This is a genomic window from Gordonia sp. IITR100 (genome assembly GCF_002009645.1).
Classification (GTDB): domain Bacteria; phylum Actinomycetota; class Actinomycetes; order Mycobacteriales; family Mycobacteriaceae; genus Gordonia; species Gordonia hongkongensis.
Genome location: NZ_MVKV01000006.1, coordinates 57672 through 173014, shown reverse-complemented (window position 1 = coordinate 173014; position 115343 = coordinate 57672). Strand labels below are relative to the sequence as shown.

The 115343-nt window shown below is 69.1% G+C and carries 99 protein-coding genes, 3 pseudogenes and 2 riboswitches (2 of these 104 cut by a window edge); of the genes and pseudogenes, 32 read left to right on the top strand and 70 right to left on the bottom strand.

Going from position 1 to position 115343, the window contains the following annotated elements; translation table 11 throughout:
* The 7 genes and pseudogenes from B1818_RS11775 to B1818_RS11745 all read right to left on the bottom strand — a co-directional run.
* Positions 1–801, bottom strand: partial view of an MlaD family protein gene (locus B1818_RS11775; protein WP_078112850.1) — the 5' portion only. 348 nt of this gene lie to the left of the window's left edge; 801 of the gene's 1149 nt are visible here — the first part of the coding sequence; the start codon lies at positions 799–801; its stop codon lies beyond the left edge, outside the window.
* Between the two features lie 11 nt (positions 802–812).
* A complete protein-coding gene (locus B1818_RS11770; protein ID WP_078112849.1) occupies positions 813–1913 on the bottom strand; it encodes an MCE family protein in 1101 nt (366 codons plus the stop codon).
* A gap of 41 nt (positions 1914–1954) precedes the next feature.
* The gene (locus B1818_RS11765; protein WP_078112880.1) at positions 1955–2944 is read right to left on the bottom strand and encodes an MCE family protein; all 990 of its coding nucleotides are present in this window, start codon (positions 2942–2944) and stop codon (positions 1955–1957) included.
* A pseudogene (locus tag B1818_RS11760) lies at positions 2941–3974 on the bottom strand (MCE family protein). Before B1818_RS11760 ends, B1818_RS11765 begins: the two are co-directional and overlap by 4 nt.
* Positions 3971–5050 (bottom strand): annotated as a pseudogene (locus B1818_RS11755) (MCE family protein); the annotation flags it as partial. The pseudogenes B1818_RS11760 and B1818_RS11755, both read right to left, overlap by 4 nt.
* A pseudogene (locus tag B1818_RS11750) lies at positions 5044–5529 on the bottom strand (MlaE family ABC transporter permease); the annotation flags it as partial. The pseudogenes B1818_RS11755 and B1818_RS11750, both read right to left, overlap by 7 nt.
* A 1-nt stretch (position 5530) precedes the next feature.
* Positions 5531–6265 carry an ABC transporter permease gene (locus B1818_RS11745; protein ID WP_254859653.1) on the bottom strand — a complete coding sequence of 245 codons (735 nt, stop codon included), beginning with the start codon at positions 6263–6265 and terminating at the stop codon, positions 5531–5533.
* A gap of 437 nt (positions 6266–6702) precedes the next feature.
* Here B1818_RS11745 and treZ point away from each other — a divergent pair, with 437 nt between their 5' ends.
* Complete coding sequence (treZ, locus tag B1818_RS11740) at positions 6703–8493, top strand: malto-oligosyltrehalose trehalohydrolase (protein WP_078112847.1); 1791 nt, start codon at positions 6703–6705, stop codon at positions 8491–8493.
* Positions 8494–8542: 49 nt separating this feature from the next.
* On the opposite strand, the gene B1818_RS11735 is transcribed toward treZ, so the two are convergent.
* Together B1818_RS11735 and ilvA are read right to left on the bottom strand one after the other, a co-directional pair.
* Positions 8543–8869, bottom strand: coding sequence for a hypothetical protein (locus tag B1818_RS11735; protein WP_065629118.1), 327 nt, complete (start codon positions 8867–8869; stop codon positions 8543–8545).
* Positions 8870–9016: 147 nt separating this feature from the next.
* Positions 9017–10393 (bottom strand): threonine ammonia-lyase IlvA, encoded by a 1377-nt coding sequence (gene ilvA, locus B1818_RS11730; RefSeq protein ID WP_078112879.1) that lies wholly within the window; start codon positions 10391–10393, stop codon positions 9017–9019.
* A gap of 233 nt (positions 10394–10626) precedes the next feature.
* On the opposite strand from ilvA, the gene B1818_RS11725 reads away from it, so the two are divergent.
* Positions 10627–11613, top strand: a complete 987-nt coding sequence (locus B1818_RS11725) for an SMP-30/gluconolactonase/LRE family protein (protein WP_078112846.1) — start codon at positions 10627–10629, stop codon at positions 11611–11613.
* Here the strand turns inward: B1818_RS11725 and B1818_RS11720 are convergent.
* From B1818_RS11720 to lspA, 6 genes are all read right to left on the bottom strand, one after another.
* Positions 11556–11825 (bottom strand): hypothetical protein, encoded by a 270-nt coding sequence (locus B1818_RS11720; protein WP_055476140.1) that lies wholly within the window; start codon positions 11823–11825, stop codon positions 11556–11558. The genes B1818_RS11725 and B1818_RS11720 overlap by 58 nt on opposite strands.
* A gap of 141 nt (positions 11826–11966) precedes the next feature.
* Positions 11967–15509 carry a DNA polymerase III subunit alpha gene (gene dnaE, locus B1818_RS11715; RefSeq protein ID WP_058251733.1) on the bottom strand — a complete coding sequence of 1181 codons (3543 nt, stop codon included), beginning with the start codon at positions 15507–15509 and terminating at the stop codon, positions 11967–11969.
* 218 nt (positions 15510–15727) lie between these two features.
* Positions 15728–16609 (bottom strand): hypothetical protein, encoded by an 882-nt coding sequence (locus B1818_RS24675; RefSeq protein WP_265966498.1) that lies wholly within the window; start codon positions 16607–16609, stop codon positions 15728–15730.
* The gene (locus B1818_RS24430) at positions 16561–17289 is read right to left on the bottom strand and encodes a serine/threonine-protein kinase (protein ID WP_254859650.1); all 729 of its coding nucleotides are present in this window, start codon (positions 17287–17289) and stop codon (positions 16561–16563) included. The genes B1818_RS24675 and B1818_RS24430 overlap by 49 nt, the downstream gene beginning before the upstream one ends.
* Positions 17290–17387: 98 nt before the next feature.
* Positions 17388–18314, bottom strand: a complete 927-nt coding sequence (locus tag B1818_RS11705; protein WP_078112878.1) for an RluA family pseudouridine synthase — start codon at positions 18312–18314, stop codon at positions 17388–17390.
* Positions 18307–18960, bottom strand: a complete 654-nt coding sequence (gene lspA / locus B1818_RS11700; RefSeq protein ID WP_249356492.1) for a signal peptidase II — start codon at positions 18958–18960, stop codon at positions 18307–18309. Before lspA ends, B1818_RS11705 begins: the two co-directional genes overlap by 8 nt.
* Before the next feature lie 40 nt (positions 18961–19000).
* On the opposite strand from lspA, the gene B1818_RS11695 reads away from it, so the two are divergent.
* Entirely contained in the window at positions 19001–19948 is a 948-nt protein-coding gene (locus B1818_RS11695) for a hypothetical protein (RefSeq protein WP_078112843.1), read from the top strand.
* Between the two features lie 71 nt (positions 19949–20019).
* Here the strand turns inward: B1818_RS11695 and B1818_RS11690 are convergent, their stop codons facing one another.
* A complete protein-coding gene (locus B1818_RS11690; RefSeq protein ID WP_171011519.1) occupies positions 20020–20496 on the bottom strand; it encodes a hypothetical protein in 477 nt (158 codons plus the stop codon).
* Positions 20497–20834: 338 nt separating this feature from the next.
* Here B1818_RS11690 and B1818_RS11685 point away from each other — a divergent pair, with 338 nt between their 5' ends.
* Positions 20835–21860, top strand: coding sequence for an asparaginase (locus B1818_RS11685; RefSeq protein WP_078112840.1), 1026 nt, complete (start codon positions 20835–20837; stop codon positions 21858–21860).
* Between the two features lie 60 nt (positions 21861–21920).
* Here the strand turns inward: B1818_RS11685 and B1818_RS11680 are convergent, their stop codons facing one another.
* Together B1818_RS11680 and B1818_RS11675 are read right to left on the bottom strand one after the other, a co-directional pair.
* The gene (locus tag B1818_RS11680; protein ID WP_265966486.1) at positions 21921–23447 is read right to left on the bottom strand and encodes a DNA polymerase IV; all 1527 of its coding nucleotides are present in this window, start codon (positions 23445–23447) and stop codon (positions 21921–21923) included.
* A 10-nt stretch (positions 23448–23457) separates the two neighbouring features.
* Positions 23458–23913 (bottom strand): nitroreductase family deazaflavin-dependent oxidoreductase, encoded by a 456-nt coding sequence (locus B1818_RS11675; protein WP_078112838.1) that lies wholly within the window; start codon positions 23911–23913, stop codon positions 23458–23460.
* A gap of 114 nt (positions 23914–24027) precedes the next feature.
* Here B1818_RS11675 and B1818_RS11670 point away from each other — a divergent pair, with 114 nt between their 5' ends.
* Positions 24028–24720: a TetR/AcrR family transcriptional regulator gene (locus tag B1818_RS11670; RefSeq protein WP_078112836.1), complete on the top strand. Its 693-nt coding sequence runs from the start codon at positions 24028–24030 to the stop codon at positions 24718–24720.
* 67 nt (positions 24721–24787) lie between these two features.
* Here the strand turns inward: B1818_RS11670 and B1818_RS11665 are convergent, their stop codons facing one another.
* From B1818_RS11665 to B1818_RS11555, 23 genes are all read right to left on the bottom strand, one after another.
* Positions 24788–25705, bottom strand: coding sequence for an RNA polymerase subunit sigma-24 (locus B1818_RS11665; RefSeq protein ID WP_078112835.1), 918 nt, complete (start codon positions 25703–25705; stop codon positions 24788–24790).
* Between the two features lie 235 nt (positions 25706–25940).
* Positions 25941–29153: an isoleucine--tRNA ligase gene (gene ileS / locus B1818_RS11660; RefSeq protein WP_078112834.1), complete on the bottom strand. Its 3213-nt coding sequence runs from the start codon at positions 29151–29153 to the stop codon at positions 25941–25943.
* A 332-nt stretch (positions 29154–29485) separates the two neighbouring features.
* On the bottom strand, positions 29486–30361 hold the full coding sequence (locus B1818_RS11655; protein WP_068970574.1) for a hypothetical protein: 876 nt from the start codon (positions 30359–30361) through the stop codon (positions 29486–29488).
* Between the two features lie 33 nt (positions 30362–30394).
* On the bottom strand, positions 30395–31210 hold the full coding sequence (locus tag B1818_RS11650) for a DivIVA domain-containing protein (RefSeq protein ID WP_058251721.1): 816 nt from the start codon (positions 31208–31210) through the stop codon (positions 30395–30397).
* Positions 31211–31739: 529 nt separating this feature from the next.
* Complete coding sequence (locus tag B1818_RS11645) at positions 31740–32081, bottom strand: YggT family protein (protein WP_068970573.1); 342 nt, start codon at positions 32079–32081, stop codon at positions 31740–31742.
* A 56-nt stretch (positions 32082–32137) separates the two neighbouring features.
* Entirely contained in the window at positions 32138–32854 is a 717-nt protein-coding gene (locus tag B1818_RS11640; protein ID WP_068970572.1) for a cell division protein SepF, read from the bottom strand.
* A 113-nt stretch (positions 32855–32967) separates the two neighbouring features.
* The gene (locus B1818_RS11635) at positions 32968–33720 is read right to left on the bottom strand and encodes a YggS family pyridoxal phosphate-dependent enzyme (protein ID WP_078112832.1); all 753 of its coding nucleotides are present in this window, start codon (positions 33718–33720) and stop codon (positions 32968–32970) included.
* A 24-nt stretch (positions 33721–33744) separates the two neighbouring features.
* Entirely contained in the window at positions 33745–34503 is a 759-nt protein-coding gene (gene pgeF, locus B1818_RS11630; RefSeq protein ID WP_058251717.1) for a peptidoglycan editing factor PgeF, read from the bottom strand.
* A gap of 8 nt (positions 34504–34511) precedes the next feature.
* Entirely contained in the window at positions 34512–35678 is a 1167-nt protein-coding gene (gene ftsZ / locus B1818_RS11625; RefSeq protein ID WP_058251716.1) for a cell division protein FtsZ, read from the bottom strand.
* A 326-nt stretch (positions 35679–36004) separates the two neighbouring features.
* On the bottom strand, positions 36005–36706 hold the full coding sequence (locus tag B1818_RS11620; protein ID WP_065632300.1) for a cell division protein FtsQ/DivIB: 702 nt from the start codon (positions 36704–36706) through the stop codon (positions 36005–36007).
* Complete coding sequence (murC, locus tag B1818_RS11615) at positions 36703–38274, bottom strand: UDP-N-acetylmuramate--L-alanine ligase (RefSeq protein ID WP_217700284.1); 1572 nt, start codon at positions 38272–38274, stop codon at positions 36703–36705. The genes B1818_RS11620 and murC overlap by 4 nt, the downstream gene beginning before the upstream one ends.
* Before the next feature lie 79 nt (positions 38275–38353).
* Positions 38354–39484, bottom strand: a complete 1131-nt coding sequence (gene murG, locus B1818_RS11610; RefSeq protein WP_078112876.1) for an undecaprenyldiphospho-muramoylpentapeptide beta-N-acetylglucosaminyltransferase — start codon at positions 39482–39484, stop codon at positions 38354–38356.
* A gap of 162 nt (positions 39485–39646) precedes the next feature.
* On the bottom strand, positions 39647–41608 hold the full coding sequence (gene ftsW, locus B1818_RS11605) for a putative lipid II flippase FtsW (protein WP_139363016.1): 1962 nt from the start codon (positions 41606–41608) through the stop codon (positions 39647–39649).
* A 5-nt stretch (positions 41609–41613) separates the two neighbouring features.
* A complete protein-coding gene (murD, locus tag B1818_RS11600) occupies positions 41614–43197 on the bottom strand; it encodes a UDP-N-acetylmuramoyl-L-alanine--D-glutamate ligase (RefSeq protein WP_078112830.1) in 1584 nt (527 codons plus the stop codon).
* A complete protein-coding gene (gene mraY, locus B1818_RS11595) occupies positions 43190–44287 on the bottom strand; it encodes a phospho-N-acetylmuramoyl-pentapeptide-transferase (RefSeq protein ID WP_058251712.1) in 1098 nt (365 codons plus the stop codon). Before mraY ends, murD begins: the two co-directional genes overlap by 8 nt.
* Positions 44288–44408: 121 nt before the next feature.
* On the bottom strand, positions 44409–44894 hold the full coding sequence (locus B1818_RS11590; RefSeq protein WP_058251711.1) for a hypothetical protein: 486 nt from the start codon (positions 44892–44894) through the stop codon (positions 44409–44411).
* A complete protein-coding gene (locus tag B1818_RS11585) occupies positions 44891–46537 on the bottom strand; it encodes a UDP-N-acetylmuramoyl-L-alanyl-D-glutamate--2,6-diaminopimelate ligase (RefSeq protein WP_078112829.1) in 1647 nt (548 codons plus the stop codon). Before B1818_RS11585 ends, B1818_RS11590 begins: the two co-directional genes overlap by 4 nt.
* A gap of 276 nt (positions 46538–46813) precedes the next feature.
* Complete coding sequence (locus B1818_RS11580) at positions 46814–48739, bottom strand: penicillin-binding protein 2 (RefSeq protein ID WP_078112828.1); 1926 nt, start codon at positions 48737–48739, stop codon at positions 46814–46816.
* Positions 48740–48848: 109 nt separating this feature from the next.
* Positions 48849–49730 (bottom strand): hypothetical protein, encoded by an 882-nt coding sequence (locus B1818_RS11575; protein ID WP_078112826.1) that lies wholly within the window; start codon positions 49728–49730, stop codon positions 48849–48851.
* A 2-nt stretch (positions 49731–49732) separates the two neighbouring features.
* Positions 49733–50719, bottom strand: a complete 987-nt coding sequence (gene rsmH / locus B1818_RS11570) for a 16S rRNA (cytosine(1402)-N(4))-methyltransferase RsmH (RefSeq protein ID WP_078112825.1) — start codon at positions 50717–50719, stop codon at positions 49733–49735.
* A gap of 274 nt (positions 50720–50993) precedes the next feature.
* Positions 50994–51434 carry a division/cell wall cluster transcriptional repressor MraZ gene (gene mraZ, locus B1818_RS11565; protein WP_058251706.1) on the bottom strand — a complete coding sequence of 147 codons (441 nt, stop codon included), beginning with the start codon at positions 51432–51434 and terminating at the stop codon, positions 50994–50996.
* Positions 51435–51973: 539 nt separating this feature from the next.
* Entirely contained in the window at positions 51974–52375 is a 402-nt protein-coding gene (locus B1818_RS11560) for a DUF3040 domain-containing protein (RefSeq protein WP_058251705.1), read from the bottom strand.
* Between the two features lie 166 nt (positions 52376–52541).
* Positions 52542–53015: an SAV_6107 family HEPN domain-containing protein gene (locus B1818_RS11555; RefSeq protein WP_058251704.1), complete on the bottom strand. Its 474-nt coding sequence runs from the start codon at positions 53013–53015 to the stop codon at positions 52542–52544.
* A 365-nt stretch (positions 53016–53380) separates the two neighbouring features.
* Here B1818_RS11555 and B1818_RS11550 point away from each other — a divergent pair, with 365 nt between their 5' ends.
* The 3 genes from B1818_RS11550 to B1818_RS11540 all read left to right on the top strand — a co-directional run bounded on the left by B1818_RS11550 (position 53381) and on the right by B1818_RS11540 (position 56708).
* Positions 53381–54055 (top strand): N-acetyltransferase, encoded by a 675-nt coding sequence (locus B1818_RS11550; protein ID WP_078112824.1) that lies wholly within the window; start codon positions 53381–53383, stop codon positions 54053–54055.
* 2 nt (positions 54056–54057) lie between these two features.
* Positions 54058–55677 carry an NAD(P)/FAD-dependent oxidoreductase gene (locus tag B1818_RS11545; protein WP_078112823.1) on the top strand — a complete coding sequence of 540 codons (1620 nt, stop codon included), beginning with the start codon at positions 54058–54060 and terminating at the stop codon, positions 55675–55677.
* Between the two features lie 65 nt (positions 55678–55742).
* Complete coding sequence (locus B1818_RS11540) at positions 55743–56708, top strand: DUF3153 domain-containing protein (protein WP_078112821.1); 966 nt, start codon at positions 55743–55745, stop codon at positions 56706–56708.
* A gap of 51 nt (positions 56709–56759) precedes the next feature.
* Here B1818_RS11540 and B1818_RS11535 read toward each other — a convergent pair whose 3' ends face one another.
* Complete coding sequence (locus B1818_RS11535) at positions 56760–57737, bottom strand: methylenetetrahydrofolate reductase (RefSeq protein WP_058251700.1); 978 nt, start codon at positions 57735–57737, stop codon at positions 56760–56762.
* Positions 57738–57748: 11 nt separating this feature from the next.
* Between B1818_RS11535 and B1818_RS11530 the strand changes: the two genes are divergently transcribed.
* The gene (locus B1818_RS11530) at positions 57749–58966 is read left to right on the top strand and encodes a polyprenyl synthetase family protein (protein ID WP_078112819.1); all 1218 of its coding nucleotides are present in this window, start codon (positions 57749–57751) and stop codon (positions 58964–58966) included.
* Between the two features lie 8 nt (positions 58967–58974).
* Positions 58975–60606, top strand: coding sequence for an alpha-(1->6)-mannopyranosyltransferase A (locus B1818_RS11525; protein WP_242697087.1), 1632 nt, complete (start codon positions 58975–58977; stop codon positions 60604–60606).
* Here B1818_RS11525 and B1818_RS11520 read toward each other — a convergent pair.
* On the bottom strand, positions 60575–60940 hold the full coding sequence (locus tag B1818_RS11520; protein WP_058251861.1) for an Rv2175c family DNA-binding protein: 366 nt from the start codon (positions 60938–60940) through the stop codon (positions 60575–60577). The genes B1818_RS11525 and B1818_RS11520 overlap by 32 nt on opposite strands.
* A gap of 152 nt (positions 60941–61092) precedes the next feature.
* Here B1818_RS11520 and B1818_RS11515 point away from each other — a divergent pair, with 152 nt between their 5' ends.
* Complete coding sequence (locus tag B1818_RS11515) at positions 61093–62289, top strand: protein kinase (RefSeq protein WP_078112816.1); 1197 nt, start codon at positions 61093–61095, stop codon at positions 62287–62289.
* Positions 62290–62301: 12 nt separating this feature from the next.
* Here B1818_RS11515 and B1818_RS11510 read toward each other — a convergent pair whose 3' ends face one another.
* A complete protein-coding gene (locus B1818_RS11510; RefSeq protein WP_068970557.1) occupies positions 62302–63693 on the bottom strand; it encodes a class II 3-deoxy-7-phosphoheptulonate synthase in 1392 nt (463 codons plus the stop codon).
* A gap of 43 nt (positions 63694–63736) precedes the next feature.
* Positions 63737–64219 (bottom strand): polyadenylate-specific 3'-exoribonuclease AS, encoded by a 483-nt coding sequence (locus B1818_RS11505; protein WP_058251695.1) that lies wholly within the window; start codon positions 64217–64219, stop codon positions 63737–63739.
* A gap of 103 nt (positions 64220–64322) precedes the next feature.
* On the opposite strand from B1818_RS11505, the gene B1818_RS11500 reads away from it, so the two are divergent.
* Positions 64323–65894: a mannosyltransferase gene (locus B1818_RS11500; RefSeq protein ID WP_078112814.1), complete on the top strand. Its 1572-nt coding sequence runs from the start codon at positions 64323–64325 to the stop codon at positions 65892–65894.
* A 289-nt stretch (positions 65895–66183) separates the two neighbouring features.
* Here B1818_RS11500 and B1818_RS11495 read toward each other — a convergent pair whose 3' ends face one another.
* The 6 genes from B1818_RS11495 to B1818_RS11470 all read right to left on the bottom strand — a co-directional run bounded on the left by B1818_RS11495 (position 66184) and on the right by B1818_RS11470 (position 70880).
* A complete protein-coding gene (locus tag B1818_RS11495) occupies positions 66184–66894 on the bottom strand; it encodes a 1-acyl-sn-glycerol-3-phosphate acyltransferase (protein ID WP_058253139.1) in 711 nt (236 codons plus the stop codon).
* Positions 66895–67048: 154 nt separating this feature from the next.
* Complete coding sequence (locus B1818_RS11490) at positions 67049–68056, bottom strand: ROK family protein (RefSeq protein ID WP_058253064.1); 1008 nt, start codon at positions 68054–68056, stop codon at positions 67049–67051.
* Positions 68056–68562 carry a hypothetical protein gene (locus B1818_RS11485; RefSeq protein ID WP_058253065.1) on the bottom strand — a complete coding sequence of 169 codons (507 nt, stop codon included), beginning with the start codon at positions 68560–68562 and terminating at the stop codon, positions 68056–68058. Before B1818_RS11485 ends, B1818_RS11490 begins: the two co-directional genes overlap by 1 nt.
* A gap of 199 nt (positions 68563–68761) precedes the next feature.
* The gene (locus B1818_RS11480) at positions 68762–69991 is read right to left on the bottom strand and encodes an ArsA-related P-loop ATPase (protein WP_078112874.1); all 1230 of its coding nucleotides are present in this window, start codon (positions 69989–69991) and stop codon (positions 68762–68764) included.
* A 20-nt stretch (positions 69992–70011) separates the two neighbouring features.
* Positions 70012–70449 carry an SRPBCC family protein gene (locus B1818_RS11475; RefSeq protein WP_058253066.1) on the bottom strand — a complete coding sequence of 146 codons (438 nt, stop codon included), beginning with the start codon at positions 70447–70449 and terminating at the stop codon, positions 70012–70014.
* Positions 70449–70880 carry a hypothetical protein gene (locus B1818_RS11470; RefSeq protein ID WP_058253067.1) on the bottom strand — a complete coding sequence of 144 codons (432 nt, stop codon included), beginning with the start codon at positions 70878–70880 and terminating at the stop codon, positions 70449–70451. The genes B1818_RS11475 and B1818_RS11470 overlap by 1 nt, the downstream gene beginning before the upstream one ends.
* A gap of 108 nt (positions 70881–70988) precedes the next feature.
* Here B1818_RS11470 and B1818_RS11465 point away from each other — a divergent pair, with 108 nt between their 5' ends.
* The gene (locus B1818_RS11465) at positions 70989–72797 is read left to right on the top strand and encodes a long-chain fatty acid--CoA ligase (RefSeq protein ID WP_078112813.1); all 1809 of its coding nucleotides are present in this window, start codon (positions 70989–70991) and stop codon (positions 72795–72797) included.
* 25 nt (positions 72798–72822) lie between these two features.
* Here the strand turns inward: B1818_RS11465 and B1818_RS11460 are convergent, their stop codons facing one another.
* From B1818_RS11460 to B1818_RS11440, 5 genes are all read right to left on the bottom strand, one after another.
* Entirely contained in the window at positions 72823–73947 is a 1125-nt protein-coding gene (locus tag B1818_RS11460; protein WP_078112812.1) for a glycosyltransferase family 4 protein, read from the bottom strand.
* Complete coding sequence (locus tag B1818_RS11455) at positions 73947–75344, bottom strand: hypothetical protein (RefSeq protein ID WP_078112811.1); 1398 nt, start codon at positions 75342–75344, stop codon at positions 73947–73949. Before B1818_RS11455 ends, B1818_RS11460 begins: the two co-directional genes overlap by 1 nt.
* Positions 75345–75352: 8 nt before the next feature.
* Complete coding sequence (locus tag B1818_RS11450; protein ID WP_068972099.1) at positions 75353–76390, bottom strand: NlpC/P60 family protein; 1038 nt, start codon at positions 76388–76390, stop codon at positions 75353–75355.
* Positions 76391–76620: 230 nt separating this feature from the next.
* Positions 76621–77307, bottom strand: a complete 687-nt coding sequence (locus B1818_RS11445; RefSeq protein WP_078112810.1) for a C40 family peptidase — start codon at positions 77305–77307, stop codon at positions 76621–76623.
* 16 nt (positions 77308–77323) lie between these two features.
* Positions 77324–77556: riboswitch (cyclic di-AMP (ydaO/yuaA leader) on the bottom strand.
* Positions 77557–77663: 107 nt separating this feature from the next.
* Positions 77664–77894 carry a hypothetical protein gene (locus tag B1818_RS11440; protein WP_254859646.1) on the bottom strand — a complete coding sequence of 77 codons (231 nt, stop codon included), beginning with the start codon at positions 77892–77894 and terminating at the stop codon, positions 77664–77666.
* A 278-nt stretch (positions 77895–78172) separates the two neighbouring features.
* Here B1818_RS11440 and B1818_RS11435 point away from each other — a divergent pair, with 278 nt between their 5' ends.
* Both B1818_RS11435 and B1818_RS11430 read left to right on the top strand, forming a co-directional pair.
* Positions 78173–79972, top strand: a complete 1800-nt coding sequence (locus B1818_RS11435) for a DEDD exonuclease domain-containing protein (protein WP_176455917.1) — start codon at positions 78173–78175, stop codon at positions 79970–79972.
* 26 nt (positions 79973–79998) lie between these two features.
* Positions 79999–80277 carry an Lrp/AsnC family transcriptional regulator gene (locus tag B1818_RS11430; RefSeq protein WP_058253073.1) on the top strand — a complete coding sequence of 93 codons (279 nt, stop codon included), beginning with the start codon at positions 79999–80001 and terminating at the stop codon, positions 80275–80277.
* Between the two features lie 46 nt (positions 80278–80323).
* Here B1818_RS11430 and trpD read toward each other — a convergent pair whose 3' ends face one another.
* Positions 80324–81394 (bottom strand): anthranilate phosphoribosyltransferase, encoded by a 1071-nt coding sequence (gene trpD, locus B1818_RS11425; protein ID WP_078112807.1) that lies wholly within the window; start codon positions 81392–81394, stop codon positions 80324–80326.
* 21 nt (positions 81395–81415) lie between these two features.
* Positions 81416–81901: a hypothetical protein gene (locus B1818_RS11420; protein WP_078112873.1), complete on the bottom strand. Its 486-nt coding sequence runs from the start codon at positions 81899–81901 to the stop codon at positions 81416–81418.
* Between the two features lie 153 nt (positions 81902–82054).
* On the opposite strand from B1818_RS11420, the gene B1818_RS11415 reads away from it, so the two are divergent.
* The 5 genes from B1818_RS11415 to B1818_RS11395 all read left to right on the top strand — a co-directional run bounded on the left by B1818_RS11415 (position 82055) and on the right by B1818_RS11395 (position 88068).
* Positions 82055–82666 (top strand): heme-copper oxidase subunit III, encoded by a 612-nt coding sequence (locus B1818_RS11415; protein WP_065630046.1) that lies wholly within the window; start codon positions 82055–82057, stop codon positions 82664–82666.
* A 74-nt stretch (positions 82667–82740) separates the two neighbouring features.
* Positions 82741–83637 carry a c-type cytochrome gene (locus B1818_RS11410; protein WP_058253076.1) on the top strand — a complete coding sequence of 299 codons (897 nt, stop codon included), beginning with the start codon at positions 82741–82743 and terminating at the stop codon, positions 83635–83637.
* Positions 83634–84791 (top strand): ubiquinol-cytochrome c reductase iron-sulfur subunit, encoded by a 1158-nt coding sequence (locus B1818_RS11405; RefSeq protein WP_078112806.1) that lies wholly within the window; start codon positions 83634–83636, stop codon positions 84789–84791. Before B1818_RS11410 ends, B1818_RS11405 begins: the two co-directional genes overlap by 4 nt.
* On the top strand, positions 84788–86410 hold the full coding sequence (locus tag B1818_RS11400) for a cytochrome bc complex cytochrome b subunit (RefSeq protein WP_058253078.1): 1623 nt from the start codon (positions 84788–84790) through the stop codon (positions 86408–86410). Before B1818_RS11405 ends, B1818_RS11400 begins: the two co-directional genes overlap by 4 nt.
* Positions 86411–86619: 209 nt before the next feature.
* Positions 86620–88068: a bifunctional phosphatase PAP2/diacylglycerol kinase family protein gene (locus tag B1818_RS11395; protein ID WP_078112805.1), complete on the top strand. Its 1449-nt coding sequence runs from the start codon at positions 86620–86622 to the stop codon at positions 88066–88068.
* Between the two features lie 114 nt (positions 88069–88182).
* Here the strand turns inward: B1818_RS11395 and B1818_RS11390 are convergent, their stop codons facing one another.
* Both B1818_RS11390 and B1818_RS11385 read right to left on the bottom strand, forming a co-directional pair.
* A complete protein-coding gene (locus B1818_RS11390) occupies positions 88183–88599 on the bottom strand; it encodes a cytochrome c oxidase subunit 4 (RefSeq protein ID WP_058253080.1) in 417 nt (138 codons plus the stop codon).
* Between the two features lie 2 nt (positions 88600–88601).
* Entirely contained in the window at positions 88602–89699 is a 1098-nt protein-coding gene (locus B1818_RS11385) for a cytochrome c oxidase subunit II (RefSeq protein ID WP_078112804.1), read from the bottom strand.
* Positions 89700–90102: 403 nt separating this feature from the next.
* On the opposite strand from B1818_RS11385, the gene asnB reads away from it, so the two are divergent.
* Positions 90103–92028, top strand: coding sequence for an asparagine synthase (glutamine-hydrolyzing) (asnB, locus tag B1818_RS11380; protein ID WP_078112802.1), 1926 nt, complete (start codon positions 90103–90105; stop codon positions 92026–92028).
* Positions 92029–92083: 55 nt separating this feature from the next.
* Here the strand turns inward: asnB and B1818_RS11375 are convergent, their stop codons facing one another.
* The 4 genes from B1818_RS11375 to B1818_RS11360 form a co-directional block, all read right to left on the bottom strand.
* Positions 92084–92398: a multidrug efflux SMR transporter gene (locus B1818_RS11375; RefSeq protein WP_068972093.1), complete on the bottom strand. Its 315-nt coding sequence runs from the start codon at positions 92396–92398 to the stop codon at positions 92084–92086.
* A 9-nt stretch (positions 92399–92407) separates the two neighbouring features.
* A riboswitch (guanidine-III (ykkC-III) riboswitch) is annotated at positions 92408–92474 on the bottom strand.
* Between the two features lie 65 nt (positions 92475–92539).
* Positions 92540–93517, bottom strand: coding sequence for a carbohydrate kinase family protein (locus B1818_RS11370; protein WP_217700283.1), 978 nt, complete (start codon positions 93515–93517; stop codon positions 92540–92542).
* Between the two features lie 176 nt (positions 93518–93693).
* On the bottom strand, positions 93694–94053 hold the full coding sequence (locus tag B1818_RS11365; RefSeq protein WP_058253100.1) for an iron-sulfur cluster assembly accessory protein: 360 nt from the start codon (positions 94051–94053) through the stop codon (positions 93694–93696).
* A 216-nt stretch (positions 94054–94269) separates the two neighbouring features.
* The gene (locus B1818_RS11360; RefSeq protein WP_078112871.1) at positions 94270–95352 is read right to left on the bottom strand and encodes a glycerate kinase; all 1083 of its coding nucleotides are present in this window, start codon (positions 95350–95352) and stop codon (positions 94270–94272) included.
* 225 nt (positions 95353–95577) lie between these two features.
* Here B1818_RS11360 and B1818_RS11355 point away from each other — a divergent pair, with 225 nt between their 5' ends.
* Genes B1818_RS11355 through B1818_RS11345 form a run of 3 tightly spaced genes read left to right on the top strand, consistent with a single transcriptional unit; the run spans position 95578 to position 98948 of the window.
* Positions 95578–96267, top strand: a complete 690-nt coding sequence (locus tag B1818_RS11355) for a DUF3043 domain-containing protein (RefSeq protein WP_078112801.1) — start codon at positions 95578–95580, stop codon at positions 96265–96267.
* A gap of 3 nt (positions 96268–96270) precedes the next feature.
* On the top strand, positions 96271–98133 hold the full coding sequence (cobT, locus tag B1818_RS11350; RefSeq protein WP_078112800.1) for a nicotinate-nucleotide--dimethylbenzimidazole phosphoribosyltransferase: 1863 nt from the start codon (positions 96271–96273) through the stop codon (positions 98131–98133).
* A 17-nt stretch (positions 98134–98150) separates the two neighbouring features.
* On the top strand, positions 98151–98948 hold the full coding sequence (locus tag B1818_RS11345) for an adenosylcobinamide-GDP ribazoletransferase (protein ID WP_078112799.1): 798 nt from the start codon (positions 98151–98153) through the stop codon (positions 98946–98948).
* 16 nt (positions 98949–98964) lie between these two features.
* On the opposite strand, the gene B1818_RS11340 is transcribed toward B1818_RS11345, so the two are convergent.
* Both B1818_RS11340 and gcvT read right to left on the bottom strand, forming a co-directional pair.
* Entirely contained in the window at positions 98965–100071 is a 1107-nt protein-coding gene (locus tag B1818_RS11340) for a branched-chain amino acid aminotransferase (protein WP_058253105.1), read from the bottom strand.
* Positions 100072–100161: 90 nt separating this feature from the next.
* The gene (gene gcvT, locus B1818_RS11335; RefSeq protein ID WP_078112870.1) at positions 100162–101271 is read right to left on the bottom strand and encodes a glycine cleavage system aminomethyltransferase GcvT; all 1110 of its coding nucleotides are present in this window, start codon (positions 101269–101271) and stop codon (positions 100162–100164) included.
* Positions 101272–101380: 109 nt separating this feature from the next.
* On the opposite strand from gcvT, the gene B1818_RS11330 reads away from it, so the two are divergent.
* From B1818_RS11330 to B1818_RS11305, 6 genes are all read left to right on the top strand, one after another.
* Positions 101381–102928, top strand: a complete 1548-nt coding sequence (locus B1818_RS11330) for a leucyl aminopeptidase (RefSeq protein ID WP_078112798.1) — start codon at positions 101381–101383, stop codon at positions 102926–102928.
* Positions 102929–103170: 242 nt separating this feature from the next.
* Positions 103171–104985, top strand: coding sequence for a 2-oxoglutarate dehydrogenase, E2 component, dihydrolipoamide succinyltransferase (sucB, locus tag B1818_RS11325; protein WP_078112797.1), 1815 nt, complete (start codon positions 103171–103173; stop codon positions 104983–104985).
* Between the two features lie 37 nt (positions 104986–105022).
* Positions 105023–105922, top strand: coding sequence for a TIGR01777 family oxidoreductase (locus B1818_RS11320; protein WP_078112796.1), 900 nt, complete (start codon positions 105023–105025; stop codon positions 105920–105922).
* Positions 105915–106634, top strand: a complete 720-nt coding sequence (gene lipB / locus B1818_RS11315; protein WP_078112795.1) for a lipoyl(octanoyl) transferase LipB — start codon at positions 105915–105917, stop codon at positions 106632–106634. The genes B1818_RS11320 and lipB overlap by 8 nt, the downstream gene beginning before the upstream one ends.
* Positions 106631–107719, top strand: coding sequence for a lipoyl synthase (gene lipA / locus B1818_RS11310; RefSeq protein ID WP_068971687.1), 1089 nt, complete (start codon positions 106631–106633; stop codon positions 107717–107719). Before lipB ends, lipA begins: the two co-directional genes overlap by 4 nt.
* Positions 107720–107795: 76 nt before the next feature.
* The gene (locus B1818_RS11305; RefSeq protein WP_058253111.1) at positions 107796–108536 is read left to right on the top strand and encodes a DUF4191 domain-containing protein; all 741 of its coding nucleotides are present in this window, start codon (positions 107796–107798) and stop codon (positions 108534–108536) included.
* A 19-nt stretch (positions 108537–108555) separates the two neighbouring features.
* Here the strand turns inward: B1818_RS11305 and B1818_RS11300 are convergent, their stop codons facing one another.
* The 3 genes from B1818_RS11300 to B1818_RS11290 all read right to left on the bottom strand — a co-directional run bounded on the left by B1818_RS11300 (position 108556) and on the right by B1818_RS11290 (position 112100).
* Entirely contained in the window at positions 108556–110028 is a 1473-nt protein-coding gene (locus B1818_RS11300) for a PQQ-binding-like beta-propeller repeat protein (RefSeq protein WP_078112794.1), read from the bottom strand.
* 35 nt (positions 110029–110063) lie between these two features.
* Positions 110064–111503, bottom strand: coding sequence for a hypothetical protein (locus tag B1818_RS11295; RefSeq protein ID WP_078112793.1), 1440 nt, complete (start codon positions 111501–111503; stop codon positions 110064–110066).
* A gap of 90 nt (positions 111504–111593) precedes the next feature.
* On the bottom strand, positions 111594–112100 hold the full coding sequence (locus B1818_RS11290) for an RDD family protein (protein ID WP_078112792.1): 507 nt from the start codon (positions 112098–112100) through the stop codon (positions 111594–111596).
* 322 nt (positions 112101–112422) lie between these two features.
* Between B1818_RS11290 and glnA the strand changes: the two genes are divergently transcribed.
* Together glnA and B1818_RS11280 are read left to right on the top strand one after the other, a co-directional pair.
* Complete coding sequence (gene glnA, locus B1818_RS11285; RefSeq protein ID WP_010841141.1) at positions 112423–113856, top strand: type I glutamate--ammonia ligase; 1434 nt, start codon at positions 112423–112425, stop codon at positions 113854–113856.
* Between the two features lie 141 nt (positions 113857–113997).
* Entirely contained in the window at positions 113998–114252 is a 255-nt protein-coding gene (locus tag B1818_RS11280; RefSeq protein WP_068971686.1) for a hypothetical protein, read from the top strand.
* 36 nt (positions 114253–114288) lie between these two features.
* On the opposite strand, the gene B1818_RS11275 is transcribed toward B1818_RS11280, so the two are convergent.
* On the bottom strand, positions 114289–115343 hold the 3' portion of the coding sequence (locus B1818_RS11275; RefSeq protein WP_058253114.1) for an alcohol dehydrogenase catalytic domain-containing protein. It continues 4 nt past the right edge of the window; 1055 of the gene's 1059 nt are visible here — the last part of the coding sequence; the start codon falls outside the window, past its right edge; it ends in the stop codon at positions 114289–114291.

The window sequence follows — 115343 nt, the reverse complement described above, 5'->3', positions numbered from 1 at the left end:
GGTCTTGTCCAGGGTGGTCAGGATCGTGGCGATCTGCCCGTTCAGCGACTCGAGCGCCGGACCCAGTTTGTTGATCGACGCCATGATCTGCGCACGCCCGTCGGCGAGCTGACCGCTGAGCACCCGCGTGGCGGCCAGCGACCGATCGACCGCCGCCGAACTCTCGTTCAGCTTCCGGATGCCGGTGGTCAGGCCCCGGATCGCGCCGTTGAGATCCGACGGGTTCGTCGCGACCGCGCTGCTCAGCTCGGTGAGGATGATCGTCAACGAGTTCAGCGAACCGCTGTCCACGACTCCGCTCATGCTGATCAGCAGATCCTCGACCGTCGCCGCGGCCGACGTCGGACCGGTGAGCGTGTCCCCGTCCACCATCAGACCGTCGCGCGCCTCGATCGGCGGCAGCAGGGCGACGAAGACGTCGCCCAGCGGTGTGGCCTGGCGGAGTTCGGCGCCGGTCCCGACCGGGAGCTTGGTCTTCTTGCTGACCTGCATGGTCACCACGGCGGTGTAGTCCTTGGCGACGAGGTCGGTGACCTGCCCGACATCGGTTCCGTTCAGCTTCACCTTCGCCTGCGCCGGCAGGTTGAGCGCGTTGGCGAAGTTCGCGGTGATCGTGATCGAGTCACCGATGCCGCCCGGTGCGGGCAGCGGGATCTGCTCCACCGTGAGACTCGGGAGGAGTCCGCAACCGGTGAGCCCCATGAGCGCCGCGAGCAGCACCGCCATGACCCCGCCTCGGCGGACCCGGCCGTGGGATCGCGCCGGGCGCCCGGGACCGTCCGAACGGTTCAGCGAATCCATTGTCGCCGTTCTCATTTCGTCAGCTCCAGCATCGCCGAGTAGATACCGAGGTCGGGACCGAAGTCCTTGAGCTTGCCCGTTCGGCAACCGTCCTTCTGCAGGTTGATCGCCTCACAGAACTCGGCGAGGAGTTCGTTGTCGAGGAGCGTCTTGTCGAGCAGCACCTGCGCGCGCCACGCGCCCTGTTCGGCCGAGATCGAGTTGCTCAGGTTCTGGAAGAGCAGCGGGCCGACGTCGATCGTCTCGACGACCTGCCGCGAGTAGTCGCCGAGGTTGGCGGTCAGTGCGGCCAACCGGTCGAACGACACCGACATGGTGTTGGTGTTGTTCTGCAGGAACACGGTGGTGTTCTGCAGCGTCTGATTCAGGTTGGCCAGGGTGGCGAGCAGACCGGGTGCCTGATCGCCCAGCAGCTGCGAGACCTGGTTGACCGACTCGGAGAACGCCGTCATCTTCGGATAGTTCTGCACGAGGGTGGTGGTCAGGCCCTCGATGGTCTCGAGGATGTCGACGAGGGCATCGCTGTTGCCCGCCACCACATCCGACGCCCCTCCGAGTTCGTCGAGCGCCGCCCGGATCTCCTCGCCGTTGCCGGTGGCGATGCCGGAGGTGATGTCGATCATCTCCGCGAGCGGGCCGGGTCCTTCTCCCTCACCCTTGAGGGCCACCACCAGACCGTCGATGGCGTCGAACAGTTCGCCGACCGACACCGGGGCCTTCGTCTCCTTCAGGACCGACCCGTCCTCGAGCTTCGGTCCGCCGTCGTAGGCGGGTGACAGCTCGACGTGGCGGGTGGTGACGATCGAGGTGTTGACGATCGCCGCCGTGGCGTCGGCCGGGACGGGGACGTCGCTGTCGATCGTCATGGTCACCTTGACGCGCTCGCCCTGCGGTTCCACCGCGGTGACCTGACCGACCGGCATGCCGAGGACGGCTACGTCGTTGCTCACGTAGAGCCCGGCGACGTTGTCGAAGTAGGCAGTCACCTCGATGGCCTGGCCGACCGCCGCCTTCCAGCTACCCGGGATCATCGAACAGCCGGAGAGACCGAGGATGCCGAGCAGCGCGACCCCGACCAGCAGGATCGGGCGGCGGAGTCCGTGGGCGTGCATCGTCGTACCTGCCGTCGTGTCCGGGCTCATCGTTTCCGGGCTCAGCATCCGTCCACCACCCGGGCCAGGCACAGCCAGTTGTCGGGGAAGATGCCCCACGGCAGATAGCCGTTCGCGTAGGGCCCGTCGCCGATGACGTTGTTGGTCAGGCGCGCGGTGACCGGGAGGATCTCCAGCAACTTGCGGAGGTTGTTGCGGTTCTTCTCCAGGCCCTGGGTGATCGTGTTCAGGTTCGCCATGATGGGCGCGAACTGGTTGGCGTTCTCACCGGCCACCGCGGTCGCCTGCTCGGTGAGTTCGGCGATGCCGTCGAGCATCCGGGTGACCAGCTCTTCACGCGCGACGATCTTCTGGGTCAGGTCGCGTCCCTGACCCACGATCACGGCGAGCTGGGCCTGATTGTCGTTGACGATGTTGGTGATCGTCTTGGTGTCGGCGATCAATTGGTTGATCTGGTCCTTGCGATTGGTGATGACCTTCGACATCTGGGTGAGCGCCTCGAAGGTCGGCTCGGTGATCGCCGGTACGCCGGCGAGCTGCCGGTTGAGGGTGCGGATGCTCTCGGAGAGCGTCCGGTCGTCGATCCCGGTCAGGATCGGCGCGCCCGCCTCGATGGTGCGCTGGAGATCGTAGGGCACGGCGGTCTTCGCGATGTGACCGTCGGGTGCATCCTCCGACGAATCCCCCAGCGACACATCGATGTAGCGCTGACCCAGCAGCGTCGACATCTTGATCTCGGCAGAACCGTTGGACGTCACCCGGACGTCGCTGTCGACCTTCATGGTGATGGCCACGTGCTGTCCGGCGAGTTCGGTGTCGGTGACCTCACCGACGTCGATACCGGCGACGCGGACCTTGTCCCCCGGCCGGATACCGCCGGCCTGGGCGAAGTCGCCGGTGAGGGTCTTCTTGCCCAGATGCGCGGTCGCGAGAGCGGTCACGCCGAGCAACAGGGCGACGATGACCACGGCGCCGATCACGCCGAACCACACGCGCCGGTTGTCACGGAAACTCCTGCGGAACCAGCTCATCGGCACACCACCGAGTGATTCGTGCCGCCGATCTTGTTGAAGATCCCGGGCGGTAGCAGGACGTCGCCGATCGCGACGTCGAGATCACATGCATAGATGTTCAAGTAAGCGCCCTCACCGAGCACGAGCGGGAAATGACCGAGGAAGATCGGCGCGTCGACCGCCATCCGATCGAGTTTGGAGCCATTGCTGATCAGCGTGTTGGTCGCGATCCGGCCGTCCGTGGCGGCGTCGGCCAGACTCTACCGGCTCTCACTCAGCACGTCGGCGAATCCGCTTGCGGTGCGCCCGATGTCGGTCACCGCACTACCGAACGCCGCCGAGTTCGAGTTGAGGTTGGCGATCAGCGCCGACATCGATTCGATGACGGTGCCCAGCTGGCCGCCCTGGCGCGACAGGTCGCGCATGACCGCGCTCAGGTTGTTGATGATCGCGCCGAGCACGACGTCCCGGTTGCCGTGTCCTCCGCGAGGCGGCCGACTTCGGCGACCGTATAGCTCAAGGACACCGAGTTGCCCTGGAACGCCTGGATCAGGCCCTCGGACAGGGCGTTGACCTGTTCCGGGGCGAGAGTCTCGAAGACCGGCTGGAACCCGGCGAGCAACGTGGTGACGTCGAAGGAGTCCTCGGAGGGCAGCTCGAGCGTCGACCCCGGGTCGAGGGGCCGGCTCTCCCGGTCCGGGACCAGCGTCAGGTTCAGATATCGCTGCCCGATGAGGTTCTGGTAGCGGATCGCCCCCCGCGTGTTGGTGTAGACCTGCTGGTTGTCCTGCACCTCGAACGTGACCCGGGCGCGGCCGTCGGCCAATTCGATCTGGTCCACACGACCGACGCGGACACCGGCCATCCGGACGTCGTCGCCCGCGGCGAGACCCGACGCGTCACCGAAGTAGGTGGTGTAGCTGTTCGTCGTCCCCGGCACCGAGCGCTCCAGCGTCGAGAAGATCACGTAGGTGACCAGCAACGCGGCGATCCCGAAGATGGTGAAACCGATCAGCGGTTTGCGGATCGACCCCGAAGCCGCGTTCATCGTCCTCCTCCTTGACCTTCGCCGCCCCGGCCCGCCTCGGCGGCGTTGCGCACGTCGAGCGTCTGGACCAGCGGTCCCAGCATGATCGTGTCCGCTGCCGACGGGGTACGGCGCAGGACGGTGCCGAGCGTCTTGTTGTCGGCATCGGTGGTGACGTTGCCGACCGGCTTGTTACGGCGCATCCCGTCGGAGGGATAGATCGCCAGCGGACCCGACATCGTCGGTCCCGTGCCCGTGCCGGGACCCACGCAGCCCGGGCCGCGCAGGGTGCCGTAGGGGCCGCCGTCGTACACCGGGCAGTTCTGCCGGGTGTAGCGCTGGAAGGCGCCGAAGCTGACGCCGATGTTGAGCTGCACGTGGCCATTGGTGCCGGTGAACACCGTCAGCACCCGGGCGGCCAGGTTGTTCAGTGCGATCACGCCCTGCGGCAGCGAGTTCGGCTCGAGGACGAGCGCACCCAGCATCCGGTTCAGATCGGTCACCAGACGCTGACCGCTGTCGCCGTTGCGCGCGAACAGCAACTGGGTCTGATCGAGCAGGCCCTCGCTCGCTGTGAGCACCGCGGTCAGGTCACGCTGCTTCTCCGCGATGGTGATCGCCGGGATCACGCTTCGGCCCAGGGTGTCCAGCAGTTGCGGCGTCGATTGCGAGAGGCCGGTGAGCGCGGCGTCGAAGTTGTCGAAACCCGGGGGCGCGCCCGGCGGGAACTGGGCGTTGATCGAGTCGATGTAGTTCCGCAGCACGGGTACGAACGACCCGAACACCGAGCCGCCGCCCTTGAGCGCGTCGGCGATGACGCCGAGCACCTGCGCCAGTTCCTCCGGCGGCACCGCGTCGAGGATCTGCTTCAGCTCGTTCTGGGCGTCCTGCAGCTTGATCGTCTCGAGCGAGTCGTCGGCCGGGATCACGTCGCCGGCGGACAGCCGGTCGTCACCCACCTCGGCGGGCGGCACCAGCTCGACGGAGTTGACGCCGAACAGGTTCGACGGAACCGTACGCGCGGTCACCGAGGCGGGAATGCCATCGGCCTGCGCCGGTTCGATGTCGATGGCGACGTTCTTGATCAACCTGGCAGCGGCCGGATCGCGATCGCCTCGAGGGCGTCGATCTCCTCGGCGATGCGCATCGAGCCCAACTGTGCGGTGAACCGGCACCCCGACTGCGCGGTGAACGCGGTCGCGGCGAGCAGCGGTGCGATCTCGCGGGTCGTCGCGAAGGCGGACAGCCCGCCGGTCACCGGGGACATGCCGAGCAGGTTGAGGGCGGTGTAGCCCTCGATTCCCACGGTCGCGCCGCCCATGATGCCGAGGATCACCATGACGCCCACGGTGCCGCCACCGACGACGATGGCGCCGTTGCCCCAGGCCACGTCGGCGAGGAGGCGCCACACCTCTTTGCTGTAGTGACGGAACGCCAGCGGCACCGCGGCGATCGAGCGGACCAGGAAGGTGATCAGATGGCCCATCGCGGCGAGCGCATCGCGCGGACCGCGATACACCGCCTTGGCGGCCTCGAGCGGCCGCAGGGCCGGAGGTACATACCGTGACGCGGTCATCTCACACCACCCTCGACGGGAACAGGATCGCGAACAGCTGCGTGAGGATCACGTTCACCGTGAACAACAGCAGGACCGAGTTGACGACTGCGGCGTTCACCGAGTTGGCCACACCTGCGGGCCCGCCCTTCGTCGAGAGGCCGCGATCGCAGGCGACGATGGCCACGATCGCGCCGAATATGACGGCTTTGGCCAACGCGAACATGAGGTCGGCGGTGGTGGCGAAGGACGCGAAGGTGCCGGTGTAGCTACCCGGCGTGCCGCCCTGGAAGTAGACGTTGAAGACGTAGCCGGTGATGAACCCGACGAAGCAGACGAACCCGCAGAGCAAGAAGCTGACGACCATCGTCGCGAGCAGTCGCGGTGAGATCAGGCGCTCGATGGGGTTGACGCCCATGACGCGCATCGCGTCGATCTCGTCGCGGATGGTGCGGGATCCGAGGTCTGCGGCGATCGCCGAGCCGACGGCGCCCGCGAGGAGCAGCGACGTCACCAGCGGTGCACCCTGCCGGATCACACCGAGACCCGTTGCCGCGCCGGAGAACGACGTTGCGCCGACCTGACCGGCGATGTTGGACACCTGGATCGACACGATGACGCCGATCGGGATGGCGACCAGGAGGGTCGGGAAGACCGAGGTGCTAGCCATGAAGGCGCACTGACGGATGAACTCCCCGAACGGGAACCGTCGCTTGAAGAGATCGACGAAGAGGGTCCGGAACACCTCGACGAACATGCCGAGCTGGCGACCGAAAGTGTCGAACGAGGCGACGACATGGCCGTCCACCCACGACCGCACCGCCCCCCGGCCTCTTGCGACCCACCTCCTCGTCGTCCGAGGTGACTGCGTTAGTGCTCAATCCCTGCCCTTGCGTCTCGGCTTACCCGTTCACCGGCCGTCAGGTCGCGATGGCGCGTGTCGACGTCGACGCGCGTTCTCGTTCCCGCAGACCCGCTTCGCGTGCCCCCCGTGGGCATGAGCGCCGCGGGTAACATACCCCATTCCCCTCGTCCGAATGTGTCCGGCCTCACACTAGCGCCCGACTGCACCTGTCCGAGGTCCGACATACCTTGCATGATGTGACGAATCCCCCGACCGCTGCCGCTGTTGCCCAGAGCACAATAACTTGGTCGGACGACCAGCGGGAACAAAACCTACCACTTCGTTCCAATGTGGAGCCCTTCCGATCACCGCGATCACTGGGCGAAGTCCGGGTCTGGGCACCGAACGCGCAGGTCGTCGAGCTGGTGATCGGGTCGTCCGCGCAGGACCCGGCCGCGGACCGGATCGCCATGACGGCAGCCGCGGGCGGGTGGTGGCACGTGGACACCGCACCGGGAACCGAACCCGTCGGGGAACTGCGCTACGGATTCTCGATCGACGGCGGACCGGTGCGTCCTGATCCGCGGGCCGTGCGCCTGCCGGACGGGGTGCACGAACTGTCGGCGTTGTTCACCGTCGACGACGCCGGCTGGACCGACGCCGACTGGACCGGTCGCGACATCCGGGGAGCGGTGGTCTATGAGCTCCACCTCGGCACCTTCACCCCCGAGGGCACGCTCGACTCCGCCATCGGCCGGCTCGACCATCTCGTCGACCTGGGGGTCGACTTCGTCGAGCTGATGCCGGTCAACGCGTTCAACGGGGTTCACAACTGGGGCTACGACGGCGTCGGCTGGTACGCGGTGCAGGAGACCTACGGCGGACCGGCGGCGCTGGCCCGGTTCGTCGACGCCTGTCACGCCCGGGGACTCGGTGTCGTCCTCGACGTCGTCTACAACCATCTCGGTCCGTCCGGCAACTACCTACCCGACTTCGGGCCCTACCTCTCCGAGGGCGTCACATCCTGGGGATCGTCGGTCAACCTGTCCGATCCGGACTCCGACGAGGTCCGTGCGTTCATCGCCGGTACGGCCCTGCGGTGGTTCACCGAGTTCCACGTCGACGCCCTGCGCCTCGACGCGGTGCACGCGCTGGCCGATCACCGCGCCGTGCACATCCTGGAAGAACTCGCCGCCGCCACCGACGATCTCGCCGTCGAACTCGGACGGCCGCTGTCATTGATCGCCGAGAGCGACCTCAACGATCCCCGCATGATCTCCCCGCGCAGCGTCAGCGGACTCGGACTCGCCGCGCAGTGGGACGACGACATCCACCACGCGATCCACACGCTGGTGTCGGGCGAACGGCAGGGCTACTACCGCGACTTCGGAAGCTACGGCTGCCTGCAGAAGGTTCTCACCGGCGGGTTCTTCCACGACGGCACCTATTCGTCGTTCCGCAAACGCCGTCACGGACGACCTATCCCGACCGACCGGCTGCCCGCGTCGGCCCTCCTCGCCTACACCTGCAACCACGATCAGATCGGCAATCGGGCGATCGGCGACCGCCCGAGCGCCTACCTCGACGGCGGGCAGCTGGCAATCAAGGCGGCGCTGGTCCTGCTGTCCCCGTTCACCCCGATGCTGTTCATGGGTGAGGAGTGGGCGGCCGCGACACCGTTCCAGTTCTTCACCTCCCACCCGGAGCCCGAACTGGGCCGAGCCACCGCGGAGGGGCGCAAATCGGAATTCGCCGAGCACGGCTGGGACAGCGACGACGTGCCCGATCCGCAGGACCCGGCGACGTTCGAGCGGTCGAAGCTGGACTGGACCGAACTCGACGATCCCGCGCACGCGCGCGTGCTCGAGTTCTACCGAGCCCTCATCGCCTTGCGGAAAGCCGAAGCCGCACTGTCCGATCCGGCCTTCTCGTCGGTGTCCGTCGACTTCGACGAGGCGGCCGGATGGTTCGCGATGCATCGCGGTGACTGGTCCGTGGTGTGCGTGCCCGGGGACGAACCGGCCACCGTGCCCCTCGTACTCGACGTCGAGATGGCTTGGGAGCCGGCCCGTTCCGACGGCGCCGGATTCACCTCGCCGGGCCACAACGTGGTCATCGGCCGCCGCGGCAACGTCTCCTAGCCCGAAGCCGCGTGTACCGCGGCTTCGGGCCATGGATCGGGGGGTGGGGTCAGACGGCGTCGCCGCCGTCGATGCTGCCGAAGTCGCCGACCTCGACGTTGCCCTCGTCGTCGACGGCGGTGTCGAAGGTGCCGTCGCCGTCGGTGTCGGCGACGGCGATGTCGGTGTAGCCGTCGGCGTCGGTGTCGGCTTCGATGATGTCGATCTCGCCGTCGGCATTCGTGTCGTAGGCGATGGAGTCGGCCTGGCCGTCGCCGTCGGTGTCGAGGATGGCGTCGGTGGTGCCGTCACCGTCGACATCGGTGAGTGCGGCGTCGACGGCTCCGTCGCCATCGGTGTCGATCAGAACGGCGTCGGCGGGGATCTCGGTGCTCATGGGGTTGTCCTTCCAAGTGACGAGGCGCTGTGGTGGTGCACTGCCTCTGGGCGGTTCATGTACTTGGAGGCGGCACCGGATGCGAATGTTCCCGTGGTCTGGTGAGTCATCCGAATGGTCGACGCCGGAGTTTCGCGGCCCCGATTCTCAGGTCAGGTAGGCGTACGCCGGACTACCCGGCTCGAGCCGCTCACAGTGCAGCCGGGAATGGGCCATCCGGTCCATCAGGTCGCCGAGCCCGTCGCGGTGTCCCAGCTCGACGCCGACGAGGGCGGCGCCGGTCTCCCGATTGTTGCGTTTCACGTACTCGAACAGCGTGATGTCGTCGTCGGGTCCGAGAACCTCGTCGAGGAAACGCCGCAGCGCACCCGGCTCCTGTGGGAAGTCGACCAGGAAGTAGTGCTTGAGTCCCCGGTGCACCAGCGAGCGCTCGATGATCTCGCCGTACCGGGACACGTCGTTGTTGCCGCCGGAGACCAGGCACACCACGGTGGAGTCCGCGGGCAGCTGCAGTTTGTCGAGGATCGCGACGGCGAGCGCCCCCGCGGGTTCGGCGATGATGCCCTCGTTCTGGTAGAGCCCGAGCATCGCGGAGCAGATGGCGCCTTCATCGACGTGGGTGATGTGCGCGGTTCCCGGCACGGGGGCGTGGCGTTCGTCGGGTACCACGCGTGCGGAGGGGGCGTCGGTGATGCTCGCCAGCACCGGGTGATCGGTCACGGTCGCGCCCATCTCCGACAGCACCCGGTGCCCGATGGTCCCGATGCGCTTCACCGCTGCCCCGTCGACGAACGGGTCGATCTCGGCGAGGGTCACCGGTCCCCCGTTGACGAGGGCGGCGCTCAGCGACACCGCGCCGGTCGGTTCGACACCGACGATCGTGACGTCCTCGGACAGGCCGCGAAAATAGGTGGCCATCCCGGCCAGGCATCCCCCGCCGCCGACCGGTGCGACCACGACGTCGGGAACACGACCGAGCTGTTCGACGATCTCGTGCGCGATGGTCCCCTGACCGGCCGCGGTCCGCGGGTCGTCGAATGCGTGAATCCACGCGGACCCGGTACGCATCACGTCGTCCTGAGCAGCGGCCGCGGCGGCGTCGTAGGTGTCGCCGACGGCCCTGAGATCGACGAAGTCACCACCGTGCCAACGGATTCGATCTCGTTTCTGCTTGGGCGTGGTGGTCGGGACATAGATGCGTCCGGGCACCTGCATGCTCCGGCATGCGAACGCGACCCCCTGGGCGTGATTGCCGGCGCTGGCCGCGACGACGCCACGCGACAGCTCCTCGGCGGACAGCTGCGCCATCACGTTGTAGGCACCGCGCAGTTTGTAGGAACGGACGGCCTGGAGGTCCTCGCGCTTGAGGAAGATCTCGGCCCCGGTGTCGGCGGACAGCCGCGGGCAGATCTCGAGCGGGGTACGCGCCACCGCGTCGGCGATACGGATCGATGCGGCTTCGATCGCGTCTACCGACAACGCCTGTTGATGGACCGGGACGTGGTGCGTACTCACGACAGCCATGTTCTCACTGTCTGCCGGTGATCCGATGTCGCGGGTTCCGACGCCCGTCCGCGACCGCGTCGTGGGTCGTGGCATGGCGGCGCCGGACGAATCAGCGTCGCGGCACATTCGCGCACCCGATGGCGTAACACTGGACGGGTGCGTTTGACAGCGGGCCGGACGGGAATCTTCCCGACGACCGTCTCGCCCAGCCATCGCCGACGGCGACCAGCCTCACCGACCAGGGAGCAGCCATGACAACTCGTCGAACCTTCCCACCCCGCACGCGACGCCTGTCGCGACTGGCCGCGCTCGGCGCGGCCGCCTCCCTGGCGGTCGGGCTCGCAGCCGCCGTCGACCCCGCCCCGGCCTCGGCCGCCCCCGTGTGTGCGGGTGCCGGACAGCCGGCGCGACTCGTCGGGTCGGTGCCCGGCGCGGCGCTCGAGGGCCTGACCGTCGACGCCGCCGGACGCCTCTACACCACCGACCTGATCACCGGTCGCGTGTATCGCCTGGCCGGACCGGGCGCACCTGCGGTTCCGATCGCACGCGTGCCGGGCGGGAGCGGAGCGGGCGCGCTGGCGTGGACCCCCGGCGGCACCCTGCTGGTCGGATACGGCGCCGACCCGCGTGTCTTCGTGGGCGACGCGCTGCGACACGCATCCATCGCCCGGCTCGACATCAACACCCGCGCACTGCGGCCCTGGGTGACGGGACTCTCGGCGGCCAACGGGATGGACGTGTCGGCGCGCGGAAATGTGTACGCCACCAACGACTTCGGCAATCTCATCGGTCGGGTGAGCCCCACCGGCGCCGTGCAGGCTGCCTGGGGAGCGCTGCCGAGCGCGAACGGAGCAGTTCTCGGACGCGGCGACGGGTGGCTGTACGTGTCGAGGACCTTCGTGAACCCGGGCGTCAGCCGGATCTCCACCGCGAATCCGCGCGTCGTGCAGAACCTGCTCAACGTCGGTGCGCCGTCGACGCCGGACGGACTGACCCTCGATTCACGCGACCGACCGGTGGTGCCGTTCAACGCGACGGGTGAGATCGTGCGCGTGACGGCGCCCGGAAGCTACTGCGTGCTCGCGACGGGCCTACCGACCTCGAGCATCGTGTCCTACGGGCGAGGCGACCGCGGGTTCTCGGCCGGACGTCTCTTCCGCGCCGGATTCGACGGACGGATCTACGAGATCCCCGGCGGGTTCGATGCCGGCGCGACGGCCGCCGTCCCAGGCAGGTAGCGCTCGCCCCACCACACCGCGAGCAGCGTCAATCCGCTCGCCCAGGCGGTGACCGCGAGTGAGCCGAGGAGAACGAGGCTGACCAGTGCCACCACGACCGCGGCGGCGACGGCGTGCGCCTTGTGGACCGGCCACTGCGCACCCAGGACATCGACGGTGCGGGGCTGTCGCGATGCCGGACGACCGGGGTCGACGTCGATCAGAGTCGCCATGTCGGATCACTCCCTCACTGGCCGGGTGCGCTGGACGTGCCGTCGAGTGTAGCGCAGAACGAACGAAAATGTTCGGCGACCCGAATCCTGGGTCACGGCCGGGTGAAGTCGGTCGAGCAGGCGACCCTCACTTCAGCCGCGTCAACTCAGACAGCTTGGTCCCAGGAGGGCTTTGAGGTCGCCCATCAGCGCCGAACTCGGGGCCACACGTAACGACTCGGTCAGTTTCAGCTGGGTCTGCCGCTTGTCGCTGACGAGCGTCACGTGCACGTCGGCCATGCCGGGATGCCGGGTCAGCACCTGCTTGAGCGCCGCCACGCGGTCGGGGGTGCAGAGTCGCGCCGACAGTGTCAGGGCCACCGGTTTGGTCGCCCCCGCGGTTTCCAGATCCGGCACCGCGAGATCGTTCGCGCTGATCATCATGCTGTCGTCGCGCAGGTTGACGCGCGCCTTGATCAGGACGATGTTGTCGGCGACGATGTCCATCCCGTACGCGACGTAGGCCCGCGGGAAGAAGTACACCTCGACTCCACCGACCATGTCCTCGAGGGTCACTGCGGCCCACGGCTCGCCCTTCTTGTTCACCCGCCGGGTCACCGAGGAGATGATGCCGCCGATGGTGATCTGGGCGCCGTCGGCGACGTTGCCCTCGAGGAGCGTCGAGATCGAGGTGTCGGTGTGCGCGGCGATCGCATGCTCGACGCCGCTGAGCGGATGGCCGGACACGTACAGCCCCAGCATCTCCCGCTCGATGGCGAGCTTGTGCTTGGTGTCCCATTCTTCTTCGGGCACCTTGACCGCGAACACCTCGGCCATCGAGTCGTCGGCACCGCCGGCGTCGCCGAAGAGGTCGAACTGTCCGATCGCCTCGGCCTTCTTGGTTCCGATGACCGATTCGACGGCCTCCCCGTGTACGAGGAACAGACCCTTGCGCGGGTGTCCGAGTGAGTCGAAGGCGCCGGCCTTGATCAGCGACTCGGTCACCTTCTTGCTGCAGGCGGTGACGTCGATCTTGCCGAGGTAGTCGGAGAAGTTGGTGAATTTTCCCTTCTCCTCGCGCGCGGCGATGATCGAACCGACGACGCCGGAGCCGACGTTGCGGATCGCGGCGAGACCGAATCGGATGTCCTTGCCAACCGCGGCGAAGTTCCGCTGCGACTCGTTGACGTCGGGCGGCAGCACGGTGATCCCGAGCTTGCGACAGTCGGCCAGGTAGATCGCGGCCTTGTCCTTGTCGTCGCCGACCGAGGTCAAAAGGCCGGCCATGTACTCGGCGGGATAGTTCGCCTTGAGGTACGCGGTCCAGAAGGACACCAGCCCGTAGCCGGCGGCGTGCGACTTGTTGAACGCGTAGCCGGCGAACGGCAGGACGGTGTCCCACAGCGCGGTGATCGCGGCCTGGGAGAAACCGTTGTTGCGCATGCCCTCCGCGAAACCGTCGTAGGCCTCGTCGAGGATCTCCTTCTTCTTCTTGCCCATCGCGCGACGCAGCAGGTCGGCCTGTCCGAGCGAGTACCCGGCGACCTTCTGCGCGATCTGCATGATCTGCTCTTGGTAGACGATGAGACCGTAGGTCTCCGACAGGATCTCCTTGAGCGGCTCCTCCAGCTCGGGATGGATCGGCCGGATCTCCTGCAGACCGTTCTTGCGCTTGGCGTAGTCGGTGTGGGCGTTCACACCCATCGGGCCGGGACGGTACAGCGCGAGCACGGCGACGATGTCCTCGAACCCGGTGGGCTGCATCATCTTCAGGAGTTCGCGCATGGCGGCGCCGTCGAGCTGGAACACCCCGAGGGTGTCACCACGGGCGAGCAGTTCGTAGGTCTTCTCGTCTTCGAGCGGCAGCGAGTCGAGGTCGAGATCGATTCCCCGGTTGAGCTTGATGTTCTCCAGGGCGTCACCGATGACGGTGAGGTTGCGCAGACCCAGGAAGTCCATCTTCAGCAGGCCGATCGCCTCACACGACGGGTAGTCCCAGCCGGTGATGATGGCGCCGTCCTGCGCGCGCTTCCACACCGGGATCGCGTCGGTCAGCGGCTCCGAGGACATGATCACCGCACACGCGTGCACACCGGCGTTGCGGATCAGACCCTCCAGTCCGATCGCGGTGTCGTAGATCTTCTTGACGTCCGGATCGGTCTCGATGAGCGTGCGGACCTCGGCGGCCTCGTTGTAGCGCTCGTGTTCGGGGTTGGTGATACCCCAGACCGGGATGTCCTTGGCCATGATGGGCGGCGGCAGCGCCTTGGTGATGCGGTCGGCGATCGCGAATCCCGGCTGACCGAACTGGACGCGCGCCGAGTCCTTGATCGCGGCCTTCGTCTTGATGGTGCCGAACGTGATGACCTGGGCCACCTTGTCGCTGCCCCACCGGTCGGTCGCGTACCGCACCATCTCGCCTCGACGACGGTCGTCGAAGTCGATGTCGATGTCGGGCATCGACACCCGCTCGGGGTTGAGGAACCGCTCGAAGAGCAGGCCGTGCGGGATCGGGTCGATGTTGGTGATGCCCAGCGCCCAGGCCACGAGCGAACCGGCCGCCGAGCCACGGCCCGGGCCGACCCGGATGCCGACCTCGAGAGCGTGGCGGATGAGGTCGCCGACGACGAGGAAGTAGGCCGGGAACCCCATCTGGATGATGACGTCGAGTTCGTAGTTGGCGCGCTGCAGGTATTCCTCGGGCACCTCGGTGCCGGCGAAACGGCGCTCCGCGAGTCCCTTCGCGACCTCCTTGCGCAGGAACGTCTGCTGCGTCTCACCGTCGGGGACCGGGAAGACCGGCATCCGGTCGCGGTGGGTGAAGACCTCTTTGTAGGACTCGACGCGCTCGCCGATCTCCAGGGTGTTGTCACACGCCCCGGGGACGATCGAGTCCCACTGCTCGCGCATCTCGGCCGCGGACTTCAGGTAGTAACCGTCGCCGTCGAACTTGAACCGGGTCGGATCGGAGAGGGTCTTGCCGGTCTGCACGCACAGCAGCGCCTCGTGCGCCGCGGCGTGCTCCTTGGTCACGTAGTGGCAGTCGTTCGTGACGATCGGCTTGATGCCCAGCTTGCGACCGATCTCGAGCAGACCGTCGCGCACGCGCCGCTCGATCTCGAGCCCGTGCTCCATGAGTTCGAGGTAGAAGTTGTCTTTGCCGAAGATCTCCTGCCACTTCGCCGCGGCCTCGAGCGCCTCGCGGTCGTGGCCGAGCCGGAGTCGGGTCTGCACCTCACCGGACGGGCATCCCGTCGTCGCGATGATCCCCTCGGCGTGCTCGGCGATCAGGTCCACGTCCATCCGCGACCACTTGCCGAGCTGCCCCTCGATCGACGCGAGGGACGACAGCTTGAACAGGTTGCGCAGCCCGGTCGCGTTCTCGGCGACCATCGTCATGTGGGTGTACGCACCCGAGCCGGAGACGTCGTCGCTCTTCTGATCGCGGGTGCCCCACTGGATTCGTTTGGTGTCGAATCGCGAGCCGGGGGCGATGTAGGCCTCGATGCCGATGATCGGCTTGATGTCGTTCTTGACCGCCGTGTTGTAGAACTCGCTGGCGCCGAACATGTTTCCGTGGTCGGTCATGCCGATCGCGGTCATCCCCAGACGTTTTGCCTCGGCGAACAACGGGGACACCTTCGCCGCACCGTCGAGCATGGAGTACTCGGTGTGGTTGTGCAGGTGTACAAACGAGTCCGTCACGGCGCCTCTTCTGTCGAGATCAGTCGGTAGATGTCGGGTCAGTCGTCAGATGTCGGTTCGGTCGGCGGTCATCGGCACCCGGAGAGTGCGCCCGAAGGCGGTCGGGCGGGTCCGAGTCCGGGTCCACTCTAGGCGCGTGCACCGACACCGCCGGGCTCCCACTCCGCGTCGTGACGGATGGGACAGCTGTGGTAGCGGAGCCGGTTCGCTCACCGCGCTCACAGGGCCATGAACACGATGACGATCGCGACCAGCAACACCACGGCGACGATCGCCAGCACGATGGGCAACCGGTTCGACGACGACGGCGTCGATGAAGTCGGACCCGCCGGCCCGGCCCAGCCCCGGGCACCCTGACCGGGCAGCCCGCCGGGTCCCGCGGCATCCAGGCCGCGCGGCGGGGTGCCGGCCGGTGTCGGGCCGACGCCGCCCGGGCGGCTCCGGTCGGGCCGCAGGTGGTCGTTGCTCTGCCGGAACGGATTCGACGGCAGGTGCTGCCACACCGCCGGATCGGCACCGGTCGTCGGCCTCGATCTCGGGCCGCGCCCGGGCACCCGCGAGCCCGGCGCGGGGCCGGAGGACGGCGTGGCCGCACCCGGTGGGGCGTTCGGAGGACCGCCCCGCGCCGGGGCCGCGCGCTGCGTCGCTTCATGTGCCGGGTCCACGTTCGCCGCGGGACGGCCGGGCCCGGGTCGGCGGGGCTCGGCCGGCCCCGGCCGTGATCGACGTTCCGCGGGTGGTCGGTCGGGGGTCGCGGCGCGACCGGCGGGCGGCGGTGTCGGCCGGTCGAACCGTCCCGGCATGTCCGGCGTGCGCGGACCCGGGACGGCGCCGCCGGCCATCCGACCGGGGAGGCCGCGGACCGTCTCCGCGTCGAGGTCGGCGGCCGACCTCGGCCGCACGTTCCGCAGACCCGTCGCCAGCGCATCGGCGAACTCCCGGCAGCTGGCGAAGCGCTCGTCCGGGGACTTCGCCATCGCACGCGCGATGACCGCGTCGGCGTCGGGCGAGAGTCCGGGCACGAGCTCGGAAACCCGCGGTACGGGTTCTTTCAGATGTGCTCCGATGACGGCGCCGTTGTCGCGGTCGTCGAAGGGCACGCGTCCGGTGAGCAGGTGGCCGCCAGCGAATACTGGTCGGTCCGGCCACCGAGTCGACGACCCGTCAGCTGCTCCGGCGACGCGTACGACAGCGTGGCGAGGACCGTGCCGACCGAGGTGAGCGCCTCGGTCTCGTCGGACAGTTTGGCGACCCCGAAGTCGGTCAGCAGGACCCGCTGCTCGTCGAACGACGAATCCTCGTCGACCTCGGCGAGCAAGATGTTGGCGGGTTTCACATCGCGGTGCAGCAGTCCGCGCCGGTTGGCGTGGTCGATCCCCCGCGCCACCTCCGACACGATGTGCACCACGCGACGCGGGGCGAGGCGGCCGCGTCCGGCGAGTTCGCGCGCACAGTCGGTTCCCGGGACGTACTGCATGGCGATCCAGAGCAGATCGGCCTCCGCCGACTTGTCCGGCCTCGACGCCACCGGCACACTCGCACGTCCGCGGTTGAACACGGTGACGATGTTCGGGTGGTCGAGCGTGGCCGCGACCTCCGCCTCACGCAGGAACCGCCGGCGAAAGTTGCTGTCCGTGAGCCCGGCCGAGGCCTTCAGCACCTTCAGGGCGTCGTACCGGGGCAGCTCCGGATGCCGGGCGAGGAAGACCGCACCCATGCCGCCGCTGCCGAGTACCCGTTCGACGCGGTACCCGGCGACGAGGGTTCCCGGCTCGAGCACTCCCCCAATCTAGCGGTGTGTCTCGGAAATAGTCGATCGAACGGCCTGGTCGCGGGAGGCCTCAGGCCCGCTCGCTCCGCTCCCGGCGCCTCGTGAGGTCAGGTCGCGCGCAGGACCTCGAGCGCGTGCTGCAGGTCCTCGGGGTATGACGAGGTGAACTCCACCTGTCGGCCGTCGGCCGGATGGGCGAACCCGAGCGACCGCGCGTGCAGCCATTGGCGTTCCAGACCCAGCTTCTTGCCCAGCACCGGATCGGCGCCGTACGTGGGATCACCGCAGCACGGATGGTGGAGGGCCGAGAAGTGAACCCGGATCTGGTGTGTGCGACCGGTTTCGAGGTGAACGTCCAGCAGCGACGCCGACGCGAACATCTCCAGGGTGTCGTAGTGGGTGACACTCGGTTTGCCGTTCGCGGTCACCGCGAACTTCCAGTCGTTGCCGCGGTGGCGGCCGATCGGCGCATCGATGGTCCCCGACGGCGGATCGAGGTGCCCCTGGACGAGCGCGTGGTAACCCTTGTGTACGGTCCGCTGTTTGAACGCCCGCTTGAGCAACGTGTACGCCCGTTCGGACACCGCGACCACCATGACCCCCGACGTGCCGACATCGAGACGGTGGACGATCCCTTGACGTTCGTGCGCTCCCGAGGTCGAGATCCGGAAACCCGCAGCCGCGAGGGCCCCGATGACCGTCGGGCCGCTCCAGCCCAGCGAGGGATGCGCGGCGACACCCACCGGCTTGTCGACGACGACGATGTCGGAGTCGTGGTAGATGACCTCGAGGTCCTCGACCGGGGTCGGCTCGACGCGCAGCGGCTCCTCCGGTTCGGGCAGCGTGACGTGCAGCATCGTGCCCGCGGCGAGTTTGTGCGACTTCCCCACCGCCACGCCGTCGACGACGACGTCGCCCTCCTCGGCCAGGGTGGCGACGACGGTGCGCGACAGCCCGAGCATCCGGGAGACACCGGCGTCCACGCGCATCCCGTCGAGGCCGTCGGGCACCGGCAGGAACCGCGATTCACGCATGCGCGCCGCCCTCGGTGCCGGCCGGGTCGCGCTGCTCACGGCGGGCCGCCCAGCCCGTGCGGGTGCCGTCGTAGTCGAAACCGAGCGCGGAGAGGACGACCAGGAGGATCGCGCCGCACACCACGGCGGAGTCGGCGACGTTGAACACCGGCCACCACCCCACCGACACGAAGTCGACGACATGGCCCTGAAGTGGTTGCGGGGCACGGAAGATGCGGTCCGTCAGGTTGCCGATGGCGCCGCCGAGCACGAGGGCCAGCCCCGCCACCCACCACCAGGAGCGCAGCCGGCTGCTGTAGCGGATGATCACGAGCACGACCACCAGGGCGATGATCGATAGCACCCAGGTGTATCCGGTGGCCATGGAGAAGGCCGCGCCGCTGTTGCGGACCAGACGCAGCGTGACGAAGTCGCCGATGATCTCCACCGGGCGCATCGGGTCGATCGCGGCGACCGCGATCGATTTCGTCAGCTGGTCGAGTCCCAGGACCACGAGCGCGACGCCGAGCACCACGATCGTCGCCGTCGGCACCCGGCGGCCGGGACGTGCGGCGGCGTCGGTGTCGTCGGGTCGGCGGTCGGCCCCGGGTTCGACACGGTCGTGCGGGTCCACGTGCTCTCGATCCGTCAGGGGTTGGTCATCCACAGCATCATTGTCCACGACACGTCGAATACGCTGGCTACCCGTGTCCCCGCATCCCCGTCGCCTCCGGTCCGTCGTCTCGTCGATCGGGGCGGTGACCGCGCTGTCCGTACTGGTCGCGGGATGCGCATCGGGTCCCGACGAGACGCCCGGCGCTCCTACGGCGAGCACATCGGCGGGCTGCAGCACCGACTCGCCGTCCCGCGCCGCCGGTGCGGCGCCGGTCCCGATCGCACCGGCAACGGTGACGATCGTCGACGCGGGAACCGGGGAGCGCCGCGTGCCGACGGCCGCGCCGGACGTCGCGACCGCCCAGTCGGTGACCCTGGTGACGACCTCGGAGGTTGCGTCGCCGGGCACCTCGGACGCGCAGACCGTCGAGATGCCGCTGACCGCGCGGTTCGAGTGCGCCGACCCCGCCGACCTCGAACTCGACCTCGGCACGGTCACGTCCCCCGACACGACGCTGAACGACGAACTGTCGGCGATGGCCGGCGCGAAAGCCGGTCTCACGCTCGGTCCGGGCCTGGCGCCGGTGTCGCTGCGGATCGCGCCGCCGGAGCCGGCCGGCGGCGAGGCGCGACTGGCGGTCGAGCAGGCGCTGGTGTCGGCGTTCAACGCCGCGGTCGTGCTCCCGACCGAACCGGTCGCGGTGGGTGCGACGTGGCGGAGCGAGCGGGTGATCGCGGCCGCGGCGACCGTCACCCAGACCATCGAGGCACGGCTCACCGCCTGGGACGGCAACCGATTGACCATCGAGTACACCGCCGACGAGACCCCGGTGAACTCGGTGTTCGCGATCCCCGGCGGCAGTGACAGCCTCACCATCAGCCGCTACAGCTACTCCGGTCAGGGGTCGGTGACCGTCGACCTGACCCGGGGGCTGCCCATCGCCGGCGAGGCCACCTATCGGGGCGCCCGCGAGTTGGTCGGCGCGGACCCGAACCGGCCGCTGGTGCAGCGGACCGGACTGGCCGTGGCCTGGCGCTGAACGCCGACGGCCCCGGGTCACCGACTTCGGTCGGCGACGCGGGGCCGCGGATCATGCTGTGCGGCGAGTGGTCAGCTCGCGGGAGCGCACATGGCGCTCTCGACCTGGTAGAGGCCGAGGAGGTTGCACACGGTCTCGTTCGAGAGCTTCCAGCGTCCGTCGTCGAAGACGATGGTCGACTCGGCGTTGGTCGGCGGGTTGCCCGCGGTCTCGATCCGGACCTTGACGCGGGCCTTGTTCGGGCCGGCGCTGATCACGGGGTTGACGAGGACCCAGTCGACGTCGGAGTTCTCGGCACGCGCCTTGACCAGCTCGTCGAAGATCGCCGGGTCCTTCTCCGAACCCTCGACCAGTTCGACCTTCTCGGCCCGCGGGATGTCGGGGTCGACGGCCTGATCCACCATCTCGTTGAGGGCGGCAATCGACGGCGGGTTACTGCCGTCGGTGATCTCGGAGCCATCGCCGCTCGCGGCGGCGGTGGTGCTGGTGAGTGTCGGTGCGGGCGGGGCGTCGCTGTCGTCACTCCCGCAGGCCGCGACGGTGGTCATCAACGCGGCCGCGATCATGGTCGCGCCCAGAAACTTCCGATACTTCAACGATCTCCCTCACTGTGTTCTCGGGCATGGGGTGCGCCGGCGGGCGCTCTCGTACCGCGATGCCGGACGTGTCTGCCGGGTTCGACCCGACCGGACGTGTCTGCCGGGGTGTACCCCCAGCCGGACGTGTGTGCCGGGTTCCCCCCGGCGACGGCCCACACCACTATGCCAAACGGCAGGCACCAGGGGTCCCCGGTGCCCGGCGACACGCGTCGACGATCCGTCCGGCCGGCGGCGCCGAGCAGGCAACGCTTGACGGGCCGACCTGGTTCCGGTGACCCTTGGGCACCATGACAGGCACCCCGCCCGCGGCCGCCGGAGTCACCGTGCTGATCAGCACCGGAGGCACGATCGCCGCCCAGACCACCGACGACGGCGCGGTCCCGGCGCTCGGCTCGGCCGCTCTCCTCTCCGCCGCCGGGAAAGTCACCATCGGGACCGACATCGGGGCCGGGGACGACGGGACGTCGCGCACTCCGTCGGCCACCCGCACCGTCGACCTCATGTCGGTGGACAGTTCCGCGATGACCGTCGCCGACCAGTTCGCGGTGGTCCGCGCAATCGCCGACGCCCTGACCGACCCCGCCGTCCGCGGCGTGGTGGTCACGCACGGGACCGACACGATGGAGGAGACGGCCTACCTCGCCGACCTGTACGCCGCCGACGAGCGGCCGGTCGTGTTCACCGGGGCCATGCTGCCGTCTGATTCTCCTCGCGCCGACGGGCCGTCGAATCTCGCCGCCGCGTTGGCCGCGATCGACGACCCGGCCGCTCGCGGTCGAGGAGTCCTCGTGGCCATGGGGGGCCGGCTCCTGCCGGCACGCGGGTTGTTCAAGGTCTCCACCACCGACCCGGCGGCCTTCGACACCGTGCAGGGCACCCGTCGGGCCGACGACCCGCCGGTGCCGCGACGAGTGCTCGCCGGACCGGTACCGGTGGGCCGGCCGGCACGCGTCGATGCCTTCACCCTCTACCCGGGCGTGTCACCGGGACTGATCGCCGCGTCCGTCGCGCAGAACGCCGCCGGCGTGGTCCTCGCGGCGACCGGCTCCGGGAACACCCACCCGGACATCACCGCCGAGGTGGCACTCGCCGTCCAGCGCGGGGTGACCGTCGTCGTCACCAGCCGCGTCCCGTACGGCGAGGTGACCGCGACCTACGGCGGGGGCGGCGGCGCAGTCGATCTGCGGCGGGCCGGGGCGATCGTGTCACCCTGGCTGCGCGCACCGCAGGCGCGCATGGCGCTCATCGCACTGCTGACCTCGGGTCACGATCTCGAATTGATCACCGATTTCTTTGTCGCACAACAGGACTGATTGCTGCCACCGGCACCCGCCGGGTGGCGGTCACGGCCGGTCGATACCGTGCCCGATCGGTCAACCGTCGCCCGGAAGATCCCACTCGAGGCTGTCGAGCGGATCCGCCGGACGGAGGTTCGGATCGTCGACCGGAAACGTGCGCGTGCGCCCCGGCCCGCTCGTGCGGGTCTCGAATCGCACGGTCACGACCCCGTGTCCACTCCCCTGAACCCAGCCGTGCCCGTGGTCGGGGTGGGTCACGTCGGCGCCGGGGCCGAAGCGGCCGACCGGCATCGAACTCCCTCCCGGCGCGAACCGCGGGGGTTCGGGCGCCGAGTCAGCTATCTGGACGGCCGACGCCTCGGCCCCGGCCGGGTCCGGTGACGTCGCCACCTCGGCGCCGCCCCCCGCTGCCGCACCGTGGCCTGCGGCGGTGTCGTGGTGGGTGGTCTCGACATCGGCCGGTCCCTCGCTGCCCAGCTCGTCGAAGAGGGCGTACTGCTGCACCGCGGTCAACCCCGAGAAGCTGACGCCGACAAGGCGAATCGCCCCGATGGAACGCGGATCGAGCGCGAGCCGCTGCGCCGTCCGCTCGAGGTCGTCGAAGTCGGTGGTGGCCGCCGCGGTCGTCGCCGAGCGCGTCAGGATCGACATGTCGGATCTCTTCAGTTTCAGTACGACGGTGCGCGCTCCCCGGCCGTCGGTGAGCAGTCGGCGGTGAGCGCCGGCGGCGGCCTTGCGGATGGCGGGACGCAGCGCGTCGAGTTCGACGATGTCCTCGGCGAAGGTGGACTCGGCGCTGATCTGCTTCGAGGAGGCACGTTCGGCGACCGGCCGGTCGTCGATGCCGTGGGCAAGGCGATGCAACGCGGGACCGACGGTGGCGCCCAGCACGGAGGCCACCTCGACCGGCGACATCGCCGCGAGGTCACCGATGGTCGCGATCCCCAGCCGCGCCAGCCGATCGCCGGACACGGGCCCGATGCCCCACAGCTTGCGGACCGGGAGCGAATGCAGGAACTCCAGCTGGCCGGACGGTGGGATCACCATCACCCCATCGGGTTTGGCCATCCCCGAGGCGATCTTCGCGAGCTGTTTGCCGCTTCCGAGCCCGACCGACGCGGCGAGTCCGACCTCGCTCCGGATCCGGGATCGAAGCTCCTCGGCGAACTCGCGGGCCGCGTCGACGGTCGCCCCCGCGAGTTCCTCCGGCTCGCCGAACGCCTCGTCGAACGACAGCGTCTCGATGACCGGAACAGCCTCGCGCACGATCCCGAAGACACGTTTGCTGACCGTGCTGTACACCGATCCGCGCGGCGGGATGACCACGCCGCTCGGCCCGATGAGCCGACGCGCCTGGTGCATCGGCATCGCCGAGCCGGCACCGAACACGCGCGCCTCGTAGCTGGCGCCGGCGACCACCCCGCGCCCACCGGACCCGCCGACCAGTACCGGGCGGCCGCGCAGCGTCGGGCGGGTGAGCTGTTCGACGGAGGCGAAGAACGCGTCCATGTCGAGGTGCATCACCCAGCGTGGGCTGCGTTCGGACCCCCGCCCCGACACCGCACCGACCGGGCGCGGCGGTTCGGGTTCGAGGCGTGACACCTCCCCGAGTCTAGTGAGCAGCGGTGACGGCGAAGACGGGGATCAACCCGGCGTGGGCGGCGAGATCCTCATCCGACGAGGCGAGCTCGAGGCCCGCGGGCAGGAACCGCCCGACCTCCCACCCCCAGCGGCGCAGGTACTCCCGGATGACCGGCGGACGAAGCGCGGGGTCGAGCTCGGTGAGGGTGACGACGGCCCGACGTCGGCCGCGGCGGAGTTCCACCGTCCCGGCCGCGCGTGCGTTGCGGACCCATTGCGTGTCGCCTCGGACGGCGACCAGGAATTCCGCCCCGTCGAGTCGCAGCACGTTGACCGGCACCCGCTGCGGCGTGCCGGTCTTCCGGCCGACGACGGTGAGCGTCTGGGCCCCGGCCAGGTTGACCCCGCGGTCGGCGAGCCAGCGCACCGCGCGGTTGAAGGCGGCGTCGAATCCGCTGGGGGCCTTGTAGTGGGTGGTCGCGGTCATGATCGGCCTTTCGTCGAGGTGATGAATCCGAGAGCAGTGCTCTCGAAATCGAGTATGCAGCCACGCCGCCAGGAAATCAAGAGCACCGCTCTCGGTTGTGGCAGGATCGTCGCCATGGCCACCGGACGAACCCGCGCGGAGAACCGCGCGATGATGACCGACGAGATCCGTCGACTGGGACGCGAACACCTGACCACCTACGGCGCCGCCGGGCTCTCGTTGCGCGCCATCGCCCGCGACTTGGGCGTCGTCTCCTCGGCGGTGTACCGGTACGTCCCGAGCCGCGACGAGTTGCTGACCATGTTGCTGGTGGAGGCTTACACCGATGTCGCGGACGCCGTCGATGCCGCGGCCGATTCCATCGCCACCTCCCGACGGCGCGATCGACTCGCGGCCGCGGCCGCGGCCGCGCGGACCTGGGCTCTCGCCGAGCCGTCCCGATGGGCGCTGATCTACGGAAGCCCGGTGCCCGGTTACTCCGCCCCCGGCGAGCGGACCATCGGGCCCGGCACACGCATTCCCGTGCGGCTGCTCCGCGAGTGCTCGGCCGCTCACGCCGAAGGCCTGCTACGCGCCGACCTCCCCTCTCCCACACCGGATGTCGCCGCGGACATGGACGCGATCCGCGACGAGTTCGACCTCGACACCCCCGCCGCGGTCCTGGCCGCGGCCACCACGTTGTGGGCCGTACTCGTCGGCGCGATCAGCCTGGAGACCTTCGGCCAGTACGGGACCGACACCTTCGCGCATCCCGAGCAGCTCTTCCGGCTCCAGATCGAGCAGACACTGTCGGGCCTGTTCGCCTGAGATCGGACAGAGTGCGGTATTCGTACCGGTTTCCGGTACAGATCCCGCACTCCGCGCGGTGGGTGGATCAGCGGGTGACCGGCCGACGGAGCTCGACCCCGACGAGCTTGTCGGGGTTGCGCATCACGTAGATGTCGACGATCAGGCCATCGACGACGCGGAGGGTGATCGCGGTCTGCAGCCGGCCGTCGAAGTAGAGGATCATCCCGGGCTGACCGTTGAAGACCACGAACTCGGCGCGGTAATCCTCGAGCACGGCACCGATCCGGGTGAACCCCGAGAGCACCCGCATCACCGCGGGCGCCCCGCGCATGGGCTGCCGTACCGCGGTGGTCTTGCCGTTGCTGTCCGAGGTCAGCACCACCTCCGGTGCCATGAGGGCGATGAGGGCGTCCGCGTCGCCCGACTCGGCCGCGTCGAGGAACGTCTCGACGACCTCCGCGGCGCGGGCACGGTCCATCGGATCGAACCGGGGGCGCCGACGTTCGACGAACGACCGGCCCCGTTCCGCGAGCATCCCCACCTCGTCGAGCGACCAGGACAGCGACAGCATCGTGGCGATCGTGTCGTCGGCGAATCCGAAGACCCCACTCAGGACGTACACCGTCCGCTCAGCGGGCTCGAGTTCCTCCAGAACGAGCAGCATCGCGGTCGACGCGAACTCCGCAAGACCCGCGTCGGCGAGGACGTCGCCGTCGAACCGGATGGGATCGGGCAGCCAGGGTCCGACGTAATCCATGGCAACACGTCGACGCGCGGTCAGCGTCTCGAGCGCACGCCGGGCGACCTGCGCGATGAGGTGCGCTCGGGCCGACCCGGGGCCGAACGCGTCCACCGGAGCGCTCGCCGGATGATCCCAGAGGCAGTGTCGGACAACATGATCGGCGTCCACAGCCGAGCCCAGGATCTCGTAGGCCACCGTGAACAGCAGCGGTTCGAACGCGGCGGATCGCGCCGGGATCGGGTCCACGTCCATGCGGGTCATCGGGGTCTGCCCCCTCGTAGATGGTTCGGGCGGCGAACGACGCGCTCGGGTGTGTGCTCACCCCGCGGGGCCATGTCGCGGCAGTCTCCACACCGTACGTGGCGCAGCACCACCAGGGTGCGACTGTTGCGATCGGTGTCCCAGATCGTCTCGTCCGACCTCCCCGCGCGGCCGACGACAACGACACCGCGCGAACACCCGGCCGGGATGTCCGCGCGGTGCCCGGGTCAGCGGATCAGTTCGCCTTCGTCACGTCGGCGGTCACACCGTCGCCCAGTTCGATGCTGCCCGCGTCACCATCGCCGGTCACGTCGAACCGCACCGCGAGCACCTCGCCGGCGATCAGGTCGGCGTGCGTCCTCGCCCAGTCCAGACGTTCGGCCGGTACGACGAGTCGCACCGTGATCCGGTCGGAGACGTCCAGTCCCAGGGTGCGGCGCGCATCCTGCAGCTCGCGAACCCGGTCCTTCGCCCACCCCTCGGCCTCGAGTTCGGGCGTGACCGCCGTGTCGAGGACGACCAGGCCGTTCCCGCCCGGCAGCTCCGCGGTCGAGTCCGGTTCGACGGCCACCAGCCGTCGGGTGAACTCCCCGTCGTGGAGTTCGATGCCGTCGGCGACGACGACCTCGGACCCGTCGGCGCCCTCGCGCGCAGTCCAGTTGCCCGACTTCACCGCCTTGATCGCACGCTGTACGTCCTTGCCCAAGCGGGGGCCGGCGGCACGCGCGTTGACCGCGATCTCGTAACGCCCGTACTCGCTGGCATCGGCCGCCAGAGTCACGTCCTTGACGTTCATCTCGTCCTTGATCAGGTCGACGAACGGCTCGAGCGCGGCCGCGGTCGGCGAGGCCACCGTCAGACCCGACAGGGGCAGCCGGACCCGCAGCTTGTTGGCCTTGCGGACGCTCGACGCCGTCGAGCACACCGCCTGGACCTGGTCCATGGCCATGACCAGGTCGGCATCGGCCGGCAGCTCATCGTTCGTCGGCCAGTCCGTCAGGTGCACCGACCGCTCCCCGGTGAGACCCCGCCAGATGGCCTCGGTCGCCAGCGGGAGCAGCGGCGAGGCCAGCCGGCAGGCGACCTCGAGCACGGTGTACAGGGTGTCGAAGGCGTCGGTGTCCTCGTCCTGGCCGGCCCAGAAGCGCGCCCGGGAACGACGCACGTACCAGTTGGTGAGCGACTCGACGAACTCACGGAAGGCGTCGCACGCCCCCGCGATGTCGTAGGTGTCGAGCGCCGCGGTCATCGTGTCGCGGGTCGTCGCCAGCTTGGCCAGGATGTAGCGGTCGAGCACATGCTGCGAGTCGGTCCGCCAGGTCGCCGGGCGCTCGGCGTAGAGCTGCAGGAAGCTGTAGGCGTTCCACAGCGGCAGAAGCGCCTGACGCACCCCTTCCCGGATACCTCGCTCCGTCACGACGAGGTTGCCGCCGCGCAGGATCGGCGAGGCCATCAGGAACCACCGCATCGCGTCCGATCCGTCGCGATCGAAGACCTCGTTGACGTCGGGGTAGTTGCGCTTCGACTTCGACATCTTCTGCCCGTCGTCACCCAGCACGATCCCGTGCGCAGCAACGGTTTTGAAGGCCGGCCGGTCGAACAGCGCGGTGGCCAGCACGTGCAGCGTGTAGAACCAGCCACGGGTCTGCCCGTTGTACTCGACGATGAAGTCGCCCGGGTTGTGGGCCGGGGCGTGCGCGGAGTCACCACCGTCGAACCAGTCGCGGTTCTCGAACGGATAGTGCACCTGGGCGAACGGCATCGAACCCGACTCGAACCAGCAGTCGAGGACCTCGGGCACCCGACGCATGGTCGACTTCCCGCTCGGGTCATCGGGATTGGGCCGGGTGAGTTCGTCGATGAACGGCCGGTGCAGGTTGTCCGGACGCACCCCGAAGTCGGCCTCGAGGTCGTCGAGCGAACCGTAGACGTCGACGCGCGGGAACTCCGGGTCGTCGGACACCCAGACCGGCAGGGGCGCACCCCAGTACCGATTGCGGCTGATGTTCCAATCCCGGGCGCCTTCGAGCCACTTGCCGAACTGTCCGTCCCGGATGTGTTCGGGCACCCACGTGATCTGCTTGTTCAGTTCGACCATGCGGTCGCGGAACTGCGTCACCGCGACGAACCACGACGGCACCGCCATGTAGATCAGTGGCTGGCCCGACCGCCACGAGTGCGGGTAGGAGTGCTCGATGGTCTCATGGCGGAGGATCCGGCCGGATTCCTTCAGGTCCTTGATGATCACCGGGTTGGCGTCGAACACCATCAGACCCTCGTACGGCGGGACCTGCGCGGTGAAGCGTCCGCCCGGGTCGAGCGGTTGCACCACCTCGATGCCATTGGCGGTCGCGAGGTCCATGTCCTCCTCGCCGAAAGCCGGTGCGAGGTGCACGATCCCGGTGCCGCTGTCGGTGGTCACGTAGTCGCCCAGCAACACGCGATGGGAGTTCGGATGGCCGGCGAAGAAGTCGAACGGCGGTGTGTACGACAGGTTCTCCAAGGTCTTGCCCAGGTGGGTGCCGAGCACCTCCGGATCGGCGATCTCCTTCGCGTACGCACCGATCAGCGCCTCGGCCAGCAGGTATTCCCGGCCGTCGGCGGCCTTCACGTGGACGTAGGTGACCTCGGGGTTCACCGCGATCGCGAGGTTGGACGGCAGGGTCCACGGGGTCGTCGTCCAGATCAGCGCGTTGACTCCGTCGAGGGAGGACAGCGGACCGTCGGGCACCCGCAGCGGCATCGTGACGGTGACCGCCGGGTCCTGCCGCATCCGGTAGGCATCGTCGAGCTTGGACTCCTGGTTGGACAACGGCGTCTGCTCGTACCAGCTGTAGGGCAGCACTCGATAGCCCTGGTAGATGAGCCCCTTGTCGTAGAGCGCCTTGAACGCCCACATCACCGACTCCATGAAGTCGAGATCGAGTGTCTTGTAGTCGTTGTCGAAGTCGACCCAGCGGGCCTGGCGGGTCACGTAGTCACGCCACTCCCCCGTGTACCGCAGCACCGAGTCGCGGCAGTACTCGTTGAACTTCGCCATGCCCATCTTCTCGATCTCCGACTTGTCGGTGATCCCGAGCTGGCGTTCGGCCTCCAGCTCGGCAGGCAGACCGTGTGTGTCCCAGCCGAATCGGCGGTCCACCTTCTTGCCACGCATGGTCTGGTACCGGGGTACCAGATCCTTGACGTAACCGGTCAGCAGGTGACCGTAGTGCGGCAGGCCGTTCGCGAACGGCGGACCGTCGTAGAAGACGAACTCCTCGGCGTCGGCCCGGTTCTCGATCGACGCGGCGAAGGTCGAATCGGAGTCCCAGTACTGCAGGACCCGCTGTTCCACGGACGGGAAGTCGGGGGCGCTGCGCCCGGTGCCCCCGGTCATGTCGACCTTGGGATACACCCGCCCGGACTGAGTGGGGGCGGACTGGGTGGGGTCGGTCGCGTCGCTCACGGCTCGTCTCCTCGTGCCTGGTGATGTCTCATCGGCACGGGGACGCACACCGGAGGTCTGCGCGGTACCACCCCGCTTGCGTCGGAGTTCCGACGCCACTCGACGAATCGCGACGGTTGGTGACCGTACGATCCTGTGGCTGTCACGGGCCACGCCCGCCCGGTTCTACTGGGAGTCACGCATTCGCACCGTCCACTGGACGCCGCACTCGATGACACCGTTCTTCCGGGTGCTCCCCGGTGATGGCCGGATCAACGCGTGAACCAGTGTAGCGACGACCGACCCGGTCGGGCCAATGGGTTCTCGACCGGTGCGCGACCGTGCGGGTGCGCTCAGTCCGGCGGCGGATGCCAGTTCGGATCAAGCGGATCGAAATCCGCACGCCGACGACGCGGCGCGGACTCATCGGGACTTGTTGTCCAGTCGTCCGGGCCGGCGGCGTCGCCGCCCGGCACGTCGTCGGGGACCCACCCCGGAGACTGCGGGTCGAAGGGACGCGGAGCCGACGGCGGGCCGACCGGAGGCCGTTGGCCCCTGGTCGGAGGCGGGCCGGATTGCGGAGGACCGAATTGCCCCTGCTGCGGCCGGGCCTGCTGTTGCGTCCACGATGGTTGACCGACCCCGGGTGGTCGGCTCTGCGGTCCTACGCCGGGCGGTCGGGAACCCGGCGGCGGACCGGGGCGACCACCGGCGACATCGACACCGGTGGGCGGGGCCCCGCGGGGCGGCCCGTCACCACTCGGACCGTCACCGCCGACCGAACGCAGATAGTCCTCGAGGTTGCCCTCACGACGCTCGGGAGCAGGACGATTCGGCGGGACCGAACCAGCGGGCGCGGCCATTCCGGGGTCGAAGGCCCCGGGCCGATAGCCGGCGGGCTCGGAATCGCCGACACCGGGGGCGTCGGCGGCGGGGTACCGACGCGTCGGTGCATCGTCGCCGCGATCGCCGGCCGGGTCGTGCCGGGTGACAGCGTCGTCATCGGCGTCGTGCGACGGATCGGTGTCGCGACCGGCGCCCGGGACCATGTCTTCCAGTGACCGGGCCGCTTCGCCCTTGCGACCGGCGAACACGTCCATCAGGAGGAAGCCGAGGCCCACCAGACAGACCACGATGCAGGCCACGGCCAGCCACACGGTCCCGGTGATGAGACCGAGGATGAGCAGCACGAACCCCAAGAGGGTCGCGGCCAGCGCCAAGGTCAGCACATCACCAGCCTAGTGCGCACCGATCCGCCCAGGTCAGCTGGGTGAGTAGCTGCTGAATCCACCGTTACCCGGATCGTTCGAGAACGACTGATCGGGTCGGCCGCCCTCGACAGGCGCCGCGCTGCCACGCTGCTGGAGTTCCTCGAGCTGGGATTCGAGGTAGGTCTTCAGACGCGTACGGTATTCACGCTCGAAGGTCTTGAGCTGCTCGATCCGGCCTTCCAGCACACCGCGCTGCTGGTTGATCGTGCCCATGATCTCGCTGTGCTTGCGCTCGGCGTCGCTCTGCAGGGCATCGGCACGTTCCTGTGCCTGCCGCAACTGCGCCTCCGACCGCGTCTGCGCGTCGGCGAGGATCGCCTCCGAGCGCTGCCGGGCATCGGCGAGCATGGCATCGGACTTGGTCTGCGCCTCGGAGACCAGCGTGTCGGCGCGCGTCTGGGCGTCGGACAGCATCGCGTCGGCGTCGGCGCGTGCGCTGCCGGTGAGCCGGTCCGCGGTGTCCTGGGCGAGCGCGAGAACGCGTGCGGCACGCACGTTGGCGTCGTCGTTGGTCGCCTGCGGGGCCGGCGTCGGCGCCGGGGCGGGCGGCTCGGGTGCCGCGGCGGGCTTGGCGAACATCTGGGTCCGGTCGTCCGCCTGGGCGCCACCACCGGAACGGGCATCGGCGAGCTCGCTCTCGAGCTCCTCGACGCGCTGCTTGAGGTCGGTGTTCTCTTCGATCAGCCGTGCGAGTTCGGCTTCGACGAAGTCGAGGAACTGATCGACCTCGTCTTCGTTGTAACCGCGCTTACCGATGGGCGGTTTGCTGAACGCGACGTTGTGCACATCAGCTGGAGTCAGCCGCATGTCGGTTCCCCTCATGTCTGGTGGTGAACTTGTGTTCAGTTGGCGGGCCGTCCAACCCGGATCGCGCGACGGTGAGTCGTTCGACCGATACAGGTTGTCACTAACTATTCATACCAGTCAAAAATTGTAACTGGCGTCCAATCCTGTCACACGCGAACCGTTGGTCGCATCTCTGCGATGCGCTGTTGAAATGAAACAGTCATCCGAAGATGACTTATAACGGTAGACCATCGCCGTGGCACGGGGTACCCGCCGCCCGATCGGGTGCGCCCGCCGGGGACGGACCCTTCGTGACGCGCCCTCCGCAAGCTCCGGGCGCTCCTCAGGGAGCAGGGGGACGCGCCCGCAAGCTCCGGGCGCTCCTCAGGGAGCAGGGGGACGCGCCCGCAAGCTCCGGCCGCTCCTCAGGGAGCAGGGGGACGCGCCCGCAAGCTCCGGCCGCTCCTCAGGGAGCAGGGGGACGCGCCCGCAAATTCCCGGGGCTCCTCAGGGAGCAGGGGGACGCGCCCGCAAGCTCCGGGACCCGGCGTCAGGGGCGGACGAGGTGTCCGGCGATCGCGAGCGACTCGGCCAGGGCGTCGGCGCGTAGGCCGTTGACGATGTTCATGCCGATGATCACGACGAGCATCACGATCATGAGCGACAGGTCGAGCCGGATGGGACCGAGTGGGATCGGGGGGAGAACGCGACGCAGCGCCTTGATCGGGGGGTCGGTCACGGTGAAGACCATCTCGATGACGACCACCGCGATCCCGGTGGGACGCCACTCACGCGCGAAGGTCCGGACCAGTTCGACCACCAGCCGGCCCAGGAGGAGCAACCAGAAGATCAGCAGGAGGTAGTACAAGACGCTCAACAAAATCGCAGCCACGCGTCAAGAGTGCCTGAACATCTCGGACGACGGCGAACCGAGGTACCCGACGCCGGTCAGGAGTGGTTGTAAAAGCCCGTCTCGGCGATCTTGCGGCGGTCTTCGGGCGACACGTCGACGTCGGCGGGCGACAGCAGGAACACCTTGGTGGCCACCTTGTCGAACGATCCGCGCAGCGCGAACGCAAGACCCGCGGCGAAGTCGACGAGGCGCTTGGCGTCGTCGTTGCTCATGTCGACGAGGTCCATGATGACCGGGTTGCCGTCGCGGAAACGCTCCCCGATGGTACGGGCTTCGCTGTAGTCCGACGGGCGCAGCGTGGTGATCTTCTGCAGCGGGCTGTCGGCGAAGACGCGCTCGAGTTCGCGGGGGTCGGCACCCGTCGACCGCGGCGCGGTGGCAGCGCGCAGGGCGGCGCTCGACGAACGCTGCAGCGGTTCGAGGCGGGCGGGCGCCCGCATCGGCCCCTCGCCCACCGCGCGACTGCCGGCGTAGGCGAACTCCGCCGCGTACTCCGGGGCCAGGTCGAAGCCGGCGTCGTAGTGGCGGTCGGACAGCTCGTCGCGGTACGCGATCTCGTCGCGGTAGCCGGCGTCCCGGAACGACGGCTCGTATCCGGGATCGTAGGAGGAGTCACCGTAGTAGTCGTCACGGTAGGCGCGCTCACGAGACCGCTCCCGCAGCGGCGGGGCCGACTCCTCGAGGTAGTCGTCCTCGTACTCGCTGGGCGGCACCATGCCGAAGTAAGCCTTGAACTTCTGCATCGTGGTCATTGACGGCCTCTCTGGTAGTGCGACGCCGGTTGCTGCCGTGCCGGATGGTGCATCTGTGGTCAGTGAGCTAACTGCGCTTCGTGTGTCACTTGGTTCTGGTGTTACCAATGTGATTACTGAGAGATTAGCGGCCGATCGCCCATGATCGCGGTTCCGACACGCACGCATGTCGAGCCCGCGGCGACCGCCTCCTCCATGTCCCCGGACATGCCCGCGGACAGTTCGACGGCGCCGTCGAATCGCCCGCGGAACGCCTCGTGGATGCGTGCGGCCTCGGCCATCCTGTGCCCGGGTTCGCCGTCCAGCGGGGCGATCACCATGAGCCCGCGCAACCGCAGTGAGTCGGCCTCGACGACCCGATCGGCCAGAGCCGGGAGATCGTCTTCGACGACGCCGCCGCGTTGCGGATCGCCGTCGAGGCTGACCTGGAGCAGGATGTCGAGCGGATCAGCGCGCTCCCCCTCGTCGAGTGCCGCGACCGCGGCACGGTCCAGCGCGTCGACGACCTTCGGGCGGTCGACGGAGTGCACCGCGCGCGCCCACCGCGCCACCGACCGGGCCTTCTTGGACTGCACCGAACCGATCATGTCGAACACGGGGACGTCGCCGGGCTCCGGGGACTCCCAGTCCCTGAGCACCTCCGCCACCTTCCGGCCGGCCTCGGGTTCGCGCGACTCGCCGAACGCGCGCTCCCCCAGCTGCAGCAACCGACGGACGTCATCCGCGGGAAAGAACTTCGTGACCACGAGGAGGTGACAGGAGCCCGCCGGCCGATGGGCGGCCTCGACCGCGGCGTCGAGGCGCCGACGCACAGCGGCCAACCGTTCCCCCAGCTCGGCGGTGCGCGCATCAGATGACCCGGTCATGTCCCCATCCTTCTCGCCACCGGGTCACTCCCCGAGCGGGCGCCGCTCACCGGGTGCATCGTCGCCGTGTGCATCGCCATCGGGGTCCATCCAGATGACCGAGGCCAGGCGGCCCGTGGGTGCGCCCCGGCGATGGCTGAACAGGCTCGGGTCGGCGATGGTGTCCCGCGGGTCGACCGCGACTCCGGCGACGCCGGCCTCGAGCAACTGCCGCCGCAAGCCGGCACGCAGGTCGAGACCGGCCGTGCCCTTCTTGGTACGCACGGCGCTGCCCGGCAGATGCTTCTCTACGTCGGCCTGCATGTCGGCGGGCACCTCATAGTGGTCTCCGCTCGCGGCAGGACCGAGGAAGGCGCCGATGGACCCGATCCGGGCGCCGAGTTCGACCATTGCGCGCAGGGTGGCGGGCACGATGCCGATCCGGGCGCCGACGCGGCCCGCATGGACCCCCGCGATCACACCGGCGTCGTCGTCGCTGAGGAGTACCGGGACGCAGTCGGCGGACAGCACGGCGAGGGCGAGACCGGGCGTGGTCGTGACCAGCGCGTCGGTGGCGGGCACCGGCTCGGGAACCGGTCCGTCGACCACGGTGACGTTGCGACTGTGGATCTGTTCCATCCAGACCACCGACCCGGCCGCCACCCCGATCTGCTCGGCCAGCCGAATCCTGTTCGCCGCCACGGCTTCCGGATCGTCTCCGACGTGATCACCGAGATTGAACGAATCGTACGGTGACACCGAGACCCCGCCGGCACGGGTGGTGATGACACGACGCACCCGCATGCGCGGGCTCAGCGCTTCATGAACGACGGCACGTCGACATCGTCGTCGTCGAGCCGAACGGTGTTGCGGCGGGGCGGCTCCGGCTCCTGCTCGAACGGATCGCCCGCACCCTTCGGCATGTCCCCGAAGAGCGGATCGTTCTTCGGCGGCGACGCCACGGCGCCGGCCTGGCCCTGACCGACCGCGGAACGCCCCGCGGCGGCCGGGACGTCGGTCCGCTTCTTGGGTGAGCCACCGTCGAAGCCGGCGGCGATGACCGTGACCCGGACCTCGTCACCGAGGTTGTCGTCGATCACCGTGCCGAAGATGATGTTGGCGTCCTCGTGCGCGGCCTCCTGCACCTGGGTCGCGGCGTTGTGGATCTCGAACAGACCCAGGTCGCTGCCACCGGCGATCGAGATCAGCACACCGCGGGCGCCTTCCATCGAGGCCTCGAGCAGCGGCGAGTTGATCGCGGACTCGGCGGCCTTGCGCGCACGCTCCTCGCCGCGGGCCGAACCGATGCCCATCAGCGCGCTGCCGGCATCGCTCATGACGCCCTTGACGTCGGCGAAGTCGACGTTGATCAGGCCCGGCGTCGTGATGAGGTCGGTGATGCCCTGCACGCCGTTGAGGAGCACCTCGTCGGCACTGCGGAACGCGTCCATCAGGCTGACCTGTGCGTCGCCGAGCTGCAGCAGACGGTCGTTCGGGATCACGATCAGCGTGTCGCAGGACTCGCGCAGAGCGGTGATGCCCGCCTCGGCCTGTCCGCCGCGCCGCTTGCCCTCGAAGGCGAACGGCCGGGTGACCACGCCGACGGTGAGCGCACCGAGCTTACGCGCGATCGACGCGACCACGGGTGCACCACCCGTTCCGGTCCCGCCGCCCTCGCCCGCGGTCACGAAGACCATGTCGGCGCCCTTGAGCAGTTCCTCGATCTCGTCGCGCGCGTCCTCGGCGGCGCGGCGACCGACCTCGGGATCGGCACCGGCGCCGAGACCCCGTGTCGAGTCGCGCCCGACATCGAGCTTGACGTCGGCGTCGCTCATCAACAACGCCTGGGCGTCGGTGTTGATCGCGATGAACTCGACTCCCTTGAGTCCCTGTTCGATCATGCGGTTGACGGCATTCACGCCGCCACCGCCGATGCCGACGACCTTGATGACGGCCAGGTAGTTGTGCGGTGGCGTCATGCGCTCGCCTTCCTTGTGTGGTCGATCTCGTTGTTCGAGTTCTGGTCTCGATATGTCCTGTGTGAACCGGCCGGTCCACGTCCCGCTCGCGACAAACCCTAAACCTGAACCATAGATTTAGAGTTATGTCAAGTAACTCGTTGTGGTGATGACGCTAGGCATCGCAGGCCCCGGTATCCAGATCCGCGCTCGGCGTGTCGGGAAGTCGTGGCGAAATCCGCCGGAACCCTCAGCTTTTCACCGCCCCACGGGGGTCGTCCGGTTCCGTCTCGCGGGTCCGCCTCACCCCGACCGGTGATTTCGGGGTCGGCCGGATCCGGCGTGCGTCACCGATAGGCCGGGAACTCGGGACTCGACACGTTGTACATCCGCGCCTCGCGGGTGAGCAGATGCGTCAGTGTGCGGGCCTTCTCGGCGCCGCGGTCGCTGTCCCCCCACACCACGGTGCGCTTCTCCGACAGCGTGAACTCGATGTCGACCGGCGAGGTCGCGGTCACCCGGATGACCTGCCGCGCCAACGATTCGGGCAAGCCCGCCACCGCCGCGATGGTCTCCCTGGTGGTCGGGTCCGCCGGCCCCGGGTTCGGGGTGTCGAGAACCGGGAGCTTGAGCACCTCGGGCGGGACGCCCTGCGTGCGGTCGTAGTCGAGGAACGCCACCCCGGACTTGTCGAGCACGTGGACGTCGTCGCCGTTGTTCACGATCACGACCGGGACCCGCTCGACGACGGTGATGGTCAGCGACGAGGGGTAACTCCGCTGCACGCGCGCCGATTCGACGGACGGGATGGTGGCGACACGCTGCGCGACCGCCCGGGTGTCGACCTGCAGCAGCGGGGTGCCCGACGGCACTGCCGCGACCCGCAGGATCTCGTCGGCCGGAATCGACCCGTTGTCGCGGACGTCGGTGCCGCGCACCGACATCAGCGGCGTGAGGTAGGCGATGAGCACCAACCCGACGCCGGCCGCGACCACCATGAGCGTGCCGAGGACCACGCGCGACCGGCGGCGCTGCGGCCAGCGGATCACGACACCCGCCCCGTCCGGCCGTCGGAGTCCGCCGGGCCGTCGGTCGGAGTCGCGCCCGAACCCGTCACGGTGGCGGTGTCGGCGGTCGTCGAGGTCGAGGCCAGGGCGTCGAGGATCTCCGGACCCTGCATGGTGATGTCGCCCGCCCCCAGGGTCAGCACGACATCCCCGGACCGCGCCAGTCGCGCGACCTGCGCGGCCAGCCGCGACAGGTCCGGGGCGAAAATCCCCGGCACGGTCAGCTTGTCGGAGATCGTGCGCCCGCTGACTCCCGGGATCGGGGCCTCACGGGCCCCGTACACATCGGCGACGACCACTGCGTCGGCGAGGTCGAGAGCAGCGGCGAACTCATCGGCGAACTCGACGGTGCGTGAGTAGAGGTGCGGCTGGAACACCGCGATCACGCGCCCGCGCAAACCGCTCGGCCCGCCGCGGGCGGACACCATGTCCTGCGCCGCCGAGAGCACGGCCCGCACCTCGGTCGGATGATGGGCGTAGTCGTCGATGACCTCGACGCCGCCGCGCCGGCCGCGGAACTCGAAGCGGCGGTGGACACCGCCGAACGCGCCGATCCCGGCCACGATGGCGTCGAGCCGTCCGGCCCCGGTCGATGGGTCGGATGTCGCGACGCCGGGCTGCGCACCCACCCGGGCGGCACCGATCACCGCGGCGATCGCGTTGAGCGCCATGTGCTCGCCCGGGAGCGGGAGGACGATCGGTCGATCCTCGACATCCGGGCAGAGCGGGGAGGTGAACCGGACCGTGGCGGCTCCGCCGCCTCCGCGCGGCTCCCAGGACGTCATGGTCGCGACGTTGCGGACGGTCGGCGCCAGCGCGGCGTGGGTCCCCCGTCCGTATCCAAGGACCTCCACCCCGCGCGCGGTGAGCGACTCGGCGACGCGGCCGGCCAGGGCGGCCGAGCCCGGGTCGTCGAGGCACACGACGAGCGACCCGCCGCCCGCGATGCGCGCGACGAACCGGTCGAACACCTCGACATAGGCCTCGATGGAACCGAAGAAGTCGAGGTGGTCGGCGTCGATGTTGGTGACGACGACGACGTCGGGTGTGTACTCCAGCAGCGAGCCGTCGCTCTCGTCGGCCTCGGCGACGAAGATCGGGTCGCCACCGTGGTGGGCGTTGGTCCCCGACTCGTTCAGCTCGCCGCCGATCGCGAACGACGGGTCGGTCCCGGCATGCTGCAGCGCGACGACCGCCATCGAGGTCGTGGAGGTCTTGCCGTGGGTGCCCGCGATCAGCAGGCTGCGCTGACCCGCCATCAGCTGGGCCAGGACGCGGGGCCGTAGGAGGATCGGGATGCCGCGCGACCGTGCCGCCACGAGTTCGGGATTGGTCTTGGGGATCGCGGCGTGAGTGGTCACCACGACAGACGGGCCACCGGGGATCTGGTCGAGCGCCGACGGATCGTGCCCGACCTGCACCCGGGCGCCGCGGGTCCGGAGTTCGAGGATGCCGCGACTGTTCTTGGCATCCGACCCCGACACCTGTCCCCCGCGGGCCAGCAGGATCCGGGCCAGTCCCGACATCCCGGCGCCGCCGATGCCGACCATGTGGACGCGGCTCAGCTCATCGGGCAGCGACCCCGGAGCCGATGCCGTCTCGTCCGTCTCCGTCGCTTCGCTCACGGCCTCATCGTTCACAGGCCGACCTCCCACTGCGACGACGTCCAGCCCGGAAATCCTGCGCGAGTTCGATGGCGGCGGTGGCCACCGCTGCCGCGGCGTCCCGATGCCCGGTGCCCGCAGCAGCGATCGACATCTCGTGCAGCCGAGTTGTATCCGTCAGCAGCGCAGGCACTTCGCGGGCAACCCAGTCGGCGTCCACCGTCGCATCGTCGACGAGCAGTCCCCCGCCCGCCTCCACGACCGGGAGCGCATTCAGTCGTTGTTCGCCGTTCCCGTGCGGCAGCGGGACATAGATCGCGGGCAACCCGGTCGCCGACACCTCGGCGACGGTCATCGCGCCGGACCGGCACATCACGAGATCCGCGGCGGCGTACGCGAGATCCATCCGTTTGAGATACCCGACGGCGCGGTAGGGCGGCGCGTCGTCGACGACGGCGGGGTCGATCGAGTTCTTGGGACCGTAGGCGTGCAGCACGCCGATGCCGGCCTCACCCAATGTCTTCGCCGCGCCCGACACGGCGTCGTTGAGTCGTTGCGCGCCCTGCGAGCCGCCGAAGACGAGCAGCGTCGGCGCATCGTCGTCGAGTCCGAAGTAGTGGCGCGCCTTCGCCCGCAGGGCGGGCCGGTCCAGTTCGGCGAGGACACCGCGCACCGGGATTCCGACGACCGTCGCATCGAGCCCGGAACCGTCGACCGCCGCCAGAACCCGATCGGCGAACCGGGCACCGACCTTGTTGGCGATGCCGGCCGAGGCATTGGCCTCATGGATGACGATCGGGATCCGATTGCGTCGGCGCAGGTGCATCTGCGCCGCGAGGTACGCCGGCACGGAGACGTAGCCACCGAAACCGATGACCACGTCGGCGTCCACCTCGTCGAGAACCTTGCGGGTGGCGGCCACCGAACCCAGCAGACGGCCGGGGGTGCGCGCCAGGTCGAGGCCGGGTTTGCGCGGCAACGGCACCGGCGGGATCAGCTGCAGGTCGTATCCGCGTTCCGGGACGAGATCGACTTCGAGGCCCCGACTGGTACCCAGCGCCGTGATACGGGCCGTCGGATCGATGCGACTGACCGCGTCGGCGACGGCGAGGGCGGGTTCGATGTGACCGGCCGTGCCGCCGCCTGCGACCACCACCGACAACGGCCGGCCGTTCGGCCGTCCGGTCGTATCAGCTTGTACCGCACCCGAACTCACCGGCGTCGTCACTCCATTTCAGCTTTCGATCACAATCGTCGCGGGCTTCTGGCCGGGAGATCTCCCGTCGCGGGCCCGCACCTCAGCCGCCCCGGCCGCCGGTCACCGACGGCCGGCGCCGCGTACATACGGCCCGCTCGCTCCGCTCCCGGCGCCGCGTACATACGGCCCGCTCGCTCCGCTCCCGGCGCCGCGTACATACGACCCGCTCCCCCGATACCCGACACCGTAGTCGACGCCGCTCCGCGAAGAAGTCCCCGGCCGGGCCCGCCCGCGCGGGACACCCGCCCGGCCGGAGGCCGCCGACCGGGCTCCTCGGGTGTCGCCGGCACCGGATCGCGTCGACGACCGACCCTGCCGCCGCTCGTCCCGCGCGGACTGCGACGGGGCGGCACGCCGCTGCGACGTCTCGGCGGCACGCCGCCAGGGCAACGGGAAGCGTCGACGGCCACGTCCGGCATCGGCCGACGGCGCGGGCCCGCTCGGCGGACGGCGACGCGACTGCGGTCCCCGGCCGCCGCGACCGGCACCGGCCGTCGGACGCGGACCGGCCGTGCGACGCTGGTCCAGTCGATCGCGCAGCGACTCCGCCCGTGTCTGCCGGTAGGCCACCGGCGTCGGCAGGCGCAGCCACCGTGCCACGCGGCTCGGCGACCCGCCGGTGAGCGTCGCGACCGCCTCGGGTTCGTGCCTCGCGGCGTTGGCGAGCAGACCGAGCATCGCAAGGACGGTCAGCGTCGACGTGCCACCGGCCGAGATCAGCGGCAGCTGGATTCCGGTGACCGGCAGCAATCCGATGACGTAGCCGATGTTGATGAACGCCTGCGCGGTGATCAGCACCGTGATGGTCGCCGACATCAGGCGCAGGAAGGGATCGGTCGACCGGGATGCGATCCGGAAGCCGATGTAGGCGAGGACGACGAACAGGAACACCACCATGAGCCCGCCGAGGAGCCCGAGCTCCTCGCCGATGATCGCGAAGATGAAGTCGTTGTGCGCGTTCGGAAGATAGTTCCACTTGGCACTCGACTGGCCGAGGCCCACGCCGAAGACCCCGCCGTTCGCGAGCGCGTAGGTCGCCTGGCGCGCCTGATAGCCGGCCCCCTGCGGGTCGTCGACGTTGCCGAGGAAGCTCATCACGCGCTGCGAGCGGTAGCCCTCGGCCAGGGCGAGGATCACGGCGAGCGCGATGCCGGACACCGCGAACGAGACGAAGACCTTGACCGGCAGTCCCGCGAACCACAACAGCGCACCGACGATGATCGCGATGGTGATCGTCGTCGACAGGTTCGGCTCGAGGATGATGAGCAGGCACACGAGCATGGCCACCGGGACGAGCGGGACCAGCAGCTCGCGCAGCGAGGCGTTGTCCCGTCGGCGCGAGGCCAGCAGGTGCGCACCCCAGATACACAACGCGACCTTCACCAGCTCCGACGGCTGCACCGACAAACCGTAGATGACGAACCAGCGGCGTGCGCCCTGACTCAGCGTGCCCACGCCGGGGATGAGGACCAGCGCCAGCAGCACCACCGCGACGAACATCGCGGGAGCGGCGAACCGTCGGAGCAGCCGCACCGGAATCCGCAGCATGAAGTAGAAGACCACCAGGCCGAGCAGGGCGAAGATCACCTGCGTGGCGAACAGCCCGTACGCCGAACCCTCTTTGGAATACCCCTCGACCGACGACGCCGAGAGCACCATCACCAGGCCGAATGTGGTGAGCAGGAACGACATCGTGAGAATCAGCTGATACGACGCCAGCGGACGTGCCAACAGGTTGCGGATGGCGTCGAGCACGATCGCCGGGATCGACGCGGCGGTCGCTGCTGCCGCACCCGCGGAGCGGCCCGAGGCGTCGTCCGGTGCCGACGTGCCACCGGTCCCGCGCTTCACGCTCTGCCGTTCGTTTTTCGTGCGCGTCCGGCCACCGGCGTCCCCGCCGGTCTCGACGTCAGCGCTCCCGTTGTCGGCAGGGACACCATCGTCTCCCACGCCGTCGAGACCGCTGCGGTCATCGGCATCGTCGACGGGGTCGTTGTCCGCGGCCGGGTTGCGGCTGCTCATCCGACTCAGCGTCCGGTGTCGGGCGAGCCGGCGATCCGACGCGCGGCGGCGGCGAACGCGTCACCGCGCGCGCCGTATCCGGCGAACATGTCCAGCGAGGCCGCCGCGGGTGCGAGCAGCACGGCGTCGGGCGCGGACGGGCTCGCCTCCGCGAGCACCCACGCCTCCTCGACGGCCCGGTCCATGACCGCCACCGATGTCGAGGAGCCCGTCCCCGGGAGATCAACTGCTGAGGCTTGGGGACCGGCCTGTCCCGGACGATGCACGTTCACCGTGCCATCGTCCCCTGTGAATACTGTGACTGTTGGGACTTCTGGGGCGTGTCGCGCGATCGCCTCGATCACCAGGTCTCGGTCACGGCCGATCGCGACCACCCCGGCCAGCCGATCGCCCACCGCGGTGAGCATCTCGTCCATCGACGCACCCTTGAGCAGACCGCCCGCGATCAGCACGACTCGGTCGAAGGCGGCGACCGCCGCCTGGGCGGCGTGGGGGTTGGTGGCCTTGGAGTCGTCGACGAAGTCGATCCCGTTCCGCGAGGCGACGACCTCGCCGCGATGACCGGCCGGCCGGAAGGACGCCAGCCCCGCCCGTATCGCCTCCGGCCCGATGCCGGCCGCGAGCGCGAGAGCCGACGCGGCCAGCGCATCGGCGACACCCGACGGTCCGGCCGGGCGCACCTCGTCGGCGTCGTACAACCGGCCCGCGTCGAAGGCGCGGTCGATCAGCACACCGTTCGCGACGCCGAGCTGTCCGGGCTGCGGATCGCGCAGCGTGAAACCGATGCGGCGGCCCGCGGCGGGCAGGCCGGACGCGACCGGGTCGTCCAGTCCGACGACACTCACCGCACCGCGCAGCGCTCCCGCCTTGGCAAGTGCGTACGCCTCGAAGGTCCCGTGCCAGTCGAGGTGATCCTCGGCCACGTTCAGCACGACTCCCGCATGCGGACGGACCGACGGCGCCCAATGCAGCTGGAATGACGACAGTTCCGCACACAGCACGTCCACCCGGGGCTCGGCCTGCATCGCGTCGAGCACCGGGAGCCCGATGTTGCCGCAGGCCGCACCCGTGCGGCCCGATGCCTCGACGATCCCGGCGAGCATCGACGTGGTCGTCGTCTTGCCGTTGGTGCCGGTCACGACAAGCCAGGTGCGTGGTTCGCCCAGCAGTCCCGCGACGTCCACGCGCCAGGCCAGTTCGACCTCGCCCCAGACCGGTACGCCGGCGGTGGCCGCGGCCGCCACCAGGTGGTGGGTGGGCGCGAAGCCGGGTGACACGATCACGACCGTGGCCGTCGCCAGTCGCCCGGGACCGGTGAGCAGATCCGCGACGGCAACCGGCTCGACGCCCTGCGACATCAGTTCGGCGACCCCGGCGACCGCCGCAGCCGCGGCGTTCCGGTCGACGGGCGGCGCGTCAGCACCGGCGAACCGGTCGTCGGCGAGCAGGACATGCGCGCCGAGCGTCACCAGGAACCGGGTGGCGGACAACCCCGCGGTCCCGGCCCCGCCGACCACCACGGTCCGGCCGGCCAGTTCGCGCGGGTCGGGCCCCCCGGGGGTCGGGACCGCCGCCGGGCGATCAGCCATTGGTGGTCAGGAACTCGCCGTAGAACAGCGACAGGCCGAGCGCACAGGCGATGGCGGTGAGCAACCAGAATCTGATGATCACCGTGGTCTCCGCCCAGCCACCGAGTTCGAAGTGGTGATGGAACGGCGCCATCCGGAACACGCGACGACCGGTGGTCCGGAAGAAGGCGATCTGGATCACCACCGACATGATCTCGGCGACGAACAGCGCGCCGATGACGACCGCGAGCAACTCCGTTCGCGTGGTGATCGACAGACCGGCGAGCATGCCGCCGAGGGCGAGCGAGCCGGTGTCGCCCATGAAGATCTTGGCGGGCGCCGCATTCCACCAGAGGAAGCCGAGGCAGGCGCCGCCGCCGGCCACGGCGATGAGCGCGAGGTCGAGGGGGTCACGGACCTGGTAGCAGCCGGTGGGGATCTCGCTCGGTGGTTTCGCGCCGCCCGCACAGGCGTTGACGAACTGGAAGAAGGTGACCAGGACGTAGGAGCCCAGGACCATCGCCATCGAGCCGGCGGCCAGGCCGTCGAGTCCGTCGGTGAAGTTCACCGCATTCGACCAGGCCGCGACCACCAGCCAGCAGAACACCACGAACACGACCGACCCGAGCGTGATCGCATCGATGTCGCGGACGTAGGACAGGTTCGTGCTCGCCGGCGTGTAGCCGTAGTCGTTGCGGAACTGCAGCACCAGGATGCCGAAGAGGATGGCGGCGATGAACTGCCCGATGGACTTCGCGGTCTTGTTCAGACCGAGATTGCGATGCTTGCGGATCTTGATGATGTCGTCGAGGAACCCGACGACGCCCAACGCGGTCGCCAGCCCCAGAACGAGCAGTCCGGAGGCGGTCGGCCCGTTCCCGGCATCGGTGAAGACCCCGACGAGGTGGGCGCCGAAATAGCCGGCCCAGAGGGCGGCCAGGATCGCGACGCCGCCCATCGACGGGGTCCCGCGCTTGGTCTGGTGGCTCTGTGGGCCCTCGACCCGGATCTCCTGCCCGAAGCCCTGCCGGGAGAACACCTTGATGAGGACCGGCGTCAGCAGGATCGACACCGCGATCGCGATCGCCCCCGCGAGGAGTATCTGTGTCACCGCGTTGCCCCCGCATCCTCTCCGTACGCGACCGGTCTGTTCCCGACCGCGATCTTCCCGAACCTGCCTGACACCCCGCGGCGGAGCGGCATCGTCGGCCCACTCACGCCCGCGCGAGCGCTCACGGTGCCGCCTCGTCGCCGGCAGGGGCGTCGACGACCCGCCATCCGCCCCGCTCGGACCACGCGGTGATCACGGAGTCGAGATCGGCGCCGGCCGCGGCCAGCAGGATGACGTCGCCGGCGGTGGGCTGCCAGTCCGGTTCGGTGTCGGCGAGTCGGGCGGCGGCGTCGACGGACTCGACGATAAGCGCCTCGTCACCCCACGAACCCTCCATGACCGCGCCCTGGTGCAGCGCGTGCACCGATCGTGAATCCCCCACGCAGAGAGTCTTGTCGACGGCCAGTCGGACCGCCAGGCGACCCAGCAGATCGTGTTCGACGACGCGCTGGTTCTCGGTCAGGCCGGCCGGCGAGGCCAGCTCGGCGATGACCGCCCAGGTGCGGCCGGCGCCGGCGGACTCGGCGAGGCGCCGGATCAGCCGGCGGGCGTCGTCGACCGACACCGGCGCATCGCCGCGGATGACCGTCACCGCTCCGGTGGTCATCGTTCGCTCTCCGCGACCGCACCCGGAGCCTCGGCTGCGCGGGACTCGAGCGCACGGGCGACGACCTCTCGATCGTCGAACGGATGCTTCACGCCGTCGATCTCCTGTCCTGCCTCGTGTCCCTTGCCGGCGACCAGCACGACGTCGCCGGGCCGTGCCCAGGCGACGGCCGCCTCGATCGCGGCGGCGCGATCGCCGATCTCCCGGATCGGTTCCGCGCCGCGGGGGCGTTCGGTTCCGGGCACGGCCTGTGCACCGGCGAGCACCTCGGCCCGGATCGCACCCGGGTCCTCGGTACGCGGGTTGTCGTCGGTCACGACCACGAGTTCGGCACCGCGCGCGGCCGCTTCCCCCATCAGCGGCCGTTTGCCGGTGTCGCGATCGCCGCCGGCACCGACGACGATGGCCACCCGTCCGGTCGTCTGCCCGCGCAGTGTCGCCAGCACCGCCTCGATCGCGCCCGGCTTGTGCGCGTAGTCGACGAGGGCCAGGAACGGCTGTCCACGATCGATGCGCTGTAGGCGTCCCGGGACGCTCACCGACGCGACCGCCTCGAGTGCGGTGGGCACCGGCACCCCGGCGGCGTGTGCCACGGCGACGGCCAGGAGCCCGTTGGCCACGTTGTACCGGCCGGGCAATGGGATGAGGAGCTCGTGCTCACCTTCCGGCTCGGTGAACGGGGTGCGTGACGAGCCGTCGTCGGCGAGCGACGACTCACCCGCATGCCAGTGGGCCGACGTCGGCCCGGTGGACACCAGGACCGGTTGCAGATGGGCAGCTTCGCCCGGCCGCCGGGCGAGCTCGGCCATTCGCCGACCCCACTCGTCGTCGACGCACACGACCGCCCGGACCGCGTGCGTCGGGGCGGACGGGACGAACAACTGGGCCTTTGCGTCGAAGTAGGCGCGCATCGTGAGGTGGAAGTCGAGGTGGTCCTGCGAGAGGTTGGTGAACGCGCCGATCGCGAAATGCGCACCGTCGACGCGACCGAGCGCCAGCGCATGACTCGACACCTCCATGACGACGATGTCGACGCCGTCCTCGAGCATCGCTGCGAGCAGGGCCTGCAGGGTCGGCGCCTCCGGCGTGGTCAGCGAACTCGGTTGGGCGACGCCGTTCACGCGGGTCTCGACGGTGCCGATGAGCCCTACCGAGTGCCCGGCGGCCAGCAGGGCGGCCTCGACCAGATAGGACGTGGTGGTCTTGCCCGACGTGCCGGTGATGCCGATCAGCTTGAGTCGTTGGGACGGATTGCCGTACACGCGGGCGCTGACATTTCCGAGAACCGTGCGGGGAGCGGGATGGATGAGGACCGCGACGGCCGTCTCCGGCGGCAGGACGCGAGCCAGTTCGGCCCGGCCCGCGGGGTCGGTGAGGATGGCCGTCGCACCGGCCGCCACGGCCTGATCGGCGAACTTCGCGCCGTGCGTGCTGGCCCCGGGCAGTGCGGCGAACAGGTCACCGGGCCGGACGTCCTGCGCCCGCAGGACGACCCCGGTCACCTGGGTCTCGGCGTCGGCGCCGCCGACCAGGTCGAGTCGGGCCCCGGTGGCGGTGGACAACACGGACACCGGTGTCGGCGTGACATGACGCGGACGGATGGGTCCGCCACTCCGGTCGGGTGATGGTCGACGAGACGCCATCGGTGCTCCTCGCCTCCTCGGTTCTTCTCTCGGCGTTTCCCACGGGCGAGCGGACATGCTCGCTCCTCGGGACTGTGCTGGTCGTGCGGGACTGCTCGGTACGGGTGTCGATGTCAGGACGTCGGACCGGGCTGTGCCGCGAGGTGCGTCGGTGCCTCGTCGGGAGGCGCAGAATCGCACTCACGATACCGACCCGCCCCGACGCCACGGCACACGGTGCGCCCATGGCCGCACCTGTCCGGGTGCCCGGCTGATCGGCGACGGACGCCGCGGGCGCTACCGCGCGGTCAGGGTCAGCCGCGGCGTCGGCGCGGACAGCGGCACCTGGGCGCGCTGGAGCATCCACGACGTGATGGTGGAGAACAGCGGAGCCGCCGACTGACCGCCCGACCCGTCGGAACTGCGCCGTGGGTTGTCGAGCATGATCCCGACGACGTAGCGCGGGTTGTCGGCCGGGGCGATGCCCGCGAACGTGATGTTGTACCGCGAGTTCGAGTAGCACCCACAGGATGGATCGACCTGCTGCGCGGTGCCGGTCTTGCCGCTCACCTGGTAGCCGTCGACGGCCGCCTTGGTCCCGGTGCCCTGTTGCTCACCGGTCGGGTCGTCTTGCACCACCGACCGGAACATGTCCCGGACGGTCCGGGCGGTGGACTCGCTCACAACCCGGACGGGTTGGGGCCGCGCCCGGTCGTCGGGCGCCGACCCGTCCCGCTGCTCCGACGCCAGGATGCGCGGCGGAATGCGCAGGCCGTCGTTGGCGATCGCCTGGTACATCGCGGTCATCTGCAGCAGCGACATCGAAAGGCCCTGTCCGATGGGCAGGTTGGCGAACGAACCACCGGACCACTGACTCAGGGCGGGAACCTCTCCCGCGCTCTCCGCGGGCAGGCCGACCCCGGTTCGCTGACCGAGACCGAATTTCTTGACCATGTCGGCGAAGCGCTCTTCGCCGATCCGCTGCGCGAGCATCAGGGTGCCGACGTTCGACGACTTACCGAAGATGCCGGTGGTCGTGTACGGCTCGACCCCGTGCTCCCAGGCGTCGCGCACCGTCACCCCTGCCATCCGGATGCTGCCCGGAACACGGTGCACCGTCTCGGGCCGGGTGATGCCGTACTCGACGGCGGCCGCGGCGGCGATGAGCTTGTTGACCGAACCCGGCTCGAACGGCGAGGTGACGGCGGGGTTGCCCAGCTCGGCATCGGGCTGATCGGACAACGGGATGGATGCGTTGAACGTCCCGTCGTTCGCCATCGCCAGCACCTCACCGGTCTTGGCATCGAGCACCACGGCCGACGCGCCCTGCGCACCCGATGCCTGCTTGGCCTTCATGACCTGGCTCTGGACGAACCACTGGATGTCGGAGTCGAGGGTGAGGCGTACCGTCGCCCCGTTGAGAGCCGGGTGCACGTTGCGCATGCTGCCGGGGATGACGGCCCCGTCCGATCCCCGGTCGTAGGTCCGCGAGCCGTCCGTCCCTGACAGGATCGAGTCCAGCGATGCCTCGAGCCCGATGAGTCCATTGCCGTCGTAGTTCACGTCGCCGACCACGTTCGCCGCCAGCGACCCACCCGGGTACAGGCGGATGCTCTGCGGGTCGGCACCGACCTCCGGGAAGTCCTCGGTGATCCGGGACGCGACGTCGGGGCTCACGGACCGCGCGAGGTACACGAAAGTGTCCTCGCCGGTGACCTTCTCGAGGAGATCCTCCTCGCTGATCGAACCACCGAGGGCCACCGACACCCCCTTCGCGATCTCCTCGAGCCTGGTCTCGACGTCGGGAAGCGCGGGGTTCTTGCGGTGCTCTTCCTCGATCGTCTTGCGAACGGCCTTGGGCAGGAACGTCAACGACCGCGCTTCGTCGGTGTAGGCCAGCGGGCGCCCGTTGCGGTCGAGGATCGCACCGCGCTTGGCGGTGAGGACCTGCGTGTACTCGCGCTGCTGTGCGGCCTCGGCAGAGATCGAACTCGCCTGCACCGTGTGGACGACGATCATCTTGACCGCGACGGCGAGAACGACCAGCAGGACAACCACGCCGGCCGCGCGCGCACGGAAGACGAAACCCTGCGGCCCACGGCCGTTCCGCCCGCCGGCCCCCTTCCGATCCGATCCTCCCGACCCCGCTCCGGGTCCACGCCCGGGTCGGCGTCCCGGACGCGACGGGCCGGCGCCGAGCCGCTCGAAGGTCGCACGTGTCATGGTCGTCAATTGTTCACCGCTTCAACGTGGTTACCCCGGATTTGACCCCGGCGGGTTGGAGATGGCGCCGGAGATCCAGCGCACTTCGAAAGCGCGGATCGGGGCGAACTCACGGGGTGGGCACCACATTCGGCGCCGGAGTCGGGGTCGACGGCGCGGCCGGGGGCACGGCACCGGCCCCGGAGGGAGCCGGACTCGCACCGGACGGGAGCGGATTCGCGCCCGGCGGTGCGGTCTGCGACGGAGACGGTCCGCCGGCCGCCGGTTCGCCGGATGCCGGTTCGCCGGATGCCGGTTGCGACGATGTGGGTTGCGACGGTGCGGGTTGCGGTGTGGACGTCCCGCCCGCCTCGGGTCCCGCGGAACCCGATCCGCCGCCCAGCCCGATCGAGTCGTCGACCTCGCTCGGGTCGATCGATTCCGCGGGATCCGGTGCGGTATCGGGATTCAGGCTCCCCATCGGACGCCCGGACGCGGGCTCCGGCTTGCCCACCACGCGCGGACGTCGCGGGTCGTCGACGATCATCCGAGCGGGGTTGTCGGCGGGGATCATGCCGAGACGTGCTGCCTTGTCCGATAATTCAGGCGCCGAGTTGCCCGATTCGTACGTGCGCTTGAGCGCGTCGCGCTGATCGATGAGGGACTGGTTCTGCGTCCGCTCGATTCCCAGCTTGTAGGAGTCCTGCGCCGCCTTGGTCGACAACCACAGGCTGAGACCGAGTCCGAGGACGAGCAACGCGATCACCGGCACGACAAACGGGGTGTGCTGCAGTCGCTCTCGCAGGGACACCCCGGTCATGGACAGTCCGCCGCCGGTACGACGCGCAGGCGTGGCACGACCCGCCGCGGAGCGTCGGTGTCGACGGTCGAGTGCCCGCTGGGCGGCCCTCGATCGCGTCGCACGTTCGGACTCGATGCGGGTTCGGCGTGACCGTCGCGAATCGCGCTCGTCCCCGGCGGACCGCGACGGGGCCTCGTGCAGGATGGTCATGCTCAGCCCTTCTTCTCGACTCGTTCGATCGCGCGGACACGCACCGGCGCCGAGCGCGGGTTGGTGGCCAGTTCGTTCTCGTCCGGACGTTCGGCGCCCCGTGTGACGAGACGGAACTCCGGTGCCGTGCCGGGCAACTCGACCGGGAGGCCGGGAGGCGAGGTGGACGATGTGCGCGTCGCGAACTCGCGCTTGACGATCCGATCCTCGAGAGACTGGTAACTCATCACGGCGATCCGTCCGCCCACGGCGAGCGCGTCCAGCGCGGCCGGCAGAGCCTTACGCAGGACATCCAATTCGTGGTTGACCTCGATGCGCAGCGCCTGGAACGTCCGCTTCGCCGGGTGCCCGCCGGTCCGCCTGGTGGCGGCCGGGATGGCGTCGTAGAGCAGTTCGACGAGACGCGCGCTGGTCGAGAAGGGCTCCTTGTCCCGCTCCCGCAGGACCGCCGAGGCGATCCGGCCGGCGAAGCGCTCCTCCCCGTAATCGGAGAGCACGCGGGCCAATTCGCCGTGCGAGTACGTGTTGAGCACGTCGGCGGCGGTGAGCAGGTCGTCGGAGTTCATGCGCATGTCGAGCGGCGCATCCACCGCATAGGCGAAACCGCGTCCGGCCTGGTCCAGCTGCATCGACGACACCCCGAGATCGAACAGTGCGGCATCGATCACCGACTCCCCCGCTGCGTCCATCACGTCACGGATCTCGTGAAAGGTGGCCTGGTGCAGCGAGATCCGGTCGGAGTACGACGCCAGGCGCTCGCGGGCGATCTCGAGTGCCGAGGCGTCCCGATCGATGCCGACCACGCGGACGTTCGGGAACGACTCGAGAACCAGTTGACTGTGCCCGCCCGCGCCGAGCGTGGCGTCGAGGAAGACGCGCGGATCGTCGGAATCCAGTGCGGGGGTCAGCAGTTCGACGATGCGCGCACCCATGACGGGGATGTGACCGAACTCGCCGGACCGACGCGGTTCGTCCTCGGCATCGACCATGATGAAGACCCCCCATCGGCATGTATGCGGTATCGGCGGTGGGCGGATGCCTCGGGTCGGCGAGAGCAGGCGGTCGGATGGAGCGGGGTCCCGACCCGATCACGCACCTGGCGTTGGGGAAGTACGCCAGGGTCGCCACCGGGCCGGGGCCTCGTGCCACCCGAAGCCGCTGGGCACCGAACTCGCCCATCGGTTGCTGTCTCTTCGGTCGGTTTCTGGTCGGTTGCTGTCGTTGGTGTTGCTGTCTCGGCGGTGTGGCGGGCCGGTCCTCCGGCTACAGCACCGCGTTCAGCGCGGCGGAGTTGGCGGCCGAGAAGTTCTCCTCGTGCCGCGTCTGGTACTCGTTCCATGCGGCCGAGTCCCAGATCTCGAGGTGATCGAAGCTGCCGAACACCACGCACTCCTTGGACAACCCCGCGTACACGCGATGGTCGCCGGACAGACTGATCCTGCCCTGACCGTCCGGTCGCTGCTCTTCCGAACCGGCGAAGAACGTCCGCTGGAACGCGCGCAGATCAGGGTCGTTCCGAGACGCCTCGACGATCCGAGCGGCTATCGCGTCGAACTCTTCGGTCCGGTACACCGACAAGCTGTGATCTTGGCCTTTGGTGACCACTACCCCTCCTGCCAGTGCATCGCGGAACTTGGCGGGCAACGTGAGCCGCCCTTTGTCGTCCAATTTGGGCGTGTAGGTACCGACGAATCGCACGGACACGTCGACACCTCCTGCCCACCGGGTTCCGCGTCGTATCTCGCCTCACCCAGTGCTGCCACAGTACCCCACTTTCCACCACTTTCCACCCCCACCGCCCCCCGCATTCACCCACTGACAGCAAATTCCCAGTTCAGGGAGCTCAAGATGACGATGAACGCGCGTGTCGCCGGCGCGTCATGGGCGCAAAGAAGGGCAACAAGCGTGTGACCAGAGATACCGATGAGGTCGGAGAGGCGGCAAATCCAGGCATAGATCTCCTAGTGGGGCAAAGTGGGGCGACCCGGTGGGGAGAAGTGGGGCGTCCCGGTGGGGAGAAGTGGGGATGCCGGTAAAGAAGCGCGAGGATCGTCGACTGGGCGTCCGATCCTGTCGATCGTGCGCCCGAATCCGTCGGCCGTGCGCCCGAACCCGTTCAGCGTGCTCTGGAGAGCAATCGAGGACATGAAAGAGCCGCGTGCCCGAAGGCACGCGGCTCAGTCGTATGCGAAGTTGCGGGAGTCGGTCAGCCGATCGACGAACGCGGAGTCGGGATCAGCGGATCACTCCTGCTCGAACCGGCGATTGAATCGCTCCTCCATGCGTTCCGACAGCTTGCGCTTGGCGCCGGACGACCCCGATTGCTTCTTGCCGGACCTGGTCGACGACGAGCCCGCCTCGGCGGTGTTGTTGTCTCCCCAGAGTGCGAAGAGGCCGGCCCCGAACATCACCAGGAAGCCCAGGAGGCTCACGATCGGGAATCCGCCGATGTTGATGTTGACGATGAGTCCGCCGACCAGCATCACCAGGCCGACGACGAAGGCCGCTGCCGCCTGCAGGCGACGACGACCGCTCGACTTCCCAAGGCGCCGACGCTTGACACTGGACGCAAACTTGGGGTCTTCCGCGTACAGCGCGCTCTCGATCTGTTCGAGCATGCGTTGCTCGTGCTCCGAAAGTGGCACCGACCCTCCTTCTCACTGATCCGTGACGCCGACGAAGGTCACCCGCGACCGGAAAGGCGTCTGCGCCTATATCGTCCCATGATACGAGGTGAAATCGACCGCGACCACCATTACTCGCTGTTGCCGATGACCGGGCGGTGCCAGAAACCGCAAAGTGTGGCCGGATTCACGCCGTCGCGCCGATCTGCGGCGCTTCGGCACCGAGTTTTCCTTGCTCGTAGGCGATGACCATCGTCTCGACCCGACGCAGGAAGTCGAGGACGAGCAGCCGCATGCCGGCGACGCTGTCGGGGTCGATCGTGCGGATGATCCCGGACTCGATCTTCATCCGAACCGGCGACAGCGCGGCGAACCGGGCGGCGATCGGCGCCAGCTCGGGGGCGACCACACCGATGCGGGTCCAGGCGTTCGACGTCCTGCGCCGCACGGTCCCGACCGGTTCGTGCACGGCAAGGGCCGCGCCCGAGGCGCGGAGTGCGACGAGGTACAGCTGGCGGAACCGCTCGACGTCGTCGTCGACGCCGTCGGCATTGTCGAAGAGCACGTGTGCGCGCTCGAGGAGATCGCGCGCTCGACCGACCATCACCGGGTCGACGGGCGCCGCGTGGGTGAGAGCCGTGGCGCTGCGGTGTCTGGCCATGTCGTCCTCCTCGTGCGTATGGGCTGTGTCCGGCGGCAGACGCTTCCCTCGTCCGCCGCCGGACCGTGTCGTCGGATGAACGCGAACAGCTTGCGGAGGCACATTCATCGAACATCCGTTCGACACGTTCAATATAGCTATCCCGGCGTCGGCGTTCAAGACATCTGTGACCCGAAACCCCCGCCGGGGAGTACAACGCCACCACCTGCGGGCCGATTCCTGCCGAGTGTGCATCATCGATAGGACAATTCCCGGAAGTGGCCTGCGACGCGATGCCCCCGGCAGAGGGCGGCCCGCCCCAGCGGCAGCCGACCTCGTCCGCAGGTCGACGACGCAGGACGAACGATGCAGAGAACGGAAATCCGTTGACCATCCGCCTGGTGAGCCTGAGTGGCCAGGACGCCCGGGCCTGGCTCGAGCCGGCCCTGGAGATCTACGTGACCGCGATGAATTATCCGCGCGGTACGGAGATCCATCGGGCCGGGCTCTGGCGCGAACACATCGCGCGGCCCGGATGGCGTGCGGTGGGCGCGGTCGAGACGGTGACCCCATACGAGGCGCGGACCATGCCGGCCGCGCGGCGCCGGGTCGGTCCACCGGTCGGCTTCGGACCCGACGACCTGCTCGTCGGCATCGCCTACGGCTACACCGGCGCGACCGGTCAGTGGTGGAACCAGCAGCTGCGGCTCGGACTCCGCCAGACGGGCCGACCGCCCGAGACGGTCGAGGCGATCGCGCGCGATTACTTCGAGCTCACCGAGCTGCACGTCCACCCGACCGCCCAGGGCCGTGGGATCGGACAGGCGCTCCTCGCCCGGCTGCTGGCCGATCGGCCCGAACGCCATGTGCTGCTGTCGACCCCGGAGATCCCCGCCGAGGACAACCGCGCGTGGTCGTTGTACCGGCGGATGGGTTTCACCGACGTCCTGCGCCACTTCACCTTCACCGGCGATCCGCGTCCGTTCGCGTTCCTCGGCCGTCCGCTCCCCCTGAAACTGCAACCCCCGGCCGCCGCCCGCCGCGCCGGTACCGGGAGCTGACGATGCACGGCACCCGGCGTGACGCCGTCGTCATCGGCGCGGGCCACAACGGCCTGATCGCCGCGGCCTACCTGGCACAGGCCGGACGGGATGTGGAGGTACTCGAGCGGGACGACATCCCCGGCGGCGCGGTCTCCACCGTCGAACGGTTCCCCGGCCATCGGGTCGACCGGGGGTCGTCGTCGCATCTGATGATCCGTCACTCCCCCGTCCTCGACGACCTCGACCTCGCCGCGCACGGCCTGCGCTACGTCGACTGCGATCCGTGGGCGTTCGTCCCGGCCACCGCGACCGCCCCGCCGATCGTCTTCCGCACCGACCTCGACGCGACGTGTGCTTCCATCGAGAACGCCTGCGGTGCAGCCGATGCCGCCGCATATCGACGGTTCGTGGAGACGTGGACGCCGCGGGCGCGGGCGGTCATGGATGCGTTCTACCAACCCGCGACGATGGGGAAATTCGGCCGGGCCTTCGGCGGGCTCGGCGGCACCGCCGCCACGGCACGCACGGGGTTGTTCGGCCGGCGCGGCGGCCGGGTGCTGAACCTGACCGCCGAGTTGATGGCCTCCGGCGATTCCCTCCTCGACGAGTATTTCGAGTCCGAACAGCTCAAGGCCGGACTCGCGTGGTTCGGCGCCCAGTCCGGACCGCCCATGAGCGCACCGGGCACGGCGCCGATGATCGGATTCGCCGCACTCATGCACCGAATCCCGCCCGGACGCGCGATCGGGGGCAGCGGCGCCCTCACCGAGGCCCTCGTGCACCGAATCCACCAGGACGGCGGCCGTGTCTCCTGCGGCGACCCCGCGGTCTCCGTCGCCCGCTGCGGCGACCACTGGCGGGTGCTCACCGGCACGGGTCAATCCCGTTGTGCCGCAACAGTCATCCACGCCTGCCACGTGCTCACCACGCTCGACCTCCTCGCCGCCGGCGGTTTCGACGCGGGCGTCATCGACCGCTGGCGACGCGCCATCGTCGTGGGCAGCGGGATCGGGATGGCGGTTCGCCTGGGGACGACCGGCCTGCCCGACTACCGGGGGCTGCCCGGCGACCTGCCCGAGCACGGCGTCCATTCGGCTCTCGGACTGCTGGTCACCGACCGCGCCCACCTCACCCGAGCCCATGCCGCGGCGTCGGTGGGCGAGCTCCCGCCGCGCCCGGCCGTGGTCGCGATGAGCTATTCGGCGATCGATCCGACGCTCGCGCCCCCGGGCCGCTCCGTCATCAATCTCTGGGCACAGTGGCATCCGTACCGGCTGGCCGACGGCGACTGGCCGGCCGCGGCGGACCGCGCCGCGAAGGCCGTCGTCGACGAGGTGGACCGCCACGCGCCCGGTTTCGCGGAGTCGGTCGCGCATCGGTACGTCCAGACGCCGCGAGATCTGGCCGATGAGCTGGGCCTGATCGGCGGCAACATCATGCATGTCGAGATGTCCATCGACCAGATGTTCATGTGGCGTCCCACCCCCGACCTCGCCGGACACCGCGTCCCCGGTGCCGACGGCCTGCTCCTCGCCGGAGCGTCGACTCACCCCGGCGGAGGTGTCACCGGCGCGAGCGGTTACATCGCCGCCCACCTGGCGCTGCGACGCGGGCGTCGGGGTCTCGGCCGTCGGCCCTGACACCGCCGACACCCGACGCGGCGCGGTGTGACGGGTGCCCCGCGGTCCGGCCGGGGTCTGGCACGATGAGCACCGTGCGTTCGTCGAATCCCGTACCGGGTGCGCCCGGGTCCCGCCGAGCCCGGCGCCTGTTGCCGTCCGCGGTGGCCGTCGCTCTCGTCGCCCTCTCCCCGCTGATGGCCGGTTGTCTCGAACGGTCGACGACGGTGGGAGATCGCTACTCGGGGAGCGTCGTCGTGGCGACCACCCCGGACAATCCGCGCGGGACACCGCAGTTCGACCTCCCCGAGTCGATGGTGGGGCAGGTCTCGGTGACCGACTACAAACAGGTGCCCGATCGTCCCGAGGCGCCGTCGTCTCCGGGCGCCGGACCCGAGAACACGGCGGATTCCCCCTCCCCCTCCGAGTCCGCCGGAAACGACGAGGCCGGCGCGGACGAGAACCCCTCCGAGGACGATCCCGCCACGCGCGTCGGAACGCGGGCGTCGTTCAGCGATCTCACCGCGGGACAGTTCGCCCAGCTGGGCGACATCGTGGCCGACGCCTACGGCGACACCTCGCTGACGATGGACCTCACCGCCAAGCGCAGCGGGGAGGTGGTGCGGTTCCGCGGCGACGCCGATCTGACCGAGCTGGTCCCGGACCGCGACTACGTGCAGCTGACCGTCACCTTCGGCGGTCCGGTGACCGCGACGAACGGCGAGCAGGTCGGCGAGTCCACCGTGACCTGGACCCCCGCTCCGGGTGAACCGTCGGACTTCAGCGCCGATGCCACCTATCCGGACCCGGCGACCGCCGCGGTCAGCAGTTGGTCGTGGTTCGTCGCGTTGCTGTGCGTCGTGGTCGTCCTGGTGATCGTCCGGATCGCCTACTCCAAGCGGTATCGCGGACCGCGGCCCGGACGTCCGGTGGCGGGTAAGACAAACCCTTCGTCGATCTCGGGTGAAGGACTCGCGGCTGCCGCCGATCCCGTGTCGGGTCCGTCATCGGCAACGCCGCCCGCGGATCGAAAGCCACCCGCAGGCACATGATGCCGCGCCGGACCGGCGTCGACACCGGTCCGGCGGAACAGCTTCGGCCGTTCAGGCCGGGACGTGCAGCGCGGCGTCGACGTCCACGCCGAGTCGGCCCAGGACCTCCGTCGTGGCCTTGGCGAAATTCAGACTGCAGAAATGCAGGCACGGCGCACCCTCGGCGACGAGTCGCTGTGCCATCTCGGTGGCGAAGTCGATGCCGACGGCACGGACCGACGCGCGGTCCTCCTCGGCGCCGTTGCCCGCCGCTTTGGCGAACCGCTCCTCGACGTCGGGCGGGATCACCGATCCCGACAGCTCGACCATGCGACGGACGGTGGCCAGCGACGTCACCGGCATGATGCCCGGGATGATCGGCTTGAGTCCCTGCTCGGGGTCGGCGGCCGCGACCCGGTCGCGCAGCCGCAGGTAGTGCTCGACGTCGAAGAACATCTGGGTGATGGAGTACTCGGCCCCGGCCCGCAACTTGCTGACGAGTGTGCGGGTGTCGTGTTCGATGTCGGGCGACCGGTGATGCGTCTCCGGGAACGACGCCACCCCCACGTGGAAGTCGCCGAGGGTATCGATGAGCCGGACCAGTTGCTCGGCGTACTCGACGCCGTCGGGATGGGCGACCCACTCGCCGAGCGGATCGCCGGGCGGATCGCCGCGGAGCGCGAGGATGTTGGTGATGCCCTGGTCGGCGTAGGCACCGACGAGCGCGCGCAGTTCCGCGACGCTGTGATTGACGGCGGTCAGGTGGGCCACCGGCAGCAGCGTGGTCTGTGCGGCGAGCTCACCGGTGATGCGCACCGTGCGATCCCGCGTCGAACCGCCGGCACCGTAGGTCATCGAGACGAACGCCGGGGACAACCGCTCGAAGATGCGCACCGCCCGCCACAGCCGGGACTCGGCCTCGGCGTCACGCGGCGGGAAGAACTCGACCGAGAACGGGACCGGGCCGCGGTGCGGAGCGGACAGGCGTTCGACGATCGAGGGTGCGGGAGCGGTTGGGGTCACCCGCACAGTGTACGGAGCAGGTCGCATAGCCTGGCAGGGTGACCTCCACGATCCCCACGCCCAACTCGCTCGATGCGGTTCCGGGCGCCGTCGAGGCCGAATTACGCGCCTTCTTCGACGACGCGGTCCCGGCCGCCGCCGCGACCGCACCGGTGGTCGGTGAGGCGGCCGAACTGATCCGGGAGTTCGTTCTGCGAGGAGGCAAACGCATCCGACCGGTCTTCGCCTTCGCCGGGTGGCGCTGCGGGACGTCGTCGTCGGACCGTGCCGTCGCCGGGGCCGCAGCCGAGGACGACGCCCCCGGCCCGCGGGACGCGCTGCGCGTCTGCGCCGCACTCGAACTCGTGCAGGCCTGCGCCCTGATCCACGACGACATCATCGACCGGTCGGACACCCGGCGCGGGTACCCGACCGTGCACCGGGAGTTCGAGTCACGGCACGCGAGCGCGGAGTGGGCCGGGGACTCCGGCGCCCACGGGGTCGCGGCCGCGATCCTCGCCGGCGACTTCGCGCTCGCCTGGGCGGACGACCTGGTCCACGGTCACCGGCCGGGGGTTTCGACAGGCTCAACCGGCGGGGACCGCTCAACCGGCGGGGACCGCTCCACCGGCAGGGACCGCTCAACCGGCAGGGACGGCGACCACCCGCTGCCCGCGGAGGTGGGCGCGACGTGGGCGGCGATGCGGACCGAGGTGCTCGGCGGCCAGTTCCTGGACATCGTGAACGAGGCCGGCGGCGACGACTCGACCGAGGCCGCCTACCGGGTGATGGAGTTCAAAACCGCCGCCTACACCGTCGCGCGACCACTCGAGCTGGGTGCGCGACTCGCCGGTGCGTCCGAGCAGCTGGTGTCGACGCTGCGTGCGATCGGGCACGACCTCGGCATCGCCTTCCAGCTCCGCGACGATCTGCTCGGCGTCTTCGGCGATCCCGAACGCACGGGTAAACCGTCCGGGGACGATCTGGTCTCGGACAAGCACACGGCCCTGCGCGCGATCGCGCTGCAACGCGCCGATGCGGCCGACCCGGCCCTCGGCGCGCGGTTGCGCTCCTACTTCGGCCGCCGGCTCGACAGCGACGAATTGGGTTCCGCGCGAGACCTGTTCGTCGAGCTCGGCGCGGTGGCCGAGGTGGAGAACTCGATCGACGAGCTGTTGGGGTCGGCGTTGACCGCACTCGACGCCGCCGACATCGGCGACGACATCCGTGCCGAGCTGATCGCGGTCGCCGATCGCGTCGCGCACCGTCAGGCGTGAGCACTTCCGTGACAGGCGCCGCCACGGCCGGTCGGGGCGATCTGATCCTCGGCGCGATCGGGTCCGTGCTGGTCTGTCTCGGCAGCTTCGGGGTCGGCGACCCGCCGCGCAACTCCGCTCTTCTCTCCGATCTGGGTCTGAGTTGGATCACGTACGGGCACGGCAAGAACGTCTTCGGGACGCTGTTCTGGCTGGGCGTGTTCCTCATGGTGTTCGGGTGGGTCCGGCTGGGGCGTCGGATCATCTCCTCCACCACCGACACCGCGCCGACGACGCGGACGCTGAGCCGATGGGTGCTCGTGTGGACCGCTCCCCTGCTCGTCGCGGTGCCGGTGTACTCGCGCGACGTCTACGCCTATCTCGCCCAGGGCGCGGTGTTCGGCGCCGGTTTCGACCCGTATGCCGACGGTCCCGCCCACCTGCCCGGTCCGCTCGTCGACAGCATGGCGCAGGTCTGGGCGACCACGACGGCACCGTACGGCCCCTTCTTCATGGGCATGCTGCGCGTCGTCACCGAGATCACCGGCGACCAGGTCGTCCTCGGCGTGCTGGCCATCCGGCTGGTGCTGCTGCCCGGACTCTTCCTGTCCCTCTGGGCGATACCCCGATTGGCGGAGCGGTTCGGGGCCTCCCCGCAAGCCGGGCTGTGGCTGGTGCTGTTCAACCCGCTGGTCCTGATCCATCTCGTGGCGGGACCGCACGTGGAGCTGCTGATGATGGGCGTCCTCGTCACCGGGATCGTCCTGGTGGTCGACGGCCGGCACGTGGTGGGCGCAGCCGTCCTGGCGCTCGCGGTGTCGATCAAGATCACCGCCGGCATCGCACTGCCGTTCGTCTTGTGGATCTGGCTGTCGCACATCCGTTCCCGGCGACCGGTGACCGTCCGCGACGTGGTGACGGTGTTCGCATCCATCGTCGGGATCGCGGTCGCGGTGTTCGGCCTGTGGACCCTGGTGATCGGCTTGGGACTCGGCTGGCTCACCGGCCTGGGGTGGGCCGACGTCATCATCAACTGGTTCACCATTCCCACCCTCGCCGCCCATGTCGTGACCCTCGTCGCGGCGCCGTTCGTCGCCCTCAATCTGCAACCGGTGCTGGAGGTCACGCGGGCAATCGGTTCGGTGGTCCTCGCGGTCACGCTGGTCGCGCTCTGGTGGCGCCACCGCCACGACGTGCGGGACGCGGTCGCCGGGATGGCGTGGGCGATGCTGGCTGTACTCCTGCTCGAGCCGTCGACGCTGCCCTGGTACTACACGTGGGTGCTGGTGATCGCGGTGGCCTTCGACCTGCCGATGTGGGTGCGGGCCACGGTCGTCGGTGCCTCGACGTTCCTGCTGATCGTGTTCCAGCCCGACGACGCGATCGTCTTCTACAAACCTGTCGAGGTGACGCTGGCGGCCGCACTGGCCGGCGTCGCGGCCTGGTCGCTGACCCGTCGGGACCCGTTGCGGCTGGGCCGGTTCGGAAGGTGGGCGTGGGGCGCGACCCCGGCCGGCGAGGGCACTCTCGCGTCGGATGTCCTCGCGGAGACGGGCGTCGAGGAGTCGGGGCGCGCCGAGGCCGAGCACCGGGAGTCCGGACCCCGGGGGTTCGGGGCCGGGGCGTCGCTCAGAAAGCCTGGGCCTGCGCCCGGCGGATGACCTCGCGGGCGAGATCCGTGTGCAGCGCTGCCGCCGGGTGGAGTCCGAGATCCTCCTGCTCGGTGAACAGCCACTCCATCACCTCGTCGCGCGTGTAACCGCCGTCGATCAGGACCGCCACGAGCCCGTAGAAGTGTTTCGCGACGCCGCCCTCGTCCACGAAGAGCGCCGGAATCGCCGGGTATCCGTTGTGGGAGACCGCGAGCAGGTGATGGTCACGGATGAGTGTCCGCACCCGGTTGGTCGACACCCCGAGGCGGTCGGCGACATCGTCGATCGACAGGAACTCGGTGTCGGAAGGCAGAGTGTCAGGCGACAACGGTAGGGAACCCACGTCGAAAGGGTAGCCGGTAGTCGGGAGCGGGAGAAACCGTCGGGTCGCGACGACATGACGAACGAGACCCGCGAACGCCCCGGCGGCGACACCCTCGGTCGGCATCGTGCCGATGCTCTCGACCGGCCCGGGCTGCAGGTAGATTCGGCAGCGTGAACTCCCCCGTCGACACGATGCTCGGGACCGTCCTCGAGGACCGGTACCGGATCGACGCGCCCATCGCGCGAGGCGGCATGTCGGCGGTCTACCTCGCCGTCGACCTGCGGCTGGGACGCGACGTGGCGGTGAAGGTGATGGACTCCCGGTACTCGGGAGACCCACAGTTCTTGCGCCGCTTCGAGTTCGAGGCACGCGCGGTCGCCGGACTCAAACATCCCGGGCTCGTCTCGGTGTACGACCAGGGCATCGACGACGGCATCGCGTTCCTGGTGATGGAACTGGTCGACGGGGGCAGCCTGCGCGAACTGTTGCGCGAGCGCGGCCCGATGCCACCCCATGCCGTCGTCGCGGTGGCCGCGCCGGTACTCGGCGGGCTCGGCACCGCACATGCCGCGGGTCTGGTGCACCGGGACGTGAAACCCGAGAACGTGCTCATCTCCGACGAGGGCGAGGTGAAGGTCGCGGACTTCGGACTGGTGCGAGCCGTGGCCGAGGCCGGGGTGACCTCGGCCAGCGTGATCCTCGGGACCGCTGCCTACCTCTCCCCCGAACAGGTCGAGTCCACCCACGCCGACGCTCGCAGCGATGTCTACTCCATGGGTGTGATGATGTTCGAACTCCTCACGGGCAGAACACCTTTCTCGGGCGACTCACCCCTGGCCCTCGCCTACCAGCGACTCAGCTTCGACGTGCCGGCGCCGGGCGACGTGATCCCGGGGGTGCCGGAGGAGTTCGACGAGATCGTGCTGCGCGCGACCGAACGCGACCCCGCCGATCGATATGCCGACGGCTTCGACATGCAACGGGCCCTGCTCGCCGTCGCCGACGAACTCGACCTCCCGCCGTTCACGGTGCCCGCGCCGCGCCGGTCGGCCGAGCGTCAGACGGTGTCGCGCTACCGGGGCCCCGATCCCGGCGGCCATGACACCCGGGTCCAGTCGGTGCCCGGCCCGGCGCGGCCCGCGGACACAGCCACACCCGTGGAGCAACCTGCGGCCGAGCGCGACGACGTCGGCTCCGCGCCGCGTCCGGTGACCCGTCGTACCTCACGGCCGATGGCCGTCGAGCCCGAACGCATCGGCGGCAGCCGGCTCGGCGCGCTGGTCTGGATAGTCGTCGTGCTGGTGCTGGTCGGCGGCCTCGGCGCCCTCGGTTTCTGGGTCGGCAGCACGTTCCTGGCGATCGGCTGACGCCCCGCTCCCTCAGCCACGCAGCATCTCCGCGACGAGGAACGCCAGCTCGAGCGACTGCTGCGTGTTCAACCGCGGATCGCAGGCGGTCTCGTAGCGTCCCCCGAGGTCGAGATCCGAGATCTCCTGTGCACCACCGAGACATTCGGTGACGTCCTCGCCGGTCAACTCGACGTGGACGCCACCGGGATGGCTGCCCAACGCGCGATGCACCTCGAAGAACCCCTGCACCTCGTCGACGATGCGGTCGAAGTGCCGGGTCTTGAAGCCGGTCGACGCCTCATGGGTGTTGCCGTGCATCGGATCGCACTGCCAGATGACCTTGTGGCCGGTCGCCTCGACGGCGCCGACGATGGCCGGCAGCACGTCGCGGACCTTGCCGTTGCCCATCCGCGCGACGAGCGTGAGTCGCCCGGGCACGTTGTGCGGATCGAGACGCTCGACGTATTCGACGGCCTGCTCGGGCGTCGTCGTGGGCCCGATCTTGACGCCGATCGGATTGCTGATGAGCTCCGCGAACGCGATGTGGGCGCCGTCGAGCTGGCGGGTCCTCTCCCCGATCCACAGGAAGTGGGCGGAGAGGTCGTAGAGGACCTTGCCGGCACCCTCGGGGTCGTCGGCCAGCCGCAGCATGGCGCGTTCGTAGTCGAGGACGAGCGCTTCGTGCGAGGCGAAGATGGAGGCGGAGTTCAGATTCGAATCGGTGACGCCGCAGGCGTCCATGAACCGCAGGCCGCGATCGATCTCGGACGCCAGGGCCTCGTAGCGTGCGCCGGCCGGTGACGTGCGCACGAACTCGCGGTTCCAGTCGTGCACCCGGCTCAGATCCGCCTCGGCCTGGGTGAGGGCGCGGACCAGGTTCATCGCGGCCGCGGCATTCGCGTAGGCGCGCACCAGCCGGGACGGGTCGTGTGCCCGCACCGCCGCGTCGGCCACGAATCCGTTGACCATGTCGCCGCGGTAGGAGGGCAGCCCCAGGGCGTCGGTGTCGGATGATCGCGGCTTGGCGTACTGGCCTGCGATCCGGGCGACCTTGACCACCGGCATGCTGGCGCCGTAGGTGAGCACGACCGCCATCTGCAACAACGTGCGGATATTGCCCTTGATGTGCGGTTCGGTGTTGTCGGCGAACGTCTCCGCACAGTCACCGCCCTGCAGGAGGAATGCACGCCCCTCGGCGACGTCGGCCAGCTGCGCGGCGAGCGTCTGGACCTCGGCGGGCATACAGATCGGCGGGACCGACTCGAGGACGGTCCGCATCTTGCGCGCCTCGTCGGCCGGCCAGCTCGGCTGCTGTACCGCCGGGCGGCTGATCGCGTCGTCGAAACGCGTCTGGAGATCCCCCGGAAGCGGCGGGAGCTCGGGAAGGTCGTCGATCGGAACGTCTACGGTCCAGTTCACCACCCGTCCAGGGTAGAGGAGACGTGGCCGTGGATTCGTCCGCGGGTCAGACGCGGGCCTTCTCGATCGCCTCCCACCGGCGCAGGTTGTGCCGGGCGTCGCTCAGCGCGTCGTGCGCGTCCGACGGCGTGGGCGGCAGCGCCGGTCGGCCCGCGGCCTCCCAGTGCTGCCGCAGCTCACGGGTGAACCGCGGGATCTCACGCGGCAGCGCGGTCATGGGACCCCACAATTGGCACAGCACGACATGGTCGTAAGCGCCCACCCAGGCCCACAGCTCGATGTCGGAGCCGTCGGCGGTGAGGAACTCGAGGAGATCTTCCCGGATGCGTCGACGGTCCCGCCACGCGGACGACGACGGCGAGGGCAGTTTCGGCAGCACGTTGGCCCGCACCCAGTCCCCCGCCCGGCCGGGGTCGAAATCGGTCGACACCGCGTAGAACTCGCGGCCGTCCTCACCGACGACCCCGATCGAGACCAGCTCGATGGTGGTGCCGTCCTCGATGAACTCCGAGTCGTAGAAGAAACGCATGGGTCAAGTATTCACACACACTCGTGCCGACCCGCTCACCGCGCACCGTTTCGCCATACCGCCCTCCGGCTGTCTACCCTGGTATTTCGTGCGCTCCAGGTCCGTGCTGGCGACCGCTCTCCTGGCGGCGTCGATCATCGCGCGGCTCGTCTGGGACACGCTGACCGTGAACGGCAGGAACTTCGTGGACCTGCACGTTTACCGCGACGGTTCGGCGGGTCTCGCCGACGGGTCGCTCTATCTCTTCACCTACGCCGGTGAGACCGACTTCGCCCTGCCCTTCACGTATCCGCCGTTCGCGGCCGTCGTGTTGTACCCGTTGTCGCTCGTGCCATGGGACCTGGTGGCCATCGGCTGGCAGCTCGCGACGTTCGGAGCTCTGTACACCTGCGTCGTCCTCGCCTTACGCCTGTGCGGGTCGACGACCGACGTCTACTCCGTGGCCGCACTCTGGACCGCCCCCGCGATCTGGTGCGAACCGGTCCGGGTCACGCTGGACTACGGCCAGATCAACGTCTTCCTTATGCTGGGCACCCTGCTGGCGGTCACCTGGGCGCGCAGCGACCGCGGGGTGCTCGCCGGCGGCGCACTCATCGGTCTGATGGCCGGGGTCAAGCTCACCCCGGCGGTCTCCGGGCTCTGGTATCTCGCCGCCCGCAAACCCCTGGGCGCCCTGGCCGCCGCGGTCGCCTTCGTCTTCACCGTCCTCGGTTGCCTGCTGCTCTTCCCCGACGTCACCCGCACCTACTACGGGACCCTGCTCGGCGACGCCGAGCGCATCGGTCCCGTCGAGGCGGTGATCAATCAGAGCCTGCGTGGCACCCTGTCCCGCTTCGTGGGCTTCGACGTGGGGTCGGGCTGGATCTGGATGGTCGGCGTCCTGGTCGCGGTCGTGGTGGCGGTGTTCGCCGGCCGTGCGGTGTCCGACGCCCTCGGCATCCTGCTGGTGGTCCAGCTCTTCGGACTCCTGGTGTCGCCGATCTCGTGGGTGCATCACTGGGTGTGGATCATCCCGCTGGGAATCTGGCTCGTGCACGGCACCGGTTCGCGGCGCCGGGGCGCGCGGGCGGTCCTCGGGATGTGGATCGTGGTCGCGGGCCTCGGGATTCCGTGGTTGCTCCGGGTCACGATCGAGTACGGTCCCCATCCCCCGGCGGCACTCGAGGCGATCTTCGGGGCCGCGTGGCCCGCGGCCACGTTCGTCACCTTCGCCTGGATGATCGCGACGCGCGCCGCGCGCGACGAACCCCGCGACACCCGACCGCGCGACGTCGTCGCCGCGGCGATCGTCGCCGACGGCCGCGTGCTGCTGGCGCAGCGGTCCCGTCCGGCCGAACTCGCCGGTCTGTGGGAACTGCCCGGCGGTCGTGTCGAGTCGGGGGAAACCCATGCGGCGGCGCTGGTTCGGGAGATCCGCGAGGAACTCGGAGCCGAGGTCGAAGCCGGCGAGGGCGTCGGCTCCCCGGTCGCGCTGCCCGGTGGCCTGACCCTGCACGCCTACGTGGCGCGGTTGCGCTCGGGGACTCCGACCGCGCTCGAGCACCTCGCCGTGCGCTGGTTCTCCGCCGACGAGCTACGACACCTCGACGCCGCCGAGATCGTCCCGGCAGATCGCGACTGGATACCAGAGCTGTGCGCCGTCCTGGACGGCACCCGGGTCGGCGACGCCGGCTGACCGACTGCGGCGAGCGTTGCCGAGAAGCGAGCTTGCGCGCATCACCACGCTCCTGAAGAGCGCTTGCGAACATCACCCCGCTCCCTTAGGAGGCCGCAGCTTGCGGAGGGGCGCAACCAACCACCGCTCCCTGAGGAGCGCCCGGAGCTTGCGGAGGGCGCGTCACGAAGGGTTTGCCCCGCATCTCACCAGGACCCTTCGTGACGCTCGCAAGCTCGCTCCTCAGGGAGCAGAGGGAGGGCATCGCTCGCACCTCATCTCAGGGCGCAGAGGGAGGTCAGAGACTTCCTCAAGCGGCGGCGTCGGCCGCCGGGGGCTCGACCGGCGGGGCCTGGTTCTTCAGGCTCGCGGCGTAGACGTCGACGTACTGCTGACCCGAGAGCTGCATCAGCTCGTACATGATCTCGTCGGTGACCGCGCGTTCGATGTAGCGGTTGCCCTCCATGCCCTCGTAGCGCGAGAAGTCCAAGGGCTTGCCGATGCGCACCGACACCCGAGTGGGTCGCGGCAGGATACTGCCCGGCGGGTTGAACTTGTGGGTGTCGATCATCGCGACGGGGATGACCGGCACCCCGGTGTCCATGGCCAGCCGGGCGAGACCGGTCTTTCCCTTGTAGAGGCGTCCGTCGGGCGATCGGGTGCCCTCGGGGTACATCCCCATCAGCTTGCCCTTGTCGAGCTGGCGGCGTGCCGCGGTGAGCGCACCCTCGGCGGCCTCGGCCCCCGACCGATCGATGGGGATCTGACCGACCGCGGTGAAGAACCAGCGCTGGAAGCCACCCTTGAGCCCCGTACCGGTGAAGTACTCGCTCTTGGCGAGGAAGTAGATGCGGCGATCCACCATCAGCGGCAGGAAGAAGCTGTCCATCACCGCGAGGTGATTGCTCGCCAGGATCGCCGGGCCGTCGGTCGGGATGTTCTCGTGTCCTTCGATCGTCGGCCGGCCGAGGACCCGCAGGATCGGACCGAGAAAGATGTACTTGAACGCCCAGTACCACATGAGAATCTCCTCGCCGCGCACACCGACCCGATGACCACCGCCGGACAACCGCGCCGCGGAGACCGCGGAACCGAGGAGTGTCCCGACGCCAAGACCTTACCCGCGTCGCACTCTACCGTCCGGCCGGGACCGCTCGGGGTCTCGCCGGGAGCACTCAGAGCCCGGAGACCGGCCGTGTCTCGGGGTGCGGGTCGGCCAGAGGGCGTGCGGCCGTCCGGATCGCCTGTCGCGCAACCTCGGCCGCGCCCACGACGCCGGCGGTCTCGCCGAGCTGGGTACCGCGGATACGCGCGAGCTGACGGTGTCCGGCACCGGTGACCTGGCGGGCGTAGTGCTCCCGGGCCTCGTCGAGGAACAGCCCCGACGCCGCGCCGACGCCGCCGGCCAGGACGATGAGGTCGGGGTCGAAGATGTCGGCGATCATCGCGAGCCCCTGGCCGAGCGACGTCGCGAACCGCGCGAACGCGGCCAGCGCGACGGCGTCCCCGTCGGCGGCCGCGCGGGCGACCCGACGGCCGGTCAGCGACCCGGGGTCCGCGGCGACATCGGCGGCGAGTTGGCTGCGCCCCCAGTCGCCGTCGGCGAGCAACTCGACCACGGTGTCCACGAGTGCTGTGCCGCTGCAGTACCGCTCCCAGCAGCCGCGTTTGCCACAGGCACAGGCGCGCCCGTCGGGGACGATCGTCAGATGTCCGAGTTCCGGTGCGACGCCGTAACTTCCGCGATAGATCTCCCCGTCGATCACGAACCCGGCGCCGATCCCGGTCCCGATCGCGAGGACGACGGTGTTGTGTCCACGGGCGGCCGCGCCGAACCGCCATTCGGCCACCGCGGCGGCGTTGGCGTCGTGTTCGGCGAAGACCGGGATCCCAACGCGGCGGGTCATCTCCTCGGCGACCGGCGCCTCGCGCCAGGGCAGATGCGGCGCGAACCGGACGATGCTGCGGTCGGTGGTCAGGAAGCCGGCGATCGCGAGCCCGACGGCCTTCGCGTCCCAGCGCGAGGTCAGTTCGCCGACCAACCGGTCCAGACAGTGTTCGAGCGCGGCCGCGGTCGGCGGGGTCTGCGCGCGGAGGGTGTCGAGCATCGTCCCCCGGTCGTCGACCACCGAGGCGCGCACGCTGGTGCCGCCGATGTCGATGCCGATCGTCAGGTCGCCCATCAGTTCTCCTGCCCGGGGCCGGGTCCGGGGGGCGGCGTGGCCCGCCGTGAGGCATCACCGCGTCGCGGTGTGCCGGCCTCGCGCCCGGCGGCCGGTCCGTTGAGTCGCACTGCAATCGGTTCGTACTGGCGTGGTGTCGCCGATGAGGTCGGCGACGAACGCAGCGCCTCGGCGATGGCCTCGAGTACGGCGATGACCGCCGCGATCAGCCGGGCGACCAGATCGCCGATCTCGGCGAGCAACGAGGTGATCTCCCCCGACGCCCCGGAGAGCGCATGCCCGAGCGGACCACCGTCGGCGAAAGCAGCGAAACCGGGGCGCGTCCCCGTTGCATCCGCACCACCGGCGGTGGCCGACTGCGGAGCCGGCGCGAAGAGCGCGGCCAGGTGGTCGATCTGGGCGGCCAGTCCGAGCAGCAGGTCGCGCACCGGATCGGCGGGTCCGTCGCGACGCCCGTCCGCGGACCCGTCACCGGCCTGCCGGAACGTCTCGTCGTCCGTGCCCATCGCCAACTTTCCCCTTTCCCGGCCCCGCGCGAACACCCACCCGCGTGTCTGTCGTCGGGGTCATCGGCACCGTACCCTGCCGTCTCGAACAGTGCGGTCTGGCGAACGTACCCCGCCCGGGCGGGATCATTCCACCACCGCCGTCCCACCTGGCCGTCGGGAACTGGGCGGCGTCGACGTACCGGGCCGAGGAACCGGCTCAGTTCTGCGGCCGGGGCCACACCGCCGGATCGGGGACGAAGCCGATGCCCAGGGTCGTGCCGTCCCAGTCGGCGTCGACGACCGTGCAACGTCGTAGCACCGACGGCAGCCGCACTGGATGGCGGAACCCCGCAATCGTCACCAGGAGGTCGTCTCCGCTGCGCCCGAGAGCCAGCGAATCCGGATCCGGTAGGCGCTGCGGCCACGACAACCGGTACACCGGACCAGTCGGCTTTCCGCTCACGCGCCCCTGGCCCGCCTCGACCTCGGCCGCCGCCGAACCCCGGGGGACGCCGTGCGGTGCCGGCAACGAGACCGAGAGCTTGCGGAGCCGCGCCATGCGATCGATCGCACCAGGCGATTTCTCGACCACCTCGACGACGACGGAACGCGAACCGTCGGAACCGGCGAGTTCGGCCCGCACCATGTCCGCGACCTCGGCCGCCGGTTCGGCGCCGACGCCCGCGTTGACCTGGACCGAGGCCAGCGGCAGGCCCATGAGGTCGGCAGCGGCGAGATGGTGGCCGGTGAGTCGTCGGCTCCGGTCGTCGGCGGCGAGAACGAGGTGCACCGCCACCGCATGCGGATCGGCGAACAGTTCGGCGATGTCGAGGCAGTCCCGGTCGATGGCGTCGACCGCGGCCGTCAGTTGCGCGACCATCGGACGCTCGGAAGCCATCGCGAGGCGTCGGTGACGCGGCCAGAACCGGTTGAGGGCCTGGCTGAGAACTGCTCCGCCACGGAGGAACTGGAGTGGGTCACCACACCCGGAACAGTCGACGACGATCCGCTGCCACCGGCCGCTGATCGCCTCGTCCCGGATACGGCGCAGGAGCAGGAAATCGTCGATCCCGGGCAACGAGGTGAGCTCGGCGGCGTCGATCCCGGCCAGGGTGCCGACGCCGGGCAGGGCCGTCTTGCTGCGGCTCACGGTGTGCTCGAGCACCTCGACGAACGCCGACCATGTGCGTTCGGTGAGGTCCAGTCGGTCCAGGGTCAACAGGTGCAGGTATTTGGACACCGCGACGGGCTCGCCGGGCCGGCGGTACACCCGTGCCCAGTCGGGAACCGGCGACCAGCGGTCGACGGTGATGAGGAGCGTGTCGGATTCGGCTGCCGACAGGCCCGACCGGGGCACGGCCTTGGCCGCCCGGGAGGTGCCGGGACGCTGGGTCGCGCCGGCGGCCGCGACCGCGGAGACACCGGAACCCCCCGGCCCGAGCACGATGTGGATGGGTGTGAGATCGATCAGCCTTCGACCCTCTTCTTGAGGTCGTTCAGCGCGGCATCGGTGATCGCCTTCTCGGCTCGCCGCTTCAGCTGCCCGATCATGGGCACCTGCAGGTCGACCATGAGTTCGTAGGTCACCTTCGTCGATCCCGGGACCTGTTGGGTCAGCACGTATCGTCCGCGCTGATCCTTCTGCAGATCGCTCGACACCAGGCGCCACGACACCGCGGGGGCGTTCCGATCCCATTCGTAGGCAAGCACATACGTGTCTTGGAGGACGCCGGCGTCGAGCACGAACCGGACCTCGAGGGCGCGGCCGGCTTCATCGGTGCGCAGCACCTCGACCTCGCGGGCGGCGGTCACCCACTCCGGGTAGTGCTCGAAGTCGGCGATGACGGCGAGGATGGCGTCGGCGTCGGCGCCGATGACGATGTCGCGTTCGGTGTGGTCGGCCATCACCGCATCCCGGCCGACTCGAGACCGGCGGCGGGACCACCGACGACACGGCCCTTCTCCAGCAGTCGTTTGACCTCGAACGAGACCTCTTTGCCCGTCACGCGGCGCAGCTTGTTCTCCTCGGCCAGCACGTCGGCGCGGGTGCGGGGGTCGTCGGGCAGCGGACCGGTGGGTTCGGCGTGGAGGAAGTAGTGGAGCACGAAGCCGTCGAGGACCGCCTCGTTCCAGATCTCCATCGTCCCCGACACCGGACCCGCGACCTGCCAGCGCACGCCCTGCTCGCCCCGGTCCTCGGTGACCGCCAGACGCAGGTCCGGCCACCACCGGCGCCAGTTGGCGGGGTCGCCGATCACGGCGGTCGCCGACGGCGGCGCCGCGGCGACGAAGACCTCGTCGGCCACCTGGATGCTCGTCACGCCCACTAGCTTCACATACTCGTGTCGGCGCAGGGTAGTGCACCCGAAACCGACGTCGCGATGAGTCCGATTCCGTGTCGGGGATACGATTCGGTGACTGATGTCTACTGGAGGGTAACCACGATGGGCGAGTACAGCGTGCCCGCGAAGTTCTCGATCGGCGACGACGAGAACTGCACGAACATCATCTTCGGCCTGGCGCACCGATCACCGCAGCACATCGTGTTCCGCCACAAGCAGGGCGACCGGTGGGAGCCGGTCACCGCCGCCGAGGCCGCCTCCCGCATCTCCGCCATCGCCAAGGGCCTGATCGCCTCCGGGGTCAACCCCGGGGACCGGGTGGCGCTGCTGTCGCGCACCCGCCTCGAGTGGAATCTCTTCGACTTCGCGATCTGGTCCGCGGGCGCGATCACCGTGCCCATCTACGATTCCTCCTCCGCCGGCCAGATCGAATGGATCATGCAGGATTCCGGTGCGGTCGCGATCGTCCTGGAGGACGACGGACATCGCGCCGAGTTCGAGTCCATCGACTCCCTGACCACGCCGGTGACCGTCTTCCAGATCGACCGCACCGACGGGCCGGGTGCCGTCGGCGAGCTCGTCGCCGCCGGTGCCGACGTCCACGACGACGAGGTCGCGGCCCGCCGGGCCACCGTCAAGGCCGCCGACCCGGCGACGCTGATCTACACCTCGGGGACCACCGGACGCCCCAAGGGCTGCGAACTCACCCACGCCAACATGCTGTCGGAGGTGCGGGCGGTCCTCGCCGGCGACATCCTCGATCAGGTCATCGCCCGCGACGAGAAGCGTCTGCTCATGTTCCTGCCCCTCGCCCACGTCCTCGCGCGCGCCATCACGCTCGTCGCGATCGAGGCCGGCGCCGAAGTCGGGCACACGAGCGACATCCCGAACCTCGTCGACGAATTCGCCGTCTTCAAACCGTCGCTCATCCTGTCCGTGCCGCGCGTGTTCGAGAAGGTCTACAACACCGCCCGCCAGAAGGCCCACGACGGCGGCAAGGGCAAGATCTTCGACGCCGCGTCCGAGACCGCGATCGCGTACTCACAGGCGAAGGAGAAGGGGCAGGTCGGACTCGCACTGAAGGTCAAGCACGGCGTCTTCGACGCGCTCGTCTACAAGAAGCTCCGGGCCGCCCTCGGCGGCGAGTGCCAGATGGCGATCTCCGGTGGCGCGCCGCTCGGCGCCCGACTGGGCCACTTCTTCTCCGGCGTCGGCGTGCCGGTGTACGAGGGCTACGGCCTGACCGAGACCACGGCCGCGTTCAGCGTGAACACGCCGTCGGCGTCGAAGATCGGCAGTGTCGGAAAACCGTTGTCGGGCAATGCCGTTCGGATCGGTGACGATGGTGAGGTGCTGTTGCGCGGCGGGGTCGTCTTCACCGAGTACTGGCAGAACCCCGAGGCGACCGCATCCGCGGTCGTCGACGGCTGGTTCCATACCGGCGACCTCGGCACCGTCGACGCCGACGGCTTCATCACCATCACCGGCCGCAAGAAGGAACTGATCGTGACCGCGGGCGGCAAGAACGTCTCCCCCGCCGGACTCGAGGACGTCATCCGCGCCAACGCCCTGATCTCGCAGGCCACCGTCGTCGGTGACGCGAAACCGTTTGTGGCAGCCCTGATCACGATCGATCCGGAAGCGTTCCCGGCGTGGAAGGAGCGCACCGGCAAGCCCGCGTCCGCGACGGTCGCCGACCTCGCCGACGACGCCGACCTGCGCGCCGAGGTCCAGTCGGCCGTCGACCTCGCCAACAAGACGGTGTCGCATTCAGAGGCCATCAAGAAGTTCCGCATCCTGCCGACCGACTTCACCGAGGAGACCGGCGAGATGACGCCGACCCTCAAGGTCAAGCGCAACGTCGTCGTGGAGAAGTTCGCCGGCGACATCGAGGCGATCTACCAGCGGTGAGCTCCCCGCCTGCGCCGGTTGCTCCTCAGAGCAACTGGCGCAGGCGGGCCGCCATCTGGCTCCACTGCCAGTTCTCGACGACGTAACGCCGTCCGGCCCGGCCCATCTCGGCCGCGGCCGCGCGATCACCGAGGATCGCCAGGATCGCCAGGGCGACCGCGTCGACATCGGTCCCGTCGACGGCCGTGCCGGTGACCCCTTCCTCGATGGTCTCCGGCGCCCCACCGGACAACCCGGCGACCACGGGCACGCCCGACGCCGATGCCTCCAGGTAGACGATCCCCAGGCCTTCGACGTCCAGCCCGCGTCCCCTCGTCCGGGACGGCATCGCGAAGACGTCCGCGATGTTGTGGTACGCCGCGAGGTCGTCGGCGGGCACCGAGCCGGTGAAGATCACATGGTCGGCCACCCCGGTGTCTGCCGCGAGGTCGCGCAGGGTCTTCCCGTAGGGACCACCGCCGACGATGACCAGCGTCGCGTCGGGGATGGTGCGTCGGATCAGCGGCAGGGCGCGGATCAACACATCCTGGCCCTTGCGGGGCACCAGCCGCGACAGGCAGAGGATCGTCGGACGTTCCCCGAGGTCGAGACGTTCGCGAAACCGCTGTCGCAGCACCGGATCCGGGGCGAACCGCTCGGTGTCGACGCCGGGGGGCAGGTGTTCCAGGGCCGCGCGGGCGCCGAAGGCCGACGCGAACCGGCCGCGGGTGTATCGGCTGACGAAGGTGATCACATCGGTGTGGCGGCCGATGTGCCCGAGCACCTGCCGCGCACCCGGCAGCATCGACCACCCGACCTCGTGACCGTGCGTGCTGGCGATGATCCGCTGGGCGCCCGCGCGACGCATCCCCGGCGCCAGCACGGCCAGCGGCGCGGCCGCGCCGAACCACACCGTCGAGATCTGTTCGCGGCGCACGATCTCCGCGGCACGCCGCGCCACGAACGGGGTGGGGAGCATGAGCGTCGTCGGGTGCCGGTACACCCGATACGGGGCGGCCGCGTCGAACTTCTCGTGCGAGTCACCACGCCAGCGCGGCGCGTAGACGACCACGTCCTCCGGCGGCAGCAGGTCCACCAGATTCTGCAGGTAGGACTGGATCCCGCCCGGACGGGGCGGAAAGTCGTTGGTGAGCAACAACGTTCGAGACATCAACGGGCCTGCACTTCGAGCCACCGCTGCCATCCCGCGACCAGTTCGGCACGCGTCAGCCCGACACTCGAGGCGATCGCCGCGTCCTGCGCCGCGGGCAGGGCGGACGCCGCGACCCCCATGTACATCTTCTTCAGCCGCGCCTCGTCGAATCGATCGGCGACGTAGGCGGCCAGCGACCACGCACTCTGATAAGCCACCTGTGAAGTCTGACCGTCCATCGCGAAGTCGGTGTCGGCGGGTGGCCCGGTCGGAACCCGACCGGCACGCACGGACGCGATCAGGTCGGGTGCGGCATCCGCGATCCTCGTGTGAGTCCCTCTGCGCCCGACGTATTCGGCCACGCCCTCGGTGATCCAGAGCGGCGCGTCGAGCGCGGTGTGAACGCGGGCCGCGACATGGGTCAACTCGTGCCGGAGAACCACCGCGAGCGTCGGTGCGGCGAGTTCCCGGGCCGCCGGGGTCAGGATGATGCGCTGTCCGGTCGCGGTGCGCTGGACCAGGTCGAGGCTGCTGAACACGGTCGCGGCCGCCGCGGTCCCGGTCGCCGCTCGACCCTCGGGTACGAGGGCGGCGAACTCGTCGTCGGTCGCCGTGGCGACCACGACGGCGCGGCGATCCCAGTCGTCGCCCCAGAAGTCACTGACGGCATCCACCGCCCCGGGCAGCTCCCGCTGCAGCGTCGCCACCGTCGAAGACGTTCGGGGATACGAGGCGACCACCGACGTGCCGCCTGCGGTCGCGGTGTCGGCCACCTGGAGTCCGGGCAGCTCCCAGATCTGAGTGGGTGCGGGGTCTCCTCCCAGGGCCGTGGCGTCTCCGACGAGGCGCCAGGCCTCGCCGTAGCGGGCGACCACGAACTGGGTGCCGACGACCACCTCGGCCTCGTCGACTCCCGGGACCCCCTCACCGCCGAGCGCATAGCGCAACTCCACCGGAGCGACCCACGAGTCCGAACTCCCCCCGGCATCGAGGAGCTCCTGCAACTCACCGGGTACGAGCACCTCCGCCTCTTCGGTGGGCGCAAGCTGATAACCGAACCGTGCGAACCGCAGGGTGCCGCTGCGACCGTTCCGCGGCGTGAACCGGCTGGGCGCGAAACCCGCGGCGGCCGTGACGAATCTGTCCTTGAACGCCGGAGTGGCAGCGGTGTCGACGAGGGTGCCGATCGCCCGCACATCCCCGGAACGCACCGCTTCGGTGAGCGCGTCGAGCAACCGCGTCACGCCCGCCGCACGATCACGCGCGTAGACGTTGACCGCGGGGCTCGACGACACGGGCGCTGCGGACGAGCCGGGCCCGTCGGGCACGTCGACCGTGCCGCACGCGGTGGCAACTGCGATGACCAGAACGACCACGGCCGAGACGAGGCCGGCGCGCCCGCGCGGTGAGGTCACCGGTGGGACTAGAACCGGCGGGCAGAGTTGTACGGTCCGGCCTCGTCGAGCGGCTCGACCTTGACCGGAACGCCGAAGGTCGAGGCGTGGATGACATAGCCGTCACCGACGTACATACCGACGTGATGGGCATCGGGATAGTAGATGACCAGGTCACCGGGCTTGAGATCGTTCTTCTCGACCGGCTGACCACCGGCCATCTGCGCCTGACTCGATCGCGGGATGGTCTTGCCGGCCTGCCGGAACGCCCACACCATGAGTCCCGAGCAGTCGAACGAATTCGGTCCGGTGGCGCCCCACACGTAGGGGTCACCGATCCGGGTGAGCGCGGCGTGGGTGGCGATCAGCCCGGCGGCGGTGCCCTTGGGCACCAGTCGCGGATCGAAGTCGAAGGTCGGACCGCGCAGAGCCGCCAACTGCTTGCCGGTCATCGACTTGTAGATCGACCGGATCTGGATCGCCTGGAGCTGCAGGTCGGCTTGCTTCGTCTGAAGGTCACCACGGACCCGTTCGGCGCGGGAGACCGCCTCGGAGGCGGCCACCGCCGTGCGCTCGGCATCCTTCTTCGCGATGGCGGTCCTGGCCCGTACCTTCTTGATCGCGGTCAGGTCCACCGACGCCTGACGCGAGATCATGTCGAGACCCGACATCTGGTCCAGGAGCGCCTGCGGGGAGTCGCTGACCATCACGGCGTACAGCCCGCTGACCCGCGCGCCCTGATAGCTGGCGCGGACGATCGCGTCGACTCGGTTCTGGTGCACGGCGAGCTGGGCGCGGCTGGTGTCCAGCGTCTGCTGCGCCTCGGCCGCGGCTTTCTTGGCCGCCGCCACGATGCCGCGCTGCTTGTCGTACTCGATCTTGGCGTTGTGCATCGCCTCGGTGGTCTTCTCCGCGTCGATGCCCAGTTGCTTGTAGCGGTCGAGCAGCTGATCGGCCGAGCGCGCGGGCACCGCACGGGCGTCCCCGACGCCGCCGGCGACGGTCGGTGCCAGAACGGCGAACGCCGACAGGACACAGAGCGCCACCATCAGCGGACCCGAACGCATCCTCGGCCGCGTCGCGCGACCACGCCCCTCCCCGATCAGCACGGTCTACTCACTCCCTCGTGTGTGCTCGTCGATCCCTGAGCATCCCGGGCCCCTGCACCCGTACCCCGCGTCCCGTCGACCACCCTAGGCGGCCGACCGGCCCCCGGGACTGGTTCGGGCGGATCGCAATCCACGCGATCCGCCCGTCCAGAGACCTTCGTGCTCAGTCTGTTCGTGTTCAGTTGTCGTCAGTACCGACGGATGCCCGTCAGGGTCCACTCCTTGACGGCGTCGCGCTTCACCGGCGTGCCGTAGTTGGACGAGTGGACGAACTGACCGTTGCCGACGTAGATGCCGGCGTGGCCGCCACCGTTGAAGATCATGACGTCGCCGGGCTTGGCCTCGGAGTACGACACCGCGCGTCCGCCGCCGAGCTGGCCGTAGCTGTCGCGCGGGATGTTCTTGCCGGCCTGCTTGTAGGACCAGTAGACGAGGCCCGAGCAGTCGAATGCGTTGGGGCCGGCGGAGCCGTAGGAGTACGGCGCACCGATCTTGCTCTCGGCGGCCTTCACGGCCTTCTGACCGGCGGTCAGCTGCGGCTGGCCCAGGGGCGCGCCACCACCCTGCGGGCGGAACTGCTGCGGGATCTGCTCCGGCGCGATACCCGGCACGGTGAACTGCCCCAGGTTGGGGATCTCGACCGTGGCGGCGGGCGACTTCTTCACCGGCGTGGCCTCAGGCGCGGGCTTGGTCTCCGGGGCCTTCGCGCCGGGCAGGGCCGGGATCTCGAAAGTGCCCAGCGGGGTGTGGACCGGGGCGGCGAGAGCAGGGCCGGCGGCTGCGGCGAGCGAACCGAGTGTGATCGATCCAGCGATCACCGCCTTCTTGGCGACCGTGCTGCCACGATTGGGCTGTTCCAAACGATGTTTGGCCACGAAGCGAGTTCTCCTTCAGATCTTCCTCTACCGCCGACCGAGTTAGCTGTCGGGTTCGGGCCGGAAGAGTGGCCCTACACGTTTTTCGCGCATGAGGTATCCACTGGACACTCATGCGTGGCAACGCGATTCACCCCGATTCGGATCGGTTTCGACCGAGTCGCATCAGTGGTGATGCGCTCCGACGAGCCCGTCCGAAGGTTGTGGTTCCCCGGTTCGCCCGCGAGGGCGATTGAGCGGTGACTACTGCGGACCACTTCTGTTGAAGCGGGACGCTCCGCAAAGGTCTCAGAAAGGTTACGAAATCGGATGCGCTCTGTCCACCAGGCGACGGACAGCCAAACCTCGGCCGCTTCTCAGCCTGCCCTGAGGACGGTCACAGAGGCGCGTCGATCCGGCACCTGAACTGCGGTTTTGGCGGATCTTGCAGATCGTGCAGCGGCGCTGGTCACCATTGCAGCAGCCTGCAGAACATCGATGGCGAGGTCCAGTTCGGCATCCGCGTCCGAGGTGGCCGCCGTTACCGAACCTCCACCTTCGTGCGGCATATCGTCCCAGCTCGGACCACCAAACAGCACTGTCATCATGCACCCGTCGCAAGCGACGGGACGAGCCGGGCAGCGCGCACAATCGACGTACATAATGTGATCTCCATCTCATCTGGCGAGGGCGGGCCGCGTCGGCCCCGTTACGGGTCGTTGTGACCGTGAGAAGACCGCATTTCTCACGTCCAGGTGGAGACTAGGGGCGCCCACCGACAAGTCCGTCGAACAGCGATCGACACAGCAGTCACACGGGTCACACGACACGATGTCGGAGCGTCGCGGTCGCGATGTCGGTGGATCGAACTAGTGTTCGCCGGGTGATGCAGACCAGCGTGGACGGCTCGCCCGCGGGGCAGCTCACCTTCGCCGACCTGGAGGCCGCCGACCAGGGGGCCACGGGTGAGACGTCGAACGAGTTCAGCGACCGGTCGCTCTTCGAGACGACCCTCGTCGTCGTCGACCTCGAGACCACCGGGTCCGACCCGGTCCGCGACCGGATCACCGAGATCGGCGCGGTCAAGATCCGCGGCGGCGAGGTGGTCGGCGAGTTCGCCACGCTGGTCGACCCCGGCCGGCCGATCCCCCCGCAGATCGTGACCCTCACCGGCATCACCACCGCGATGCTGACCGACGCCCCCCGGATCGAATCGGTGCTGCCGTCGTTCTTCGAGTTCGCCCGCGGCTCGATCCTGGTGGCCCACAACGCTCGTTTCGACATGGGTTTCCTTCGGCAGAACGCGATCCGGCTCCACCTGCCGTGGACGTTCAGCCTCAGCCTGTGCACGGTGACCATGGCCCGGCGCATCCTCAGCCGTGACGAGGCGCCGACGGTCAAGCTGAGCGCGCTCGCCGACCTGTTCGACGTCTCCGTGCGGCCCACCCACCGGGCGCTCGACGATGCGCGCGCCACGGTGGAGGTCTTCCACCGGCTCCTCGAGCGCGTCGGCAATCAGGGCATCGCGACCGTCGGCGACCTGACGTCGTATCTCCCGAAGACCGACCCGCGCCTGCGCGCCAAACGCGCACTCGCCGACCATGTCCCGGCCCGTCCCGGGGTGTACCTGTTCCGCGGCCCGTCGAACGAGGTCCTCTACGTGGGCACCGCGGTGGACCTCCGCCGCCGGGTCCGGTCGTACTTCAGTGGCAACGACCCGCGCCGCCGCATCGCGGAGATGGTGCTCCTCGCCCAACGGGTCGACGTCGTGGAGTGTTCCCACGCCCTGGAGGCCGCCGTCCGCGAACTCCGGCTCCTCGGCGCGCACGCACCGGCGTACAACCGACGATCGACCCAGCCGCACAAGGGTTGGTGGGTGACCCTGACCGAGGAACGCTTCCCCCGGCTCAAGGTCAGCCGAACACCCACCGACGAGTCGATCGGCCCGGTGGGCAACCGCAACAACGCGGCGACCGTCGCCGACGTGATCTCGGCGGCCGCCGGTCTGCGCACGTGCACGACACGGCTCGGCGCGACGGGCTACCACTGGTGTCCCGAGGCCGATGGGAGGCGGCGGCCGGGGTCCTGCCGTGCGGCCACGGCGCAGCCGCAGACGGTGCCGGACTACTCTCCCCGGGTCACCGCGGCCCGCCGGCTCATGCGAGGTGAGGCCGACGAACTCCTCGACGGCCTCACCGCGCACCTCACCGACCTTGCCCAGGCCCACATGTTCGAGACCGCGGCGCGGCATCGGGACCGTCTCGCGCTCACGATCGACGCCCTCGCCCTCTGCCAGCGACTGGCCGCGCTGTGCGCGATCGCCGAGATCGTGGTCGCCCGGCCCGACGGTGAACGCGGCTGGCAGTTCGCGGTCATCCGGTACGGACGTCTCGCCGCCGCCGGACGCGCCCGACGCGGCGTCTCGCCCATGCCCGTCGTCGACGCGCTCGTCGCAGCCGCGGAGACCGTGTTACCGGCCCCCGGTCCGCTGCGGGGCGCGCCGGCCGAGGAGGTCGGCCTCGTGTACCGCTGGATGACCGAACCGGGCGCGCGCATCGTGTCGACGAGTGAGCCGGTCGCCCTGCCCGCCGGTTCCGCCGAACGCCGGCTCGGGTGGTCGCAGTCGGCGCACGACGCACGTGCGGCCAGACCCGTCGCCGACTCTCGCACACGGCAGGCGAGCTGAGGGCCACGCACCACTAGGCTGGCGGCATGATCACCGCCATCGTCCTCATCCAGGCCGACATCCACCGGATCCCGGAGACCGCCCAGGCCGTCGCCGACATCCCCGGGGTCGAAGAGGTGTACTCCTGTGCGGGCGACGTCGATCTGATCGCGAAGATCCGGGTCCGTGACCACGAACAGATCGCGACGGTCGTCACCGGCCAGATCAACCGGCTACCGGGGGTTCTCAAGAGCGCGACACACATCGCGTTCCGCAGTTACTCCAGCTCCGACGTCGAGGGTGGTTTCTCCATCGGCGAGAACTGACCCGCCGAACACTGAGCCCCACAAGGATTTCGGGGCAGCGTGACCGTCAGGCGGGCGCGGCGAGCCGGCCGCTGAGCTCAGCCCACCGCTGCAGCAGGTCGGCGGCGGCACCGTCGTCGATCGCATCGGCCGCACGCTCCTTCGCGGCGCCGAGGGCATCGGTCAGTTCCGCCGAGCTCATCGGGGCCTCCTGCTCGAACGCGACGATGGCGCCGGCCGAGTTCAGCAGCACCGCGTCCCGGACCGGGCCCGTGGTCCCGGCCAGCAACTCGCGGGCGATCGCGGCGTTGACCGTCGCGTCTCCCCCCTGCAGGGCGGAGAGTTCCACGCGCGCGATCCCCAGATCCGTCGGGTCGACGGTGAGTTCGTTCACCTGCCCGGCGACGACCTGCCAGACCGTCGACGTGGTGGTGGTCGTCAGTTCGTCGAGACCGTCGTCGCCGCGGACCACCAGCGCGGAGCCGCCGCGCTCGGCGAAAGCCCGCGCCAGAACCGGCGCCAGGTCGGCAAAGGCGCAGCCGATCAGCCCCCGGCTGGGTGTCGCCGGATTGGTCAGCGGCCCCAGCACGTTGAAGACCGTCGGGATGCCGATCTCCTTGCGCGGCGGACCGGTGAAGCGGAACGCCGGATGGAACACCGGCGCGAAGCAGAAGCCGATCCCGAGTTCTGCCACGCACTGCGCGACCGCGGCGGCATCGAGGGAGATGTCGACGCCGAGCGCCTCCAGCACATCGGCACCGCCGCTCTTCGACGACGCCGCACGGTTGCCGTGCTTGACCACCGCGACGCCCGACGCAGCGATCACGATCGACGTCATCGTGGAGATGTTCACCGTGTGCGACCGGTCGCCGCCGGTCCCCACGACGTCGACGGCCGGGCGACCGACGTCCACGAGCGTCGCGTGGTCGAGCATCGCGCGCGACAAGCCGAGGAGCTCCGCCGGTGCGGCGCCCTTCATCTTCACCCCGACGCCGAACGCGGCGATCTGGGCTCCGGTCGCACTGTCGGTCATGATCTCGTTCATCGCCCACGCGGCCTCGTCGGCGTCGAGGTCGAGGCGATCGGTGACCTTGCCGAGGATCTGCGGCCAGCTGAAGTCAGACTGTGCGGTGCTCACGGGGAGTCAGCATATTCGTGTTCAGAGCGGCGGACGCTGGAGGACGGCCCACTCGCGTGCGAATCCGCCGTGCCGCGAACCGAGGCTCGCCATCCGGGACCGTTCCTGCGACAGATGCATCGCGTCGAGCAGCTGGACCCGCGCCAGGACCAGGACCACGAGCCGATCGTCGCGCGGCGCCGGCCTCGGCCCCCAGCGTTCGTCGTCGACGGACTCGTAACCGTCGAGCGCGGCCACCGCGGCCGCGGCGGCCCGCCGGTCGGGTGGCACCTCGACGACATGCCGGAGGATCACCTCGTCCGCGGCTCGCCACGACGACGCGTCGAGCGCCACCGAACTCGCGATGGCGTCATCGTCGGACCGCGCCACCACCTCCACCCGCTCGTCCAGCGTCAGGGGACCGGCGCCGGCACGCGGGCGCAGCCGTGAGCGGAGCCGCGCCAGGCGACCCTGCTCGACGACTCGGCCGTTGAGATCACGGGGGCCGGGCGGCGCCGAACTGGACATGAACACACGGTAGCGAGCCGGGCGTCCGCCACACCCTTCCCGGACACGCCGAGGGTCACCCGATTCGGGCGCGGACCTGCGACGAGAGAAATAGTCGGGGGCAATTTCCGACCCGGGTGGCCACGGCTTACTACGAACCGTCATACTTCACTTGTGACAAGCGCTGTAGGTACCTCAGGAACAGCCATCACCTCGCGCGTGCACTCGCTGAACCGGCCCAACATGGTCAGCGTCGGCACGATCGTGTGGCTGTCCAGTGAGCTCATGTTCTTCGCTGGCCTCTTCGCGATGTATTTCGTCGCCCGTGCCAACTCCGCCGTCGGCTGGCCGCCGCCACCGACCGAGCTGAATCTCGCCCTCGCCATCCCGGTGACGACGATTCTCATCCTGTCGTCGGTGACGTGCCAGATGGGTGTCTTCGCCGCCGAGCGCGGTGACGTCTTCGGCCTCCGCCGCTGGTACGTCATCACCCTCATCATGGGAACGATCTTCGTGATCGGGCAGGCGTACGAGTACACCGTGCTGGTCGGCCACGGCACGACCCTCGCGTCGGATGCGTACGGCTCGGTCTTCTACATGACGACCGGGTTCCACGGCCTCCACGTGATCGGCGGTCTGATCGCGTTCGTGTATCTGCTCATCCGGACCAAGCTGTCGAAGTTCACGCCGGCGCAGGCAACCGCGGCCATCGTCGTCTCCTACTACTGGCATTTCGTCGACATCGTGTGGATCGGGCTGTTCGTCACGATCTACTTCATCCGATGACGCCGGCCCGTTCCACCACGACCGAGCGCAGCTCGATCTAACAACAGTCCGTCCCGCTTAGTAGAGAGTCACAGATGAGTTCATCTCCACCGCGTCCGTCGGATAGCGGCACCGAGGTCGGACCCGATGCCTCGGCCCGACGCTCCTCTGCACGCGACGCCGGCCGCCGCGCCAAGGCCCGACGCAAGCTCCGTCGGCGCGCAGGCGGCACCATCGTGCTGCTGGCCGGCCTCGTCATGGCGGGTGTGCTCGCCTCGGTGCTGACCCCCGAGCCGCAGGTCGCGGTCGCCGACGAGAGCAACGCCGCGATGATCGACGACGGTCGCAAGCTCTACGAGACCTCGTGCATCACCTGCCACGGCGCGAACCTCCAGGGCGTGCCCGAGCGCGGTCCCGCACTTCTCGGTGTCGGCGACGCCGCCGTGTACTTCCAGGTGTCGACCGGACGTATGCCGGCGGCGCGTGGTGAGGCGCAGGCCCAGCGCAAGCCGGCCAAGTTCACCACCGAGCAGATCGACCAGCTCGGCGCCTACATCCAGGCCGAGGGTGGCGGACCGCAGGTGCCGCGCAATGCCGACGGCACCGTCGCGATGGAGTCACTGCGCGGCGACAGCATCGGACGCGGCAGTGAGCTGTTCCGATTGAACTGCGCGTCGTGCCACAACTTCACCGGTCGCGGTGGCGCACTGTCCTCGGGCAAGTTCGCGCCGAACCTCGACGGGGTGAACGAGGCGCAGATCTACACCGCGATGCTGACCGGTCCGCAGAACATGCCCAAGTTCTCGAACCGTCAGCTCGATCCGGAAGAGAAGCGGGACGTGATCGCCTACGTCAAGTACGTGAGCGAGGCCAAGCCCAGTGGTGGTCTGGGCCTCGGTGGTTTCGGCCCGGTCAGTGAAGGCATGGTCATGTGGTTCGTCGGCGTCATCGCCATCGTCGCCGGCGCCATGTGGATGGGATCTCGAGCATGAGCGCGAACGACAAAGCCGTCCCGTCGCGGGACGAACTCGAACAGATGAGCACCGATGAGCTCGTCAAACTCGGCACCAATCTCGACGGCGTCGAGATCATCCACCGGTCCGAGCGTTACTCGGTGCCGGGCACCAAGGTCGAGAAGCGGGCCGAGCGTCAGGTGGCCATCTGGTTCACCGTGGCCGGCGTGTCCGCCCTCGCGTGCCTCGGGATCTTCCTGTTCAACCACTGGGAATTCGCCCTCCCGGACGATCCGAACTACTGGTGGTACACGTTCAACACGCCACTCCTCGGCGTGACGTTCGGTCTGTCGGTGTTCGCCATCGGCGTTGCGCTGATCCTCATCACCAAGAAGTTCATCCCGGCCGAGATCTCGGTTCAGGATCGTCACGACGGCGGATCGGCCGAGGTCGACAAGAAGACGATCGTCGGTCTGCTCCAGGACACCGGCGCCACGTCCACGCTGGGTCGTCGCAAGATGATCATCGGCTCTGCCGGTTTCGGTCTCGGCGCCTTCGCGGTCACCGGACTCGTGGCCTTCCTCGGCGGCTTCATCAAGAACCCGTGGGCCGAGGGCCCCGACTCGCCGCTGTGGCACTCGGGCTGGTCGCCGATCTACAACCCGCCGGAAGCGCCCAACGAGACCATCTACCTGCGGCGTGACACCGGCAACCCGTTCCAGGTCGCCCTGGTCCGGCCGGAAGATCTCGACGCCGGCGGTATGGAAACCGTGTTCCCGTGGCGTCGTTCGGACGGGTTCGGCGAGTCCGAGCACTCCCGCCATCTGCTGGAGGAGGGCCTGCACCAGGTCCGCAACCCCGTCATGCTCATCCGTCTGCGTCCCGAGGATGCGGCCCGTGCGGTCAAGCGCAAGGGTCAGGAGAGCTTCAACTACGGTGACTACTTCGCCTACACCAAGGTCTGCAGCCACCTCGGCTGCCCCGCCTCGCTCTACGAGCAGCGGAGCAACCGCATCCTGTGTCCCTGCCATCAGTCGCAGTTCGACGCCCTCGAGTACGCCAAGCCCATCTTCGGACCGGCCGCCCGTGCGCTGGCACAGCTGCCGATCACGGTGAACAACGAGGGCTACCTCGTTGCCGCAGGCGACTTCATCGAGCCCGTCGGTCCGGCATTCTGGGAGCGTAAGTCATGAGCATCGCCGAACGCCTCGGCACTCAAGCCGAAGAAGTGGACTCGCGGTATCACCTCGCCGCGGGCATGCGTCGCCAGATCAACAAGGTCTTCCCCACCCACTGGTCCTTCATGCTGGGTGAGATCGCGCTGTACAGCTTCATCATCCTGCTGGTGTCAGGCGTCTACCTGTCGCTGTTCTTCGATCCGTCGATGACGCGCGTGGTGTACGACGGCGCCTACCAGCCGCTGAACGGCGTGATGATGACCAAGGCGTACGAGACGACGCTGAACATCTCGTTCGAGGTGCGCGGCGGTCTCTTCGTCCGTCAGATCCACCACTGGGCGGCTCTGCTGTTCGCCGCGTCGATCATCATCCACATGATGCGCATCTTCTTCACCGGTGCGTTCCGACGTCCGCGTGAGGCCAACTGGATCATCGGTTGTCTCCTGCTGATCCTGGCGATGTTCGAGGGCTTCTTCGGTTACTCGCTCCCCGACGACCTCCTGTCGGGCACCGGCGTCCGCGCCGCCATGAGTGGCATCGTCCTCGGTATCCCGGTCGTCGGCACCTGGATCCACTGGGCACTGTTCGGCGGCGACTTCCCCGGCGTCATCATCATCCCGCGCCTCTACGTGCTGCACATCCTGCTCTTCCCGGGCATCATCCTGGCTCTGATCGGCGCACACCTCGCGCTGGTCTGGTACCAGAAGCACACGCAGTTCCCCGGCCCCGGCCGCACCGAGAAGAACGTCGTCGGCGTCCGCATCATGCCGGTCTTCGCTGCCAAGGCCGGCGCGATGTTCGCCTTCGTCACCGGCGTGCTGGCGATCATGTCAGGCGTCTTCCAGATCAACCCGGTCTGGAACATCGGTCCGTACAACCCGGCACAGGTGTCGGCCGGATCTCAGCCAGACATCTACATGATGTGGACCGACGGTCTGATACGTCTGTTCCCCGCGTGGGAGCTCTACCTGGGCAACTACACGGTGCCGATGTCGAACTGGGTCGTGCTGATCATGACCATCATCTTCGGCCTGATGTTCGCCTACCCGTGGATCGAGAAGAAGCTCACCGGCGACGATGCGCACCACAACCTGCTGCAGCGTCCCCGCGACACCCCGGTGCGGACGGCGATCGGCTCCATGGCGGTCTCGTTCTACATCCTGCTGACAATCGCATGTATGAACGACATCATCGCGTTCAAGTTCCACATCTCGCTGAACGCGACCACCTGGATCGGGCGTATCGGTCTGATCGTCCTGCCGCCGCTGGTCTACTTCATCGCCTACCGCTGGGCGCTCTCGTTGCAGCGCAGTGACCGCGAGGTCTTGGCACACGGTATCGAGACCGGCATCATCAAGCGGCTGCCGCAGGGTGAGTACATCGAGGTCCACCAGCCGCTCGGCCCGGTCGACAGCCATGGTCACCCGATCCCGCTCCCCTACGAGGGTGCGGCACTGCCCAAGCGGATGAACAAGCTCGGCTCCGCCGGTGCCCCGGGTACCGGTTCGATCCTCACGGCGGATCCGCCGGAGGAGCAGCTGCGGAACGTCGAACTCGAGCACGAGATCGAGGCCGGCGAGCGGAAGGCCCTCCGCGAGCTGCAGGCCAAGGGCGGCAACCCCTTCGGCGAGTAGTCGCAGGAAATCGCACGACCCACCGCGGGCCGTCGAGCACCATCTGGTGCGCGACGGTCCGCGGTTCGTTGTGCATAGTGGCCCACGTCGCCGACCGACACCGCTCCCCTCCCCCAGGGTGGCTGCCGGCGTGGGTCCGATGTGGCACGGTGTACCCCATGCACCGGTCACCTCCCCGAAGTTCCGGTCTGTCCCAGATCACCCGCGGGATGGGCACTCTCGATGCCGAGATCTACGATTCGATCGCGCGATCCCCGAGCCCGCTCCTCGACGTGACGATGCCGATGCTCACCCGGGCCGCCGACCATTCGAAGCTGTGGATGACGATCGCCGCCGGGCTCGCCGTGTCCGGCCGTCCCTCGCTGCAGCGCGGCGCCGCACGCGGACTGGTCTCGCTCGCCGTGACGAGTCTGGTCACCAACCAGGGGGCGAAGCGGATCCGCAACCGCTCGCGGCCCTCCCACGGACCGATCCCGTTGTCCCGGCGGGGTCGTCGACGCCCGACCTCCAACTCGCTGCCGTCCGGACACTCCGCCAGTGCTGCCGCCTTCGCGGTCGGTGTGGCCGTCGAAAATCCGCCCGCGGGTCTGTTGTTGTCGGCACTGGCCGGGCTCGTCGGGCTGTCCCGGGTGGCGACCGGGGCACACTACCCCGGCGACGTGGTCGCGGGGCTCGGCATCGGCGCCGTCATCGCCACGATCGGTGCCCGTGTCGTGCCGCCCATCACCGAACCGTCGCTGTCCCTGGCCGCCCCGTCGGTCGTCGATGTGGGACCCAACCCCGACGGGACCGGACTGGTCGTCGTCGTGAACCCGGGCTCCGCGGACGGACGGGGTCGCCGTGTGGTGGATGCGATCCGCACCGGGCTGCCGGCCGCCGAGATCATCGAGCTCGACGACACCGACGACATGGCAACCGTTTTCGCCGACGTGGCGGCCCGAGCGGAGATCCTGGGGGTGGCCGGCGGCGACGGCACCGTGGCGTGTGCCGCCGCTCCTGCGCTGGCCGCCGACATCCCCGTCGCGGTCTTCCCGGCCGGCACGTTCAACCACTTCGCGCGTGACATCGGTTGCGGCACGGTGGACACCACGATCGACGCGATTCGTTCGGGTTCGGCGTCCCGTGTCGACGCGATGTGGCTCAACAACTCCCGCCTGATCCTCAACACCGCGAGCATCGGCGCGCACCCCGACTTCGTCCGGGTCCGCCGGCGCCTCCAGCGGCGGATCAGCCGGCCGCTCGCGACCGCGGCGGCCGTATTGCACGTCCTCCGCAAAGACCCGCACGTCCGAATCGAGGTGGAGGGCCGTGTACTCGATGCGTCCCTGTTCCTCGTCGGCAACTCGATCTACCAGCCCACCGGATTCCTGCCGTCGCGACGCATCCGGCTCGACGACGGCCTTCTCGACGTACGGATCCTCGAGACAAGCCACCGCTGGGCGACCCTGCGACTCCTGGGTTCACTCGCGCTCGGTCGTCTTGAACGCTCTCACCTGTACCACGAGATGCAGGTCCCCGAGTTCCGCTTCACCGCGGTCGACGGCCCCGTCGCGGTCTCACACGACGGCGAGGTCGAGGAGTCGTTCTCGCAGGCCGACTTCCGCGTGGACTACCGCGTCCTGAAGGTCTTCCGGCCGGTCGGCCGGGAGCGTCCCTGACCGCTCACCGAGGGTCGCTCGGCGAAGACACGAGAGCGCCCCACCGGAGATCCGGTGGGGCGCTCTCGTGGTGCGTGCGCGGCGCCGTGCGGCGTCGGCGTCAGTGCCTGTCGCTCAGTGCTTCTCGGGGCCGACGTGGTACTCGAAGACCAGTCCCGCCGCGGTGCCCATGATGACGACGGCCGCGAAGATCGCCAGCCAGAAGTTGCCGGTCGCGAAACCGACCGCGAACGTCGAGGCGCCGAGCGCGATCAGGATGGGCCACCAGGAGTGCGGGCTGAAGAAGCCCAGCTCCCCGGCGCCGTCCTCGACCTCGGCGTCCTCGTAGTCCTCGGGACGGATCTCGACGCGTCGGGCGACGAACCGGAAGAACGTGCCCGCGATGAGCGTCAGGCCGGCCGCGAAGAACAGGCCGACGACGCCGACCCACTCGATGCCCTTGCTGGTGAACGCGGTGAAGAGGGTGTATGCGACGCCCGTCAGAAAGAAGAAGGCGGTCAGCATCTCGAAGAGGCGTGCCTCGATCTTCATCGTCAGCTCACTTCCTTGGTGCAGTTGGCGAGGGTCGGGTTGTCGGGATCACCGGTGGCACCGACGGAGCCGTCGGTCGCGCGGCGGGTGTCGAACGGCACCGTGGTCACCGCTTCGGGTGCCTGGCAGATCGACGCGAGCGCTTCCGCATTGGTGGCGCTGGGGTTCGCCTCGCGGAACCGGATGTAGCTGTCGAAGTCCTCCGGCGAGACCGCGCGGACCTCGAAGTTCATCATCGAGTGGTACGTACCGCACATCTCGGCACAGCGGCCGACGAAGGCGCCGGTCCGGTCGATCGACTTGATCTGGAAGATCGGGTCGGTCGCGTTCTGCTCGGGGAACGGGAAGACGTCGCGCTTGTAGAGGAACTCCGGCACCCAGAACGAGTGGATGACGTCGGCCGAGGCGATGTTGAACTCGATGCGCTTGCCGGTCGGCAGCACCAGGACCGGGATCTCCGACGACGAGCCGACCGTCTCGATCCGGTCGAACTTCAGGTAGTCGCGGATGTCGTCGTCACGACCGCCGGCCGGACCGGGCAGCTCACCGTGCTCGCCGCCCTCGTCGCTGCCGGCGTGCTCGGTCTCGGCGCCGCTGCCGGTCTGGGCCTGGACCTCGAACGGGTTTCCGTTCTGCTCGAAGCCGTTGTAGGTGGTGCCGTCGGAGAACTCGACCTGGTTGTAGCCGAACTTCCAGTTCCACTGGAACGCGGTGACGTCGACGACGACCTTGGAGTCGTTGTTCTTGCCCTCGACGTTGTTCTGCACAATGACCGTGAAGTAGAAGAGCACGGCGATGATGACGAACGGGATCGCCGTGTAGGTGAGCTCCAGCGGCACGTTGTATGCCGTCTGGCGCGGGAACACGCCCTTCTTGGCGTCGTTCGCGCGGTGGAACGTGATCGTCCAGAAGATCAGCGCCCAGACCAGGACACCCATGACCAGCGCCGCGATGACCGACCAGGTCCACAGATCGACCATCTCTTTGCCGTCGGGCGTGACGCCCTCGGGCCAACCGAAACGCATCGCCTCACTGGCGCTGCAACCCGACATCAGCAGTGCGCCGAGGCCGAGAGCGGCGACGAATCCGAGTCGCTTCATCGTCCGCGACGCTGATGAGACACGCCTCGCTCGGGGCCGTCCACCGTGTGCCAATTTCACGCCTTCCTGCTCGCTCACCGGCGCCCTCGCGCCGAGGTGAGTGCATGCCACATGACCTGCACGGGGCAAGGTCTTGCCGTGGACACACAGCAATTCTTGCACCTAGTACTACGCAGCGTAGACCAACCCGCGGAAGCTGTCGGAATCGGGGCGCGATCGGCGTCGTGTCCCCCTCCCTCGGTCCCGCACCGGCGCCCACGGGTCGCGCGCGAAAGTCGCGTTCGCTCGCACGGCCCACCGCGCCACATAGGAACTTCGCCCGCCGCTTCAGGCATACTCGGACGCGATCCGGCCCGGCGTCGGAATCGTGCGTGGACTGGCAACTGAACGGAGAGAACGAGACGTGTGTGGTCTGCTCGGCCTGCTGACATCCGACGGAACGGCCGCCGATGTCGTCGAACCGGTGGCGGTGGCCTCGCACTGCATGCGGCATCGCGGACCCGACGAGCCCGGTACATGGCACGACGACGACATCGTGTTCGGGTTCAATCGCCTCTCGATCATCGACATCGAGCATTCGCATCAGCCGCTGCGCTGGGGCCCGCCCGAGAATCCCGACCGTTACGCGCTGGTGTTCAACGGCGAGATCTACAACTACCTGGAGATCCGCGCCGAGCTGGCGAAGGACGAGGGGGTGCTGTTCCGGACCGAGGGTGACAGCGAGGCGATCGTCGCAGCGTTCCACCACTGGGGCCCCGACGCGGTCAAACGGCTTCGCGGCATGTTCGCCTTCGCGATCTGGGACACCGAGAACCGCTCGCTCTTCCTCGCCCGCGACCCGTTCGGCATCAAGCCGCTGTTCGTCGCGTCGGGCCCCGGCGGGCTGATCTTCGGCAGCGAGAAGAAGAGCCTGCTCGAGCTGATCGAACGCGTCGGGCTGTCGACCGAGCTCGATCCCCGCGCGATCGAGCACTACACCGTGCTGCAGTACGTCCCGGAGCCCGAGACGATCCACGCGTCGATCCGGCGGCTCGAGTCGGGCTGCCACGCGACCGCCACGCCGGGCAGTCCCCTGTCGATCCGGCGTTACTTCACCCCGCAGTTCGGTGTCCGCCCGGTCACCGAGGCCACCCGGCAGAAGCGGTACGACGAGATCGCCGACGTCCTCGCCGATTCGGTCGCCAAGCACATGCGCGCCGACGTCACGGTCGGGTCGTTCCTGTCCGGCGGCATCGACTCGACGGCCATCGCGGCGCTCGCGATCCGGCACAACCCCGACCTCATCACCTTCACCACCGGCTTCGAGCGCGAGGGCTACTCGGAGGTCGACGTCGCCGCCGAGTCCGCGGAGGCGATGGGCGCTCGGCATGTCGTGAAGGTCGTCGGGCCGTCGGAGTTCATCGAGTCGATCCCGTCGATCGTCTGGTACCTCGACGATCCGGTCGCCGACCCTGCACTCGTCCCGCTGTACTTCGTGGCCGCCGAGGCGCGCAAGCACGTCAAGGTGGTCCTGTCCGGCGAGGGCGCCGACGAGTTGTTCGGCGGCTACACGATCTACAAGGAACCGCTGTCCCTCGCCGCGTTCGACCGTCTGCCCCGTGCGCTGCGTCTTGCGGCGGGCAAGGTGTCCGAGCGGATTCCGGAGGGGACCCGCGGCAAGAGCCTGCTGCACCGCGGGTCGCTCACGCTCGAGGAGCGCTATTACGGCAACGCCCGCAGCTTCGACGACGCGCGGCTCCGCGCGGTGCTGCGCGACTACCGTCCCGAATGGACCCACACCGACGTCACCGCACCGATCTACGCGATGAGCCAGGGCTGGGACCCGGTGGCCCGCATGCAACATCTGGACCTCTTCACCTGGCTGCGCGGTGACATCCTGGTCAAGGCCGACAAGATCACCATGGCCAACTCCCTCGAGCTGCGGGTGCCGTTCCTCGACCCGGAGGTCTTCGCGATCGCCGAAGGTCTCCCGCACGACGAGAAGATCGCGCACGGCACAACGAAATACGCGTTGCGCAAGGCGCTGGAGCAGATCGTCCCGGCGCACGTCCTGCATCGCAAGAAGCTCGGCTTCCCGGTCCCCATCCGCCACTGGCTGGCCGGCACCGAGATGTTCGACTGGGCGCACGACACGATCATGCATTCGCAGACCGATCACATCTTCGCCAAGGACGCGGTTGTCGCGATGCTCAACGAGCACCGAGAAGGCGTGGTGGACAACAGCCGTCGTCTCTGGACGGTCCTGATGTTCATGGTCTGGCACGGCATCTTCGTCGAGGGCACGATCGTTCCGGAGATCATCGACCACACCTATCCCGTGCGGGTCTGATTCCCCGACAACCGAAGCCGCCCACGAATCCGGGGCGGCTTCGGTGGCGACGGGATCAGTGCGCGAGCTTGAGACCGATGACCCCGCCGACGATCATCACCAGGAACAGCGCCTTGAGCAGCGAAACCGGTTCCTCACCGGTGGCCATCGCATAGACGACGGTCAGCACCGCGCCGATACCGACCCACACCGCATAGGCGGTCCCGACCGGCAGATCGCGCATCGCATACGCCAGTCCGACCATGCTGGCGACCAGCGCGACCCCGAACACGGCCGTCGGACCCAGCTTGCTGAAACCCTCCGACTTGCCCAGCGCGGTTGCCCACACGGCTTCCAGGACACCGGACACGATCAGAACGATCCACGACATGACGCTCCCTCCGGGCCGTCTTGTCGCGCACCGGGTACAGCACCCCTCGTCCGGGAGCCCTCGATCGAGACTCCGTTCCAACGTCTCACGCCGGGGCGGGGGTGGCAACGTCAGACGCGTCACCACCCCGGAGAACCGGACTCAGCCGGCGAACGCCGCCTTGATCTCCGCGGCGGCCTCGGCGCCGTAGGCGCCTTCGATCCGAGCCAGGGCCGAGTCCGGGTCCCAGGCCCAGTCCTGTGTCGAGACGGTCTCCAGCACCAGCACCGCGACCATCGAGCCGACCTGCCCGGCCCGCTCGAAGTCGAGTCCGCGCGCCAGCGCGGACAAGAACCCGGCGCGGAACCCGTCGCCGACACCGGTGGGGTCGACCTTCTCCGTCTCCGGCACGACGGGGACGTGGATGCGCGTGCCGTCGCGGTCGACGATCTCGACGCCGTCCTTGCCGAGCGTCGTGACGCGCACGCCGACCATCTCCGCGACCTGCGCCTCGGACAATCCGGCCTTCTGACGCAGGAGCCCCCACTCGTACTCGTTGGTGAACAGGTAGGCGGCGCCGTCGATGAGCGTGCGGGTCTGCTCCCCGTCGAGGCGGGCCAGCTGCTGCGACGGGTCCGCCGCGAACGGGATACCGGCGGCCCGGCACTCTTCGGTGTGGCGGATCATCCCGGCCGGATCATCGGCCCCGATGAGGACGAGGTCGGGCGCCCCGACCTCCGCGATGACCTCGGACAGCACGATCTCGCGGCTCTCGCTCATCGCGCCGGCGTAGAACGTGGCGAGCTGGGCCATCGTCTCGTCGGTGGTGCACATGAACCGGGCGGTGTGGTGGGTCTCCGAGACCCGCACGCCCCGGCAGTCGACCCCGTTGGATTCGAGCCACTGGCGGTAGTCGTGGAAGTCGGACCCGACCGCGCCGACCAGAACGGGCGCACCGCCGAGCTGACCCATCGCGTAGCAGATGTTGCCGCCGACACCGCCGCGCCGAACGACGAGTTCCTCCACGAGGAAGCTGAGGGAGATGTGTTCGAGGTGGTCTCCGAGCAGCTGCTCGGAGAACTTGCCCGGGAACTTCATCAGATGGTCGGTTGCGATGGACCCACACACAACGATTGCCACTGGAGATCTCGACCCTTCGATTGGTTGCCCGACGGATGTACCCAGCAGGTGGTCACCTCACCCGGACAGGTGATGACGCAGACAGGTGTCCACGCTACTCACTCATCGGCAAACGACACCGGCCGCACCCCGAGCGGGATGCGGCCGGTACCGGAAGTTCGCTGACGTGTACGGCGTCAGTTGAACGAATCGCCGCAGGCGCAACTGCCGGTGGCATTCGGGTTGTCGATGGTGAAGCCCTGCTTCTCGATGGTGTCGACGAAGTCGATGGTGGCACCCTGCACGTAGGGGGCGCTCATGCGGTCGACGGCGAGGGTGACGCCACCGAAATCGGTGGTGATGTCGCCATCGAGAGTGCGGTCGTCGAAGAAGAGCTGGTATCGCAGGCCCGCGCAACCACCCGGCTGTACGGCGATACGCAGCGCGAGATCGTCGCGGCCCTCCTGGTCGAGCAGCGCTTTGGCCTTCGACGCGGCTGCGTCGCTGAGGATGACGCCGGTGCTCGTGGCTGTGCCCGTTTCGTTCTGCACGGTCATGGATGCTCCTGTAAGTGGTGTGGTCCCGGTGCATCGTGGCCCGATGCCGTGGTTGGGGTGTGCCCTCACGGTCGTTCGGGATTCACCCGCTCGCCGGGAGGTCGACCGGTGTGCCCGTGCGTACAACCGTACTCCTCCCCGTGGTATTCCCGTCCAGTCGGACGGGCGTTTCCGGGAGGTCGGCACCCAATTCGGCGGCACGGCGCGACGTCGAGGTCAGCCCGGACCGTCCGCCTCCCGGAAGTCGGATGCGACCGATGTCGCGAGCACGACGAGCTGGTTCTCCGCATCGTTCATCGCGACCTCGACCGAGCCGGCGATGTCGACGATCGCGTACGCGGCCGCGACACCGGCCGCTCGGATCTCGTCGGGGCCCAAGGCGACCTGACCCGCGAGGACGATCGTCGGCGCACCCGCGCCCCGGGCGCCGATCGTCGAGGCCGCGTCGTGCAGTGCGGCGACCACCTTGCCCCGGAGCGTCTGGGCGTCGAACTTCCCCTCTCCGGTGACCACGACATCGGCCGCGGCCACCTCGGCCGCCAGCCCGGTCGCCTCCGCGACGACGGTGGCACCGGACACCCGGGTACCGCCGAGCGCGAGCAGCGCCGCACCCAGACCACCCGCGGCGCCGGCGCCGGGCTCATCGGCGACATCCCGGTCGGCGAGCGCACTCAACACCTGTGCCCAGTGGGCGAGGCGCGTCTCGAGCAGTTCGACCGTCTCCGGGTCGGCGCCCTTCTGCGGACCGAAGACGGCGGCGGCTCCCGACGGCCCGAGCAGCGGGTTCTCCACATCGGACGCCACCACCAGATCCACACCCCGGAGTCGCTCCCGGGCGCGGTCGCCGCCGCCGAGGGCTTCCACGAGGCCGGCGCCGCCATCGGTCGTCGCACTGCCGCCGAGCCCGACCACGATCCGCTCGGCCCCGCGCGCCAGCGCCGCCGCGACGAGCTCGCCGACTCCGCGGGTATCGGCTGCCGTCGCCGTACGCGGCGTCGGCGTCCCGCCCAGCTGGTGCAGACCGCACGCCTGGGCGCACTCGATGTATGCGGTCGACGCGTCGTCGAGAAGCCATCGCGCGATGACCCCCGCCCCGAGCGGACCGGACACCGGTTCGGCGATCACGGTCCCGAACCGCGAGGCGAGCACGTCGACGAAGCCGGGTCCGCCATCCGACTGCGGAGCCACGACGAGCTCGTCCCCATGCCGTGCCGCACGCCACCCCCGGGCGATCGCCCGAGCCGCGACCACTGCGGACATGGTGTCACCGAACGAATCCGGCGCGATCAGGATCCGCACCGGGATCCCGCCGTCGGCCCCGTGGGTGCTCCACCGCGCTGCGCGCCGTTCCCGGTCATGAGCACGGAGTGTAAGTGGCCGAACCCGACCCGGCAGCGCGACATCGACGCAGGGCGGATCGGCGAGCCAGCGCGCGACGCCGCGGATGCCGAGTACGCCGGGTGACCACCCGAAAGCGACGACCACGCGTTTGTCTCGCAACATCGATCACCTAGGCTCTACAGCGTGAAGCTGCCATGGAAGAAGGACGACACCCAGGCGGATTCCGGCGACAGCTCGGTCTCCACCTACACCGCCGACGTCGAGTCCGGCACCGACGTCGCGCCCTCCACCAAGGGCAGCAAGTACACCCCGGGCAAGGGTCGTCCGACGCCGTCTCGCCGACAGGCCGAGAACAAGCGACGCGGTCCCGTCGCACCGCCCCCGACGAACCGGGCCGAGGCGCGCGCCCGCAAGAAGGAACTGAAGTCCACGCTCACCAAAGAGGAGAAGCGCGCACTCTCCGCCGAGCGCCGCGAGAAGCGGCTCCAGCAGCGCGAACGGATGATGGCCGGCGACGAGGCCTACCTGATGCCGCGCGACAAGGGCGCTTCGCGGCGCTACACCCGCGACATCGTCGACGCCCGACGCAACTTCGCCGGGCTGTTCATGCCGTTCGCGATCCTGCTGATCGTGTTGATGTTCCTGGTCCCGCAGGCGGCGGCGCTGACCAACCTGATCCTGGTCGCCTTCGTCGTGCTGATGGCGGCCGACGGTGTGATCCTGGGCCGCATGGTCAACCGGCGGGTCGCCGAACGTTTCCCCGAGTCCAGCGACGGCGGTTTCAAGCTGGGCTGGTACGCGTTCACGCGCGCGATGCAGCTGCGCAAGATGCGCGCCCCCAAGCCGATGGTCTCGCCGGGCGACGAAGTCTGATCGATGACCGATCGCGCAGTGCGCACCCTCGTCCTCGGCGGCGTGCGCTCGGGTAAGTCCGCGCACGGAGAGTCGTTGCTCGACGGCCACCGTCAGATCCGCTACCTGGCCACGGGCCCGCTGACGTCCTCCGACGGGGAGTGGATGGACCGGGTCCGGCGCCATCGCGAACGCCGCGACGACCGGTACACGACGATCGAGACGACCGATCTCGGCCAGGCCCTGCGCACCGCGCCCGACATCCCGGCCCTCGTCGACGACCTGGGCAACTGGCTCACCGCGCAGATCGACGCCGTCCACGGATGGACCTCGGGTTCGGAGATCGACCTGGACGGCCGGATCGACGACCTCTGCGATGCCCTGCGCGCGATGTCGGCCGACGTGGTGATCATCAGCCCGGAAGCCGGCCTCTCGCTCGTACCGCCCACCCCCGCCGGCCGGGTGTTCCAGGACCTGCTCGGGACCCTCAACGTCCGGGTCGCCGAGGTGTGCGAGCGTGTCGATCTCGTCGTCGCCGGCCGGGTCCTCAACCTCCCCGCCGGAGCACCCGCCGACGAGTCCGTGAGCCCGCACGTAACCGACGCGGACCCGACCGGGAACGCGGGCCAGGCGTCGGCCACCCCGGTTTCGGACACCCCGTCATCGGACACCCCGACGACGACTCCGCCCGCCTCCGACGACCCCACTCCGACACCGCCGAGCACAGCGGCGGCCGCGGTGGCAACCACTTTCGGCACAGCACCCGAACCTGTTGCGGGCGTGGGTGTCTCGGAACGGCCCCGGCCCGACCCCACGGATGCCGAGGTGTTCGCACCGATCGCGCCGCCGGACGAGGCGGTCGCGCAGGACGCGCGGAAACGGCAGGCGGTACTCACCAAGCCGCCGGGGTCGCTGGGCCGCGTCGAGGAGATCGGCGTCTGGATCGCCGCATGCCAGGGGCAGTGTCCGCCCGTGCCACTCATCTCCCCGACCGTCGTCGTCTTCGCCGGCGATCACGGAGTCGCGCGCGGCGGGGTGTCGGCGTTCCCACCCGAGGTGACCGCGCAGATGGTCGCCAACATCGCCGCTGGGGGTGCCGCGGTGAACGTGATGGCGGGCCGTGTCGGTGCCGCGGTGAAGGTCGTCGACATGTCCGTCGACGCCGACACTTCGCCGGAACTGTCGCGGTACAAGGTCCGTCGCAGCAGCGAAGACCTCCGCACCACCGACACCATCAGCCTCGCCGAGGCACGCGCGGCGCTGGCCGCCGGCCGTGCCATCGCCGACGACCTCGTCGACTCGGGCACCGACCTCCTCATCGCCGGCGAGATGGGCATCGGCAACACCACCCCGGCGACCGTCCTCATCGGCGCGCTGACCCGGCGCGAGCCGGTCGAGATCGTCGGCCGCGGCACCGGCGTCGACGACGCCGGATGGATGCGGAAGACGGCCGCGATCCGAGACGGAATGCGTCGCGCGCGCAAGGTCATCCACGACCCCCTCGCGCTGCTCGCCGCCGTCGGCGGCGCCGATCTCGCCGCCACCGTCGGCTTCCTCGCCCAAGCGGCGCTGCGTCGGACGCCGGTCATTCTCGACGGCGTGGTGATCACCGCCGCGGCGATGGTCGCCAACGAACTCGCACCGGGCGCGATGCGCTGGTGGATCGCCGGACACCGATCGGTCGAACCCGCCCATCAGATCGCGCTCGACCACCTCGATCTCGTTCCGGTGCTGGACCTCTCGATGCGCCTGGGCGAAGGCAGCGGTGCCGTCCTGGCACTGCCGATCGTGCAATCCGCCGCCGACCTGCTCGGCTCGATGGCCACCTTCGACGAGGCGGGGGTGTCCGACCGGGAGGCCGAGCACGCCACCGTCGAGACGACCTGACGCCGAACCGATTCGAGATGATCTCGCCGATCCGGGCGCTGCGAACCGCGTTCAGCTGGCTCACGGTGGTACCCGTCGGTGGTCACGCAGGCGCTTCCGCACCCAACCGGGAGCTGGGAGCGGCGGTCATGGCGTCGGTCCCGGCGATCGGCGCCGCCCTGGGCGCGGCGTCGGCCGGACTGGCTTTCGGGCTCGCGCAGACCGACCTCCCGGCGCTCACGGCGGGCGTGCTGATCGTCGTGCTGCTCGCCGCCGCCACCCGTGGCATGCACCTCGACGGGCTCGCCGACACCGCGGACGGACTCGGGTGCTACGGGCCGCCCGATCGTGTCACCGAGATCATGCGCAGCGGCACCGTCGGACCGTTCGGCGTCGCGACGCTGGTCCTCACGCTGGCCGTGCAGTCGACCGGGTTCGCCGCGCTCGCGAACGGGTCTCGTTGGTACGACCTCGCTTTCGCGATCGCCCTCGGGCGGTTCGGCGCAGTCGTCGGCACCCGGCGGTCCCTGGAACCGGCCCACCACAACGGTTTCGGCGCCCTGGTCGCGGGGACCCAGCGCACCTCGGTCGCCGCGTGGTTCGTGGTGGCCCTGCTCGCAACCGTGCCGCTCGGACTGTCCGCCAACGGAATCGACGGCGGCCACGTCGAGGTGGCCGCCGTCGTCCAGGGGTGTGCGATCGTGCTGGCCGTGACCGCCTTCGCGTGGTGGTTCACGAGGCACTGCGCTCGCCGGATGGGTGGGATGACCGGCGACGTGCTGGGCGCGACCATCGAACTCGGGGTCGCGATCGGCGTCGTCGGTCTCCTGCTCTGAGGCGTCGTGGCGCCGCTCAGCGGCGGTAGAGCTCCGTCATCCACCCGTGGGTGTCGGCGAACGTCCCGCGCTGGATGCCGGTCAGGGTGTCGCGCAACGCCTGCGTCACCTCACCGGTCTCACCGTTGTTGATGGTGTAGTCCTCGCCCTCACCCTTGACCCGACCGACCGGGGTGATGACCGCGGCGGTGCCACAGGCGAACACCTCGGTGATGTCGCCCGACGCCACGCCCTTGCGAAGCTCTTCGGTGGTGATCTTGCGTTCCTCGACCTCGAAGCCGGCATCGGTGGCCAGCGTCAGCAGCGACGAACGGGTGATGCCGGGCAGCAGTGAGCCCGACAACTCGGGGGTCACCAGCCGGGCGTCGGCGCCTGAGCCGAACACGAAAAACAGATTCATGCCGCCCATCTCCTCGATGAAGCGGCGTTCGATCGCGTCGAGCCACACGACCTGGTCGCACCCCTGCTCGGTGGCCTGCCGCTGGGCGAGGAACGCGGCGGCATAGTTGCCACCGCACTTGGCGAATCCGGTGCCGCCCGGTGCCGCGCGCACATACTCGGTGGACAGCCAGACACTCACCGGCTTGATCCCACCGGCGAAGTAGGCACCCGCCGGCGAGGCGATGACCGAGTAGATGTAGCTGGAGGACGGGGCGTTGACGCCGAGGCTGGCCTGCGACGCGAACATGAACGGACGGAGGTAGAGCGCCTCTTCGCCGCCGGCGGCGGGCACCCACTCGTTGTCGGCCTCGAGCAGGGCCTTGAGCGAGGCGATGAAATCCTCGACCGGCAGCGCGGGCATCGCGAGCCGCTCCGCGCTGCGCTGGAGACGCGCGGCGTTCGCCTCGGGGCGGAACGCGGCGATCGAACCGTCCGGCTGCCGATAGGCCTTGAGCCCCTCGAACACCTCTTGGCCGTAGTGCAGAACCGTGGCCGCGGGGTCGAGGGCGATCGGACCGTACGGCTTCACCGTGGCGTTGTGCCAACCCACCCCTGCGTCGTAATCGATCATCACCATGTTGTCGGTGAAGTGGCGCCCGAATCCGGGGGCGGACAGGATCTCCGCGCGCCGGCCCTCAGACACCGGGTGCGGATGCTCGGTACGGTTGAACTCCAAGGTCATCACGCCATCGTACCGCCGGGCACAAAAGCATTTCCCCGCCCGGTCGGCTGCCCCCGGGGCTGCGTGGGACGTCGCGCGAGGGCCCGCAGGTCACACGTGCGACGGCACGAACGGCGGGATCACGACCTCGCACGCCAGGTCCCGCCCGCGGACGTCGACTACGACCTCGTCGCCTTTGCGCACCCCGGACGCCGTATCGAGCAGGGCCAGTGCGATGCCCTGTTTGAGGGTGGGCGAGAACGTCCCCGACGTACAGGTGCCGATCTGCTGGTCCGTCCCCGCCAGGCGGACCACGCACCCCGCACGCGGTACTCCGCGGCCGGTCGCCCGCAACCCGTACAGACGACGCGCCGGTCCGGCCTCCTTCTCGGCGAGTAGGGCGTCGCGTCCGAAGAACGACGGCTTGTCCCAGCCGACCGCCCAACTCGACCGCGCCTGCACCGGCGAGATGTCGGGCCCCAGCTCGTGGCCGTGCAGGGCGTACCCCATCTCGGTACGCAGGGTGTCTCGTGCGCCCAGGCCGGCGGGCAACCCGCCGGCTGCCGTGATCGCCTCCAGCAGGACGTCGAACACGGCGCCCGCATCGTCCCACCGCGGCACGATCTCGTACCCGCGTTCACCGGTGTATCCGGTGCGGCACACGCGGACCGCTGCCACACCACTGGCGGTCGTCAGGTCGGCGTCGGCGAACGCCATGTACTCCATGTCGGCGGGCAGTCCGAGCCCGGCCAGGATCTCGGGCGACTTCGGCCCCTGCACCGCCAGGACGGCGAGGTCGCGGTGCTGGTCGGTGATCGAGATCCCCTCTGGCGCAACCGCTTGCAGCTGGGCGACCACGGACGCGGTGTTCGCCGCGTTGGGCACCAGGAACACCTCGTGCTCGCCGACGAGGTAGGCGATCAGGTCGTCGACGACGCCGCCGGAGTCGTTGCAGCACAACGTGTATTGGGCTTTGCCGGGGACGATCTTGCCGAGGTCGTTGGTGAGCGTCGAGTTGACGAAGGCCGCCGCACCCGCGCCGGACACCAGTGCCTTGCCGAGGTGGCTGACGTCGAAGATGCCCACGCTCTCCCGCACCGCGGCGTGCTCGGCGACCGTGCCGGAGTAGGACACCGGCATGTTCCAGCCGCCGAACTCGGCGAAGGTGGCCCCCAGTGCGGCATGACGGTCGGCGATCGGCCCGGCGAGGAGTTCACTCATGCCGTCCACGCTATCGGGCGACCCCGCCCGCCGGGCACGGACGCGGCGTTCGTCTGCACGTCCTCCCGCTGGGACTCGGCGCCGCCGGAGCTGTGGCAGAGTTGACCGGGTGAGCAAGAACGACACCGTCGACCGCACGCGCGGCCCCGAACTCGAACTGTCCACCTCGATCGGCAAGGACGACTCCGCCCTGGTCATCGGCCTGATCAGCGCCTCGTCCCCCGACGACGCCGAGAAGGCCGACCCCACAGCCGAACCGACCCTTGCCATCGGCGACGGCATCCTCGACGACGCCCAGGCCGCCGCCATCACCGCCGCTCTCACCGCCCTCGGCGCGACCGGGTCCCACGGCGAGGTCACCCGGACCGCGGCCCCGGAGTCGCTGCCCGTCGACATCGTCGTCGCCGTCGGCCTGGGCGATGCCGACAACCTCGACGACGCCGACCAGGTCCGGCAGGCCGCCGGCGTCGTCGCCCGTGAACTCGACGGTCACGAGTCGGTCGCCACCACGCTCTCGGCCGTCGACCTGGCTGCCGCCGCCGAGGGACTGTTCCTCGGCGCCTACCGGTTCGACGAGTTCCGTTCGGACAAGTCGAAGCCCAAGAAGACTCCGCCGCAACGCATCACGCTGCTGGTCGAATCGAAGTCCAAGGAGGCCAAGGCCGCTGTGGAGCGCGCGGTCGCAGTGGCCGACTCGGTGGCGATCGCCCGCGACTTCGTCAACACCCCGCCGAGCCACCTGTATCCCGAGGAGTTCGCCGCCCGCGCCCGCACCCTCGGCAGCAAGGCCGGGCTCAAGGTCGAGATCCTCGACGACAAGCAGCTGGAGGCGCAGGGTTACGGCGGGATCATCGGCGTCGGCAAGGGCTCGTCCCGGCTGCCGCGCCTCGTCCGGCTGACCCACACCGCGAAGAAGTCGCCGAAGAAGGTCGCGCTCGTCGGCAAGGGCATCACCTTCGACACCGGCGGTATCTCGATCAAACCCGCCGCCAACATGGACGCGATGACCTCGGACATGGGCGGCGCGGCCGCGGTCATCGCGGCGACGATCCTGGCCGCCCGGCTCGATGTCGACGTGACGGTGATCGCCACCGTCCCCATGGCCGAGAACATGCCGTCGTCGACTGCGCAGCGCCCCGGCGACGTGCTCACCCAGTACGGCGGTCGCACGGTCGAGGTCCTCAACACCGATGCCGAGGGACGGCTGATCCTCGCCGATGCCATCGTGCGGGCCTGCGAGGACGATCCCGACTATCTCATCGACACCGCGACCCTGACCGGCGCCCAGATGGTGGCACTCGGCACCCGGACACCGGGCGTCATGGGCACCGACGGGTTCCGCGACCGGGTCGCGGCCCGGTCGGCCGATGTGGGTGAGAACGCCTGGGCGATGCCGCTCCCCGCCGAGCTGCGCGCAGACCTGAAGTCCCGCGTCGCGGACCTGGCGAACGTGACCCCCCACCGCTGGGGCGGGATGCTCGCCGCGGGCATCTTCCTGAAGGAGTTCGTGCCCGAGGACGTGCAGTGGGCCCACATCGACATCGCCGGGCCCGCCTTCAACACCGGCGGCCCGTGGGGTTACACGACGAAGGGCGGTACGGGCGTCCCCGTCCGGACCATCGCGGCCGTACTCGAGGACATCGCCGCGAACGGCTGAGAACACCTCCGGCGAGCCGCGGCCGAGACCGGTGCCGCGGCCGCCGGAGAATCGTTACCGACGAGTACGAGCCGAACCGAGTCGGCGGCTCACCGTACGGGTAGGGTTGGCCGCGGGGATGAGCGGCTGATCCGCCACTCATCTGCGCGGTCTTCAACCGCCTCCCGACCCCCGTGCCCACGGCGCACACACCACTGGGCATCACCTACAGACCACCACGTCGAGTTCAGGAGTTCACAACGATGGCCTTCTCCGTCCAGATGCCCGCCCTTGGTGAAAGTGTCACCGAGGGGACAGTCACCCGGTGGCTGAAGGAGGAGGGCGACACAGTCGAGGCCGACGAGCCGTTGCTCGAGGTGTCGACCGACAAGGTGGACACCGAGATCCCCGCCCCCACTTCGGGTGTGCTGACCAAGATCATCGCGCAGGAGGACGACGTCGTCGAGGTCGGCGGCGATCTCGCCCTGATCGGTGACGCCGACGAGGCCGGTTCCGACGACTCCGGTTCGGCCGATTCCGATTCCGACGCCGCCGGCGGCGACGAGCCGACCGAGGCCGCGCCCGAACCCGAGCCCGAGCAGGCCGCCGAGGAGCCCTCCGTCGACGAGGACGCGCCCGCCGAGAAGCCCACCGCCGACACCGGCTCGGGCTCGGCCGAGGGCACCGACGTGCTCATGCCCGAACTCGGCGAGTCGGTCACCGAGGGGACGGTCACCAACTGGCTGAAGGCCGTCGGCGACGAGGTCGCCGCCGACGAACCCCTGCTCGAGGTCTCCACCGACAAGGTCGACACCGAGATCCCCTCGCCGGTCGCCGGCACCCTGCTCGAGATCCTCGCGCAGGAGGACGACGTGATCGAGGTCGGCGGCAAGCTCGCCGTCATCGGTGATGCCTCGGCGGCTCCGTCGAAGAAGAAGCCCGAGCCGGAACCCGAGCCCGAACCGGAACCCGAGCCCGAGCAGGAGTCCGCGCCGGAGCCGGAGCCCGAGCAGGCGCCGGCCCCCGAGGAAGAGCAGAAGCCGCAGCCGAAGGCCCAGGAGTCCAAGGCCCCCGAGCCCAAGGCACAGGCCGCGGAGAAGTCCGACCCGCCGACCGTCGAGTCGACCCCGTACGTGACGCCGCTGGTGCGCAAGCTCGCCGCGGAGAACAACATCGACCTGAACGCCATCAAGGGCACCGGTGTCGGTGGCCGCATCCGCAAGCAGGACGTGCTCGCCGCGGCCGAGGAGGCCAAGGCCCCGGCGCAGGAGTCCGCCCCGGCCGCCAAGCCCGCGCCATCGTCGGCGCCGGCCGCGTCGTCGGGCTCGCCGGAGATCCGGCCCGAGCTCGCCGAGCTGCGCGGGACGACGCAGAAGATCAACCGCATCCGTCAGATCACCGCGAAGAAGACCCGCGAGTCGCTGCAGCAGAGCGCACAGCTCACCCAGGTCTTCGAGGTCGACATGACCCGCATCGCCGGGCTCCGCAAGGCGGCGAAGGAGAGCTTCAAGGCGTCCGAGGGCGTCAACCTGACGTACCTGCCGTTCATCGCGAAGGCCGTCGTGGAGGCGCTGAAGGCGCATCCCAACGTCAACGCGTCGATCGACGAGGACAAGAAGGAGATCACCTACTACGACAAGGTGCATCTCGGCATCGCCGTCGACACCCCGCAGGGGCTGCTGTCGCCGGTCATCCACAACGCCGACGACCTGTCGATCGCCGGTCTGGCCCGCGCCATCGCCGACATCGCGTCCCGGGCGCGCTCCAACGGCCTCAAGCCCGACGAGCTCGCCGGCGGCACGTTCACCATCACCAACATCGGAAGTCAGGGCGCGCTGTTCGACACCCCGATCCTGGTGCCGCCGCAGGCGGCGATGCTGGGCACCGGCGCGATCGTCAAGCGCCCGGTCGTCATCACCGGTGAGGACGGTTCGGAATCGATCGCGGTGCGGTCGATGTCCTACCTGCCGCTGACCTATGATCACCGTCTGATCGACGGCGCCGACGCGGGCCGCTTCCTCACCACGGTGAAGAAGCGTCTCGAAGAGGCCGCCTTCGCCGCGGACCTGGGCCTCTAGCCCAGATCTCCTTCAGACGGCACACCGAGGACACAGAATGCGCATCGCCGTCGCCGGATCATCGGGACTTATCGGCAACGCCCTGGTCAACTCGCTGCGCGCGGCGGGCCACACGGTCACACGTCTGGTCCGCCGCGAGGCACGCGCCGATGACGAGTTCAGCTGGGATCCCGAGACGATCGGCGTCCCGCCGGAGAGTCTCGACGGCGTCGAGGCGGTGGTCTCGCTGGGCGGTGTGGGAGTCGGCAACGGTCGGTGGACCGGCCGATTCAAACAGGAGCTCCGGGACTCGCGGATCACCCCCACCGAACTGCTCGCCGAGGCCGTCCGCGAACTCGGCATCCCGACGTTCGTGAGTGCCAGCGCCACGGGCTACTACGGGAACACCGGTGGCCACGCCGCGGTAGAGACCGACGGCCCCGGCGAGGGGTTCCTCGCAGACCTGGTCGTCGACTGGGAGCGCGCCGCCACCGCCGGCGTCGGCGCGGACACGCGTCTGGTCCTGCTCCGCACGGCGCCGGTCCTCAGCACGCACGGCGGCCTGCTGGGCAAACTCCGGCCGTTGTTCAAGCTCGGGCTCGGCGGACCGATAGGTGACGGCAAGCAGTACTTCTCGTGGATCAGCCTGATCGACGAGATCCGCGCCATCGAGTTCCTCCTCGACTCCGACGTGTCCGGGCCGGTGAACCTGAGTTCGCCGGGCGCCGTCCCGTTCGGTGAGTTCACCTCGGCTCTGGGCCGGGCCGTGCACCGCCCGACGATCCTGCAGGTACCCGCCTTCGCGGCGCGTCGGGTCGGCGGCGAGATGGCCGAGGAAATGATTCTGTTCAGTCAGCGCGTTACACCCAAGGTGCTGACCGATCACGGATTCACCTTCACCCATCCCGGTGTCGACGAGGCCCTGGCCTACGCCACCGGTTCCACCAGTCATGACTGAGCGTCCGATCCGCGGGAGTGCGGAACCGGTCGAGGTCCGCCATCTCGGCGTCGTCGACTACCAGACGGCCTATGACCTGCAGCACGGGCTGGCGACCGACCGCGCCGACGGCGTCCTGGACCACGACGTGCTGCTCCTGCTGGAGCATCCGTCCACCTACACCGCGGGCAAGCGCACGGAGGACGCCGACCGGCCCACCAACGGGGCGCCGGTCATCGACGTCGACCGCGGCGGCCGGATCACCTGGCACGGACCGGGACAACTCGTCGGCTATCCGATCGTGAAGCTTGCCGAGCCGCTCGACGTTGTCGAGTACGTCCGTCGCCTCGAGGCGGCCCTCATCTCGGTCTGCGCCGCTCTCGGCGTGACCACCGGCCGCGTCGACGGACGTTCCGGCGTGTGGATCACCGACGACGCCGGTGAACGCAAACTCGGACAGATCGGTATCCGCGTGGCACGCGGGGTGGCCCTGCACGGATTCGCACTCAACATCGACCCCGACATGTCGGCGTTCGAGGCGATCGTCCCCTGCGGGATCGCCGACGCCGGGGTCACGTCCCTGGCGCGCGAACTCGGCCGGCCGTTGTCGGTGGCCTCTCTGCTCGACGTCACCGCCGATGCCGTACTCGCCGCCCTCGACGCCACCGCGAACCCGGTCGCGTCGGCACAGTCCTCTCCATCCTCTACTGCGAGCGTAGGATCGATCCAGTGACCGCGTCCCCCATCACCCCCGGACCCGGTGCCCCCGAAGCCACACCCTCGGCCTCGGCATCCGCACCACAGACCCCGACCCCGGCCCCCGAGGGCCGCAAGCTGCTCCGCCTCGAGGTGCGCAACGCGCAGACCCCCATCGAGCGCAAGCCGGAGTGGATCCGCACCCGCGCGACGATGGGCCCGGAGTTCACCGAACTCAAGGGCCTGGTCAAGCGCGAGGGTCTGCACACCGTCTGCGAAGAGGCCGGCTGTCCCAACATCTACGAGTGCTGGGAAGACCGCGAGGCGACGTTCCTCATCGGCGGCGAGCAGTGCACCCGACGCTGCGACTTCTGCCAGATCGACACCGGCAAGCCCGCCGAACTCGACCGCGACGAACCCCGCCGCGTCGCCGAGAGCGTCCAGGCGATGGGCCTGCGCTACTCGACCATCACCGGCGTCGCCCGCGACGACCTACCCGACGAGGGTGCCTGGCTCTACGCCGAGACCGTCCGCGCGATCCACCGCCTCAACCCCGGTACCGGTGTGGAGAACCTCATTCCGGACTTCCACGCCAAGCCCGACCTGCTGGCCGAGGTCTTCGACGCCCGGCCCGAGGTACTGGCGCACAACCTCGAGACCGTGCCGCGCATCTTCAAGCGCATCCGCCCGGCCTTCCGCTACGAGCGGTCCCTCGAAGTCCTTACCGCCGCACGCGATTTCGGCCTGGTGACGAAGTCGAACCTCATCCTCGGGATGGGCGAGACCCCGCAGGAGGTGCAGTCGGCGATCGTGGATCTGCACGAGGCGGGCTGCGACATCCTGACCATCACGCAGTACCTGCGTCCCTCGCCGCGGCATCATCCGGTTGAGCGGTGGGTCAAGCCCGAGGAGTTCGTCGATCACTCCGAGTTCGCCGAGGAGGTCGGATTCGCCGGCGTCATGGCGGGTCCGCTGGTGCGGTCGTCGTACCGGGCGGGCCGCCTGTACGCGCAGGCGATGGCCCATCACGGTCGCGAGATCTCACCGGCTCTCGCGCACCTGGCGGCCGAGGGATCGGCCAGCCAGGAGGCCTCCAGCCTGATGGCACGCCTCGCCCGCTGACGCCCCGCGCGTCCGGTGATCATCGGACGGTCACCCGATGCCCCGATCGCTCGATCCACGTACGTAAACTGGCCTCATGGCAAAGGCGCAGGTGAGCAAAGAGGTCAAGGCCGAGAAGAAGAAGGCCCGTAAGGCCGCATCGAAGGAACGGCGCCAGCAGCTCTGGCAGGCCTTCCAGATGCAGCGCAAAGAAGACAAACGACTCATCCCCTACATGGTGGGTGTCATCGTCCTGTCGATCGCGGTCTTCACCGCTCTCGGATTCGTTCTCGGTTCGCCGTGGCTGCTGATCCCGCTGGGCGTGGTGCTGGGCATCCTCGGCGCCTTCATCCTGTTCGGCCGTCGCGTCCAGAAGAACGTGTACACCAAGGCCGAGGGACAGCCCGGCGCCGCCGGATGGGCACTGGGCAACATGCGCGGGCAGTGGCGGGTCAAGCAGGCCGTGGCCGGCACCTCCCAGCTCGACGCCGTGCACCGCGTCATCGGCAAGCCCGGCATCATCCTGGTCGCCGAGGGCTCCCCGACTCGCATCAAGTCACTGCTCGGCCAGGAGAAGAAGAAGGTCGCGCGGGTCGTCGGCGACACCCCGATCTACGAGATCATGGTCGGCAACGACGACGGCCAGGTCCCGCTGTCGAAGCTCGAGCGGCACCTCAACAAGCTGCCCAGCAACATCGACCGTAAGCGGATGGAGACCCTGGAAGGCCGGCTGTCCGCCCTCGGCAGCAAGGCCCCCGGCCCCGGCATGCCGAAGGGTCCCCTGCCCGCGAATGCCAAGATGCGCAGCATGCAGCGCACGGCGCGCCGCCGCGGCTGACGCCTCCGCGTGGCCCGACTCAACCCATACGGGTCATCGTGGGTGATGAGCGACCCGAGCGCGTCTCAAGGACGAAAAGGTACGGCCCCACGATCTGCACGTCGACGTCGTCCGCGTCTCGCGTCTCTTTCAACCGCCACGCCTGCTCACCGCTCTGCGGGTCATAGGCAACCAACGCCCGCGGGCCGGGTTCGTCTTGCTCTCCGTCTCCTTCGAAGATCAGGCGTGTGCCGTCAAAGGCCTTGTACCGCTGGTGAGTGCTCATCGGGATCGTTGCCCCGGCGACGCCGGAAGCGGCCTCGATGAAAGTCCACCGGTAGCCGACATCGGCCAGCGCCTGCACGCCGACGTAGCGGCCAGCCAGGAGGGAGACGTCGTCGACGATGTTGCCCTCGACGGACCAGAGCAGCTTCCCGTTCACGGTGGACACTGCGCCGGCGATCGGGCGGTCGGATTTGTTCTCGCCCTGGACGGGCAACAATGCGCCCTCGGTCGCGGTCGGGCGCCCGTTCGGGAGTTCGAGATCCGCCAACAGGCCGTGTTCGATACCCTGCCGATCGAAGAGCCTCAGGGATCGGCGCGGATAAACGGTGTGACTGACCGCAAAACCGGTTCCCGTCGCCGCGACCCTGATCCAGGTGTTCGCACTTCCCTGCGCGTCATCATCATCGGCCGCGCCTCCCGGTCCGCGAAGTTCGTCGTCGGCGGCGGAGTCGTAGAGGACGTCGCCGGTAGGCAGCGACAGGACTCGAACTCCTACTTCGCTGTCGCCGACGACAATCACGTCGCCGGCCTCGGACAACGCCGGGTCACCTATCTGCTCGGGAAGCACCTGGGTCCACCGCTGTCGCCCGTCGGATTCGAACGCCGTCAGGGTGGTCGTGGCCCGATAGCTCACAGAGTCGTACAACACCGACGTGACCAGAAAGCCGTCTGCTGCGCGGACGATCTGGCTCCGGCCAGACCGCACGGTCGCGGTCGCCGAGACCGCGCCCGTGGCAGCCTCGAGAAACGCCACTTCGGTCTGTCGGTCACTCACCGAGGCGACACAGGCGAGTCGTCGGTCCCGACTCAACGCGCAATCACTGGCCAGGAACGTTGACGGGTTGCGCCACAGCGCTCTTCCGTTCGTCTGGTCGAGCGCCACGACCCCGCCTGCCGACGTGAGGTCCGATGACGCACCAGCGATGACCATCCGGTCGTCGGCGGCGAGGGGAATCACGTACGTCGCGGGTTCCGGCGAGCCGAGAGCGAGTTCCTCCGACGTTTCCCACAGCGGTTCGGGTTGCGTGGGTAAGGCGCGGATGACCGGGTCCTCGCCGTGCTCCCCCGTCGGCGCACCGAGCACGGTACCCGATCCTTCGACCGTGCGTGGTACCGCCAGCGTCACGGTCAGCACAGTCGCGAGCGCGAGCGTCCCGAGTACGAGGATCGCCAGTCCGGTCGTCGTACCGGTTCCGCGACGGGCCCTCGGGGATCGCGAGGGCGGCATTCCGACCGAGTGATAGTCGCCTGGGTACGGCCGGGTCAAGGCTTCGCATCCAGCAGACGAAGCGAACCCGACTCGCCGGCCACACCGGTGATGACTTGAAAGAGGTACGGTCCGACGAAACGGTATTCGCGCTCGCCGTCCGGGTTTCCAAGCGTCCATACCTCACGTCCGCTCGACAGTTCGTAGGCGACCATCTGCGGAACACCGTAGTTCGAACCGAACCTGTCTGCGAAGACGGCCCGAACTCCGTCGAAAGCGAGGAGACGGTTGTTCCCGGCGGCCATGGTCGTCGCGCTCTGTGGTTTGTCGAGATCGAGAACCACCCATTCCTCGGAGTTGCTGCCCGTCGTCTCAGAACCGGCCACATACTGCCCACCCAATAGTTCGGTACCGAGAAGGCTGCCGGCGAACGCCGTCAGAGCGACGACCTCGAGCGTCTCCAATGAGGCGGCACCGATGGCCTGACGGTTGTCCACATCGGTTCCGGTGACGGGGATGAGGTCTCCTTCTGAACCGGACGGCGCGAAGGGCAGCACGACGCCGTCGATCGTGCCGCGTAGGGTGCCGCTGTCGTCATAGACGGTGGTGGTACGGGCGCTCGTCAGGATGCTGACCGCGAAGCCGGGCCGGGCCACGGCGACCTGGATGATGGCCGACCCGCCCGGACCGCCGTGGGGCTCGAGGTCCTGGGCGGAGTCGTACAGCACAGTTCCAGTGTCGAGGGCGTACACCCGCGCTCCGCGCTTGTAGTCAGAGACCGCCACCACGTTGCCGGACTCGGACAGTTCCGGATCGGACAGCCCCACGGGAGGACGCTGCACCCAGGAATGCGAACCGTCGGAACTGAACCAGTTCAAGGTCGCCGCATAAACGGCCTCGGTTTCGACGAACCGCCGGCTCGTGACGAGGAAGCCGTTACCTGCGGAGGCGAGGGTCGGGTCTTGTGGACCGTCTGCGATCTCGAACGATTTCGTCGCCGTCACCGCACCGGTGCCGACCGCGATGAACCCGAGATCGACGGTGGTCGGCGCACTCCCGCGACGGAGGCAGGCGAGCCTGCCATCGCGGCTGAGAGCGCAGGTCTCGGCTCGAAACGCCGATGTCTCGGGCCAGAGTTGCCTGCCGTCCGCAGCGTCGAAGGCCATCAGTTCGGTGACGGATGCGCTCGTGGGACCGCCGACGACGATCTGCCGATCAGCTGCGAGCACCGTCGGCACCCGGGTGGTGTCCGGGGTTCGCAGCCCGGCGATGTCAGACATGTCCGCCGACCACCGCGGGGTCGGGGTGGTTGCCAGGGGGTCGACATCGGGATACCTGTCGTCGACCGCGCTGCGGTCTGTGGTCGCCGCGCTGTCTGCCACCACCGCGGCGTGCCCGTCAACAGACCGAGGCACCGCCAGAGTGACGATCACCCCCATCGCAACGATCACCGTGCCCATGAAAAGGGCCACGACGGCCCCCGACTTCCCCCGCATGCGACCACTAAATCACAGCGACGATGGCCATCCCGCCCCTAGTTCCACAGCGAATCGATTAGCGTATGGAGAACGACCTGCCGCCCCGGGTCAGCGGGTCCGGACGAGCGCGGTACCGGTTGCGCGGTCGTGCAGGGCGCGTCCGTTGTAGTCGTTGATCAGCGCCGGGACCAGGAAGATCATCAGCAGCTGGCGGAAGAAGGCCCGGACGATCCCGACCGCCGCCGGGCTCTGCTCGCCGGTCGCTTCGGCGGTGTTGCGCTCGACGCCATAATCCACTCGGGCGACGCGCATCCCGATGACGAGCTGGCCCGGGGTGAACCCGAACAGCGTCACCGCGAAGATGCCCATGACGAACCACACGCCCATCTGCGCGGTGCCCAGATGCGGCGAGTTGAAGCCACCGAAGAACGCCATCGCGAGCCCGCCGGCGATCAGCCAGTCGACGAGCAGGCCGGCCACCCGCGGCCAGCCGGTGGCCAGCGACCCGGGACCGCTCTCCGGCAGGCCGAGATCCTGTCCCCGGTACTCGTTGTCCACGCCGTCCGCGGGACCGATCTGCGGTCCCGACAGCCAGGAACCCGTGACTCGTCCCATCGGTGATGACTCCTCTCACGCGACCGCGCAACCCCCTCGGTCCGCGTCGTCGCCGCACTGGGAACCATCGTAGTCGCTGGTTGTCGTGACCCGTCCCGCCCGTTGGCCCCTGCCGCTAGGGTTGGGATGCGCCGAGTGCGACGGCCCCCGATCACGCTGTGTAGCCAACACCACTGCGCGTGTAACACGGGGGAAACACGGACTTGACGCATGGGCAACTTCGCCTCCATACGGTTGCCGCTGAGATCCGCTGCTGTTTCTCAGTGGCGGATGTGGCGTGTCCCCATACACGGACCACCGATCACGAAGGAGTCACCGCACGGTGTACAGCAGTAAAGAAGAACTACTCGAGGGCATCAAGAAGGAAGGTGTCGAGTACGTCGACATCCGTTTCTGCGACCTGCCCGGTGTCATGCAGCACTTCTCGATCCCCGCGTCGGCCTTCGACGAGGACGTCTTCGAGGACGGGCTGGCGTTCGACGGATCGTCGGTGCGTGGCTTCCAGTCGATCAACGAGTCGGACATGATGCTGCTGCCCGACCCGGCCACCGCGCGGATCGATCCGTTCCGCAAGGCCAAGACGATGAACCTCAGCTTCTTCGTCCACGACCCGTTCACCCGCGAGGCCTACAGCCGCGACCCGCGCAACGTCGCCCGCAAGGCCGAGGACTACCTCGCCTCCACCGGCGTCGCCGACACCTGCTTCTTCGGTGCCGAGGCCGAGTTCTACATCTTCGACTCGGTGTCCTTCGGTTCCGAGATGAACGGCACCTTCTACGAGGTCGAGTCCGAGTCCGGCTGGTGGAACACCGCGTCGCCGACCGATCCCGACGGCAGCCCCAACCTCGGCTACAAGGTCCGCCCGAAGGGTGGGTACTTCCCCGTCGCACCGTACGACCACTACGTCGACCTGCGTGACGAGATGTCCACCAACCTGCAGAACTCGGGCTTCGAGCTCGAGCGCGGCCACCACGAGGTCGGCACCGCGGGCCAGGCGGAGATCAACTACAAGTTCAACACTCTGCTCCACGCAGCCGATGACGTGCAGCTGTTCAAGTACATCATCAAGAACACCGCATGGCAGAACGGCAAGTCGGTCACCTTCATGCCGAAGCCGCTCTTCGGCGACAACGGTTCGGGCATGCACGCCCACCAGTCGCTGTGGAAGGACGGCAAGCCGCTGTTCCACGACGAGGCCGGCTACGCGGGCCTGTCGGACCTGGCGCGCTACTACATCGGTGGCATCCTGCACCACGCACCGTCGCTGCTGGCGTTCACCAACCCGACCGTGAACTCCTACAAGCGTCTGGTGCCGGGCTACGAGGCCCCGATCAACCTGGTCTACAGCCAGCGCAACCGGTCGGCCTGTGTGCGTATCCCGATCACCGGCAACAACCCGAAGGCCAAGCGCCTCGAGTTCCGTTGCCCGGACAGCTCGGGCAACCCGTACCTGGCGTTCGCCGCGATGATGATGGCCGGCCTGGACGGCATCAAGAACAAGATCGAGCCGCACGAGCCCGTCGACAAGGACCTCTACGAGCTCCCGCCGGAAGAGGCCAAGAGCATCCCGCAGGCCCCGACCTCGCTGGCCGCGGTCATCGACCGTCTCGAAGAGGATCACGAATACCTCACCGCCGGTGGCGTGTTCACCGAGGACCTCATCGAGACCTGGATCGCGCTCAAGCGTGAGAACGAGATCGAGCCGGTGCAGATCCGTCCGCACCCGTACGAGTTCTCGCTGTACTACGACTGCTGAGCCCAGGCTCCGACGTCGACTCGGCCCGCTCCGCGATCGCTCTCCGATCGCCGAGCGGGCCGTTTCGTTGTCGGCCGGTTCGATCCATCAATCCGCGCGAGCAGCCGTGTCCGACCGTCCCGCCGTGCGACGATGAGCCGCATGGGCACACTGCTGACGTCCGACGAGTTCGAGATCCGCCTGCTGTTCGCGGAGTCGGTCCCGGAGGTGATGCAGTTCGTCCGCGACGTGGTCCGGCAGCGCGAACCGATCGCCCTCGAGCTCGAGGGGTCGGCGCACATCGTGAATCTCGCCAACGTACGGCACTTCTCGTTGGTCGACGAGACCGACGACGTCGTAGCGGATTCCGACGAGCGGACCACGGTCGTTCTCTCCATCGCCGAGGCCAAGGAGTGACGACCCGAGCCAGCGCCGTCGGACCAGGCCGGACCGTCAGTCGCCGGCGGCGATGATCACCTTGAGCGCGTGCTCGTCGGCAGCGTTCGCGAACGTGTCGTACGCCTCGTCGAACTGATCGAACGTGAACCGGTGGGTGATGAACTTCTCCGGGGAGATGTCCCCGCGTTCGATACTCTCCAGGAGTTCGGGTGCGGTCGTGGCGTTGACCAATCCGGTGGTGATCGTGAGGTTGTTGATCCAGTCCCGCTCGATCGGGAAGGTGACGCTCTCCCCGTGCACGCCGACGTTGGCGACATGACCGCCGGGACGGACGGAATCGAGCGCGACGCCGAACGTCGCGGGCACCCCGACCGCCTCGATCGCCACGTCCACCCCGAGCCCGCCCCGGCTGAGTTCCTTGAGTTGCGCGACCACGTCCCCGCCTGCGTTGACGTCGATCGTGTCGGTCGCACCGAAGTCGCGCGACTGCTCGAGCCGGAACTTGTTGCCGTCCACGGCGATCACCTTCGACGCGCCGGCCGCCGACGCCGTCATCACCGACGCCAGCCCGACCGGCCCGACCCCGACGACGGCGACGACGTCGCCCTCTGCGACGGCGCCGTAGAGCACCCCGATCTCGTAGCCGGTCGGCAGGATGTCGCTGAGCATCGTGCCCTGCTCGGGAGTCACCTTCTCGGGAAGCGCGATCAGACCGTTGTCCGCGAACGGAACCCGCACGTACTCCGCTTGCGTGCCGTCGATGAGGTGGCCGAAGATCCATCCGATGCCGCCCACCGTCTGGCAGTGCGACGTCAGGCCGGCCTTGCAGAACTCGCATGTTCCACACTTGCTCACGCACGACACGATCACGCGGTCCCCGACCTTGACCCGTTCGCAGCCGGGACCGACCTCGGTGACCACACCGACGCCCTCATGCCCGAGGATCCGACCCGGCGTGACCGCCGGTACGTCGCCCTTGAGGATGTGCAGATCGGTTCCGCAGATGGTGGTCACCTCCATCTTGACGATGGCGTCCGTCGGCTCCTGCAGAACGGGGTCCGGAACGTCTTCCCAGGCCTTCTGCCCGGGACCGTGATACACGAGAGCTT

What these genes read in the sequence shown, in the direction of transcription:
- B1818_RS11770 (WP_078112849.1), bottom strand. Translation starts at nt 1,913, where the DNA reads ATGCACGCCCACGGACTCCGCCGCCCGATCCTGCTGGTCGGGGTCGCG.
- B1818_RS11765 (WP_078112880.1), bottom strand. Translation starts at nt 2,944, where the DNA reads ATGAGCTGGTTCCGCAGGAGTTTCCGTGACAACCGGCGCGTGTGGTTC.
- B1818_RS11745 (WP_254859653.1), bottom strand. Translation starts at nt 6,265, where the DNA reads ATGTTCGTCGAGGTGTTCCGGACCCTCTTCGTCGATCTCTTCAAGCGA.
- B1818_RS11735 (WP_065629118.1), bottom strand. Translation starts at nt 8,869, where the DNA reads ATGAGCACCGAGATCCCCGCCGACGCCGTTCTGATCGACACCGATGGC.
- ilvA (WP_078112879.1), bottom strand. Translation starts at nt 10,393, where the DNA reads ATGGCTGTCGTGAGTACGCACCACGTCCCGGTCCATCAACAGGCGTTG.
- B1818_RS11725 (WP_078112846.1), top strand. Translation starts at nt 10,627, where the DNA reads ATGACAACTCGTCGAACCTTCCCACCCCGCACGCGACGCCTGTCGCGA.
- B1818_RS11720 (WP_055476140.1), bottom strand. Translation starts at nt 11,825, where the DNA reads ATGGCGACTCTGATCGACGTCGACCCCGGTCGTCCGGCATCGCGACAG.
- B1818_RS11705 (WP_078112878.1), bottom strand. Translation starts at nt 18,314, where the DNA reads ATGCGTGAATCGCGGTTCCTGCCGGTGCCCGACGGCCTCGACGGGATG.
- B1818_RS11690 (WP_171011519.1), bottom strand. Translation starts at nt 20,496, where the DNA reads ATGACCACCGTCGCGGCCTGCGGGAGTGACGACAGCGACGCCCCGCCC.
- B1818_RS11685 (WP_078112840.1), top strand. Translation starts at nt 20,835, where the DNA reads ATGACAGGCACCCCGCCCGCGGCCGCCGGAGTCACCGTGCTGATCAGC.
- B1818_RS11675 (WP_078112838.1), bottom strand. Translation starts at nt 23,913, where the DNA reads ATGACCGCGACCACCCACTACAAGGCCCCCAGCGGATTCGACGCCGCC.
- B1818_RS11670 (WP_078112836.1), top strand. Translation starts at nt 24,028, where the DNA reads ATGGCCACCGGACGAACCCGCGCGGAGAACCGCGCGATGATGACCGAC.
- B1818_RS11665 (WP_078112835.1), bottom strand. Translation starts at nt 25,705, where the DNA reads ATGACCCGCATGGACGTGGACCCGATCCCGGCGCGATCCGCCGCGTTC.
- B1818_RS11650 (WP_058251721.1), bottom strand. Translation starts at nt 31,210, where the DNA reads ATGCGGCTGACTCCAGCTGATGTGCACAACGTCGCGTTCAGCAAACCG.
- B1818_RS11640 (WP_068970572.1), bottom strand. Translation starts at nt 32,854, where the DNA reads ATGACCACGATGCAGAAGTTCAAGGCTTACTTCGGCATGGTGCCGCCC.
- B1818_RS11635 (WP_078112832.1), bottom strand. Translation starts at nt 33,720, where the DNA reads ATGACCGGGTCATCTGATGCGCGCACCGCCGAGCTGGGGGAACGGTTG.
- pgeF (WP_058251717.1), bottom strand. Translation starts at nt 34,503, where the DNA reads ATGCGGGTGCGTCGTGTCATCACCACCCGTGCCGGCGGGGTCTCGGTG.
- ftsZ (WP_058251716.1), bottom strand. Translation starts at nt 35,678, where the DNA reads ATGACGCCACCGCACAACTACCTGGCCGTCATCAAGGTCGTCGGCATC.
- murC (WP_217700284.1), bottom strand. Translation starts at nt 38,274, where the DNA reads ATGGTCGGCATCGGCGGCGCCGGGATGTCGGGACTGGCCCGGATCCTG.
- ftsW (WP_139363016.1), bottom strand. Translation starts at nt 41,608, where the DNA reads ATGAGCAGCCGCAACCCGGCCGCGGACAACGACCCCGTCGACGATGCC.
- murD (WP_078112830.1), bottom strand. Translation starts at nt 43,197, where the DNA reads ATGGCTGATCGCCCGGCGGCGGTCCCGACCCCCGGGGGGCCCGACCCG.
- B1818_RS11590 (WP_058251711.1), bottom strand. Translation starts at nt 44,894, where the DNA reads ATGACCACCGGAGCGGTGACGGTCATCCGCGGCGATGCGCCGGTGTCG.
- B1818_RS11585 (WP_078112829.1), bottom strand. Translation starts at nt 46,537, where the DNA reads ATGGCGTCTCGTCGACCATCACCCGACCGGAGTGGCGGACCCATCCGT.
- B1818_RS11580 (WP_078112828.1), bottom strand. Translation starts at nt 48,739, where the DNA reads ATGACACGTGCGACCTTCGAGCGGCTCGGCGCCGGCCCGTCGCGTCCG.
- B1818_RS11575 (WP_078112826.1), bottom strand. Translation starts at nt 49,730, where the DNA reads ATGACCATCCTGCACGAGGCCCCGTCGCGGTCCGCCGGGGACGAGCGC.
- rsmH (WP_078112825.1), bottom strand. Translation starts at nt 50,719, where the DNA reads ATGGTCGATGCCGAGGACGAACCGCGTCGGTCCGGCGAGTTCGGTCAC.
- B1818_RS11555 (WP_058251704.1), bottom strand. Translation starts at nt 53,015, where the DNA reads ATGGCCAGACACCGCAGCGCCACGGCTCTCACCCACGCGGCGCCCGTC.
- B1818_RS11545 (WP_078112823.1), top strand. Translation starts at nt 54,058, where the DNA reads ATGCACGGCACCCGGCGTGACGCCGTCGTCATCGGCGCGGGCCACAAC.
- B1818_RS11540 (WP_078112821.1), top strand. Translation starts at nt 55,743, where the DNA reads ATGAGCACCGTGCGTTCGTCGAATCCCGTACCGGGTGCGCCCGGGTCC.
- B1818_RS11535 (WP_058251700.1), bottom strand. Translation starts at nt 57,737, where the DNA reads ATGCGACCTGCTCCGTACACTGTGCGGGTGACCCCAACCGCTCCCGCA.
- B1818_RS11505 (WP_058251695.1), bottom strand. Translation starts at nt 64,219, where the DNA reads ATGCGTTTCTTCTACGACTCGGAGTTCATCGAGGACGGCACCACCATC.
- B1818_RS11495 (WP_058253139.1), bottom strand. Translation starts at nt 66,894, where the DNA reads ATGTGGTACTGGGCGTTCAAGTACATCTTTCTCGGTCCGATCCTGCGG.
- B1818_RS11490 (WP_058253064.1), bottom strand. Translation starts at nt 68,056, where the DNA reads ATGGGCGACCTGACGATCGGCATCGACATCGGCGGCACCAGCGTGCGC.
- B1818_RS11485 (WP_058253065.1), bottom strand. Translation starts at nt 68,562, where the DNA reads ATGGGCACGGACGACGAGACGTTCCGGCAGGCCGGTGACGGGTCCGCG.
- B1818_RS11475 (WP_058253066.1), bottom strand. Translation starts at nt 70,449, where the DNA reads ATGGCCGACCACACCGAACGCGACATCGTCATCGGCGCCGACGCCGAC.
- B1818_RS11465 (WP_078112813.1), top strand. Translation starts at nt 70,989, where the DNA reads ATGGGCGAGTACAGCGTGCCCGCGAAGTTCTCGATCGGCGACGACGAG.
- B1818_RS11460 (WP_078112812.1), bottom strand. Translation starts at nt 73,947, where the DNA reads ATGTCTCGAACGTTGTTGCTCACCAACGACTTTCCGCCCCGTCCGGGC.
- B1818_RS11450 (WP_068972099.1), bottom strand. Translation starts at nt 76,390, where the DNA reads ATGCGTTCGGGTCCGCTGATGGTGGCGCTCTGTGTCCTGTCGGCGTTC.
- B1818_RS11440 (WP_254859646.1), bottom strand. Translation starts at nt 77,894, where the DNA reads ATGATGACAGTGCTGTTTGGTGGTCCGAGCTGGGACGATATGCCGCAC.
- B1818_RS11435 (WP_176455917.1), top strand. Translation starts at nt 78,173, where the DNA reads ATGCAGACCAGCGTGGACGGCTCGCCCGCGGGGCAGCTCACCTTCGCC.
- B1818_RS11430 (WP_058253073.1), top strand. Translation starts at nt 79,999, where the DNA reads ATGATCACCGCCATCGTCCTCATCCAGGCCGACATCCACCGGATCCCG.
- B1818_RS11420 (WP_078112873.1), bottom strand. Translation starts at nt 81,901, where the DNA reads ATGTCCAGTTCGGCGCCGCCCGGCCCCCGTGATCTCAACGGCCGAGTC.
- B1818_RS11410 (WP_058253076.1), top strand. Translation starts at nt 82,741, where the DNA reads ATGAGTTCATCTCCACCGCGTCCGTCGGATAGCGGCACCGAGGTCGGA.
- B1818_RS11405 (WP_078112806.1), top strand. Translation starts at nt 83,634, where the DNA reads ATGAGCGCGAACGACAAAGCCGTCCCGTCGCGGGACGAACTCGAACAG.
- B1818_RS11400 (WP_058253078.1), top strand. Translation starts at nt 84,788, where the DNA reads ATGAGCATCGCCGAACGCCTCGGCACTCAAGCCGAAGAAGTGGACTCG.
- B1818_RS11395 (WP_078112805.1), top strand. Translation starts at nt 86,620, where the DNA reads ATGGGCACTCTCGATGCCGAGATCTACGATTCGATCGCGCGATCCCCG.
- B1818_RS11390 (WP_058253080.1), bottom strand. Translation starts at nt 88,599, where the DNA reads ATGAAGATCGAGGCACGCCTCTTCGAGATGCTGACCGCCTTCTTCTTT.
- B1818_RS11385 (WP_078112804.1), bottom strand. Translation starts at nt 89,699, where the DNA reads ATGAAGCGACTCGGATTCGTCGCCGCTCTCGGCCTCGGCGCACTGCTG.
- B1818_RS11375 (WP_068972093.1), bottom strand. Translation starts at nt 92,398, where the DNA reads ATGTCGTGGATCGTTCTGATCGTGTCCGGTGTCCTGGAAGCCGTGTGG.
- B1818_RS11365 (WP_058253100.1), bottom strand. Translation starts at nt 94,053, where the DNA reads ATGACCGTGCAGAACGAAACGGGCACAGCCACGAGCACCGGCGTCATC.
- cobT (WP_078112800.1), top strand. Translation starts at nt 96,271, where the DNA reads ATGACCGATCGCGCAGTGCGCACCCTCGTCCTCGGCGGCGTGCGCTCG.
- B1818_RS11345 (WP_078112799.1), top strand. Translation starts at nt 98,151, where the DNA reads ATGATCTCGCCGATCCGGGCGCTGCGAACCGCGTTCAGCTGGCTCACG.
- B1818_RS11340 (WP_058253105.1), bottom strand. Translation starts at nt 100,071, where the DNA reads ATGACCTTGGAGTTCAACCGTACCGAGCATCCGCACCCGGTGTCTGAG.
- gcvT (WP_078112870.1), bottom strand. Translation starts at nt 101,271, where the DNA reads ATGAGTGAACTCCTCGCCGGGCCGATCGCCGACCGTCATGCCGCACTG.
- sucB (WP_078112797.1), top strand. Translation starts at nt 103,171, where the DNA reads ATGGCCTTCTCCGTCCAGATGCCCGCCCTTGGTGAAAGTGTCACCGAG.
- B1818_RS11320 (WP_078112796.1), top strand. Translation starts at nt 105,023, where the DNA reads ATGCGCATCGCCGTCGCCGGATCATCGGGACTTATCGGCAACGCCCTG.
- lipB (WP_078112795.1), top strand. Translation starts at nt 105,915, where the DNA reads ATGACTGAGCGTCCGATCCGCGGGAGTGCGGAACCGGTCGAGGTCCGC.
- B1818_RS11305 (WP_058253111.1), top strand. Translation starts at nt 107,796, where the DNA reads ATGGCAAAGGCGCAGGTGAGCAAAGAGGTCAAGGCCGAGAAGAAGAAG.
- B1818_RS11300 (WP_078112794.1), bottom strand. Translation starts at nt 110,028, where the DNA reads ATGCCGCCCTCGCGATCCCCGAGGGCCCGTCGCGGAACCGGTACGACG.
- B1818_RS11295 (WP_078112793.1), bottom strand. Translation starts at nt 111,503, where the DNA reads ATGCGGGGGAAGTCGGGGGCCGTCGTGGCCCTTTTCATGGGCACGGTG.
- B1818_RS11290 (WP_078112792.1), bottom strand. Translation starts at nt 112,100, where the DNA reads ATGGGACGAGTCACGGGTTCCTGGCTGTCGGGACCGCAGATCGGTCCC.
- B1818_RS11280 (WP_068971686.1), top strand. Translation starts at nt 113,998, where the DNA reads ATGGGCACACTGCTGACGTCCGACGAGTTCGAGATCCGCCTGCTGTTC.